The sequence below is a fragment of the Hymenobacter rubidus genome (assembly GCF_016734815.1).
In the GTDB taxonomy this organism is placed as follows: domain Bacteria; phylum Bacteroidota; class Bacteroidia; order Cytophagales; family Hymenobacteraceae; genus Hymenobacter; species Hymenobacter rubidus.
In genome coordinates this window covers 1-115343 of the sequence record NZ_JAERQF010000005.1, presented here as the reverse complement: position 1 = coordinate 115343, position 115343 = coordinate 1, and the positions used below count along the sequence as shown (strand labels likewise).

At 62.3% G+C, this 115343-nt stretch carries 81 protein-coding genes and 1 tRNA gene (1 of these 82 running past the window's edge); 41 read left to right on the top strand and 41 right to left on the bottom strand.

The genetic code is table 11. The features are described 5' to 3' along the window. Positions 1–134, top strand: partial view of a GWxTD domain-containing protein gene (locus JKL48_RS05750; RefSeq protein ID WP_201979790.1) — the 3' portion only. It extends 1153 nt beyond the left edge of the window; only the last 134 of its 1287 coding nucleotides appear in the window; its start codon lies beyond the left edge, outside the window; the stop codon is at positions 132–134. Beyond that, complete coding sequence (gene rlmB, locus JKL48_RS05745) at positions 71–1117, top strand: 23S rRNA (guanosine(2251)-2'-O)-methyltransferase RlmB (protein ID WP_201979789.1); 1047 nt, start codon at positions 71–73, stop codon at positions 1115–1117. The genes JKL48_RS05750 and rlmB overlap by 64 nt, the downstream gene beginning before the upstream one ends. A 214-nt stretch (positions 1118–1331) precedes the next feature. Here the strand turns inward: rlmB and JKL48_RS05740 are convergent, their stop codons facing one another. Next, the gene (locus tag JKL48_RS05740) at positions 1332–2414 is read right to left on the bottom strand and encodes a mannose-1-phosphate guanylyltransferase (RefSeq protein ID WP_201979787.1); all 1083 of its coding nucleotides are present in this window, start codon (positions 2412–2414) and stop codon (positions 1332–1334) included. A 47-nt stretch (positions 2415–2461) separates the two neighbouring features. Then, a complete protein-coding gene (locus JKL48_RS05735; protein WP_201979785.1) occupies positions 2462–3484 on the bottom strand; it encodes a KpsF/GutQ family sugar-phosphate isomerase in 1023 nt (340 codons plus the stop codon). Between the two features lie 342 nt (positions 3485–3826). Between JKL48_RS05735 and recQ the strand changes: the two genes are divergently transcribed. The 5 genes from recQ (at position 3827) to JKL48_RS23035 (ending at position 10195) form a co-directional block, all read left to right on the top strand. Next, positions 3827–6034, top strand: a complete 2208-nt coding sequence (gene recQ, locus JKL48_RS05730) for a DNA helicase RecQ (protein ID WP_201979783.1) — start codon at positions 3827–3829, stop codon at positions 6032–6034. 293 nt (positions 6035–6327) lie between these two features. Continuing rightward, positions 6328–7503: a tetratricopeptide repeat protein gene (locus tag JKL48_RS05725; RefSeq protein WP_201979781.1), complete on the top strand. Its 1176-nt coding sequence runs from the start codon at positions 6328–6330 to the stop codon at positions 7501–7503. A 36-nt stretch (positions 7504–7539) separates the two neighbouring features. Further along, positions 7540–9600, top strand: coding sequence for an OmpA family protein (locus tag JKL48_RS05720; RefSeq protein WP_201979778.1), 2061 nt, complete (start codon positions 7540–7542; stop codon positions 9598–9600). Positions 9601–9694: 94 nt separating this feature from the next. Further along, positions 9695–10009: an EamA family transporter gene (locus tag JKL48_RS23040; protein WP_236668637.1), complete on the top strand. Its 315-nt coding sequence runs from the start codon at positions 9695–9697 to the stop codon at positions 10007–10009. A gap of 6 nt (positions 10010–10015) precedes the next feature. After that, positions 10016–10195 (top strand): DMT family transporter, encoded by a 180-nt coding sequence (locus JKL48_RS23035; RefSeq protein WP_236668636.1) that lies wholly within the window; start codon positions 10016–10018, stop codon positions 10193–10195. Positions 10196–10204: 9 nt separating this feature from the next. On the opposite strand, the gene JKL48_RS05710 is transcribed toward JKL48_RS23035, so the two are convergent. Continuing rightward, on the bottom strand, positions 10205–10627 hold the full coding sequence (locus tag JKL48_RS05710; RefSeq protein ID WP_201979776.1) for a BrxA/BrxB family bacilliredoxin: 423 nt from the start codon (positions 10625–10627) through the stop codon (positions 10205–10207). 324 nt (positions 10628–10951) lie between these two features. Continuing rightward, on the bottom strand, positions 10952–12082 hold the full coding sequence (locus tag JKL48_RS05705; RefSeq protein WP_201979774.1) for a glycoside hydrolase family 43 protein: 1131 nt from the start codon (positions 12080–12082) through the stop codon (positions 10952–10954). Between the two features lie 300 nt (positions 12083–12382). On the opposite strand from JKL48_RS05705, the gene JKL48_RS05700 reads away from it, so the two are divergent. Further along, positions 12383–13267: a pirin family protein gene (locus JKL48_RS05700; RefSeq protein ID WP_201979772.1), complete on the top strand. Its 885-nt coding sequence runs from the start codon at positions 12383–12385 to the stop codon at positions 13265–13267. A gap of 153 nt (positions 13268–13420) precedes the next feature. Here JKL48_RS05700 and JKL48_RS05695 read toward each other — a convergent pair whose 3' ends face one another. Further along, positions 13421–15067 (bottom strand): M28 family peptidase, encoded by a 1647-nt coding sequence (locus tag JKL48_RS05695; RefSeq protein ID WP_201979770.1) that lies wholly within the window; start codon positions 15065–15067, stop codon positions 13421–13423. A gap of 151 nt (positions 15068–15218) precedes the next feature. On the opposite strand from JKL48_RS05695, the gene JKL48_RS23525 reads away from it, so the two are divergent. From JKL48_RS23525 to JKL48_RS05675, 4 genes are all read left to right on the top strand, one after another. Beyond that, positions 15219–16373 (top strand): ABC transporter ATP-binding protein, encoded by a 1155-nt coding sequence (locus tag JKL48_RS23525; RefSeq protein ID WP_201979769.1) that lies wholly within the window; start codon positions 15219–15221, stop codon positions 16371–16373. Continuing rightward, positions 16361–17932, top strand: a complete 1572-nt coding sequence (locus JKL48_RS05685) for an ABC transporter permease/substrate-binding protein (RefSeq protein ID WP_201979760.1) — start codon at positions 16361–16363, stop codon at positions 17930–17932. The genes JKL48_RS23525 and JKL48_RS05685 overlap by 13 nt, the downstream gene beginning before the upstream one ends. A gap of 135 nt (positions 17933–18067) precedes the next feature. Beyond that, positions 18068–18589, top strand: a complete 522-nt coding sequence (locus tag JKL48_RS05680) for a GNAT family N-acetyltransferase (RefSeq protein WP_201979757.1) — start codon at positions 18068–18070, stop codon at positions 18587–18589. Between the two features lie 179 nt (positions 18590–18768). Then, the gene (locus tag JKL48_RS05675) at positions 18769–20718 is read left to right on the top strand and encodes a peptide-N-glycosidase F-related protein (RefSeq protein ID WP_201979754.1); all 1950 of its coding nucleotides are present in this window, start codon (positions 18769–18771) and stop codon (positions 20716–20718) included. Positions 20719–20977: 259 nt separating this feature from the next. Here the strand turns inward: JKL48_RS05675 and JKL48_RS05670 are convergent, their stop codons facing one another. From JKL48_RS05670 to JKL48_RS05660, 3 genes are all read right to left on the bottom strand, one after another. Further along, positions 20978–23479 carry a GEVED domain-containing protein gene (locus JKL48_RS05670; RefSeq protein WP_201979741.1) on the bottom strand — a complete coding sequence of 834 codons (2502 nt, stop codon included), beginning with the start codon at positions 23477–23479 and terminating at the stop codon, positions 20978–20980. A gap of 193 nt (positions 23480–23672) precedes the next feature. After that, positions 23673–29495: a beta strand repeat-containing protein gene (locus JKL48_RS05665; protein WP_201979739.1), complete on the bottom strand. Its 5823-nt coding sequence runs from the start codon at positions 29493–29495 to the stop codon at positions 23673–23675. Positions 29496–29856: 361 nt separating this feature from the next. Continuing rightward, on the bottom strand, positions 29857–32562 hold the full coding sequence (locus JKL48_RS05660; RefSeq protein WP_201979736.1) for a M1 family aminopeptidase: 2706 nt from the start codon (positions 32560–32562) through the stop codon (positions 29857–29859). Positions 32563–32606: 44 nt separating this feature from the next. On the opposite strand from JKL48_RS05660, the gene pxpB reads away from it, so the two are divergent. From pxpB to JKL48_RS05615, 9 genes are all read left to right on the top strand, one after another. Further along, entirely contained in the window at positions 32607–33353 is a 747-nt protein-coding gene (pxpB, locus tag JKL48_RS05655; protein WP_317191898.1) for a 5-oxoprolinase subunit PxpB, read from the top strand. Next, positions 33343–34350 (top strand): 5-oxoprolinase subunit C family protein, encoded by a 1008-nt coding sequence (locus JKL48_RS05650; protein ID WP_201979734.1) that lies wholly within the window; start codon positions 33343–33345, stop codon positions 34348–34350. The genes pxpB and JKL48_RS05650 overlap by 11 nt, the downstream gene beginning before the upstream one ends. Before the next feature lie 126 nt (positions 34351–34476). Further along, positions 34477–35259 (top strand): LamB/YcsF family protein, encoded by a 783-nt coding sequence (locus tag JKL48_RS05645; protein ID WP_201979732.1) that lies wholly within the window; start codon positions 34477–34479, stop codon positions 35257–35259. Then, positions 35256–36458 carry an NRAMP family divalent metal transporter gene (locus tag JKL48_RS05640; RefSeq protein ID WP_201979730.1) on the top strand — a complete coding sequence of 401 codons (1203 nt, stop codon included), beginning with the start codon at positions 35256–35258 and terminating at the stop codon, positions 36456–36458. The genes JKL48_RS05645 and JKL48_RS05640 overlap by 4 nt, the downstream gene beginning before the upstream one ends. Positions 36459–36645: 187 nt before the next feature. After that, positions 36646–38232, top strand: a complete 1587-nt coding sequence (locus tag JKL48_RS05635) for a glycerol-3-phosphate dehydrogenase/oxidase (RefSeq protein ID WP_201979728.1) — start codon at positions 36646–36648, stop codon at positions 38230–38232. A gap of 104 nt (positions 38233–38336) precedes the next feature. Then, positions 38337–39842, top strand: a complete 1506-nt coding sequence (locus tag JKL48_RS05630) for an NCS1 family nucleobase:cation symporter-1 (protein ID WP_201979726.1) — start codon at positions 38337–38339, stop codon at positions 39840–39842. A 1352-nt stretch (positions 39843–41194) separates the two neighbouring features. Beyond that, the gene (locus JKL48_RS05625; protein WP_201979724.1) at positions 41195–42166 is read left to right on the top strand and encodes a hypothetical protein; all 972 of its coding nucleotides are present in this window, start codon (positions 41195–41197) and stop codon (positions 42164–42166) included. Between the two features lie 94 nt (positions 42167–42260). Next, positions 42261–42701: a hypothetical protein gene (locus tag JKL48_RS05620; RefSeq protein WP_201979723.1), complete on the top strand. Its 441-nt coding sequence runs from the start codon at positions 42261–42263 to the stop codon at positions 42699–42701. 1192 nt (positions 42702–43893) lie between these two features. Further along, entirely contained in the window at positions 43894–60135 is a 16242-nt protein-coding gene (locus tag JKL48_RS05615; RefSeq protein ID WP_201979721.1) for an IPT/TIG domain-containing protein, read from the top strand. A 265-nt stretch (positions 60136–60400) separates the two neighbouring features. Here JKL48_RS05615 and JKL48_RS05610 read toward each other — a convergent pair whose 3' ends face one another. Next, positions 60401–61162 (bottom strand): hypothetical protein, encoded by a 762-nt coding sequence (locus tag JKL48_RS05610; protein WP_201979711.1) that lies wholly within the window; start codon positions 61160–61162, stop codon positions 60401–60403. A gap of 324 nt (positions 61163–61486) precedes the next feature. Here JKL48_RS05610 and JKL48_RS05605 point away from each other — a divergent pair, with 324 nt between their 5' ends. Both JKL48_RS05605 and JKL48_RS05600 read left to right on the top strand, forming a co-directional pair. Continuing rightward, positions 61487–64027 (top strand): excinuclease ABC subunit UvrA, encoded by a 2541-nt coding sequence (locus JKL48_RS05605; RefSeq protein ID WP_201979708.1) that lies wholly within the window; start codon positions 61487–61489, stop codon positions 64025–64027. Between the two features lie 116 nt (positions 64028–64143). Further along, positions 64144–65301, top strand: a complete 1158-nt coding sequence (locus JKL48_RS05600; RefSeq protein ID WP_201979705.1) for an acyltransferase family protein — start codon at positions 64144–64146, stop codon at positions 65299–65301. Positions 65302–65591: 290 nt separating this feature from the next. Here the strand turns inward: JKL48_RS05600 and JKL48_RS05595 are convergent. After that, positions 65592–65664, bottom strand: a tRNA-Met gene (locus JKL48_RS05595). 121 nt (positions 65665–65785) lie between these two features. After that, a complete protein-coding gene (locus JKL48_RS05590) occupies positions 65786–66046 on the bottom strand; it encodes a hypothetical protein (RefSeq protein WP_236668635.1) in 261 nt (86 codons plus the stop codon). 139 nt (positions 66047–66185) lie between these two features. On the opposite strand from JKL48_RS05590, the gene JKL48_RS05585 reads away from it, so the two are divergent. The 6 genes from JKL48_RS05585 to JKL48_RS05560 all read left to right on the top strand — a co-directional run bounded on the left by JKL48_RS05585 (position 66186) and on the right by JKL48_RS05560 (position 74126). Further along, positions 66186–67439 (top strand): TCR/Tet family MFS transporter, encoded by a 1254-nt coding sequence (locus JKL48_RS05585; protein ID WP_201979703.1) that lies wholly within the window; start codon positions 66186–66188, stop codon positions 67437–67439. A gap of 77 nt (positions 67440–67516) precedes the next feature. Next, positions 67517–67948 carry a hypothetical protein gene (locus JKL48_RS05580; RefSeq protein ID WP_201979701.1) on the top strand — a complete coding sequence of 144 codons (432 nt, stop codon included), beginning with the start codon at positions 67517–67519 and terminating at the stop codon, positions 67946–67948. Positions 67949–68253: 305 nt separating this feature from the next. Beyond that, the gene (locus tag JKL48_RS05575; protein ID WP_201979699.1) at positions 68254–68622 is read left to right on the top strand and encodes a BlaI/MecI/CopY family transcriptional regulator; all 369 of its coding nucleotides are present in this window, start codon (positions 68254–68256) and stop codon (positions 68620–68622) included. A 2-nt stretch (positions 68623–68624) separates the two neighbouring features. Then, positions 68625–69962 carry a M56 family metallopeptidase gene (locus JKL48_RS05570; RefSeq protein WP_201979697.1) on the top strand — a complete coding sequence of 446 codons (1338 nt, stop codon included), beginning with the start codon at positions 68625–68627 and terminating at the stop codon, positions 69960–69962. 150 nt (positions 69963–70112) lie between these two features. Next, positions 70113–72206, top strand: coding sequence for a M13 family metallopeptidase (locus JKL48_RS05565; protein ID WP_201979695.1), 2094 nt, complete (start codon positions 70113–70115; stop codon positions 72204–72206). Between the two features lie 141 nt (positions 72207–72347). Continuing rightward, entirely contained in the window at positions 72348–74126 is a 1779-nt protein-coding gene (locus JKL48_RS05560; protein WP_201979693.1) for a T9SS type A sorting domain-containing protein, read from the top strand. 84 nt (positions 74127–74210) lie between these two features. On the opposite strand, the gene JKL48_RS05555 is transcribed toward JKL48_RS05560, so the two are convergent. From JKL48_RS05555 to JKL48_RS05535, 5 genes are all read right to left on the bottom strand, one after another. Continuing rightward, positions 74211–74672 (bottom strand): Hsp20/alpha crystallin family protein, encoded by a 462-nt coding sequence (locus tag JKL48_RS05555; RefSeq protein WP_201979690.1) that lies wholly within the window; start codon positions 74670–74672, stop codon positions 74211–74213. A gap of 389 nt (positions 74673–75061) precedes the next feature. Continuing rightward, entirely contained in the window at positions 75062–76153 is a 1092-nt protein-coding gene (locus JKL48_RS05550) for a chorismate mutase (protein WP_201979687.1), read from the bottom strand. A gap of 95 nt (positions 76154–76248) precedes the next feature. Continuing rightward, on the bottom strand, positions 76249–77094 hold the full coding sequence (locus JKL48_RS05545) for a prephenate dehydrogenase (RefSeq protein WP_201979684.1): 846 nt from the start codon (positions 77092–77094) through the stop codon (positions 76249–76251). Positions 77095–77156: 62 nt separating this feature from the next. Beyond that, a complete protein-coding gene (locus tag JKL48_RS05540) occupies positions 77157–78389 on the bottom strand; it encodes a pyridoxal phosphate-dependent aminotransferase (protein ID WP_201979682.1) in 1233 nt (410 codons plus the stop codon). Between the two features lie 153 nt (positions 78390–78542). After that, complete coding sequence (locus JKL48_RS05535; RefSeq protein ID WP_201979670.1) at positions 78543–79430, bottom strand: prephenate dehydratase; 888 nt, start codon at positions 79428–79430, stop codon at positions 78543–78545. 568 nt (positions 79431–79998) lie between these two features. Here JKL48_RS05535 and JKL48_RS05530 point away from each other — a divergent pair. Beyond that, positions 79999–81093 carry an NADH:flavin oxidoreductase/NADH oxidase gene (locus JKL48_RS05530; RefSeq protein WP_201979668.1) on the top strand — a complete coding sequence of 365 codons (1095 nt, stop codon included), beginning with the start codon at positions 79999–80001 and terminating at the stop codon, positions 81091–81093. A gap of 56 nt (positions 81094–81149) precedes the next feature. Here JKL48_RS05530 and JKL48_RS05525 read toward each other — a convergent pair whose 3' ends face one another. Beyond that, positions 81150–81668 carry a DinB family protein gene (locus JKL48_RS05525; protein WP_201979666.1) on the bottom strand — a complete coding sequence of 173 codons (519 nt, stop codon included), beginning with the start codon at positions 81666–81668 and terminating at the stop codon, positions 81150–81152. Positions 81669–81761: 93 nt separating this feature from the next. Between JKL48_RS05525 and lysA the strand changes: the two genes are divergently transcribed. Then, positions 81762–83000: a diaminopimelate decarboxylase gene (gene lysA, locus JKL48_RS05520; RefSeq protein ID WP_201979664.1), complete on the top strand. Its 1239-nt coding sequence runs from the start codon at positions 81762–81764 to the stop codon at positions 82998–83000. A 134-nt stretch (positions 83001–83134) separates the two neighbouring features. On the opposite strand, the gene JKL48_RS05515 is transcribed toward lysA, so the two are convergent. Next, positions 83135–83551 carry a hypothetical protein gene (locus JKL48_RS05515; protein ID WP_201979655.1) on the bottom strand — a complete coding sequence of 139 codons (417 nt, stop codon included), beginning with the start codon at positions 83549–83551 and terminating at the stop codon, positions 83135–83137. A gap of 109 nt (positions 83552–83660) precedes the next feature. Beyond that, complete coding sequence (locus JKL48_RS05510; protein ID WP_201979652.1) at positions 83661–85007, bottom strand: Gfo/Idh/MocA family protein; 1347 nt, start codon at positions 85005–85007, stop codon at positions 83661–83663. A 184-nt stretch (positions 85008–85191) separates the two neighbouring features. Here JKL48_RS05510 and JKL48_RS05505 point away from each other — a divergent pair, with 184 nt between their 5' ends. The 4 genes from JKL48_RS05505 (at position 85192) to JKL48_RS05490 (ending at position 91417) form a co-directional block, all read left to right on the top strand. After that, on the top strand, positions 85192–87276 hold the full coding sequence (locus JKL48_RS05505) for an ExeM/NucH family extracellular endonuclease (protein ID WP_201979649.1): 2085 nt from the start codon (positions 85192–85194) through the stop codon (positions 87274–87276). Between the two features lie 293 nt (positions 87277–87569). Beyond that, positions 87570–88172, top strand: a complete 603-nt coding sequence (locus JKL48_RS05500) for a pentapeptide repeat-containing protein (RefSeq protein WP_201979647.1) — start codon at positions 87570–87572, stop codon at positions 88170–88172. A 317-nt stretch (positions 88173–88489) separates the two neighbouring features. After that, positions 88490–89524: a LacI family DNA-binding transcriptional regulator gene (locus JKL48_RS05495; protein ID WP_201979646.1), complete on the top strand. Its 1035-nt coding sequence runs from the start codon at positions 88490–88492 to the stop codon at positions 89522–89524. 234 nt (positions 89525–89758) lie between these two features. After that, positions 89759–91417: an MFS transporter gene (locus JKL48_RS05490; protein ID WP_201979645.1), complete on the top strand. Its 1659-nt coding sequence runs from the start codon at positions 89759–89761 to the stop codon at positions 91415–91417. Positions 91418–91719: 302 nt separating this feature from the next. On the opposite strand, the gene JKL48_RS05485 is transcribed toward JKL48_RS05490, so the two are convergent. The 8 genes from JKL48_RS05485 to JKL48_RS05450 form a co-directional block, all read right to left on the bottom strand. Further along, positions 91720–92148, bottom strand: coding sequence for a hypothetical protein (locus JKL48_RS05485; protein WP_201979644.1), 429 nt, complete (start codon positions 92146–92148; stop codon positions 91720–91722). 72 nt (positions 92149–92220) lie between these two features. Next, positions 92221–92619, bottom strand: a complete 399-nt coding sequence (locus tag JKL48_RS05480; RefSeq protein WP_201979643.1) for a DUF433 domain-containing protein — start codon at positions 92617–92619, stop codon at positions 92221–92223. Positions 92620–92828: 209 nt separating this feature from the next. After that, positions 92829–93467: an HAD family hydrolase gene (locus JKL48_RS05475; RefSeq protein ID WP_201979641.1), complete on the bottom strand. Its 639-nt coding sequence runs from the start codon at positions 93465–93467 to the stop codon at positions 92829–92831. Between the two features lie 80 nt (positions 93468–93547). After that, a complete protein-coding gene (locus tag JKL48_RS05470) occupies positions 93548–94315 on the bottom strand; it encodes a creatininase family protein (protein ID WP_201979639.1) in 768 nt (255 codons plus the stop codon). Positions 94316–94363: 48 nt separating this feature from the next. Further along, positions 94364–94921 (bottom strand): GNAT family N-acetyltransferase, encoded by a 558-nt coding sequence (locus JKL48_RS05465; protein WP_201979637.1) that lies wholly within the window; start codon positions 94919–94921, stop codon positions 94364–94366. 98 nt (positions 94922–95019) lie between these two features. After that, the gene (locus tag JKL48_RS05460) at positions 95020–96300 is read right to left on the bottom strand and encodes a TPM domain-containing protein (protein ID WP_201979635.1); all 1281 of its coding nucleotides are present in this window, start codon (positions 96298–96300) and stop codon (positions 95020–95022) included. Positions 96301–96476: 176 nt separating this feature from the next. Continuing rightward, entirely contained in the window at positions 96477–97100 is a 624-nt protein-coding gene (locus JKL48_RS05455) for a YhcH/YjgK/YiaL family protein (RefSeq protein ID WP_201979634.1), read from the bottom strand. 150 nt (positions 97101–97250) lie between these two features. Beyond that, positions 97251–97793 (bottom strand): GNAT family N-acetyltransferase, encoded by a 543-nt coding sequence (locus tag JKL48_RS05450; RefSeq protein WP_201979633.1) that lies wholly within the window; start codon positions 97791–97793, stop codon positions 97251–97253. A gap of 90 nt (positions 97794–97883) precedes the next feature. Here JKL48_RS05450 and JKL48_RS05445 point away from each other — a divergent pair, with 90 nt between their 5' ends. Next, positions 97884–98303 (top strand): hypothetical protein, encoded by a 420-nt coding sequence (locus JKL48_RS05445; protein ID WP_201979632.1) that lies wholly within the window; start codon positions 97884–97886, stop codon positions 98301–98303. 15 nt (positions 98304–98318) lie between these two features. Here JKL48_RS05445 and JKL48_RS05440 read toward each other — a convergent pair whose 3' ends face one another. From JKL48_RS05440 to JKL48_RS05430, 3 genes are all read right to left on the bottom strand, one after another. Next, positions 98319–99077, bottom strand: coding sequence for a potassium channel family protein (locus JKL48_RS05440; RefSeq protein ID WP_201979631.1), 759 nt, complete (start codon positions 99075–99077; stop codon positions 98319–98321). 462 nt (positions 99078–99539) lie between these two features. Then, a complete protein-coding gene (locus tag JKL48_RS05435) occupies positions 99540–100271 on the bottom strand; it encodes a DUF3826 domain-containing protein (RefSeq protein ID WP_201979629.1) in 732 nt (243 codons plus the stop codon). 73 nt (positions 100272–100344) lie between these two features. Then, entirely contained in the window at positions 100345–100800 is a 456-nt protein-coding gene (locus JKL48_RS05430; RefSeq protein ID WP_201979627.1) for a hypothetical protein, read from the bottom strand. A gap of 931 nt (positions 100801–101731) precedes the next feature. On the opposite strand from JKL48_RS05430, the gene JKL48_RS05425 reads away from it, so the two are divergent. After that, on the top strand, positions 101732–102706 hold the full coding sequence (locus JKL48_RS05425) for an NADP-dependent oxidoreductase (RefSeq protein ID WP_201979626.1): 975 nt from the start codon (positions 101732–101734) through the stop codon (positions 102704–102706). Beyond that, a complete protein-coding gene (locus tag JKL48_RS05420) occupies positions 102703–103611 on the top strand; it encodes a helix-turn-helix domain-containing protein (protein ID WP_201979623.1) in 909 nt (302 codons plus the stop codon). Before JKL48_RS05425 ends, JKL48_RS05420 begins: the two co-directional genes overlap by 4 nt. Before the next feature lie 225 nt (positions 103612–103836). Here JKL48_RS05420 and JKL48_RS05415 read toward each other — a convergent pair whose 3' ends face one another. Beyond that, positions 103837–104550, bottom strand: a complete 714-nt coding sequence (locus JKL48_RS05415; protein ID WP_201979621.1) for a DUF3800 domain-containing protein — start codon at positions 104548–104550, stop codon at positions 103837–103839. Between the two features lie 232 nt (positions 104551–104782). Between JKL48_RS05415 and JKL48_RS05410 the strand changes: the two genes are divergently transcribed. After that, positions 104783–104977, top strand: coding sequence for a DUF433 domain-containing protein (locus JKL48_RS05410; RefSeq protein ID WP_201979619.1), 195 nt, complete (start codon positions 104783–104785; stop codon positions 104975–104977). Between the two features lie 82 nt (positions 104978–105059). Here JKL48_RS05410 and JKL48_RS05405 read toward each other — a convergent pair whose 3' ends face one another. The 4 genes from JKL48_RS05405 to JKL48_RS05390 form a co-directional block, all read right to left on the bottom strand. Continuing rightward, on the bottom strand, positions 105060–105269 hold the full coding sequence (locus tag JKL48_RS05405; protein WP_201979617.1) for a DUF4926 domain-containing protein: 210 nt from the start codon (positions 105267–105269) through the stop codon (positions 105060–105062). Then, the gene (locus JKL48_RS05400) at positions 105269–105604 is read right to left on the bottom strand and encodes a DUF6883 domain-containing protein (protein ID WP_201979614.1); all 336 of its coding nucleotides are present in this window, start codon (positions 105602–105604) and stop codon (positions 105269–105271) included. The genes JKL48_RS05405 and JKL48_RS05400 overlap by 1 nt, the downstream gene beginning before the upstream one ends. Positions 105605–105613: 9 nt before the next feature. Continuing rightward, positions 105614–105970: a DUF433 domain-containing protein gene (locus JKL48_RS23520; RefSeq protein ID WP_201979612.1), complete on the bottom strand. Its 357-nt coding sequence runs from the start codon at positions 105968–105970 to the stop codon at positions 105614–105616. A 90-nt stretch (positions 105971–106060) separates the two neighbouring features. Continuing rightward, the gene (locus tag JKL48_RS05390) at positions 106061–106738 is read right to left on the bottom strand and encodes a hypothetical protein (protein WP_201979610.1); all 678 of its coding nucleotides are present in this window, start codon (positions 106736–106738) and stop codon (positions 106061–106063) included. A gap of 201 nt (positions 106739–106939) precedes the next feature. Between JKL48_RS05390 and JKL48_RS05385 the strand changes: the two genes are divergently transcribed. Beyond that, positions 106940–107293 carry a hypothetical protein gene (locus JKL48_RS05385; protein ID WP_201979609.1) on the top strand — a complete coding sequence of 118 codons (354 nt, stop codon included), beginning with the start codon at positions 106940–106942 and terminating at the stop codon, positions 107291–107293. A gap of 51 nt (positions 107294–107344) precedes the next feature. Here JKL48_RS05385 and JKL48_RS05380 read toward each other — a convergent pair whose 3' ends face one another. Further along, entirely contained in the window at positions 107345–107650 is a 306-nt protein-coding gene (locus JKL48_RS05380; RefSeq protein WP_201979608.1) for a hypothetical protein, read from the bottom strand. On the opposite strand from JKL48_RS05380, the gene JKL48_RS05375 reads away from it, so the two are divergent. Then, positions 107640–108062, top strand: coding sequence for a hypothetical protein (locus tag JKL48_RS05375; RefSeq protein WP_201979607.1), 423 nt, complete (start codon positions 107640–107642; stop codon positions 108060–108062). The genes JKL48_RS05380 and JKL48_RS05375 overlap by 11 nt on opposite strands. A gap of 280 nt (positions 108063–108342) precedes the next feature. Here the strand turns inward: JKL48_RS05375 and JKL48_RS05370 are convergent, their stop codons facing one another. From JKL48_RS05370 to JKL48_RS05350, 5 genes are all read right to left on the bottom strand, one after another. Beyond that, positions 108343–109089, bottom strand: a complete 747-nt coding sequence (locus tag JKL48_RS05370) for a DUF3800 domain-containing protein (protein WP_201979606.1) — start codon at positions 109087–109089, stop codon at positions 108343–108345. A gap of 58 nt (positions 109090–109147) precedes the next feature. Beyond that, a complete protein-coding gene (locus JKL48_RS05365; protein ID WP_201979605.1) occupies positions 109148–111529 on the bottom strand; it encodes a ribonucleoside-diphosphate reductase subunit alpha in 2382 nt (793 codons plus the stop codon). A gap of 256 nt (positions 111530–111785) precedes the next feature. After that, positions 111786–112703, bottom strand: coding sequence for a hypothetical protein (locus JKL48_RS05360; protein WP_201979598.1), 918 nt, complete (start codon positions 112701–112703; stop codon positions 111786–111788). 101 nt (positions 112704–112804) lie between these two features. Next, complete coding sequence (locus JKL48_RS05355; RefSeq protein ID WP_201979595.1) at positions 112805–113437, bottom strand: YceI family protein; 633 nt, start codon at positions 113435–113437, stop codon at positions 112805–112807. Between the two features lie 255 nt (positions 113438–113692). Further along, positions 113693–115174, bottom strand: coding sequence for a T9SS type A sorting domain-containing protein (locus JKL48_RS05350; RefSeq protein WP_317191900.1), 1482 nt, complete (start codon positions 115172–115174; stop codon positions 113693–113695). Positions 115175–115343 lie beyond the last annotated feature (169 nt).

Below are 115343 nucleotides of genomic sequence, written 5' to 3'. Positions count from 1 at the left end.
TTGCCCCTGATTATTACGAATTGGTGCGCCGGCCCGAGTACGAACTGCTCTGGTATGCCGCCGTTGAAAAATGGAGAACCCCACCGACCGCCCTGACCGGCCCGAACGTCCCCAGCGACCTGCCCGCCCGGTAGCCGGCCGCCGCTTCTACGACGGCGCCAACCGCCCCGTCACCCCCAAACAGTTCCGCCCCGACCGGGGCGGCGCTGAATTCGACGACCGCCCCGCCCGCCCGCGCGGCCGCGGCGGCTCCGACAACCGCGACGACGCCCCCACCGGCCGTCCCGACCGGGGCGACAGCCGCCCGCCCTACCGCGAGCGCGAAGGCGGCTCCGACAAGCCCCGCTACGAGAACCGCCCCGCCCAGGCGTCCAGCATCGATATGCTCTTCGGCCTGCGCCCCATTCAGGAAGCCCTGAACGCGGGCCGCACGCTGGAGAAGATTTTCCTGCTGCGCGGCACCAAAAACAGCCTGGTCACCGACATCTCTGCTGCTGCCCGCGCGGCCGGCATCCAGGTGCAACTGGTGCCCGTGGAGAAGCTCGATAACCTGACCCGCAAAAATCACCAGGGCGCGGTGGCCTTTGTGTCGCCCATCGACTACGCCCCGCTCGACAACATCGTGTCGGGCCTCTTCGAGGAAGGCAAAGTGCCCTTCCTGCTGCTGCTCGACCGCATTACTGATGTGCGCAACTTCGGCGCCATTGCCCGCACGGCCGAATGCCTGGGCGTGCAGGCCATTGTAGTGCCCAGCCGCGGCGCCGCCCAAATCAACGGCGACGCGCTGAAAACCAGCGCCGGCGCCCTCAACCTGCTGCCCGTATGCCGCGAGGTCAGCCTGCACGAAACCATCCGCTTCCTCCAGCAGTCCGGCATTACCGTAGTGGCCTGTACCGAGAAAGCCGAAGAAGCCGTAGGTGCGGCCGAAATTGATTTCACCGGCCCCGTAGCCGTGCTCATGGGCTCGGAAGAAGACGGCATCTCGCCCGACCTCCTGAACCTAGCCGACGTGAAGCTGAAGGTGCCCATGGCCGGCCAGATTCAGAGCCTCAACGTGAGTGTAGCGGCCGGCATCATGCTGTTTGAAGTGGCCCGGCAGCGGGTACAGCAGGTATAATTTACAGGCAGTTGTCATCCTGAGCGCAGCGAAGGACCTTATCACCGTAGAGCAAATCCTCTATTCGTGATAAGGTCCTTCGTTGTGCTCAGGATGACGAAGTTCAAAACCAAAAGCCCCGGCACTGCGAGTGCCGGGGCTTTTGGTTTTAATAGTTTAACTGGCGTCGACAGAGCGGATTGCCGCACTCCGCACCCAATGACAGACATTACGATTAGTTGTAACCGCTCCCCTTCTTGGCCTTCACATCGGCCACAAACTCCTTCACGCGCTGCTCCTCGCTGCGCTTGCAGATGAGCAACACGTTGTCGTACTCGGCCACAATATAGTCCTCTAAGCCCTGAACTACCACGAGGCGCTCCGAAGGCGTTTTGATGACGCAGCCGGTGGTGTCGTAGAGCAGCACGTTGCCGCTCACCATGTTGTCGTGCTCGTCGTGCTGGCCGATGCGGTGCAGCGAATCCCAGGTGCCCACGTCGCTCCAGCCAAAGTCGGCGGGCAGGACGTACACGTTATCGGCCTTTTCCATCACGCCGTAATCGATGCTGATGTTGCGGCAGCGGGAATAGGCCTGGCTGATGAACTCCTCTTCCTGGGCGGTTCCCAGCAGGGCTGCTCCTTCGTCGAACACTTCGGCAATGTCGCTAAGGTAGTGGTGGAAAGCCGCGAGAATTACATCAGCCCGCCATACGAACAGGCCGGAATTCCAAAGAAAGTCGCCGCTGTCCACAAACATGCGCGCCAGTTCCAGATTCGGCTTTTCGGTGAAGGTTTTCACCTTGTGTAGCTCGCCGCCGGGCAAGCTTTGGTTGTCGAGGTATTGGATGTAGCCATAGCCTGTATCGGGGCGCGAAGGCTGGATGCCGAGGGTGATGAGCACATCGTTGGCACGGGCCGCTTCGATGGCCATGCGAATGAGGCGGCGGAACTCTTCTTCGCGCATCACCGCATGGTCGGCCGGTGTCACGATGATGGTGGCCTGCGGGTCGCGCTGGGCAATGCGATAGCTGGCGTAGGCAATGCAGGGAGCCGTGTTTCGTCCGATGGGCTCGCCCAGAATCTGGTCGGCGGGCAGGTGCGGCAGGTGCTCCTGCACCAGGCCCATGTAGTCGCGGTTGGTGACGACAAACACGTTTTCGGACGGGCACACGCCGGTGAAGCGGTCAACGGCCAGTTGCAGCATGGAGCGGCCCACGCCCATGACGTCGTGAAACTGCTTGGGGTGGTGGGTGCGGCTAAACGGCCAGAACCGGCTGCCAATGCCGCCGGCCATGACGATGAGGTAGGTGGAATTCATTCGATAGCAAAGGTAAAACAGAACCAGCCGCCAAGCCGGCCCTGGGCCTACACCAAGCCCTCGCGCAGCAAGTCGTGCAGGTGAATAAAACCGGCGAACTGCTCGTTTTCCAGCACCACCAGTTGCGTAATGTTGCGCTGCTGCATCCGCACCAAGGCTTCGGCCGCGAAATCATCGATGTCGATGGTGGCGGGGCGCGGCGTCAGAATGTCGCGGGCTTTCAGGTTTTCGAGGTCGGAAAAGCTGCCCAGCATGCGGCGCAGGTCGCCGTCGGTGATAATGCCGGCGAGCCGCCCGGCCGGGCCAAGCACGGCCGTGGCCCCCAGGCGCTTGCCCGATATTTCGAGCAGCACTTCGCGCAGCGGCGCATCTTCGCTCACCTGCGGGCGCTGGTTTTGGCGGCTCAGGTCGCCCACTTTCAGGTAGAGGCGCTTGCCGAGGGTGCCGCCGGGGTGCAGCCGGGCAAAGTCGGCGGCGGTGAACTGGCGACACTCCAGCAGGCACACCGCCAGGGCATCGCCCAAGGCCAGGGCGGCGGTGGTGCTGGTGGTGGGTGCCAGGTTGTTGGGGCAGGCTTCTTTTTGCACCGGCGCGTGCAAAATGTAGGTAGCCTGCTGGCCCAGGTAGGAGTCGGCGTTGCTGACCAGGGCGGCCAAGGGCACGCCCTTGCGGCGCAGCAGCGGCACCAGCACCTTGATTTCGGGGGTGTCGCCGCTTTTGCTGATGGCCACCACAAAATCCTCGGGCTGAATCATGCCCAGGTCGCCGTGAATGGCATCGGCGGCATGCATGAACAGGGCGGGCGTGCCGGTGCTGTTGAGCGTGGCCACGATTTTGCCCGCAATGTGGGCGCTTTTGCCGATGCCGGTGACCACCACGCGGCCCTTCAGTTGCAGAATGGCCTGCACGCAATTCACAAAGTCGGGGGTAGCCGATAGCGCCTTGGCTACGTCATTGAGCGCACCGGCTTCTTCGTGCAGCACCTGGCGGGCCACGGCCAGCACGTCAATTTCCACGGGGGCTGAGCCGGAAGCAGCAGGCAACTTATCAGAGTGGACGGAAACGGGCATGGGCTAGGGCTGAGTGGAAAATGCAAAATTGGGGGAAAGAAGCTTAGCGCCGCCGCCAACCGCCCGGACACGCACGCCGCACACCCTAAGGCAGCGCATGGCAGCCTTGGCACGCGCCTGCGCCGCGGGCCAACTCATCACGGCGTAACAACAGTGCTAAAAATCCCGGGATTTTCCAGCGCGGAATCTACCTTTCTAAAAGGTTGAATTACCAGTATTTCGCATGACTAAATTGTTTTCCACAATTCACAAAAAAAGCCACTTTTTGTGACAGAAATATTGACTATTGCTTATCTTCGTTAACAACCGTGCGTCCACGCGCCCCCACCGAGCTTTCTTCCTATGTCATCTGTTGCGCTGCAAGATTCCCCGGCCCTCGTTGCCGATTTGAAACACACACTGAAAAAAGTATTTGGCTACGGCCAGTTTCGGGGCACGCAAGAAGCTGTTATTCAAAACATCCTGACGGGGCACAACACCTTCGTCATCATGCCCACGGGCGCAGGCAAAAGCTTGTGCTACCAGTTGCCGGCCCTGGTCCTTCCCGGCACGGCCATTGTCATCTCGCCCCTCATCGCCCTGATGAAAAACCAGGTCGACCAGCTGGGCGCCTTTGGGGTGAATGCCCAGGTGTACAATTCGACCCTGACCAAAACGGAGATGAACCGGGTGAAAAAAGACGTGATGAGCGGCGAGGTTCGCCTGCTCTACGTGGCCCCCGAAAGCCTGACCAAGGACGACACCATTGAGTTTTTGCTGAAAAGCACCATCAGCTTCGTGGCCATCGACGAGGCCCACTGCATTTCGGAGTGGGGCCACGATTTCCGCCCCGAATACCGCAAGATTCGCGGCATCATCGACAACCTGGGCGGCAACGTGCCCATCATCGCCCTCACGGCCACGGCCACGCCCAAAGTGCAGCTGGACATCCAGAAAAACCTGCAGATGGACGACGCCAACGTCTTCAAAACCAGCTTTAACCGCACCAACCTTTACTACGAGGTACGCGCCAAGCACAACACCAAAAAGCAGCTGATTCAGTACGTGAAGCAGCACAAGGGCAAGGCGGGCATTATTTATTGCTTGAGCCGCAAAAAGGTGGAAGAAATTGCCGAGCTGCTGCGCGTGAATGACGTGCGCGCCCGCCCCTATCACGCCGGCCTCGACCAGCACACCCGCATCGAAAACCAGGACGCATTTCTCAACGAGGAGTGCGACGTGATTGTGGCCACCATTGCCTTTGGCATGGGCATCGACAAGCCCGACGTGCGCTTCGTGGTGCACTACGATGCGCCGAAATCCATCGAGGGCTACTACCAAGAAACCGGCCGCGGCGGCCGCGACGGCCTGGAAGGCAACTGCCTGATGTTCTACAGCTACGACGACATTCTGAAGCTCGAAAAGTTCAGCAAGGACAAGCCGGTGACCGAACGCGACAACGCCCACCAGCTACTGGCCGAGATGACGAACTACGCCGAGAGTTCGGTGTGCCGACGGCGGCAGCTGCTGCACTACTTCGGCGAGGTGCTGGAGAAAGACTGCGGCTTCTGCGACAATTGCAAGCACCCCAAGGAGCGGTTTGAGGGCGAGGCGGCCGTGGGCCTGGCCCTGCGCGCCGTGGTGCAAACGGAAGCCCGCTTCAACCTCAACCACATTGGCCAGGTGCTGCTGGGCCTGAGCAACCCGCACATTGAGAGCTACGCGCACAACGCCCTGCCTGTGTATGGGCAGGGCAAGGAGCTGGGCGACGCTCAATTCTGGCATTCGGCGCTGCGGCAGTGCTTGCTGAACGGCTTTTTGGAAAAGGACATCGACAGCTTGGGCCTGGTGCGCATCACCGAAAAGGGACTTGATTTCATTGAAAACCCGTATTCCATCACGCTCACCAAAGACCACAACTTCGACGCCGAGCAGAAGGCCGACGAGGAAAAGGAAGAGGTGCAGCACGCGGCCGGGCACGACGAAGCCCTGTTCGTGCAGCTCAAAGAGTTGCGCAAGCAGGTAGCCAAGCAGAAAAACCTGCCGCCCTACGTCCTCTTTCAGGACCCGAGCCTGAAGGAGATGGCCACCACCTACCCCACCACGCTGCACGACCTCACGCACGTGTCGGGCGTGGGCCAGGGCAAGGCCCAGAAGTTTGGGGCGCCTTTCGTGGCGGCCATCAAGCAGTACGTGGAGGACAACGACATCGAAACCGCCGAGGACGTGGTGGTGAAGTCGGCCGTAAACCGCTCCAAGATTAAAATCTACGTCATCCAGCAAATCGACAAGAAAATGATGCTGGAGGACATTGCTTCCTCAAAAGGCATTTCGATGGCCGAGTTGATGGAGGAGATTGAGCACATCTGCTACTCCGGCACGCGGCTGAACATTGACTACTACCTCAACGAGATGGTAGAGGAGGACCGCCAGGAGGAAATTTACGACTACTTCATGTCGGCCAGCACCGACAACATCGCCGTGGCCCTGCAGGAACTGGGCGACGAGGACTTTACCGAAGAAGAGCTGCGGCTGGTGCGAATTAAATTCATCAGCGAAGTGGCTAACTAAGTCCGTCCGCATTCTTCGTTTTTTCCAGTAACGAAAAGCTCCGCCCTCGCTGGCGGGGCTTTTTTTACCACGCTACGGCTCGGAAAGCAGGCCAAACCCAAAGCCCGGAATTGGGCAATCCAAATGCGCTTGGCGCCCCGCTGCCATGGGATGCGTAGCAAATAGTCAATTTGGCTATAGACATAGAATGAATTAGTTTTTTAACCACTATAAATTCAATATCTTCGTCTCCCGGCTGTCTTCTTTTACTTAATTATATTCCCTTAAACGTGCTAAAATATTTATTCTTATCCGTGGCACTGCTGCTTGCCGCTTTCCCGAGCCAGGCCCAGACCCCAACCAAAGTATTGCCCACCATTGCCAAACCGCTGCTGGTACCAGCACCGGCGAAGGCCAGCTCGCTCATGAACACCAACGATGCGGGGCAGGCCGATTCGGCGCGCGTACTTACCCCTACCCAGATTGCGGAGCAGTCGTATCAGGCCGGCCTCTTGAGCTACCAAAACAAGGACTTTGCGTGGGCGCTGGTCAACTTCAGCGCGGCCATCAAAACCGCGCCCGACTTTGCACCGGCTTATGGCACGCGCGCCGCCACGCACTACGAGTTGAAGCACTACGACCAAGCCCTGACCGATTACAACGAGGCCCTGAAGCTGGAGCCCAACAACTACACCAACTACCTGGGGCGGGCGCTGGTGCAGGAAGCCAAGGGCAATGTGAAAGAAGCCGAAAAGGACTACTCGGAAGCCATGAAAGGGGGCTTTGTGTACGGGCCGGCGTGGCACAAGCGGGGCGTGCTGCGCTTTGAGAAGGGCGAGTACCAGGGCGCCCGCGATGACTTTGACGGGGCCGTGAAGGCTGACCGCAAGAATGCCTACGCCTACCACGACCGCGCCAGTGCCAACCAGATGCTCGGCAACTACCCGGAAGCCATTATTGACTACACCGCGGCCCTGACGCTGCAGCCCGGCATGCTGTCGGCCTTGCTCAACCGGGCGGGCGCGGAGCGGCACGCCGGCCAGTTGCCCCAGGCCCTGAAGGATTACGATACCTACCTCAGCATCAAGCCCGACGACCCGCTGGCCTTCGTAAACCGTGGCGCGGCGCGCTACGAAAACAAGGATTACAAGGGTGCCGTGACCGACTACACCCAAGCCCTGCTGCTCGACGGCAACTACGCACTGGCGCTGAATGACCGGGCCGCTGCTTACCTCAAGCTACGTGACTACGAGAAGGCGGAGGCCGATGCCACCCAGGCCATTGCCCTGGACGATAAATACGCCGAGGCCTACCTCAACCGGGGGCACGCCCGCGAAATGCTCCGCAAACCCGAAGATGCCTGCAAGGACTGGCGCAAAGCGGCCGACCTGGGCATTGCTGTGGGCAACAGCTACGCCGCCATTGCGGGGTGTGCTCCCGCCGAGCCCGCCCCGGCCGCCGACCCTACGGCCGACACCGCCAAACAATAGCCGGACTTTCATTTCTATTATTAAGTGTTATTTACGATGAGTACCTACACCCGTTTTCTGCTCGCGTGCGCGCTGGCGACAGGTGCACTGTTTACGGCCCAGGCCCAAAACGTTCTTTTCAACTCCCAACGATTCCAGAACGAAGAGGCGCTTAAGGGCGCGCTTAAGGCGATAAAAGAAGGGCAGGATGAGTATAATGCGGTGCCACCGCGCTATGCGGCCGCGCTCCCCCATTTTCAGGAGGCGCAAAAGCTGAATCCCAACAACGGCCCGCTGAACCTGCGCATCGGCAACTGCTACCTGAACATGGGCGACGCGGCCACTGCCCTGCCGTATCTGGAAAAGGCGGCGGAGCTGGAGCCGGCCGCCACCCGCAACCACTACGTGCTGGGGCAAGCCTACCAGCAAAGTGCCCGTTGGGGCGATGCCCTGAAGGAATACACAAAGGCCAAACCCGTGGCGGTGGGAGCTCCCAGAAGGGGACAGTCCGTCGATGTTCCATTGCCCGAACTAATCCGGCGGGTGACCGAGTGCAAGAACGGCATGCAGCTGATGGCCAAACCCACTCGCCTGTTTATGGACAACCTGGGGCCGACCGTGAACTCGCCCGAAGCCGACTACAACCCGGTGGTGACGGCCGACGAAACCACGCTGTTTTTCACCTCGCGCCGGGCCGGCTCGCAGGGCGGCGAAAAGGACCCGGGCGGCAGCGGCTACACCGACGACATTTACAGCACCGTGGGCGGCGGCTTGGCCTGGGGCCCGTCGCGCAACATCAACGCGCCGGTGAACACCAACGGCGCCGATGTGACGGTGGCCCTCTCGGCCGACGGGCAGCGCATGCTGCTGCACACCGAAGGCAACATGGGCAACCTGAGCGAAACCCGCCTGACTGCCGCCGGCTGGAGCAAGCCGCACGAACTGGGCTCGCACATCAACACCAAGTACCAGGAAACGTCGGCTTCGTTTTCAGCCGACGGCCGCTACATCTATTACGTAAGCGACAAGCCCGAAGGCAGCCTGGGCGGCAAAGACATTTACAAGGCCGAAATTGACGGCAAAACGCCGCCGGTGAACCTGGGCGGGTCCATCAATACGCCTTACAACGAGGAGGCCGTGTTTATGGCGTCCGATGGCAAGACGCTGTATTTCTCATCGGAAGGCCACAACTCAATGGGCGGCTACGACATCTTCAAATCGGTGTATGCCAACGGCAAGTGGGGCGAGCCGGAGAACCTGGGCTGGCCCATCAACACGCCTTCCGACGACGTATTTTTTGTCACGGTGGCTTCGGGCCGCATTGCTTACCTGGCCAGCAACCGGCCGGGCGGCTTCGGCGGCAAGGACATCTACCGCATCACGCTGCTGGGCGACGAAAAACAGCCGGCCATCAACCAGGAAGACCGTTTGCTGTCGACCAACCCGCGCCCCATGCGGCAGGTGCTGCCCTCGGTTACGGTGCCGGTTATTACCCCCGACGTGACGCTGCTGAAAGGCACGGTAACGGACGTGGCCACCATGCAGCCCGTATTTGCCACGATAGAAGTGGTGGACAACCTCACGGGCCAGACCATCAACACCTTCCAGACCACGGCATCGGGCAAATACCTGCTGAGTTTGCCCGCAGGGGCCAACTACGCCTTGGTGCTGCACAACGACGCCTACCTGTTTCACTCCGAAAACGTGAGCCGCCCGCCCGATGCGGGCTACGCCGAAGCGGTGAAAAACATTCGGATGCAGAAGATGGAGCCGGGCTCCAACATTGTGCTGAACAACGTGTTTTTTGACCCCGACAAAGCCGTTTTGCGCCCCGAAAGCACGGCCGAGCTCGACCGCGTGCGCAAGTTGCTGGAAGACTCGCCCAAGCTGAAGCTGCAAGTCAGTGGCCACACCGACAACGTGGGCCCGCCCGATGCCAACCAGAACCTGAGTGAGCGCCGCGCCCAGGCCATCAAGGACTACCTCGTGCAACACAAAATCAGCGCCGACCGCCTGACGGCGACTGGCTACGGCGGGACCATTCCGATTACGGCGAACACCACCGAAGCCGGCCGCCAGATGAACCGGCGCGTGGAGTTCAAAGTGTTGGCGCGGTAGCACGCCGGGCAGGGCCGCTGCCAACTCTGCTCCCGCGGCCGCGTACTGACCGGCGTACTTATCCGCTGCTAAGCGGGTGCTTCCCGGTTCGCGTATGTGGATAGTTTTTGCTTTGCTGGCGGCCATGGTGTCGGCCACCGTGGTCACGCTGTCAAAAGCCGGCATCAAGAACGTGCCGCCCAGTCTGGCCTTCGCGGTGCAGTCGGTGCTGATAATACTGGTGGCCTGGGGCGCCGTGCTGTGGCAGGGCCTGCTGCCCGAAATCGGCAAGATTGAGCGCAAAAGCTGGATTTTTTTGCTGGTTGCGGGCGTGCTCACGGGCACCTCGTCGCTGCTCACGTTCCGGGCCTTGTCGATGGGCGATGCCTCGCGCGTGTCGCCGCTCACCAATACGGCGCTTGTGTTTTAGGTGCTGTTGGCGGCCCTTTTTCTGAAGGAAAAACTGACCTGGCAGGTGGTGCTGGGCGCTGTTCTGATGGTGGGCGGGGCCATTTTGATTGCCACCGCCAAACCTGCAGACAAGAAAGACACCAGCAAAAAAAATGGTCGCCCCGCTAGCGGGACGACCATTTACGAAGCCAAGCCGACGGCCTGAGCGTTCAAACTAGCAGTACTCTTCGAACGCACCTTGCAGGTTGTTCACAATGCGCATAGCGTCGGAACCTTCGATGTGGTAGCGCTCAATCATGTGCACCAGTTCCCCATCTTTGAACAGGGCAATGCAGGGCGACGAGGGCGGGTACGGGAGCAGGTGCTCGCGCATTTTGGCCACGGCGTCGGTTTCCATGCCGGCGAAAACGGTGACCAGCTTGCCCGGCTTTTTGTCGGCGCTGGCGAGGGCCATTTTCAGGGCGGGGCGGGCTTTGGCGGCGGCGCAGCCGCACACCGAGTTCACGGCCACCAGCACGGTGCCTTCGCTGGAAGCCAAAGCGGAATCTACTTCTTCGGGGGTCATCAATTGCTCAAAACCTACTTCGGTAAGGTCCTGGCGGATGGGCGCCACCATGTATTCGGGATAAACTGCCATTGTCGTAATGATTTATAAAAAGCGGCGCGGCCGCGTGAGGATGCAAAAATACGAATGCTTAAAGCAATGAGGGCCGGGGAAAGTTTCGGGGGAGCGTCCGTGAGTAAAAAGAACGGTCATGCTGAGCGCAGCCGAAGCATCTCTACCGCGCCTTCTGGCATCCTGAGCATTCTGCGATTAAAGCAGAGACGAAGGACCTTATCACGATTGCGCCACTGACCGGCCATACGTGAAAAGATGCTTCCTTCGTCAGCATGACAAACGGTGCGGTAGAGATGCCTCGGCTGCGCTCAGCATGACCGTTCTGTTCGCTAGGCCTTCCAATCAACCGTTACCGCCCGGCAAAATCGTCTCGATGCTGCCATTAGCTTTACGCTTCAACTCGGTCACTTTGATATTCCGCAGCCAGGTTTTGCCGCTCAGCTGAGTGTCGTGGTAGAAGATGTACCACTTGCCTTTTACCTCGATGATGGAGTGGTGGGTGGTCCAGCCTTCCACGGGCTGCATGATGACGCCTTTGTAAGTGAATGGGCCGGTGGGCTTGTCGCCTACGGCATACACCAGCAGGTGCGTGTCGCCGGTGGAGTAGGAGAAGTAGTACTTGCCGTTGTACTTGTGCATCCAGCCGCCTTCGAAGAAGCGGCGCTTGGTGTCGCTGGCCAGCAGGGGCTTGCCGGCTTCGTCCAGGATTTTGATTTCCTGTACCGGGCCGTCGAAATGCTTCATGTCGGCCGAGAGCTTGGCTACGCGGGCGTTGAGAGCGGGCACGTCGGTGTTAGGCTCTTTTTCGGGGGCATTAGCGTCGTAAGTCCCCTTTTGCCAGCGCTGGAGCTGGCCGCCCCACAGGCCGCCAAAGTACATGTAAGCCTTGCCGTCGGTATCCTGCAGCACGGCGGGGTCGATGCTGAAGCTGCCGGCCATGGGCAGGGGGTCGGCCTTGAACGGGCCGCTGGGCGAGGTGCTGGTGGCCACGCCAATGCGGAACACGTCCTGCTTGTCCTTCACCGGGAAATAGAGGTAGTAGGTGCCATTTTTGAAAGCCGCATCGGGGGCCCAAAGCTGACGGCCGGCCCAGGGAATGTCCTTCACCGAGAGGGCCACGCCGTGGTCGGTCACCTTGCCGCCTACGCTGTCCATCGACAGAATGTGGTAGTCGTTCATGGCGAAATGGTCGCCCTTGTCATTCTCCGGAATGCCGGCCTCGATGTCGTGCGAGGGATAGATGTAAATCTTGCCAGCGAAGACGTGGGCCGACGGGTCGGCGGTGTAGATGTTGCTGATGAGGGGCTCCGACAGGTACTTTTTGGCGGCGGCAGTATCGGCTTTGGGGGCTTCCGTGGGGGCGGTAGTCGTGGTGGTTTCCTGCTTGGTTTCGGTGGATTGGCAGGCGGCCAGCAGGGCCAGCGAGGCGACCAGAGCGGCAGCCGGCGCTTTCGATTTCAGGGGGTTGCGCATGGGGAATTTTAGGGGTTGAAAACGCGGAAGAAGCTCCGGCTACTGTCTTGGTCTAATAGCCACCCAACGCGGAGTCAGGCGGGAGCTTGCGCAAATATAGACGCACCTTTTATCCGCGCAACCATTTGATTTTTAACCCATTTTAGCAGCAAACTACCGCAACCGATTCCGATAGCTCAGCTTCTACGCCGGTTAAAAAAGCAGGTTTGCCGGGGCAAAGTCGATAACTATTTTGCCCCCAAATACTTTTAGCAGGCAGCCGCCGTGTGCGGACCTTCTACCCTCTTTTTCTTGCTGCTTATGGACACCACGCCGGCTACCGATTTCCGCAGAATCTTTCAGATAATTGATGGCAACCGAAAAGCCGTGGGCGACGGCTTCCAGGTGACCAGCCCCATGCCGGGGCCGCGCATCCGCCAGCTCAGCCCCTTTCTGCTCATCGACCACATCGGGCCGATGGCCATTGCGCCGAGCGAGCAGCCGCTGGGCTCACCGCCCCACCCGCACCGGGGATTCGAAACCGTGACCGTTATGTACCAGGGCGTGCTGGCGCACCGCGACACGGCGGGCCACGCCGGCAACATCGGGCCCGGCGACGTGCAGTGGATGACGGCCGGTGCGGGCCTGCTGCACGAGGAGCTATACGAAAAGGAATTTACCCGCCGGGGCGGCACGCTGGAGGTGGTGCAGCTGTGGGTGAACATGCCCCAAAAGGACAAAATGGCCCCGGCCAACTACCAGGACATTCCTTCGGCCGCTATCAAAACCGTGCCTACGGCGGATGGCAAAGGCAGTATCCGCGTCATTGCAGGCGCTTACGAAGGCGTGAGAGGGCCGGCCAGCACGTTTTCGCCCCTGACAATGCTCGACGTGCACCTTAGCAAAGGCGCCGAATTCACGCTCAGCCTGCCGCAGGACTACAACGTGGGCCTCTACATTGTGAAGGGTGCGGTGCAACTCTACGACGGTCGCCCGACCATCACCAAGCAACTGGTGGTGCTGGGCTGGAACTCGCCCGACATGCGCCTCACGGCTACCGAAGACAGCATCATCCTGGTGCTGGCCGGCGAGCCCATTGAAGAGCCGCTGGCGACGTATGGCCCGTTTGTGATGAACACGAACAAGGAGCTGGTGCAGGCCATTGCCGATTATGAAAGCGGGGCGATGGGGACGTTTGCGGATTAGCGTTTGCCGTTTGAGACATTAATGAAGCACGTCATGCCGAGCGCAGCCGAGGCATCTCGCGTGCAGCAGTAATTCAATCGCAAGAAAAGGATTACTACCCCACGCGAGATGCCTCGGCTGCGCTCGGCATGACGTTTTTTATGTTTGTTCTGGTTACCGCTGACCGCCGTACCGCACCCCAAAAAAGTCGCCCTTATTCCACGTCGGGCGGGCGGTGTCCTGCGCCACCTGGTAGCCGATGAGGAAGCAGAGTTGCACGTATTTGCGGCCGGCCTCGAAGTCGAAGCGGCCGTTGATGTCGTCCTGGGGCTTGTGGTAGGTGACGGCGCGCCACTTTTGCACGTCCTCGCTGAGGTTGTTTTTGCCGTCGGCGGTTTTGTTGCCGTATTTGATGTGCAGGGCGGGGATGCCGGCCGTCACGAAGCTGTACTGGTCGCTGCGGATGAAGCGGTTTTGCTCGGGCTCGGGGTCGTTTTCGAGGTCGATGGCCATGTAGGCGCAGGCACGCTTCACGGGCTCGATGAGGGTGGAATGCGGGGCACCCAGCGCCACCACGCTCAGCAGCGGGGCAATGAGCGTGGGCATGTCCATGTTGATGTCGGCCACAATTTTGGCTTTGGGCACTGGGGGATTGGCAGCGAAAGCCGACGAACCGAGCAGGCCCAATTCCTCGCCGGTCATGAACACGAAGAGCATCGAGCGCTTGGGCTTCTCTTTCAGCTTGGAATAGACTTTGGCGATTTCGAGCACGCAGGACACGCCCGAGGCATTGTCGTGGGCACCGTTGTTGATGGAGTCGCCCTTCACCGGAGCCGTGATGCCGAGGTGGTCGAGGTGAGCGGAATGCACCACGTACTCATCGCGCAGCCTGGCGTCGGAGCCCGTGAATTTGCCCACCACGTTGTAGCTCTCAAAGTCTTGGTAAGTTGATTCCGCATTGGCCGTAATGGTCGTTTTCAACACCGCCGAGGCGGGTTTGCCGCTGCGGATGGCCGCGAAAACCGCCGTGGTATCCAGTGCCGAGGTTTGCAGCAGGCGCTGGAGCGTAGCTGCGCTCACGGCCGCGTAAAACTGCTGTTGGCTGCCAATGGCGAAAGTGCGCGACACCGCCACTTTGCCATTGGCCCCGAGCACACTGTAGGTGCCGGCCTTCACGCTGGCCGGCGGCGCGGGGTGGGTGGAAGCCACCAGCAGCCCCACGGCGCCGTGGCTGATGGCCGCTTTCAGGAGCCCAGCCAAATCCTGGCTGGCCGAGGCCACGGTAGAGCCAAAAGTGCGCGGGGCTCCGCGCACAATCAGTACCACCTTGCCTTTCACGTCGAGGCCGGCGTAGTCGTCGTAGCCCAGCTCGGGGGCGCTGATGCCGAAGCCGGCAAAGGCCAGCGGCGCATTGGTTACGCGGGTAGTGGGCAGCTCGGGACTGGGGTAGAGCACGTAATCGGCACCGGCCGTGAGCGGCAGGGCGGCGCCCTGGGCATCGCGGGCCACGAAGGCGGCGCCGGGCCTGAGGAAAGCCCGGCGCAGGCGCACTTTCTGGAGGTAGGTGCCGCCTTCGCCGGCGGGCTGCACGCCCAGGCTTTTGAACTGCTGGCTAACGTAGTCGACGGCCAGCTGGTAGCCGGGCGTGCCGGCTTTGCGGCCCTGCAGGCGGTCATCGGCCAGGTAGGCAATGTGGGCTTTGATGTCGGCGGGCTTGACTTGCTCCAGCGCAACAGTCACGGGCTTGGGCACGGTGAGCGGGGCCTGGGCGTGGGCGGCTGCGCCGAGCAGGCTGGCCAAGAACGAAGAGGGAAATTTCATCGGAAAAACAGTGGAATGACGGGCCAAACCTGACGTCAGGCAGTGGGGCATGAGCGCAAAGTAGCGCGAACTTTGTAGTTCGCGTGGCAGCACGACAATTGTTGAGGCGGCGCGGAGACGCGAACTACAAAGTTCGCGCTACTTTGCGCCCATGCCCGACGCTCCGCCGCCTGTTATCCGAGTTACCAGCCTTCGCAAAAGCTTCGGCCCGAACGCCGTGGTGCAGGACCTATCGTTCAACTTAGCGGCCGGCGAAACGCTGGTGCTCCTCGGCCCCAGCGGCTGCGGCAAAACCACGCTGCTCAAGATGCTCAACCGGCTGATTGAGCCCGACGGCGGCACCGTGGAGATTAACGGGCGCGACGTGCGCCAGCAGCCGGCCGAAACGCTGCGGCGCGGCATGGGCTACGTTATTCAGCAAGTGGGCCTGCTGCCGCACTACACCGTGGCCGAAAACATTGCCGTGGTGCCGAAGCTGCTGGGCCACAGCCCGGCCACCATTGCGGCGCGCACCACGGCCTTGCTCACGCGGCTGCACCTGCCGCCGGCGCGCTACGCCGCGCAGTACCCGCACCAGCTCTCGGGTGGGCAGCAGCAGCGCGTGGGCCTGGCGCGCGCCCTGGCCGCCGACCCGCCCATCATCTTGCTCGATGAGCCTTTCGGCGCCCTCGACCCCCTGACGCGCGCCAGCATCCGGCGCGAGTTTCGGGAGCTGGAAGAGCTGCGCCGCAAAACGGTGGTGCTGGTGACCCACGACGTGACGGAAGCCTTCGAGCTGGCCGACCGGATTATGCTGCTCAATGCCGGCCAGATTCAGCAGCTTGGCACGCCGCGTGAGCTGCTGTTCCGGCCCGCCAATGATTTTGTGCAAAGCTTCTTTGCGGCCGAACGGCTGGCCTTGCAATTGCGCACATTGACCCTGGGCGATGTTTTCCCAGGTTCAGAAGTAAATAATTTTACGCCCCCGGCACAAAAACCCAACTCAACGGCACAAAATCCCCAACCAATAGCAAGCTCGACCGCTAGCGCAGTACATATTTTTTCTGAGCCGGTAAATAATTCCGATGGCGGAGTAAATAACCAAGCGGGGGGCCAGCCGATTTCCATCGCAAGTAAGCAAGGGCTTGACTCAAAACCCGCAGTTGGCCGGAAAATTGGCGCTGATTTCACCGCATCAACCACCGTTCAGGACGCGCTGGAAGTTTTGACCCGCCCGGGTGCTCCGGCGAGCTTGTTTTCGGTGTCCCAGCTCATGGCTGCTTTTGGCGAAGCCCTGCAACGAGAGGAGGACGCATGGAAACGCTAACCGCGCTATTTGCTTTCTGGCACGAGCAGGCCGGCAAGCTGGGCGAGCAAACGGTGCAGCACATCGGGCTCACGGCAGGCTCATTGCTGCTCGGCGTGCTGGTGGGCGTTCCGCTGGGTGTTTGGCTGTCGCGGCGGCCGCGCTGGGTTCCGGCGGTGCTGGGCCTGGCGGGCGTGTTGCAGACGGTGCCCAGCATTGCCCTGCTCGGCGTGCTGATTCCGCTGATGGGCATTGGGCCGAAACCGGCCCTTTTTGCCCTGTTTCTGTACTCGCTGCTGCCCATCATTCGCAACACGCTGGAGGGCATTCGGGGCGTATCGCCGGCCGTGGTGGAAGCGGCGCGGGGCCTGGGCCTGACCGATGGACAGGTGCTGCGCAAGGTGGAGCTGCCCTTGGCCCTGCCGGTGCTCATGGCTGGCATCCGCACTGCCACGGTGATAAACGTGGGCGTGGCCACGCTGGCCGCCTACGTGGCGGCGGGGGGGCTGGGCGAGTTTATTTTCGGCGGCATTGCCCTCAACAACCCCGTGATGATACTGGCCGGGGCCCTGCCTGCCGCCGGGCTGGCGCTGGCCTTTGATGCGCTGCTGGGCGGAGTTCAAAAGCTGAGCACGCGGCGGCTGACGCAGGTGGGCGCGGGCCTGCTGCTGGCCCTGCCGCTGCTGGGCGGCCTCTACCTGCTGCCCAGGGCCACGGGCAAGCTGCTGGCCGGCTTCAGCCCCGAGTTTGTGGGGCGGGCCGATGGACTGCCGGGCCTTACCAAAACCTATGGCCTCACGCGCCTGCCCAGCGTGGTGCTGGCCCCGACGCTGGTGTACGAAGCCGCCCGCAATGCCAACGTGGACGTCATCGACGGCTACAGCACCGACGGGCGCATCCGGGCCTACGGCCTGCGGGTGCTGCGCGACGACCGCCGGGCCTTCCCGCCCTACTTCGCGGTGCCCGTGGTGCGCCCCGAATTGCTGCGCCAGCATCCGGAACTCGGCGCTGTGTTAGCGCAGCTGGCGGGCCAGATTTCCGATTCGGTGATGACCGACTTGAATTACCGCGCCGACTACCTGCACCAGGCTCCCCAACGCATTGCCGAAGCTTTTTTGAAGCGGCGGGGGCTGTGGCGGGCCCCGCGCCCGGCCGTGGCCGGTGCAGCGGTAGTGAAGCTGGGCTCGAAAATTTTTGCTGAGCAATACATTCTGGCCGAGCTATATGCCGCCCTCATCCGCGGCAATACCGACCTGGCCGTGGAAACCAAAACCGGCCTGGGCGGCACCACCATCTGCTTCGAGGCGCTGCGCAACGGGGCTATCGACCTATACCCCGAATACACGGGCACCGGCTTGCTGGTGCTGCTCCAGCCCACACCGGCCGCGGTCGACTCGCTAGGCGGCCGGCCAGCGGCGGTGCTGGGCTACGTGCGCCAGGAGTTTCGCCGCCGCTACGGGCTGGAATGGCTAGCCCCGCTGGGCTTCAACAACACCTACGCGCTGCTGATGCGCGGGAAGCAGGCGCGGGAGCTAGGCATCGTGAGCGTGTCGGATTTGGGCGGGTACCTGCGGCGGTAACTGGGCGGCAGGTAAAAGAACGTCCTGCTGGGCCTGTCCAAGCATCTCTCCCGCTTCGTTAGTCCGATTGGATTACTTGCGCGGGAGAGATGCTTCGACAAGCTCAGCATGACGTTCTGGTTCTACTTTCGCGCCATGATTCTTGCCACTGCCACGCCTGCCGATGCGCCCCGCCTCACGCGCTTCGTAAACGCCGCCTACCGGGGCGAAACTTCCCACCAGGGCTGGACCACCGAAGCCCACCTGCTCGACGGCCAACGCATCGACGAGGAAGGCCTGCTGGAGATGCTGGCCCGGCCCGAGGCCGCCATGCTGCTGGCCCAAAACGAGGCCGGCGAGCTATTGGGCAGCTTCCATGTGCAGGCCCAGGGCCCGCTGGTTTACCTCTCCATGCTGGCCGTGGCCCCCGCCGGGCAGGGCCGGGGCGTGGGCAAATTCCTGCTCCGCGCCGCCGAGGACTACGGCCGCCGGCACGGCTGCGCGGTGAGCAAAATGACCGTGATTTCGGTACGCGACGAGCTGATTGCCTACTACGAGCGCCAGGGCTACCACCTTACCGGTGCCACCGAGCCTTTTCCGACCGACCCGCGCTTTGGTATTCCGAAGCAGCCGCTTACCCTGCTGGCGCTGGAAAAGTCCCTGACCCCCTCGGTTTGAAACAGGGGTGTTTTCTCAGCCCCTATGGTGGAAAATAAGGCTCCATTTCTATGAACAGCCCTTTGAAACCAATGGCGTTGCCGGCTGATACAGAAATAAAATAGGCCAAGACATTGGTTTTCGCATGATTGGGCTGGGTTCGTGCCGTAATTTTAGAGCACCAACCACACCCCAAGCCCATGCTTCGAAAATTACCCCTCCTCCTTCTGCTGGTTTTGGCGAGCCTGCTGGCCCGGCCCGAACGCAGCCACGCAGCCCCCGGCGACACCACCCGCGTCACCATTTTCAACCGGCGGCCCCTCACCCACTACGGCAACTACGACACCACGGCCGTGATGCCCGTAGCCGGCCGACAATACCGCAAGGTGCTGATGCACTACATCTTGGGTCGCTACGCCTGCGCGCCGGGCTCGCAGTACTGCGGCTCGTGGGACTACACCACCCGCGTGATTTTGCGCCCGCCGGCCCACGACTCGCTGGAGATGCTGCGCATCATGACGCCGTATGCCACCGACTGGCTGGCCACCAACAAAACCCACGACTACGTGGTGGACGTGACGGACTACGCCCCGCTGCTGGTGGGCAACCCCAGCTTCCGCTTTGAATACCAAGGGTATTCGTGGGGCTTCAACGTGACCGTGCGGCTCGATTTCATCGAGGGCACGCCGCCGCAGAACCCCATCGACGTGCGCAACGTGTACAACGGTACTTTTGCCTACGGCCGCACCACCGACCCCATTGAGAACTACCTGCCGGCCCGCTCGCTGGTGGCCCCCTCGGCCGGCACCATTGCCCTGAAAAGCCTGATTTCGGGCCACGGCGCCGACCCGCTCAACTGCGCCGAGTTCTGCCGCCGCTACTTCTCGCTGCTGGTCGATGGGCAGTCGCGCGGCAACACGTTTTTGTGGCGCGACGACTGCGGCAAAAACGAAGTGTACCCCCAAACCGGCACCTGGGTGTATAACCGCGGCAACTGGTGCCCCGGCGCGGTGGTGCGGCGCATTGTGCAGCCGCTCACCAACATCACCACGCCCGGCCAGCCCTACACGCTGGACATCAACATGCAGGCCTATACCGCTTCCAACCAGGCTTCGGCCTCGGCCCAATACATCTGGAGCAGCCAGCTGGTGACCTCGGGCGCCATCAATTTCCGCACCGATGCGTCGCTGGATGAAATCATTGCGCCAAACTCGAACGAAAACTACGTGCGCGAAAACCCCATTTGCGGCGGGCCGCAGGTGCGGCTGCGCAACCTGGGCAGCAACCGCCTCACGGCCGTCACCATTGCCTACCGGGTGAAAGGCCGCGGCCCGCTCCAGACCTATAACTGGACCGGCAACCTCTCCTTCGGCCGCGACACGCTGGTGGTGCTGCCCGCCCTGGCCACGCTGATGAACAACGCCACCGGCGGCCGCTTCCAGGCCTGGACCACCAATCCCAACGGCAGCCGCGACCAGAACGCCTACAACGATACCCTCACCACGCGCTTTTCGCCGTCCATCACGCTGCCCGCCGGCTTCGCGGTGGCCCTGACGACGAACAATGCCAGCGTTGGGGGCTTTGGCATCACCAACGAAACCAGCTGGCAGATAGTGGACGTGGCCGGCAACGTGGTAGCCCAGCGCACCAACACCAGCCCGGCTTCTACCTACAACGACCCGGTGGGCCTCGTGCCCGGCTGCTACTCGTTGCGTGTCACCGACTCGGGCTGCGACGGTTTTGCGTGGTGGGCTTCCAACGCGGGCAACGGCACCATGCGCATCATGGACAACCGCGGCAGTGTGCTGAACACCATCAGCGGGGATTTTGGCTGCGAGTACACGCTCAACTTCCAGGTGGCCGGCGTGGTGTCGGGCACGGCCACGGCCCAGCTGCAAAACGCCCTCGACGTGTACCCCAACCCCAGCCACGATGGCCGCTTCACCCTCGACCTGAACCTGGCCGCCGCCCAGCAAGTACAACTGGGCGTGGTAGATGCGCTGGGCCGCCGCGTGTGGTCCCAGAACCTGGGCGCCGTGAAAGCCACCGTGCAGCCGCTGGCCCTCTCCAGCCTCTCTCCCGGCATCTACGCCCTCGAAGTGAGCCTGGCCGATGGCACCAAGCTGAACCGCCGCCTGGTGATTGAGTAAGTTGGGTTGGGTTGCCAGTCCGTCATGCAGAGGCAGGACCATATACTAAAAGGTCGTCATGCTGAGCGTAGTCGAAGCATCTCTACCGCAGTAGTAAAATCAATTACTTGTACGGTAGAGATGCTTCGACTGCGCTCAGCATGACGGGCAAGAGCATTGATTACTTCTGCATGACGTGGTAACTACCCTCCCACTACCAACAAAAAAGCCCCCGCAGCTATGCTACGGGGGCTTTTTGCTGACTACTTAATTCGACTGCCTATTGCTTGCTCACCTTGATGGTTTGAGTAGTGGCATCGTCGCGGTAGCGTACCAGGTAGATGCCGGCGGCCAGGCTGCTCAGGTTGAAGCTGGTGCTTTGGCTGGTAGCCGGGGCCGTTTGCAGCACTTTGCCGGTGAGGTCGCTGAGGCTGAGCTGGGCATTCTTGCCGGGAGCACCTACCTGCACGGTGAGGAGCGAAGTGGCCGGGTTGGGGAAGGCGCTGAGGGCCACGGCGTCGGCGCCGGTGCGGCTGGCGCTGGGGGCCACCAGGTTGATGAGGTAGTCCTCGGCTTCGCCGTAGTCCGAAGCCGTGGCGCCGCAGGCCTGCGAGCCCAAAGGCACCACGTCATCGGCGCCCCGGATGCGCAGCTTGGTTTGGCCAAGCGGAGCGGCGGCGGGAATGACCAGCGGAATGGTGGCCGTGCCGTTGGAGCCGGCGTTGGTGCCCAGCGTGAAATATTCGGTGGCGCCGAAAATGCCGTCGCGGTTTAAATCAATCCAGACGGCGCTGTACTGATTGTTTTCGGCCCCGAAGGTGAGCACCACGTTGGTGGTGCGGCCCACCGGCAGGTTCGGAATCGCCAGCGTGGACGGCTGCTGGGTGCTGTAGTCGTGGTAATACGGGGCCACGTTGCCCAGGGCAGCGGTGTTGTTGGTCATCGTGCCCAGCGTCACGGTTTTGATAATATCGGTATTGCCCCCGCTCAGGTAGGTGGGCGAGCAGTAGCACTGCGCAAACGGGGTGGGCGTCACGCTCACCGCACTCGATATGGCCGAAGTACTGCTGCCCGCGCAGCTCACTAGCAGGCGGTAGTCGGTGGCCGTCGTCAGGCTGGGTACGGTGTAGGGCACGGTGGTGGCCCCGCTGAGGTTGGTGAACGTGCCCGCGCCGGCCGGGCTGCTCTGCCACTGGTAGGCGAGGCCGGTGGCGCCGGTGGTGTAGCCGCTGGCGCGCAGCTCGAAAGTCGTGCCAGGACACACCGTCGTGACCGATGCCGTAGCCGTGCCGCCCACGGGCGTGCCGGTGCAGGCCACCGGCGCGGCAATGGTGATGAGGTAATCTTCCACCTCCCCGAAGTAGCTGTTGAAGCAAGCCTGGTTGCCGACCACGGCGCCGTTGTTGGAGCGCACGCGCAGGCGGGTGGGGCCGGTGAGGGCCGTGGCCGGGATGGTCACGCTGCCGGTCAGGCTCAGGTTGAGGGCCGTGTAGCCGGTGGCCGGGCCGGTGCCCACGAGGGTGTATTCGCTGGCATCGAAGGTGCCGCTGTGGTCGTAGTCAATCCAGATGCCGGCCGCGCTGTTGATGGCGTTGATGCGCAAATCGAGCGTGACGGGGTAGGTGGCGCCTTGCAGCAGCGTAGTGGTGAGGGCCGTGTTGGCGGCGTAGCTCACGTAGCCGCCGGTAGAGCAGGCAGTGTTCAGGTTACCCAACGAGCTGAGGGTGACGCCGCGAATCCACTCGCTGGCGCAGCTGCCGCCGGTGGGCGTGCAGTAGCAGTTCAGGAACGAGTTCTGGGGCACGTTTACGAGGGCCGACGTGGACGAGAGGCCGCTGCCCGCGCAGGTGACCACCACGCGGTAGTCGGTGGCCGCGGCCTGGCTGGCTACGGTGTAGGGCACGGTGGTGGCCCCGCTGATGTCGGCAAAAGTGCCCGCCCCGGCGGGGCGGCTTTGCCACTGGTAGCTCACGCCCGAGCCCGACGCGGCGCCGGTCAGGTTCAGGGTGAAGCTGTTGTTGGTGCAGGCGCTGGCGGTGCTGGCCGTGGGGGTGCCGGCGGCCGGCGTGCCGCTGCACACCGAGTTGATGCTGACGCCAAACACGTTGAGCACGCCCGAGGTCGACGTTTTGGCGAAGTCAATACTCTGGATGGACTTGGCGAAGTTGCTCGTGGCAATGGTGAGCCGGACCTGGTAGATGCGCGGGTCGGTGGTGCTGTTTTCGCGGTTTTCAACGCCGCGCTGCACCCGCCCGATGCCCAGAATGGCGTAGCCCGAACCGCCGTACCAGTCGGCCACCGTTTGCCCGCTGAACGCCTGATTGGTGCCGTCGGTGAAGTTCACCGTCACGTTGACCGTGCTCAGGCCGCTGCCCGAAGTGGCCAGCAGAAACACCTCGCCCGCCGGCTGGGGCGTGGCCACCGTGAGCGTACCAGAGCCCGCGCCCGTGCCGGTGCCCGTGGCCGGCATGCGCAGCGAGTTACTGCCCGTGTAAGAAGCCAGCTGGAACGACACCCCGGCCGTGGCCGCGCTGTTGATGAGCCCGTTTTGGGGCAGGTACGAGGTGCCGGTGGGGTTGAAGTCCTGGGCCATAAACACATAGCCGCCCGCATCAACGCCAATGGTGGTCGAGCTCGTGGACAAGCCCGTGCCGTTGGCAATTACGTCGGCGTTGAAGCCCGTAACCACCAGCGGCACGTAGGCCGCTTGGGCCACCGGGGCCGCGCCCAGGCCCAGGGCATAAAGCGCCAGCCGGGCAAAATGAGTAAGGTGTTTTTTCATGTGAAGAGAAGTGAGGTAAATTTTTCAGGAAGGTAACCAGGCCTTGCTGCCCAACGCAAGGCCGTTCCTGACGATTGGCCTCTTATAAAAAAGCCCCCGCCAACATATTCGACGGGAGCTTTCCTATCACTGCTGGGTCGAGGCCGACCGTAGCAGTCGCCCTCGGCCTGGCAAAGCAGGCGAACCGGCTTAGTTATTCCACGGCCACCCGGCGGGCCACGGCGGCTTGCCCGGCCACTTGCAGGCGCAAGGTATAAATGCCGGCGGCCAGGCCGCTCACGTCCAGCGTGGCCTGCGCGCCGGCCGTGCCCAGGGGCACCGTTTTCTCACTCACGCGCTGGCCCAGGCTGTTCAGCAAGGTCAGCTGTACTTGCCGGGCGCCGTCTACGGCGGGCACCAGCACCGTCACGCCGGTGTGGGCCGGGTTGGGGAAAACGCTTACGCTGGCGGCGCTCAGGCCAGCAGGCGTAGCCAGCGGCGCGGCCAGCGCGAAGCCCAGGGAGAAGCGGCCCGCAATGGCGGCCGCGCCCGCAGTGCTGAAGGTGTAGCTGGCTTGCTGGAGCAGGTTAATTTGCTGGCCCGTGAGGGCGTCGCGCAGGTACACCAGGCCGGCCGGCAGGTTCACCAGCTCCTCGGCGCGCAGCGTGTAGGTGCCGGCCTGGGGCACGGTCACCGTCAGGGGCACCACGGTGGCGGTGCTGAGTAGCGGCAGTCCGTTGATGGCCAGCTCGGTGCCGGCGGCTATCGCCGCCAGGCCGAGGCCGGTGGGGTTGGCCAGCTTCACGGCGTCGTAGCGGGCATCGATGCCCGTTGTGGCACCGGCTTCGAAGTACACGTAGGCCGCATCCGAAAGCGAGGCACTGATGTTTTCCAGGGCCAGGCGCACGCGGGCGCGGGGGTCGTTGCCGCGCTGCAAGGCGCCGCCGGAGCCGAAGTCGGTGCTGCGGGCCGCATCGGTCAGGGTAAGCGTGGTCGACGTCGTGCCGGGGCTCACCCGCACCAGGAAGCCCTGGCCCATGCCGATGGTGGACGTGCGGCCGCCGCCCGTGCCCAGGCCGTTGGTGTAGCTGGTGTAGCTGCCCGTGTACTGGCTGGCGCTTCGGTACACGTACACCGCCGCGTCCATGCCTGTCGGAATGGTCACGTTGTCCCAGTTTAGGGTCGAGGGGTAGGGGTTGCCGAGCAGGTTCCAGCCGGCGTCGGTGGTGGCGCCGCGGGTGAGGGCCATGGCCACGGTGCCCGTGCCCAGCGTGCCCACGAAGTCCACCATCTGGCCGGCGGCCAGGTTCACGGTGTAGCCTTTGCCCGAGGTCAGGGCGTCGCCGGTCGAAGTTGCCGCCAGCCAGCCGCGGTCGAACACCGAATAGCTGGTAGCGGGGCTGGTGGCCTGCCGGGCTTCGCTGTAGCTAAACACGGTCGGGAAAGGCGTGACGGTGCCCGGCGTGGCCGAGGCGTTGTAGGCGGCGCCCTGGCTCACGCTGGGGCTGAAGCTGCCGGTGGCTAGGTCGGCCACGGTGGTGTTCGTGACCGGCGCGGCGAAGTGGCGGTAGCCCAGGCCCGCATTGGTGGCCGGGCTGATGTAGCGCTGCACCGTGGCCGCGCCCGTTACGGTGCCGCCGCCAGCGGCCACGGCCACCAGGGCCGTCGAGTCGGCATCGGAGCGCAGGGTCAGGTTCTGGCCGCCCAGCAGGTTGCCGCTGTTCAGGCTGAGCAGGCGGCGGATGGCCACCGGCTGCGACAGGGTGAGGGCCGCGCCACCGGTGGTGCTCACCGTGAGGTTGCGCACCTGCGCCGGCAGGGCCGAGCCCGTGCTCTGGGACGCACCGCCGCTATACACGTAAGTGCCGGCAATCGAGAACGTGCGCGTGGCCGTCTGGATGGCCCCGGTGGCCCCGCTCAGCGTGATGCCGGCCGGGTCGCAGATGCTCAGCGTCGCGCCGGCCGCCAGGCCGAAGCTGCCCGGCCCCGTCAGGGGCTGGCAGGCGGTGGTCAGCGTGCCGCCGGCCAGCACCTGGAAAGCGCCGTTCACCACCGTCGCGCCGGTCAGGGTGGCGTTGCCGGTACTGGTGACGGTCACGTTGTTGTAGGTGCCGGCCGGGATGGTGGTCGTGGTGCTCACCGTCAGGTCGGGGATGGTGCCGCTGATGGTGATGAGGTAGTCCTCAATCTCGCCGTAGTAGGGGTTGGGCGGGCAGGCCGTGGTGGCGCTCAGGGGCACCGTGCTGTTGGCCGAGCGCACCCGCATCCGCGTGGCGCCGGTGAGGGCGCCGGCGGGCACGGTGATGCTCGCCGTACCGCTCACGTCGAGGTTGGAGGCGGCCGCGGTGTTGCTGTACACCTGCGTGAACTCCCCGGCGTCGAAGGTGCCGCTGTGGTCGTAGTCAATCCAGACGCCGGCCGCGGCCGGGTTGGAGTTGATGCGCAGGTTCAGGGTGACGGAGTAAGTACCGCCCGCGGCCAGCGTCGTGGTCAGGGCCGCGTTGGCGGTGTAGTCGGCGTAGCCGCCGGTGGTGCAGGCGGTGCCCGTATTGGACAAGGTGTTCACGATGACGCCGCGAATGTATTCGTTGGTGCACACGCCGCCGGTGGGTGTGCAGTAGCAGGCAGCGAAGCTGTTCTGGCCCACGCTCACCACGTTCGAAGGCGTCGAGAGGCCGCTGCCCGCGCAGGTCACCACCACGCGGTAGTCGGTGGCGGCCGTCTGGCTGCTCACGGTGTAGGTCGAGGCCGTGGCCCCGCTGAGGTTGGCGAACGTATTGGCGCCGGCTGGGCTGCTTTGCCACTGGTAGCTCAGGCCGGTGATGTTGCCGGGGTTGGGGGCCGACAGGGTGAAGGAAGTGCCCGCGCACACGGTGCTGGCGCTGGCCGAAGCCACCGGGGCAGCCGGCGCGCCCGTGCAGGCCGTGGGCGCCACGATGGTTACCGTGTAATCCTCGGTTTCGCCGTCGTACTGCACCGAGCAGGCGTCGGAGGAAGCAAAGTCGCCATACGACGTGATGCCCGCTTTGGTCCGCACGCGCATCCGGGTGGGGCCGGCCAGGGCCGAGGCCGGAATGGCAATGGTGGCCGTGGGCGAGGCCGTGGTACTGGTCGTGCTGCTGGCCACAAACTCCGAACCATCGAAGGTGCCGTTCTGGTTAAAGTCAATCCACACCCCGTAGCGGTAGCCGGCGCTGGCGTTGGCAATGGTCAGCGTCAGCGTGGCGCTGGCATTGGCATTCAGGTTGGTGGTAGCCGTGCTGGCCGGGTACACCGTGTAGCTGGAGGCCGCGCAGCCCGAGCTGTTGTTGAGCGTGCCGATGCTCACGTTGGCAATCGAGCCGTAGGTGCCGCACCCGTGGGTGGAGGAGGTGGTGCAGTAGCATTGGTCAAACGGATTCTGCCCCACGCTCACCACGTTCGACGTGACGGGGGTGCCGCCGTACTGGCAGCCCACGATGAGCTGGTAGTCGGTCGCGGCCGTTTGGCTGGCCACCGTGTAGCTCTGCGTAGTGGCTCCGCTGATGTTGGTGAAGGTGCCGGCGCCGGCCGGGCTGCTCTGCCACTGGTAGGTGTAGCCGCCCAGGATGGTCGGAATGCTGTTGGTGGAAAGCATAAACGAAGCGTTGGCGCAGGCGTTGGTGGTATTGGCCGTAGCAACCACGCTGCTGGGCGGGGCCGAGCAGGTGGTCGGGGCCGCGATGCTTATCTGGTAATCCTCGGTTTCGCCGTACCAGGTGCTGGTGCCGGTGGTGCAGGCATCGGTATTGGCGATGGTGCCATTGCGCCAGCGCACCCGCACCCGCGTTGGCCCGGTCAGGGCCGTGGTGGGCACCGTCAGCGTCGTGGTGAGCGTTACATCGGTGTTGATAAGGCTGGAACCCCCGAGGGCAATGTATTCCGTGGTTTCGAAGGTGCCGCTGTGGTCGTAGTCAATCCACATCCCGCCCTGCGAGCCGGTGTTGTTCGAGTGTACCGTGATGCTCACCCCGTTCAGGTACGTCGCGCCCTGGTTGAGCGTGGTCGTCAGCGCGCTGTTGCCCGTGAAGTCGCCCGTGCCGTTGGTGGAGTTGGCGTTGGTGGTGTTGGTGAAGCCCGGCGTGCCCGGAAACGTCACGCTCTTGATGTACTCGCCCGTGCCCGTGCTCACCACCGCGCAGTAGCAGGTCAGGTAGGCGCGGGCCACGCTCACGATGCTGGAAGTGGTCGACTGGCCGCTGGCCGTGCAGGTCACGACCAACCGGTAGTCGGTCGAGGCCGAAATGCTGCTCACCGCATAGCTCGGAGCCGCTTGCGCGCTGCCCAGGTTGGCGAACGTGTTGGCACCGGCCGGGCTGCTCTGCCACTGGTAGCTCAGGCCGGTAGTGCCGGCCGGTACGCCCGTTGCGTTCAGTGTAAAGCCCGTGCTGCCACAGACCGACGTGGCCGTGGCCGTGGCCGTGGTGGCCGGTGGGGTGCCCGAGCAAGCTATCGGGGTTGCCATCGTCAGGTAGTAGTCCATCGACTGCCCGTAGGTGGTCGTCGAACAGGCTCCGGTGTAGGTATTGAGCGTCGTGTTGCCGTAATAGTCGGTGCGGATGCGCAGCCGCGTCTGGCCGGGCGTGGCCGTGGCCGGCACCGGAATACTCACCGTCAGCGTAGTAGCCGACGAGCTATACACTGCCGCGCCAGTTGTCAGAATGTAAAACTCCGAGGCCTCGTAGGTGCCGTTCTGGTTATAGTCAACCCAGGCCGAGGCGCGGGTATAGGCCGGCACCGCCACCGACAGGGCGTAGGTGGTGCTGGGGCTGATGGTGGTCGTGGTGGTGCTGGCCGGATACACCGCGTAGCTGTTCGACACGTAGCCGGCCGAAGAGCTGGTGATGAGGCCCGGTGCATTGCTCAGGGTCACGCCTCCGTCGCCGGGCAACGACACCGACGACACGGTGGCGTAGGAAGTGCTGGTGCTGCTGCGGTTGGGCACGCACGGGCAGTTCACCGCCGTGTTTTGCCCCACCTGCACCGAGCCCGAGGCCACCACGGTGCCGCCGCTGCCGTCGTAGGGGCAGGCTTCGAGCACCCGGTAGTAGGTAGCCGCCGTCTGCGTGGCCGTGTACGTGTTGCTGGTGGCACCGCTGATATTGGCCCAGGTCGCGTTGTCGGGCGAGGACTGCCACTGGTAAGTAAAGGCCCCCTGCGGCGGCACCGACAAGTAGATGCTGGTAGTGGGGCAGGCCATCGTCAGGGCCGTGGTGCCCCCGCTGGTGGTGGCCGCAAAGGCGGTCTGGTTGGTGGGCGCCGCCGAGCAGGTGGGCAGAATGCTCACCGCGAAAGCGTTGAGGTAATTGGCAGAAGTCGTCTTGGCGATGGTGACGCCCGTGATGGTCTTGGTGACGTTGGCCGCGCTCAGCACCAGCTTCACCTGGTACAGGAAGGGGGCCGTGCCCGTGGCGGTAGTAGGCGAGATGGCGTTGTTGGTGCCCACCCGCGCCGTCATGCCAAACGCCGCCGTGGCCCCGCCCGTGTACCAGTCCAGAATGGAGATGCCGGTGAAAGCCTGGCTGGTGCCGTCCGAGAAGTTCACGGTCAGGTTGGCCGTTGGGGCCCCGCCGCCGCCGGTGGCCAGCACGTACACCTCCGTCGCGGCCTGGGGCGTGGCGAAGGCCAGGGTGCCGGAGCCGGTGCCCGCAATGCGCAGCACGTTGTTGCTGTTCACATTCACCCCGCCGCTCACCGTGCCATACGAAGCCAACTGGTACGTCAGCGCCGAATAGCCGGCAATGACGTTGGGAATGGTTCCGTTGGTGGGCAGGCCGGAGGTGTGCGGCACGGCGGTGCTGTTGTAGTCCTGCGAGAGGAAGTAGTAGCCGCCGCCGTCCACGTCAGACGTTGTGGAGTTGAGCGGCGACGTGGAGGCGGTGGTGCCGTTGGCGACCACGTCGGCCGTAAAGCTGGAGGCCGCGAGGGGAACCTGCTGGTAGCTCTGCGCGTGTACCGCGCCGCCCACCCCCAGCACCAAAAGCAGCAGCTTCAAAAGTTGCGTAAATGGAATTTTCATACTGCGGAATTTTATCTAGTTTTTCCGCTAAATGTATATGCAAAATCCCCCTTTTAAAATGAATTGATTATTAGCTGGTTGTAGAAATTTTTGAGAAACAAACAGTTTTATAGCCTGGGAATCGGCTAACCTATAAATTCAATTAAAAACCTTGTGAAACGTTGAATATTCTGCAAAAATCGTTTTAAAAAAAATTTCCTGGCAAACTGTTTTCTGCAGTATAAAAACAACGCCCTATCCATTCTACCCCTCAAAAATCATAGCACAACCGGGCAAAAGTTTCTTTTAATCTTACAATGCCTATCAATTCTACCCCCCCTCATCATGGTTTTTAATCAAGTTTTCCAATTTCATGGGTATTTTAATTACCCCCCTCTCCCCGAACCAGCTTTTCGGCCCGGAACAGGTCGTCGGCCGTTTGCAGGAGCTTGGCTCGGAGCTTGGGATTGTAGTTCGGGTGCGCGGCCAGGAAGGCCCGCACCGTGGCGGCCGCCGTGGCCGACTGGTAGCTGCCCAGCGTGGCCTGCAGCCATGAATACGGGAAGAAAATATCGCCCGTGAGCTGAATTTCTTCCAGCAGGTCGAGGCTGGCGGGCAGGTATTTTTCCGAAGTGGCCTGGCGCAGCGGGTGGTGCAGGTAGCCCAGGGCCGCCGTGACCCAGGCTTCTTTTTCACGGCCTTTTTCGTCTTTCAGGGTCGCAAAAAAAGCGTCGCGCGTGGCTACGTCGGGCGCGAGCGCCGGCATCAGGAATTCCAGGCGCTGGCGGCGGTCTACGTTCTGGATGCGGGCCAGCTGAGCGGGCAGGATGGGCGCGGCGGCCGGGTAGTCGCGCACGGCCAGCGCCAGGGCCAGGGCGGTGTAGTCGTCCTCGGTCAGTTTCACACCGGCGGGCGCCTGCTGCGACTGCCAGATTTGGTAGAGGCGAGCCTGCGCCGCCTTGCTGAGGGCCACCGACTGGTAGGTTTTGAAAAGCTGCTTTTTAGAATTCGGAGCCGGGTTTTTCAGCAGCGCGGCCCACAGGTCGGCTTCCAGGCCCGGCCCCACGGCCTGCCGCTGGGCCGGCGTGAGAAACTGCCAGAAAATGGCGCTGGCCTGGCCCGTGAGCAGCTTCAGGTTCAGCTCTTCCGGCTCGCGGGCAAGGGCCTGGCGGTAGGTCGTGAGCAACTCAAGCGGCGTGATGACCTGGCCGTTGAGCATGTTTTCGTATAGGTTGACGTAGGCGCTGGCCCGCGCCACCGGGTCGGGCACGTTGGTGATTTCGGGCTGATAAAGTTGGCGCCCGGGCACGGTGGCCGCCCCGACGGCCATCCGCGGGGCCACCGGAAATACGCCGTAGCCCAGCCCGTCGGAGTTAAACAGAATGCGTTGGGGATATTTATCTAGCCACAGCGTCGTGTCCGCTTGGCTCATGCGGACGAGCTGCCGCTCTGTTCGGCCTCCCGCATAGCCAATCAGCACTTCAAATTGTTGCGGCCACTGCCGCGCCGAACCGTCCTCAGCCCGCTGAGAGATGGTCAACCTGGGCCGGATACGGTCGCTGCCTTCGTTTCCAACGAAGCGGTAGCTGAACACCGGGCGGCCGGGCTGGTTCACCCACACCTGATTCCAAACTTGCAAGTCGGCCGGGGTGCGGGCGTCCAGGATTTTGATGAGGTCGGGCCAGGTGGCGTTGCCGTGGGCGTAGGTGCGCAGGTATTCCTGCAGGCCTTGCTGGAAGGCTTCGGGGCCCATCAGACGCTCCAGCTGGCGCATCATAATGGGCGCTTTGTGGTAAATGATGTTGCCGTAGAGCGAGCCCGCGTCCTGCAAATTGGCCAGTGGCTGGCGGATGGGGTTGGCGCCGGCCGTGCGGTCGATGCCGTAGGCGGCGGGGTAGTGGTCGACGACGAATTTGAGGTCGTAATTCGAGTTTTTAACGGCCACCTGGGTGATTTTATCGGCCATGAAATTGGCAAACACCTCCTTCATCCACACGTCGTTGAACCAGCGCATGGTCACCAAGTCGCCGAACCACATGTGGGCCGTTTCGTGCAATACAAGGTTGGAGCGGGCCAGCACCTGGTCCTGCGTGGCGCCCTCGTCCAGAAACAAGGTCGAGGCCTTGTAATCAATGGCCCCGACGTGCTCCATGCCGCCGTACTGGAAGTCGGGAATGGCCACGAAATCGAACTTCTGAAACGGGTACTTAATGCCCGTGTACTGCTCCATAAACTGCAGCGCATCGGCGTGCAGCTGGAAAATGGGGCCTAGGCTCAGGCGCAGCTTAGCCGGGTCGGTTTCGCGGTGCAGCAGGTTCATGGCCCGGTTGTTCATCGGCTGATAAACCCGCATAAACTTGCCCGCCGCGAAGGAAAACAGGTAGGTGCTGATGCTATCGGAAGTGACAAAGGTCCATTTCTTGGTGCCCGCCCGGGCCGAGCTTGAGTCGGCCGGGTAAGAGTTGTAGAGTGGCGCATTGGCGATGGCCTGCCAATCCTGCGGAATGATAAGCTTGAGCGTGAATGCAGCTTTCAAATCGGGCTGGTCGAAAACGGGGAAGACGGTGCGGGCGCGGTCGGGCACCAGCAGGGTGTAGAGGTAGTCGTCGTTGCGGTTGAGCGACTGCTCGCCGGCAGTGAGGCTGATTTCGGCCACGTTGTGCCCCAGCCGCAATGCCGAAGCAGGAAGCACTAGATGCTCGTTGCGGTGGTCAATTTCCACCGGCTGGCCGTTCACGTTGAGGCGGTGCAGGTTGGCAGTGGGCGCTTTGAAGTCGAGTTGCACCGGGTCGCGGCTGTCACGTAGATTGAATGATACCGTTTCCAAAGCTTCAACGGGTTTGGAACGCTCGGCCGGAATAATAAAGCCCAGTTGGTAGGCCACGCGGCTGATGTTCTGCCTGCGCGCCACGGCCAGCGCCTCCGAAACACCTTTTTCGACGGGCAGCAGCGGGCGCGCCGGCCCTTGCGGCTCGGCAGCGGCGGCGGGCAACGCGGTTTGGACAATGAGCGTGCGCTGGCAGGCCACGGCCAGCAATACCAGCAGAAACCCGCCGGCCCTGCCATATTTACGGAAGCTGAAATTCATCGACAAAAACTCGGTGCAAAGAGCCCAAAAGTAACCGCCAACCCGTGAGCCCCACGCCCGAGCTTCTGCCCCCGCTCCCCGCCCCGGTACGGCTGTTTCCGCTCGGCGACGCGGCCGTGGTGCTCGAATTCGGCACCAGCATCAGTCCCGAAACGCATCGCGCCATCCAGGCCGTGCGCCATTACCTGACGCAGCATCCGGTTGCAGGCCAGCGCGAGCTGGTGTCCGCCTTCACCACCCTCACCGTGTACTACGACCCGTGGCAGCTGAGCGAAGCAGGCCGCTACCAACCTTATGAGCGGGCGGCCGAACTGCTACGGCAGCTACTGCCCGCAGCCCTGGCCACGACGGTAGCTACGGAGGCGGCTTTAGTGGAAATTCCGGTCTGCTACGGCGGCGCGTTCGGGCCCGATTTGGCAGCGGTGGCCGCGCACACCGGGCTGAGCAGCGAGGAGGTCGTTACCCGCCATTCGGCGCCCGAATACCTCGTGCATATGATGGGCTTCGCGCCCGGCTTCCCGTACCTGGGCGGGCTGGACGAGCGGCTGGCCACCCCGCGCCGAACCCAGCCGCGCCCGCTGGTGCCGGCCGGCGCGGTAGGCATTGCGGGAGCCCAAACCGGCATTTACTCCCTGCCCACGCCGGGCGGCTGGCAGCTCATCGGCCGCACGCCGCTGCAGCTTTTCAATCCTGAATGGGCCCAGCCCAGCCGCCTGCGGGCCGGCCAGCGCCTGCGCTTCGTGCCCATCAGCGAGGCGGAATTTCAGCAGTTCCAGCGGTATGAGTCTTAGTATTATTCGCCCCGGCCTGCTCACCACTGTGCAAGACCTCGGCCGCTTCGGCTACCAGCAGGACGGCATCATCGTGAGCGGCGCTATGGACGCCACGGCCCTGCGCGTAGCCAACCTGCTGGTGGGTAATGCGGAGCAGGCAGCAGGCCTCGAAATCACGCTGCTGGGCCCCAAAATTCGGTTTGAAGCCGACCACCTCATCGCCCTCACCGGCGCGCACCTCTCCCCCACCCTCAACGGCCAGCCAGTAGGCCTGAACCGGCCGGTATGGATGGCGGCGGGTACGGAACTGGCGTTTGGCGCGCCGGTGGCGGGCAGCCGGGCCTACCTGGCGGTGGCGGGCGGCGTGGCCGTGGCGCCGGTGCTGGGCAGCCGAAGCACTTATCTGCGGGCTAGCTTTGGCGGGCTGGATGGCCGAGCGTTGCAGGCTGGCGATGTATTGCCCAGCGCCGCCCCCACCCCCGCGGGCCGGAAACTGATGGCCGCTTTAGCCGCCACTGCCACTTCCCGTGCTTGGGCCCAAGCCGCCTGGACGCCTGGCCCGGCGCTCTGCCCGCGGCCTTTGCAAAACCCAACCATTCGGGCCATACCCGGCCCCGAATACGAGCAGTTTACGCCGGAAAGCCAGCTCGCTTTCTGGGAGCAGCCTTTTACGGTGACGACGGAGGCCGACCGCATGGGCTACCGCCTGCAAGGGCCGGCATTGGAGCGCCAAACCAGTTGGGAGCTGCTGTCGAGTGCCGTCACGTTTGGCACGGTGCAGGTGCCGGCGGGCGGGCAGCCCATCGTCCTCATGGCCGACCATCAGACCACCGGCGGCTACCCGCGCCTGGCCCAGGTTATCACGGCCGATTGGTCGGTGCTGGCACAGGTGCGGCCGGGGCAGCAGCTGTGGTTTCAGGAGGTGTCGTTGGCCGAGGCGCAAGCGCTGTACCTTGCGCGGGAACAGGCGCTGCGGGCGTTGCGGCGGGGGATTGAACTGATTGGGGGGAAATAAAAGGCACGTCATGCTGAGCGCAGCCGAAGCATCTCTACCGCAGTAAGTAATTCGGTTTACTATTGCGGTAGAGATGCTTCGGCTGCGCTCAGCATGACGTTCTCAATTATCGTCAAACTTCCATTTATGCCCTCAACTCCTACCATCGACCTCAACTGCGACATGGGCGAAAGTTTCGGCGCCTGGACGCTGGGCCACGACGTGGCCCTGATGCCCTTCATCACCTCGGCCAACATTGCCTGCGGTTTCCACGCCGGCGACCCGGCCGTGATGAAGCAGACCGTGCGCGCCGCCTTGGAGCACAACGTGGCCCTCGGCGCCCATCCCGGCCTGCCCGATTTGGTGGGCTTCGGCAGGCGCAATATGGATATCTCGCCTGAAGAAGCCCATGACATGACGGTGTATCAGTTGGGGGCCCTGCAGGCCGTGGCGAAAGCCGAGGGCGGGCGGCTGCACCACCTCAAGCCCCACGGCGCCCTCTACAACATGGCCGCCACCAACGCCGCGCTGGCCGAAGCCATTGCCGAAGCCGTGTACAAAGTCAACCCTGAGCTGGTGCTCTACGGCCTGGCCAACTCGGAGCTGACCAAAGCCGGCGAGAAGCTGGGCCTGCGCACCGCCCACGAAGTCTTTGCCGACCGCACCTACCAGGCCAACGGCACCCTCACCCCGCGCCGCCAGCCCGATGCCCTCATCACCGACGCCGACCAAGCCATTGCCCAGGTGCTGCGCATGGTGCAGGGCGGGGGCGTGCGCAGCCAGCAGGGCACCGACGTGGCTATTCGGGCCGATACCGTGTGCCTGCACGGCGACGGCGCCCACGCCCTCGAATTTGCCCAGCGCCTGCATACCGCGTTGCGCGCCGCCGGCGTAGCGCTGCAAGCGGCCCGCCCGGCCGTGGCCCCATGAGGCCGCTGCCCAAAGCCCGCTGGTGGGGCGGGGCCACGCTTGGCGCCGCGTTTCTGATGGCCAATTCGTCCATCGGGCCGGGCTTTCTCACCCAGACCACGGTGTTCACCCAGCAGCTGCTCACCAGCTTCGGGTTTGTCATTCTGCTGTCGGTCGTGCTCGACATCGGCGCGCAGCTTAATACCTGGCGCATTCTCACGGTGAGCGAGCTGCGGGCCCAGGACTTGGCCAACAAGCTGCTGCCGGGCCTCGGCTATTTCCTGGCGGCAATGGTTATCCTGGGCGGCTTTGCCTTTAATATCGGCAACATTGCCGGCTGTGGACTGGGGCTGAATGTGCTCACCGGCCTGAGCTTCGAGCAGGGCGCGATGATTAGCTGCGCGGTGGCGCTGCTGCTGTTTTGGGTGCAGGAAATTGGCAAGATGCTCGACGGCTTCACCAAGATTCTCGGCACCGTCAAGATTCTGCTCACGCTGGGCATTGCCATCAGCGCGCACCCGCCCCTGCTGCAGGCGCTGCACCACACGGTGCTGCCCACGCAGATGAGCGCGGCGGCCATTGTCACCATCGTGGGCGGTACGGTGGGCGGCTACATCACGTTTTCGGGCGCGCACCGGCTGCTCGATGCCGGCATCAAAGGCCCCGACAGCCAGCCGCAGGTAACGCGCAGCGCCCTCAGTGGCATCGTTATTTCGACCGTTATGCGGTTTGTGCTGTTTCTGGCCATTGTGGGCGTGCTGGTGCACGGGGCGGTGCTCGACAAGGACAACCCGGCCGCGGGCGTGTTCCGCTCGGCGGCGGGCGAGGTGGGCTTTCGGGTGTTCGGGGTGATTTTGTGGAGCGCGGCCATCTCTTCGGTGGTGGGCGCAGCCTACACGTCGGTGTCGTTTTTCAAGACCTTTCACCCCGTTTTCGAGCGCCACGAGCGGCTGTGCATTTCGGTATTCATCGTGCTTTCCACCAGCGTGTTTGTGCTGGTGGGCAAGCCGGCGCAGCTGCTGGTTTTCGCCGGCGCCGTGAATGGCCTGATTCTGCCCATTGCGCTGGCCATCGTCCTCATCGCCGCCACCAGCCGCCGCCTGATGGGCACCTACCGCCACCCGCGCTGGATGCTGGCCGCCGGCTGGCTGGTGGTGCTGGTGATGGGCGGCCTGAGCGTGCCCGTGCTGGTGGAGCAGGTGGCAGGGCTGCTGCGGTGAATTATCTGAATCGCTGCCTGCCGAAAACCTCACCCCCGGCCCCTCTCCAAAAGAGAGGGGAGCCTGATGACTTTCCGCTTGAGATTCTGAAACTATTGAAAAAATGCCTGCGCCGCCGTGGCTCCCCTCTCTTTTGGAGAGGGGCCGGGGGTGAGGTTTACCCGGCTGCGCCGTATAAATCGACATCATGCCCAACCCCTTCCACCGCGCAACCCTACTCCAGCAGCTGGCCGCCACTCCGGCCTGGGACCTCATCGTCATTGGCGGGGGCGCGACGGGGCTGGGGGTGGCCCTGGATGGCCTCAGCCGGGGCTACCGGACGCTGCTGCTGGAGCAGGCCGATTTTGCCAAGGGCACCAGCAGCCGCAGCACCAAGCTGGTGCACGGTGGCGTGCGCTACCTGGCCCAGGGCGACGTGGGCCTGGTGCGCGAAGCCCTGCACGAGCGCGGCCTGCTGCTGCAAAATGCGCCGCACCTGTGCCATAACGTGGCGTTCATCATCCCCAACTATACCTGGTGGGGCGGCCCGTTCTACACCATCGGCCTGAAGATGTACGACCTGCTGGCCGGCCGCCTCAGCCTGGGCACATCTACGCACCTGAGCCGGGCCGACACCCTGCGCCAGCTGCCCGGCCTGCGCCCGGCTGGCCTGCGCGGCGGCGTGCGCTACCACGACGGCCAGTTCGACGACGCCCGCCTGGCCGTGAACCTGGCCCAGACCTGCATCGAAGGCGGCGGCACGGCCCTCAACTACTTCCCGGTGCGCGGCCTGCTGAAAGATGCCACCGGCCGCGTGGCCGGCGTGCGCGCCACCGACATCGAAACCGGCCGCGAATACGAGCTACGAGCCAAAACCGTGGTGAATGCCACCGGCATTTTCGTGGATGAAATCCGGCAGCTGGATGAGCCGAAAACCAAGCCGCTGGTGCAGCCCAGCCAGGGCGTGCACCTGGTGCTGGACCGCTCGTTTTTGCCCGGCGACGCGGCCCTCATGATTCCTAAAACCGAGGATGGCCGGGTGCTGTTTGCCGTGCCGTGGCTGGGCCGCGTGGTGCTGGGCACCACCGATACGCCCGTGCCCGCCGCCAGCCTGGAACCCCGCGCGCAGGAGGCTGAAATCGACTTTCTGCTGCGCACCGCCGCTCAGTACCTTACCCGCGCCCCCACCCGCGCCGACGTGCGCAGCATCTTTGTGGGCCTGCGCCCGCTGGCGGCCGCCGCGGCGGGCTCGGCCCAAACCAAAGAGGTTTCGCGCCGCCACAAAATCGTGGTTTCGGCCAGCGGCCTCGTCACCATCACCGGCGGCAAGTGGACCACCTACCGCCGCATGGGCCAAGACACTCTCGACCGCGCCATTGCCCTGGGCCAGCTGCCACCGGCCGCCAGCCAGACCGCGCATTTGCGCATTCACGGCGCTACTTCTCAGCCCGATAATGCGGCGGGCCCGGCCCATCTGGCGGCCTACGGCAGCGACCAGCCCGCCCTGCGCCAGCTCATTGCCGACGCCCCGGCGCTGGGCGCCCGGCTGGATGCGCAGTTTGAATTTCTGCAAGCCGAAGTGGTGTGGGCGGCCCGCCACGAGCTGGCCCGCACCGTGGAAGACGTGCTGGCCCGCCGGGTGCGCCTGCTGTTTCTGGATGCCGCTGCCGCAGTGCGCGCGGCGCCCGTCGTGGCCCGCCTACTGGCCCGCGAGCTGGGCCGCGATGCCGAATGGGAGGCTAGCCAGGTGAAGGCGTTTGCCGAGTTGGCGCGCGGCTACCAGCTGGCTGGTTAGCCAGCGCAGCGGAGCAAACCGAGCGTCAGACCCCGGCGGCTCTTGCTCTGGTATTCTTAAGGGTTAGGTGATTACATTAGCCCGGCCTTTTTACGGATAATCGCATGAGCACCTTCCCGCAACCTTCCACCACGCCCGCCCCCGGCCTCACCAGCCACGACCTGGCGCCCGTCGCGCAAGCCGAGCGCACCTGGGGCACCGGCAACTACGCCGCGCTCTGGATTAGCATGAGTTTGTGCATTCCTACCTACATGCTGGCCAGCTCGCTCATCGAGGGCGGCATGAACTGGTGGCAGGCGCTGCTTACCATCTTCCTGGGCAACACCATTGTACTGGTGCCCATGCTCCTGAATGGCCGGGCGGGCACGCAGTATGGCATTCCGTTTCCGGTGTTTGCGCGGGCCAGCTTTGGCGTGCGCGGGGCCAACGTGCCGGCCCTGCTCCGGGCCATCATCGCCTGCGGCTGGTTCGGGATTCAGACCTGGATTGGCGGCTACGCGCTGTATCAGATGGCGGTGCTGTGGGTACCGGGGCTGGCCACGCTGCCGGCGGTGTTTCCGGCCAGCTGGGGGCTGGCGACGGGGCCGGCCATTCTGTTCTTCCTGTTCTGGCTGCTGAATATGTACGTGGTGCACAAGGGCGTCGACAGCATTCGGAAGCTGTTGGTGTTCAAGGCGTTTTTTCTGCCGGCGGCGGCGCTGGCGCTGCTGTGGTGGGCCATTTCGGCCGGCAATGGGCTGGGGCCGATTCTGGCGCAGCCGAGCAAATTCACGAGTAGCGCGCAGTTCTGGGCGTTCTTCTTTCCCTCGCTCACGGGCATGGTGGGTTTCTGGGCCACGCTCTCGCTGAATATTCCGGATTTCACCCGCTACGCCACCAGCCAGCGCGCCCAGCAAATGGGCCAGGCCATCGGGCTGCCTACTTCCATGACCATGTTTTCGTTCGTGGGCGTGGTGGTCACCTCGGCTACGTTCGTCATCTACAGCAAAACCATCTGGGACCCGGTGGTGCTGGCCGGCAAGTTCGACAGCAAGCTGCTGGTGAGCTTCGCCATGCTGGCCGTGGCCCTGAGCACGCTGGCCACCAACATCGCGGCCAACATCGTAAGCCCGGCCAACGACTTCGCCAACTTCTCGCCCGAGCGCATCAGCTTCAAAACCGGCGGCTACCTCACTGGCGTGCTGGGCGTGCTCATCTTCCCCTGGAAGCTCATTGCCGACCCGTCGGGCTACATTTTCACCTGGCTGGTGGGCTACTCGGGCCTGCTCGGGCCCATCGGCGGCATCATGATTGTGGACTACTACCTCATCCGCCGCCAACGCCTCGACGTGCCCGACCTCTACCAGTACCACGGCCGCTACGCCTACCGGGGCGGTGTCAACTGGGCCGCCATGCTGGCGCTGATTATTGGGATTCTGCCCAACGTGCCGGGCTTCCTCACCGCCATCGGTGTGCTGAGCAAGGGCGCCGTGTGGCCGGGGCTGGTGGCGGTGTACAACTACGCGTGGTTTGTGGGTTTCTTGGTGTCGGGCGGCGTGTATCTGGTGCTCACGCGCTGGCAGGCCTTCCCTACCCCGCCACTGCGCGACCCCATGCCGGTCCGCGTTTGATGACGGTACGCCGGGTGTACTTCGCCGGGCGTAAAGGCCTGGGATTTTCACGTTTGGCTGGGGTTGGATAAGAGGCAAACGGTTGTCAGGCTCCGCTACGCATAACGACCGAGGCAACCAACCCGGCTAAAGCGGCTTCAGCGGCGGCTCGGCGTACTGACGGGCGGCAGTAGCGCGCACTTTGGTTGCGCCAACCTTCGGTTGTGATTCGCGAGGCAGAACAAGCTACTGGCGTGGGTACGCGAATGACACCGTTTTTTTCACTCTCAGCTGACCCGGAAACTGCTCCAAACAGCTGCAGCCGCCCACGACAAGCAGTGCGGCACATTCAGCCGTGCCCACGGCCCACAGGCAGTAGCGCATAAGCCCTTTGCCTCAATTACAGAGGCGGAGGTGCGGCAGCACGTTTTAGCCTCCGCTAAGCAGGGCAAGCAACGCCGCGTAGCGGCGACCAATTCCCCGCTGGTTTTGTCACCGCTAGGTGTTTTTCATTTCTCACTGTTTCCATTCTACGCCCCCAGCGCCGTGCGGCAGCGGGTTCGAAACGGAGATGTTGTGTGGCACTACAAGAGTTACTGGCCTATAACAGGAGCATTTACTTTACGCACATTATCTATATATTATATGTATTTTTTTAATTCAAAACCTGCCAATTCTTAAAATACAGCTAAATGGAATAGTATTATTAATAATCTGTTTTTTTATATCAACTGTGCGCTGTTGATTTGTCGGGCCATAGCTTAGGCCGCTTCTAAAACCAATGCCTAAGGCAGAGTGGCAACTCAGGCAAAGGATTTATTCATCAACAAAATTAAATTAAAGTATATACCTTACTCTACTCGCTCCTAATAACCGCTGCCTAGCCTGCATTTCAGCCGGAACGAAGGCTGGACACTGCCAGGTCCGGCGCCAGGCAGGCCGCCAAACGAGCCAGCCGCCCGCCCGCAGCTACGGCAATCCAGCGGGGTTATTTCCCATTTTTGCCAGCGCGTGCGCACTGACATCGGGGCAACGGCCTTAGCGCGCCGATGCGGCGCGCTGGCGTTTAAAAAAGGTCAGACAGGGAATAAAGCAGTGTCCTGACAAGCAGCAGTTGCCTGCCGAAAGCAATAGGCATTTGGCCTAAATATACCCGGAAGCCGGTATTGCGGTCGACCCAACACCACCATAATTTTGCTGAATTTCAATATGGCGATACTTTATCGGGTGTAGCGCAATTGGATGCAGCGCAAGTGTGGCAATCGCAGCTTTGCCAAAACCATCCCAGCATTTCTTATTTCACACTTTACCCCCTTTTTCTTATGTTTTGCCTCATCAAAAGGCCCCTGTTAGCAGGCGGTTTGGCAGCCCTGATGGGCCTGCTCGCCGTGCCCACCCATGCCCAGAAGGTTCGGGACGAAAAAATGACGACGACCTTTCACAAATCGCCGTTGCTCGTTCTCGCCCCGCAATACAAGACGTACTCGGTAGACTACGACCTGGGCAACATGGTCATGAACGTGAACACCCGGCCGGTGCTGCAGGGTCTCACTTACCAGCCCACCGGCGGCGACTTACTGCTGCACCTGACCACTAAAAATGTGTACATTACCGGGAGACGGCTTAGCGAATCGACCACCAACGGCCGCTACAGTGCCTACAACACCGTGGGCTACAACGCCGAAGCGGGCTACGAACTGCGCGATGCCAAAACCAACCAGGTGCTGGCCAGCTACCACCGGGGGGGCGGTACCACCACCACCCAGGCGTTCAACAGCCTGCGTGACCTGAACGGCTACCTCGACAACGCCTTCGTGAGCGAGCAAGCCCGCAGTCTGCTCAACGCCATGACCCAACGTGCCGACTTTGTGCTCAACCCGCACGACTACAAGGTCGACTTCTCGTTGAGTTCCGTGGAAGGCGAAGCCCCGGCGTATGCGACCATCAACCAAGCCACGACGGCCTTTAAAGCCCTGGCTACCGGAGGCACGCCGGTCGACAAAGAAAAGCTGCTGGCCGTGACCAGTGCCTGGCAACAGCAGCTGGCCCGGGCCAACTGGGAAGACAAGAAAAGTGAAATCAACAAAAAAATAGGCTGCGCCCTGCTCGAAAACCTGTGCGCGGCCGCCCTGCTGGTCGAAGATTACGCCAAGTTGGGCACGTACGCCGGCGACTACGTCAAGTACAACAAGGGCTTCCTGAACAGCGCCCCGGTTTCGTTCGAGGCCGAAACAAGCTATGGCGGCCTTGCCTACACCCACGGCACCGCCACGTTCCTGGGCCGCGACCTGAATACCCGGGTCCGGGTCAACTACGAAGACCTGGTGGCCGACATGAAGCCTTAGGCCGACTGTAGCGGCATTCCTATTTATTGTGTTTTTACCGGCCTCAAAGCCTTTTTTTCACCTTTTTTCTTTTTTTCACTTTTCATTTTTCTCTATGAAGGTTTCTTTTACCTCACCCCGTATCGTGGCCCTGTTGCTTGCCGCAAGTTTATTCACCGCCTGCAAAAAGGACGAAGACTCCCCCAAAGGCATTAGCTGGACCGTGGACGGCAGCAACGCAACGGCGGCCGAAAGCGGAGCCTTTACCCAAAACGGCCTCCTGGTAGTGCACGGCAACCGCGACAAAGGCAACAGCTACCCCGGCATGCTGCTGGTGATTCCCAAGAAAACCGGCACGTTCGACTTCAGCGGCAACGATGCCGCGGCCAGCTACCTCAGCAGCAGCAGCAACAGCTACGATGCGCTGTCGGGCAGTGTAACCATCACCAAGTACTCGACGTCAAACGTCATCGGCACCTACAGCTTCACCGGCGAGCGGGCGTGCTGCACGGGCAGCAAAATGGTGAGCAACGGCAAATTTAATATCGACTACTAGGGGTTTTCCCCCGACAAACGGGGCGGGCTGCCGACAGCAATGCCGGCAGCCCGGGTCTCACCAACACCGGGCCATTCACCGGACCGATGGCTGTGTGGGCGTGGGGCCTGCTGCTATTTCTCAGCCCGGACAAGCACCGGCCTCCTCTTTCCACTATACTCTTTTCCGGCGTACAGAAAGCCCGATGACCTTGATGGCGGTTGAACGCATTGGAATCGGGGCCGTTTTAGCTACCCCGGTTCCCAGAGCGGTTTCGGAACGTACGCCGATTCCGAAACCGCTCGAACGGTATTGATTACTTCAGCTATTCATTGGCATCGCCGTGCGCGGTCATTCTGGTAGCGCCCACGGCCCCACGCGGTGGCGCACCGCCTGCGTTGGCCAGCACGGCGTTCGCACTTCCCTGCTAATGCCCATACCGGTGCCCTGCGGGGCCCGTCCCGCGTGAACCCGACGCCCACGAACGTGGCCTCAGTTGCTGGATAGCCGCGCCGCGACGACCAATTCCCCTAGGGCCGTCGCGGCGGGAGCGGCTCGCCCTTGGCCATGTTTCTTAGCCCTTGCTGCCGCGCTGCGGCGCGTTCGGAACCGAACCGTTTGGGGCATTAGGGGGGAGCGCAGGGCCGTTATAGCAGTAATTTTTTTATTCGTATCGACTATATGTAATATGTATTTTTCAAGACAAAAATATCTAATTCCCGAATTAGGAATAGTTGAAATAGTATTATAAATAATTCATTTTTTTATATCATCAGCACGCCGTTGATTTGCCTGGCTATAGCTCGCGCCGGCGTCAACGCTCTTGCATCGGACGGGATGGCAACTCAGAAAAGCAACGGGTATATCGAGCAAAGGCAACCCCTGTTATGCAGCTTACTCAACACGCAACCAAGCACTGCTAGCGGCTTGGCATTCCGGCAAATACGCCGGACAAAGAGCTGCCTTGCTTACCAGTCTCAACATGGTCAGAAGCCTATAAGAGTTTCTGCGGAATAAACCTATCAATACAACTGCCTGCACACAAAGCCCTTTTCCGAATAGCCTTGCTTTCTCCTCAACCTTAATTCTTACTGCCTTGAAACACCTTGACTTTCTGCTAAATCTGCTGCGACCCCGGGTGGGGCATTGGCAATTGCTCCTGGCTCTGGCATGGCTACTGATAAGCATACCACAGATTCATGCTCAACAGCTCTTGCCGCCCGGCCCCCAAACCGACGGCTCCGTGAATGTGACTTACCGCCAAGGCGGCGTCCAGTACGTGGGCGGCTCGTTTACGCAGGTGGGCACGCCCACCGGAGCGGCCGCCCTACTGCCCGGGCCAGGCGACACACCCAACCCCGCCTTCCCCAAGGTGACGGGCACAGTGAACTGTTCGGCACCGGACGGGGCGGGCGGCTGGTACCTGGGCGGCTCGTTCACGCAGGTGGGTGGAGTAGCCAAGCAGAACCTGGTGCACGTTACCAGTGCGAATGCGGTGGACGCCAGCTTCGGAGCAGGCGCTAACGCCACCGTGCGGGCCCTGCTATTGAATGCTGGCACTTTGTATATCGGAGGTGACTTCACGACGTTGAGCGGGCTTCCGCGCAAATACCTCGGCGCACTCGATGCTTCCACAGGTGCTGTGCAGAATTTTGACCCTAATCTCGACGGGCCTGTGAACACGCTGGCCCTGAATGGAACTCGCCTGCTGGCAGGTGGTCAGTTTCAGCGGGTGGGCGGTAGCCTTTGTCCGAACATAGCGGCATTCAGCACGGCCACCGGCGCACGTGTGACCCACACCCAGGCCGACGGACAGGTAACGGCGCTGGTGGTGGATGGCACAACGACTTATGCGGGGGGCGCGTTCCAAGGATTTGGGTACAACACTGGTTACAGTACCTTGCTGGGTACTGCCTCAGACGTGCCGGCAGCTGGCTGGCCATTCATCAATGGCACGGTGAATACCACGGTGCCTGATGGAAGCGGCGGCTGGTATGTGGGCGGCTCGTTCAGCCAAGTGGGCGGTGCCAACTGGAGCAACCTGGCACACATCAGAGCCGATAATACGTTGGACCCCAACTTCGGACCCGCCCCAAACGGAACGGTAAGCACCTTGCTGCTGAATGGCACAACGCTGTATGTGGGCGGTGATTTTACGATAGTAGGCGGCGCGGTACGGAACCGCTTAGCGGCTCTTGACGCGACCACCGGGGCGGCGACTACCTTCAACCCCAACTTAAACAGCCGGCCCAATGCACTGGCCCGGCTGGGCACGGCTTTGTATGTGGGCGGCGGCTTCTCGAGCGCTCAGGGCGCTCCGGCCCGCAATTTAGCCGCCTATGACCTTAGTACGGGGCTGCGCATGCCTTATCCCGGCACGAGCGGTGCAGTAAACGCGCTGCTGGTGGACGGTACAACATTGTTCGTGGGCGGGCAGTTTTCCAGTGTGGGGTTTTACACAGGTTATTCGGCGCAGTTGAGCACCACCTCAGATGCACCTACAGCCAACTGGCCGGTGATAAACGGCACCGTGTATGCTACCGCATCTGACGGCAGCGGCGGCTGGTATGTAGGTGGTGCATTCAGCCAAGTGGGCAACATAAACCGCAACAACCTAGTGCATATCACAGCGGCCAACACGGTTGATTTAAGTTTTAATCCTAACCCCAATTCCAGCGTGCAGGCGTTGCTCGTTAGTGGCGGCACTTTGTACGCAGGTGGGCAGTTTACTACTATTGGCGGGCAGCCGCGCTACTTTTTGGCGGCACTAAATGCCGCAACCGGCGCAGCTACCAGCCTAGACCTGGGCACCGGCAATACCGTGCGTAGCTTAGCCTTGATAGGCACTACCCTATACGCGGGCGGAGACATGGTGCAGACCCAGAGCCTGCCTACCCGCTACCTGGTAGCGTTGAACACCAGCACTGGTGCCGTAGTACCAACTATCGGCACTAACTCGTCGGTACAGGACCTGCTAGCCGATGGACCGACCTTGTACATAGCTGGCAGCCACACCCAAACAGGGATACCAACCGGTACTTCTACTTTGCTGACAACCAGCAATGACCAGCCGTCTTCTACTTGGCCCTTTGTTTATGGCACGGTGTATACCACCATTCCTGATGGCAGCGGCGGCTGGTTTGTGGGCGGTTCGTTTACTTCCTTGGGAACGTTGCCGCGCCGCAACTTGGCGCACGTTCTCGCCAACAACACCGTGGACCCGGCCTTCGCGCCCGACCCTAACAGCACGGTGCAGGCGCTGGTGCTGCAGGGCGGGACGCTGTACGTAGGTGGGTCATTTAACCAAATTGGTGGGCAAACACGGCCCTACCTGGCAGCCGTGAGTCCGACGACCGGCGCGGCACTGGCTCCTTTTGATGCTGCGGCCAACTCAACGGTGAACACGCTGGTAGCATCCGGCACGACGCTGTATGCGGGCGGTTCGTTCAGCAGCATTGGCGGTCAAAGCCGAGCCTATCTGGCGGGGCTCGACCTGACTACTGGCGTGGCCACAGCTTGGAACCCGGCCGCCAACAGCACCGTCACAGACCTAGCGTTTGACGCTACCGTGGGGACGCTATATGTGGGCGGCTCGTTCAGCAATATTGGTGGGGCATCCCGGCAGTACCTCGCTTCTTTTGCCACAGCAACCAACACGCTGAACGCCTTCAACCCCAGCCCCAACAGCACGGTATTGGCACTGGCGCTGGCCGGCAGCAACTTGTACGTGGGCGGTTACTTCAGCGCCATTGGTGGGCAAAGCCGCCAGTACCTGGCGGCCGTGGACAAAACGACGGGGCTGGCTACTACTTTCAATCCCCGCCCCAACTCATCGGTGAATGCCGTGGTCACCGACGGTACCACGCTGTTTACGGGCGGCAACTTTACCCTCATCGGCACTGGACCGGGCACAGCGCGCAACTACTTGGCGGCCTACACCCTGAGCACCGGCGCCCTCACCACTTGGGACCCCAGCGCCAACAGCGCCATCGACGGATTGGCGACCGATGGCTCCGGCATTGTGGCCTTCGGCAGCAGCCTTTCGCTGCTGAAAGTTGCGGCCAACCGGCCTTACCTCGCGGCCCTAAATACCGGAACAGGACAAGTGGATGCCGCCTTCAACCCGAGTCCCAACAGTACGGTGATGGCCTTGGCCGTAGTTGGCAGCACCCTGTATGCAGGCGGCAACTACTCCACCATTGGTGGCCTTAGCCGGCAATACCTGGCAGCGGTAAGCAAAACGACCGGCGCAGGCGTGGCCGCCTTCAACCCGCAGCCCAACAGTCCTGTTTATGCCCTAGCTACGGACGGCACCACACTCTTTGTGGGGGGAACATTTACCAGCGTGGGCACAGGCCCCAGCACTGTGCGCAACCGGCTAGCGGCCTTTGCGCTGAGCACCGGTGCCCTCACCGGCTGGGACCCCAACGCCGACGGCACCGTGGAAACGCTGAGCCTGAACGGCAGCACAGTGGTAGCCGGCGGCAGCTTCAACTACCTCAAGTATCAGACCCAGAACGGGCTAGTGGCGTTGGACGCCGCTACAGGCTCAGCCAATACCGGTTTTGTGGCTAATTTTAACTACGCAAGCTATTATGGGTATGCTCCCCAGGTACTGGCCATGGTAGGCAGCACGCTGTACGTAGGCGGCAACCTTTACTACTTCAACGGGAGCCCAGTCAGCAACATTTTGGGACTGAACAAAACCACTGGAGCGTTGAGCGGCTTTGCCCCAACCGTCAACGGAACGGTGACCGGATTGGCCACCGATGGCACAACACTGTTTGCGGGCGGCAATTTCTCGCAGGCCGGTGGCAGCCCACGCAACAACCTCGCGGCCTTCACGCTGGGCACGGGTGCGCTCACCGCCTGGAACCCCAATGCTAACAGCACGGTGCAGGCCTTGGCCCTGAGCGGCACGGCCATGGTAGCCGGCGGCAGCTTCAACTACCTGAATTACCAGACCAAAGCCCGGCTGGCCTCGCTTACCAGCACCGGGCAGGTAAACACGGCATTCAGCCCGCCAAGCTTTAGTAGCTACTACGGTTCCCCGGCCAGCAGCATGGTGGTGTCCGGCAGCCGGCTTTACGTAGCCGGTGACTTCTACTACTATACCAACAGCAACGGGGCCAGCCGGAACCAGTCCTCGGTAAACAGCTTTGACAAGACGACAGGCTTCGACGACGGCAGCTTCACGGTGGCTTTCGGCAGCTATGGCCAGGCCCAGGCCCTTGCCACCGACGGCACCACCCTGTACGTAGGTGGCACCTTCACGCAGGTGGGCACGGCAGCAGGCTCGCCCCAGCGCAACCGGCTGGCAGCCTTCAACTTGAGCACGGCGGCCCTTACCGGCTGGGACCCTAGCCTGAACAACACCGTGTATACGCTGGCCCGCAACGGCAGCGATGTGCTGGCGGGCGGCAATTTCACGCTGGGCAAGGCACTAAACCGAAACGGCCTGTTTGCCTATTCGGTGCGCACGGGTCAGGTACTAAGCGGATTCAATGCCAATTTTTCGAACGGACCAGTATATGCATTGGTAGCGGTAGGCTCGAAACTGTACGTGGGCGGGGGGATGTACACTTACAACTCCAGCACAGGTTATAAGGGCGGACTATTTGCCCTTAATAATCTGACCGGGGCTGATACGGGGTTTAATGCTGCACTATACTCGCAGGGCTACCAAGCCGGCTCTGCTCCGGTGATAAGCTTGGCTGCGACGGCTTCCACCGTGTATGTAGGTGGTGGTTTTTATTCCGGCTATGGCTCGCCGCGCAACTACCTGGCGGCCTACGATGTGGCCTCGGATGCATTGGTGAGTGGCTTCAACCCTGCTCCTAACGCTACGGTGCGCGCCCTGACCTTAGACGGCAGCACGCTCTACACGGGGGGTGATTTCACCACCATTGCCGGACAAACGCGCAACCGGCTGGCGGCCTTCGCCACTGGCAGCAACGCGCTTACTGCTTGGAACCCCAGCGCCAATAGCAGCGTGTATGCGCTGGGCGTGAACAGCACGGCCGTGTACGCGGGCGGCTTTTTTACCAACGCCGGTGGCCAGCCCCGCAACTACGCCGCCGCTCTTGATAAGACGACTGCTGCCGCCACGACCTGGAACCCTAATTTGAACAACGGAGTGTACGGGCTGACGGCCACTGACACCCGCGTGATAGCGGGAGGGGTCTTCACGCAGGCAGGCAGCTTGTCAGCGGGCCGAACGGCTGTGTTTGGGCCGGTGGCCAGCACCCCAGTGTTTGTAGCACAGCTCGATAATAAGGTGGATGATTTCACCCTAAGCGCAGACACCCTGCTGGTAGGCGGTGACTTCCTCACTGCTAACGGGCAGTCGCGCGCTTATCTGGCCAGCTTCACGCTGCCAGCCACGCCCACCATCAGCAGCTTCACCCCTGCATTTGGCCCCGTAGGTACGGTTGTAACCGTAACGGGCTCGGGCTTTACCGGGGCCACGGGCGTAACGCTAAACGGTACAGCTGCCACCACCTTCTCGGTGGTCGGTGCCACACAGCTCACCTTCACGGTACCGGCTGGCGCCACCACCGGCCTCATTGCCATCACCACGCCCCTGGGCACGGGCACCAGCCTAACATCTTTCACGGTGACGCCAGCCGTGACTATTACGTCCTTTTCACCCCTTAGCGGCAAGGTAGGCGATGGCGTTACTATCACCGGCACTGGTTTCACAGGGGCCACAGCGGTGCGCTTCAACGGCGTGGCCGCGGTTAGCCCGTCTGTTTCAAGCACGTCAATTTTCGCTACGGTTCCTGCCGGAGCAACTACGGGCCCAATCAGTGTAGTAGCGCCGGGCGGCACGGCTGCTTCGGCCACCGACTACGTAGTGGTGCCCGCACCCACCATCACCAGTTTCTCACCCACGAGCGGGGTAGCTGGCACAGCGGTCACGCTTACAGGCACCAACTTTGGCGGGGCTTCCCAGGTGCTGTTCAACGGCACTGGCAGCAACTTCACCCTAGTATCGGCCACCACTATTACCGCGACGGTACCGTATGGGGCCACCACCGGCCTGATTACGGTGGTCACACCGGGTGGCACGGCTGCTTCGGCCAGCAGCTTCACGGTGGTACCACTGCCCAGCATCAGCTATTTCTCACCCACGTCCGGACCGGTGGGTACCACCGTGGACCTTTTCGGGTACTATTTCACAGGAGCTACTCAGGTACTGTTCAATGGCACGTCGGCTACCTACACGGTGGTATCGGCCACAAATATCAGGGCCATCGTGCCGACAGGTGCCACCGACGGGCTAATTAAAGTAACGACGCCCACTGGCACCGGCACCAGCGGCAGCATATTCACCGTGACGCCCAGCGTGGTGGTGAGCTACGGCTACGGGCCGAACAGCACCTATAACGCTGCAGCTGTAGGCAATGTGGTAACGGTATACGGTTCGGGCTTTACAGGCGCCACCGGGGTGAGTTTCAACGGCACAGCCGGCACAAACATCACCGTCACAGGCAACACCCAGCTCACGGTGACCGTGCCTGCGGGTGCCACCACCGGGCCGATTTCGGTGACGACGCCAGCTGGCACGGGCGTTCAAAACAGTGACTTCACCATCATACCGGCCCCGACCATTACGAGCCTCTCGCCCAGTTTCGGCACGGTGAACTCTTATGTCACGATTTACGGCACGGGCTTCGCTAACGGCGGCACCGTTACGTTTAGCGGCGGGGTCAATTCCACCTACATCAGTGGTTACGGGCCGGGCTACATCACGGCCTACGTGCCCACTGGTGCCAGCACCGGCCCCATCACGGTGACTACGCTGGGCGGTACGGCCACATCGGCTACACCGTTTACGGTAGTGGGCGCCCCCATCATCACCGGCTTTTCGCCCACCAGCGGGCTGCCGGGCACCAGCGTGAACGTAACGGGTACTAATTTGAACGGCACGACCCAACTATATTTTAACAATAGTTCGGCCACGTTCTCGGGCGTCACCAGCACTGGGCTCACAGCGGTAGTACCAGCTGGTGCTACTACAGGGCGTATTACGGTATACACGCCAGCCGGCAGCTACACGACGACCACCGACTTCACGGTGCTGAGCCTGACGCCCACCATCACAAGCTTTACGCCGGCCAGTGGCCCCGTGGGCACCGGCGTCACGGTTACGGGCACGAACTTCAGCACCCTCACCGGCATCACGGTGGGTGGAATTACGGTGACTAGCTACACCATCCAGTCACCCACCAGTGTGTACTTTATTGTGCCAAACAATGCTGTGAGTGGGCCCATTGTGATAACCAATCCCAGCGGCACGGCAACCAGTGCCACTAATTTCGCGGTGATGAGCATCACCTCATTCACGCCTACCAGCGGCGTAGTAGGTGATGTCGTGACCATCACGGGCGTCAATCTGCAAAATGCCACCGTTGTGGCCTTCAACGGCACCAACGCGCCGAGCTTCACGGTAAATGGGGCCGGCACCAGCATTACAGTGACCGTGCCGGCTGGGGCTACTACCGGCGCCATTCGCGTTACGGGCTCGGCGGGCACGGTGTACAGCAACACCAGCTTTACGGTGCTGGCACCGATGCCCTCCATCACTAGTTTTACGCCTGGCAGCGGCCCTGTGAACACGGCCGTAACCATTACGGGCACGGACTTCACCAACGCCAGCAGCGTGCGCTTCAACGGTACTTCGGCGGGCTTCGTACTGAACTCGGCCACCAGCATCAGTACGACTGTACCAGGCGGCGCGAGCACCGGCCCCATTTCGGTAACGACGCCGGGTGGCTCGGCTGTGAGCACCACCAATTTTGCGGTAATTCCGGTACCGGTTATCACCTCTTTTGCTCCCAGCAGCGGCGGTGTGGGCACTAGTGTTGTCATTTCGGGCGGCAACTTCCAGGGCACTACCGTAGTGAGCTTCAACGGCACTTCGGCCCCCGGCTATGTGGTGAACGGCACTGGCACACAGATAACCGTGAACGTTCCCAGTGGCGCCAGCACCGGCCCTATCAGCCTCACCACGGGCGGTGGCACAGCTATTAGCGCTAGTAGCTTCACTGTGCTGGCCACGCCCACCATCGTCAGCTTCACCCCCACCGGCGGCACTACGGGCACCACAGTTACCATTACAGGCACCAACTTTACGGGCACCACTAATGTGAGCTTTAACGGTGCCTCAGCCACGTTCTCAGGAGTAACAAATACCAGCATTACGGCGCAGGTACCATCGGGTGCTAGTACTGGCCCCATTACGGTAACGGCACCGGGTGGTACGGCCGCTTCGGCCAGCAATTTTGTGGTGAACCCGGCCCCTGCCATCGCCAGCTTCACGCCTAGTACCGGAACGGCCGGTACCAGTGTCACCATTACGGGGACCAACTTCACTGGCGCAACTTCTGTTGCGTTCAATGGTGTAGCAGCCAGTTTCACAGTAGCATCAGCCAGCAGTATCACGGCTACGGTACCAGCCGGGGCCAGCACCGGCCCCGTTACGGTAACAGCGCCTGGCGGCTCGGGCACCAGCACCGGCAGCTTCACGGTAATCCCCGTGACGCTGACGACGCAGGCGGCGGTGTGTATCAACTCGGGCACGTTTGCCCTCACCGGGGGCTCGCCAGCCGGCGGCACGTACAGCGGCCCCGGCGTGAGCAGCAACCAGTTCAACCCCCTCACGGCGGGCACGGGCACGCACACCATCACCTACTCCTACACGCTGAACGGTGTGACCAGCACTGCCACTCAGCCCCTGACCGTGAATGCCCTGCCCAACGTGACGCTGGCCGCCTTCGGGCCGCGGTGCCAGGGCAGCGCGGCCTTCACCCTCACGGGCGGCTCGCCAGCCGGCGGCAGCTACTCCGGCGTGGGCGTGAGCGGCGGGCAATTTAGCCCCAGTACGGCGGGTGTGGGCACGTTCACCATTACCTATAGCTACAGCGACGCCAACGGCTGCGCGGCCACGGCCACCAGCACCATCACGGTGCTGCCCACTCCCACCTTCGCCAGCACGGCCTCGCAGGTGTGCACCGGCCAGCCCGTGACCCTGACGGTAAGCAACGCCGGCCCCGGCGCCACCTACCTCTGGAGCCCCGGCGGCCAGACCACGGCCAGCATCACCGACTCGCCCACGGCGGCCACCACTTACTCTGTGACGGTGACCAACGCGGCGGGCTGCACCTATCCGTTCAGCCAGGCCGTAAGCATCAACCCGGCCATGACCGCTCCCGGCGTGGTGGGCCAGTTGCAACCCATCGACGGGGCCAACGGCCTGAGCCTGCCGCTCACCTTCTCGTGGAGCCCGGCCGGGGCCAATGCCCTGTACGACGTGTACGTGTGGCCCACGGCCGGCACCCAGCCGGCCACGCCCGTGGTCAGCGGCATCAACTCGCTCCAATACACCTACAGCGGGCCCATTCCGTACGGGGCCGACTACAAGTGGCGCGTGGTGGCGCGCAATGCCTGCTTCAGCACGCCCGGTCCGGTGCAAACCTTCGGGCTGCGCGAGCTGCCGGACTTGCGCGTGAGCTTCATTCAGAACCCCGACACGGTGTATTCGGGCCAGACCATGCAGATGGCCTGGAACGTGACCAACATTGGCGCGGGCAGCACCCTGGCCCAGCAATGGCAGGACTATGTGTGGCTGAGCCAGGACTCGACCTTTAATCCGAACACGGCGGTGCGGGTAGGCGCCTGGGGCAATACTACCTTCCTGCAGCCCAACGCCACTTACATCACCAACGCCACCTTCACGGTGCCGTATTCGCAGGCTGGTTACTACTACGTGTTTGTGCGGACTAACTCCGGGCCGTTTGCCAGCAACGGCCCGCTGCTGGAAACCGACTACACCAACAACCTGCGCCGCGCCTCCAAGCGCACGCTGATGATAGTGCCGCAGACGCCAGACTTCTCGCTGGAAAACTTCGTGTCGCCGCCCAACTTCTCGGTGGGCTACACCGACGTGACCATGCGCTACCGGGTGTATAACCGCGGCTCGGTAGCGGCCACCCAGGCCCGCTACGACGAGTACTTCATCTCGCCCGACACCATCCAGAACATTGCCCAGAACACCGGGCGCGGCGCGCTGGGCCCCAATGCCATTTCGCTGGGCCGCCAGCTGGTGCGCGACACCCTGCTGACCAACGGCTTCTACGCCCGCACCGTGACCGTGCGCATCCCCCATACCGAGTACGGCACCCGCTACTTCTACTCGTACACCGACACGGACAACGCCATTTTCGAAACGGCCAGCACCAACAACGTGAACCGGCCGGTGCCTGTCGAAATCATTCTGCGTCCCCCGGCCGACCTCACCCCGATTCTGCTCACGGCGCCGGCCAACATGCTGGCCGGCACCAGCACCAGCGTGAGCTGGGACGTGCGCAACATCGGCAACAACGCGCCGGTGCCGGAGGAGCGGTATTGGAGCGACCAGTTCTGGCTGTGCCAGTCCGCCACCTTCGACCCCGCCACGGCTATTCCAGTGGGCGCGCTGAGCGTGTTCAACGGCGATACCCTGGGCGTGCAGCACCACTACCGCCGCACCGTGACGCTGAACATTCCGAACGGCTTGTCGGGCACTTACTACGTATATGGCATGGCCGACTACGTGGCGGGTTCGGCCCGCGGCAACGTGTTTGAATACACCTACGAGGGCAACAACATGCGCCGCTCGGGCGTCGTGAACGTGACCCTGACTTATGCCGACCTGCAGCCCACGGCCTTCACCGGCCCGACCACCATTGACGCGTTCCAGACCTTCACGCTGAACTACACGGTGCGCAACAACAGCACCGCCGTGGGCCCGGCCAACGGCACCTGGACCGACGCCGTGTGGCTGGTGACGCCCGGCGGCTCGATTCCAATCAACAGCGTGAATTGCCAGTCCCCCATTGGCACCGCTACCCACACGGGCCCGCTGGCTGTGGGCGCTTCCTACTCGGGCTCGATGACGCTGACCATTCCGCGCTACATCGACCCCGGCAGCTACGAGCTGGTGCTGCGCACCGACAACGGCAATCAGGTGTACGAATACACGTTTGAGAACAACAACGACCAGCGCTTTGCCATCACCTACCGCTACTCCGACGACCTGCGCCTGACGGCGCTGAGCACCACCGGCACGGCGTATTCGGGCCAGACCATTGGGCTGAACTACAGCGTGGACAACCAGGGCGCCTTCCGCACCCTGGCCACGGGCTGGAGCGATGAGTTTTACCTCTCGACCGACGCCATCCTCGACGCCAGCGACCTGCGCCTGACCACCGTCACGCGCAACGGCGACCTGGCCATTGGGGCTAACTACACCGGCACCGCCACGGTGCGGCTGCCCCACGGCTTGCAGGGCAACTTCTACGTCATCGGCAAAACCGGCGTGCGCGACGGACGCGGCTACTGCAGCGGCACCGTCTCCAGCGTGCTGGTGGATACCAACCCGGCCAACAACGTGCGCACCTCGGCGCTGCCCATCCTGCTCACGCCGCCCTGCGACCTGATTCCGACCGCCTATACTCTGCCCATCGACGTGGTAGCCGGGCAGCAGGTGACCATTCCCTACACCATTCGCAACCAGGGCGTGGGCACCACGCTGGAAGGCGACTGGGACGATGGCGTGTACCTCAGCACTTCGCCGTCGGTGAATGGCTCGGTGGTGCGCATTGGCACCTTCCGCCACCCCGGCACGTTGGCCGCCGGGGCCAGCTATTCGGGCTCAATTACAGCTACGATACCGGCGTATTTATCGGGCAACTACTACGTCTTCCTCGTCACCGACATCACGCCGGGGGCGAATGGCTACTACCCCGTGCAGCTGTGGGGCGGGGCCGTGCAGTATGGCGTGGTGTACGAGCACCAACAGGAGCTCAACAACGTGGTGCAGGGCAGCCTGCTCATTCGGGTGCCGCTGCCGGCCGACCTGCTCGTGACCAGCGTGACGGTGCCAGCCACGCGCAAGCTGGGCCAGGTAATGACCGTGCACTACAACGTGAAAAACCAGGGCGTGAACAACGCCGTGGGCCAGCTCAAGGACGGCCTCTACCTGAGCCAGGACGCCGTGGTGGACGGGGCCGTGGACCAGCTCTTCGCCACCCAGACCCGCAACGTCACCATCACGCCCAACCAGACCATACCCGGCGTGGTGCGCTCGCGCCTGCAGGGCATCCAGCCCGGCAGCTACCACGGCCTGATGGCCACTAACCTGTTTAACGACATCTACGAAGGCCTGCCCAGCAGCCCGGCGGCCAACAACAACGTGACCGACGCGGCCAACCGCCTCGCCATTGACGTGGACGACCTGCCCCTGCGCACGCCCACCAGCTTCCCGCTCATGAAGGACTCGGTGGTGTACTACCGCGTGACGCCTTCGGCCAACAAAGACATGGTGCTGACCCTGACCAGCAACCAGAGCTTTGGCCAGAACGAGATGTACGTGGCCTACGGCCGCCCCCCCACGCCGGCCGACTACGACTTCATTTACCTGAACCAGGTGAGCACGAGCCAGGAAATTCTGGTGCCCACCACCGGCCCGCTGCCCTACTACGTGCTGGTGAAAACGCCTTACGTGTACCCCGGCCTGCAAACGGCCACGCTGTATGCCGACACCCTGGGCTTCCAGGTGCGCAGCATTACGGCCAACCGGGTGGGCCGCGGCCGCGTGACCACCCAGGTGCTGGGCGCCGGCTTCCGCCGCCTGCGCACCGGCCCCACCGGCTACCCGGCCACACGCTTCTACCTCACCAAAGGCAGCAGCCCGGCCATCCGGGCCGAGGCCCAGGTGCTGAAGTTCCGCAACAGCACGGAGGTGACGTTGCGCTGGCGCCTCGACACGCTGAGCGTAGGCGTGTACAACGTGGTGGCCGACAACAACGGCACCCGCGTGCAGCTCACCGATGGCCTGACCGTGGAGCCGGCCCGTCCGCTGAACGTGGACTTTGCCACCATCATTCCGCAAACGGTACGCATCGGCACCAACGCCAACTGGACCTACTTCCTGCAAAACAACTCGAACGTGGACGTGCCTTATTGGGAATTCCAGTACGAGCTGCCGCCCGGCCAGAGCCCGGTTATCACCCACACGCCCAACGTGCGCAAGAAGAGCGACTTTACACCCGGCACGGCCGGCAGTGCTACGCCCCGCAACCGAATGGACGATGGCCTGACCGAAGTGCTGCCCTTCGTGGCCACGGACCTGCGGCCGGGTGAAATCATTCAGGTGAACCTGCGCCTGACCCCGAACCGCCTCGGCGGCCTGCCGGTGGTGTGGAACCAGGCCGCCCTGACCGAGGAGTGGTACACCCGCCAGACCCTGGACTTCATCGACCGCTACCGGGCGGCCGTGCTGGCCGCCCCGGCCAGCTACCCCGCCGGGGTGGCCTCGCTGGCCGCCAACGCCACCGCCTGGCAGGACAGCCTGCGCCGCTACTATGTGCGCGCCGGCCTGCTCGACACGGCCGCGCTGCGGGTTGGGCGCCTGCGCACCGGCTACACGGCTACCTCGGCCAGCATTGCCATTCCAGGGGGCGTGTGCGGCAACTGGGGCGTCACCGAATGCGTGCGCCCCTTCCGCCCCAACCCCTTCAGTGCCAACTCGTACCCAGCGGCTTTGGTGGGCTGCGCCGACTCCATTGTGTTTACCTACAAGGGCCGCGGGGTAAGCTGCACCCAGATTGTGGGCTCCTCCGACCCCAACCTGATTGCCGGCCCCACCGGCGCGGGCCGCCGCAAGATGGTGGGCGCCCAGCAGCGCCTGAGCTACCAGGTGCAGTTTGAGAACGACCCCCATCTGGCCACGGCCCCGGCGCAGGTGGTGCGCGTGATTGTGCCGCTGAGCGCGGCCTACGACCCGCAGCAGTTCCGCCTGGGTTCGTTTGGCTGGGCTACTTACACCTTCCAGGCGCCGGCCAACTCCAGCTCCTACACCTCCCTGCTGAACATGCCCGATTCGTTGGGCTACGACGTGCGCGTGGTGGGCACCGTGGACGTGGTGGGCCGCCGCCTGATTTGGCAGTTCGAAACCATTGACCCCGCCACCGGCGTGGCTCCGCTCGACCCCAACAAGGGCTTCCTCTTGCTGAACGACTCGACGGGCCGCGGCCAGGGTTTTGTGAACTATACCATCAAGGCCAGCCCCACGGCCGTGACCGGTGATACGCTGGCGGCCCAGGCCTCCATCGTGTTCGACACGAACCCGCCGCTGGCCACCAACCGCTGGAAGAACGTGCTCGACGCCGTGGCGCCCACCTCGCAGCTGGCCGCGCTGCCGGCCACCACGCCCGGCGCCACCGTGCCGCTGTCCTGGACCGCTTCGGACGATACCGGTGGTTCGGGCCTGCTCTCCTACGACCTGTACGCCAGCCAGGACGGCGGGCCCTTCCAGCCGGTGGCCCAGAACATTGCCACTACCAGCTACGCCTTCACCGGTCAGTCCAACTCCCGCTACGATTTCTTCGTGCTGGCCCAGGACACGACCAACAACCGGGAGGCGCTCAAGCTGGTCGGCGATGCGTACACCGTGCTCGGCACCGCCCTGCCCGACCTGGTGGTGAGCACCAACCAGACCCTGGCCGGTGGCAGCTACCGCAACGTAACCATCATGCCCGGCGGCACGCTGCACCTGACGGGTGGCCTGACGGTAACCGGCACCATGAGCGTAGGCACTGGCGGCACGCTCGACACGCACGCTGCCAGCGGCTGTGCCCTGGTGAGCGGCACGGGCAGCTTCCAGCTGCAAGCCGGCGCCACCCTGCGCGTGTGCGACCCGGCCGGCATTAGCCGAAGCGGCAACACCGGCAGCGTTCAGGTCGACGGTTCCCGCACCTTCAGCCCCGACGCCAGCTACATCTACGATGGCCTGCAAGCGCAGGTGACCGGGCCGGGCCTGCCCGCCCAGGTGCGCTACCTCGGCAACGTGGGCCAGCTGCTCACGCTTAGCCAGGCGGTGGACATTGCCCAGGTACTGGAAGCCAACGCCGCCTTCAACACCGGGGGCATGGCCTGCACGCTGCTATCCTCGGCCCAGGGCACGGCGCTGGTGCGCTACAACGACGCGAACGCGCCCACCATGACCGGCAACGTGACGGTGCAGCGCTACATCGACCCCGCCAGTAACCCCGGCGCCGGCTACCGCCACTACAGCTCGCCGGTTATCAACGCCCCGTTCTCGGACCTGACCACCACCCGCTTCACGCCCACGCTGAATTCGGCCTACAACACGGCGGCGCAGCCGGGCGGGGTGTCGCCCTTCCCCACGGTGTATGGCTACGACGAAAACCGCGTGGCCACGGTCGGCAGCAACTACGGTCCCTTTGACAAAGGCTGGTTCTCGCCGAGTGGCAACCTGGTGACCGGCCGTGGCTACACGGTGAATATCCCGGGCACGGAGAAGGTTGACTTCGTGGGCCAGCTCTACAACAGCACCCTGAACCTGCCGCTGAGCTTCACGCCCAGCGCCGAGCCCGGCTGGCAGCTGGTGGGCAACCCCTACGCCGCGCCCCTCGACTGGAGCCTGGTGCCCCGCCCCGCCGGCCTCGACGCGGCCATGTACGTGTTCACCTCCACGGGGCAGTATGCGGGCTCGTACCGCACCTACACCAACGGGGTGGGCGACGGCAGCCCGATAGTGCCCAGCAGCCAGGGCTTCTTTGTGCGCACCACGGCGGCCACCACGCTCACCATTGGCAATGCAGCCCGCGTGACCGAGTTCCGCACCACCGACCCCACGTTCCAGCGCGGCAACGACCTGCGGCCCAAACTGGAGCTGCAGCTCCAGGCCGGCACGCCCGAAGCACCTACGGGCCAGCCCGACGCCGCCTACCTGTACATGCAGGCCGGAGCCACCAACGGAGTTGATGCCGTGTACGACGCCGTGAAGCTGGCCAACCCCAGCGGCCTGAACCTCTCGTCGGAAGGCCCGGCCACGGCCACGGCACTGGCCATCAACGGCCTGCCGGTGGGCAGCCTCGCCTCCGCCACGGTGATTCCGCTGCACGTGGCCGTGCCTACTTCGGGCACCTACACCCTGAGCGCGGCCAGCCTGCTCAACCTGCCGGCCAACCTCGACGTGGTGCTCATCGACGTGCTAAGCGGCCAGCGTACCGACCTGCGCCTGCACCCCGCCTACCGCTTCACGGCCGTAGCCACGGCGCCGGCCACCGGCCGCTTCTACCTCAACCTGACGCCCACCGTTGGCCCGCTGGCTACCGCACCGGGCCTGAGTGCCGCTACCGTGAGCGTGTTCCCGAACCCGGCCCACCAGACGGTGACCGTGCTGGTGCCGGCCGTGCGCGGGGCCGCCACCGTGCAGGCCACCCTGCTGAGCGTGCTGGGCCAGACGGTGCGGCAACAGCAAGCAGCGCTGCCCGCCACCGGCACCCGCCTTACGCTCGACGTAACGGGCCTGGCCACCGGCATGTACATGCTGCGCCTGCAAGCCGGCAACGAAACCCTGACCCGCCGCATCACAGTGGAATAAGTTCGGCGTTGCTCACGAACTGCTAAAAAGGTCCCGGCAATAGCCGGGACCTTTTTTTGTTTGAACTGCTGCGCATGTGGTAGCAGCAATTGAATTGGTAAACGAAACAGTTTTGACTGGTTGTAATTGCGCAAAAAGCCCCGCTACAGTAAGACTGTTGTGCTGCAAAGCGTCCATACTGCTTCACATGGGCCCATTCCTAAATAAAGCGCGATGTAAGCTTTGATTTACCTTCACACCATAAGGCGCTATTTGATTTAGCTTACTAGTGAATAGGGCACACCAGGCTAATGCCGATAATTACATTCGAGCTTGGCAACGAGTGAAGCTCGCCCACAGGAGGCTGCTGATGCTGCGGAAATGAATATCCTATTTGGAAACGACCGTAAATATCATCATCTGAAACGATGTCATCGTTTCCATGCAATTCCAAGAATAGTAAACACGTTTGGAAACGAGTCGCCACGGGAAAGGTCACGGGTTGGTTATTAAATTCCAATTGACTGAAATGTAAAGCAGTCTGTCGGGCCGCCGCCCCAATGCTTATTCCCTTGTTGTTATGCCATGCCAGGTATGGTTGGGCATAAGCATAGGAGTGGTGGCTGCGGTATTCATCAGCGGGTTGTGTACGAGTACTATCAAAGCGGATAAACGACGCGGAAAACCCATACCCTCCCAGCACACCCGCGTACCAATGGCTCTTGCCAAAGGTCGTGTACAGCCCCAGCCCCATATCACCCTCGGTACCATAATAATGGTTATTGCCTGAGGTGATAAGGTTAAAGTCTGGATGATGGGCAATATTACCAGTTACCAGTATGTTTTTGAGAGGAGCATAGGCCCCGCTCACCTCAAATTGAGTGGGAAAATGATAGGATATTGCTACCTCAGCTTGGTTGCGCTTATATACCATCGGGGCCTGGATGAGCGTGGGGGTATATACGGAACACCCCGCAGTTAGAAGTGCCATGACGGCGGCGGTACCCCAATATTTCAATCGGTAGAGTTCTTCTCGAAAGGAAGTCATGCTTTGAACAACGCAGGTTTATATTACAATAACGAAGCTGTTTAAGATTAAGAAGGCTGTCTTAAAGCTGGCCACCTGCTTTGGGGCCCGCTCGGAAATAGAATACCTAAACATCTTCAATTTTAATACGATAGTACTATTATTTTACGATACAATAAGGAGCAAACTCATTCCGGTGAAAATGTCGTAAAAGATATCAGCCTTTTGCATACCTCAGTTCTCATTCTGACTTGTAGCAGGAGGCTCCTTTCGGTGTTGATTTCGTACTTCTGGCGCTGGCTACGTATGCAGGGTTTATTATAGTCCCGCTACCGCTTTCCATTTATGCCTTCCTCCGGTTCTTCCCAAGACTTTTCCGGTTTCGTGCGGGTGCGCGGCGCCCGCGAGCACAACCTCAAAAACGTCGACGTTGACATCCCGCGCGATGCGCTGGTGGTGTTCACGGGCGTGTCGGGCTCGGGCAAATCCAGCCTGGCGTTTGGCACGCTCTACGCCGAGGCCCAGCGCCGCTACCTGGAGTCGGTGTCGCCCTACGCGCGGCGGCTGTTTCATCAGATGGCGGTGCCGGAGGTGACGGCCATTGAGGGGCTGCCGCCGGCCGTGGCCCTGCAGCAGCAGCGCGGCGCGCCCAGCACGCGCTCGTCGGTGGGCTCGGTCACGACGCTTTCCAACCTGCTGCGGATGCTGTACTCGCGGGCTGGTGACTATCCGGCGGGTCAGGGCATCATCTACGCCGAAGCTTTTTCGCCCAACACGGCCGAGGGGGCCTGCCCCACTTGCCACGGCCTGGGCCGCGTGTACGAAGTCACCGAGCAGAGCATGGTGCCCGACCCCACGCTCACCATCCGCGAGCGAGCCATTGCGGCGTGGCCCCAGGCCTGGGGCGGCCAGAACCAGCGCGATATTCTGGTGAGCATGGGCTATGACGTGGACACGCCGTGGAAAGACCTGCCGCAGAAAGACCGGGACTGGATTCTCTTCACCGAGGAGCAACCCGTGCTGCCGGTGTACCCCGGCTACTCGCCCGAGCAAACCCAGCGCGCCATCAAGCGCCGCGAGCCGCCCAACTACATGGGCACCTTCACGGGGGTGAAACGCTACGTGCTGCACACCTTCGCCACCACCCACAGCCCCCTGATGAAGAAGCGCGTGGCCCAGTACATGCTGGGCGGCGACTGCCCCACCTGCCACGGCAAGCGCCTACGCCGGGAGTCGCTGTCGGTACGCTTCGCCGGGCTGGACATTGCCGAGATGTCAAGGCTGCCCCTCAAGCGGCTGGCGGCGCTGCTGCAGCCGTTTGCCGAGGGCAAAGCCGGGAAGCAGAAGCACGATAAAGAACACCCGGAGCAGGCCATTGTGGCGTGGCGCATTGCCGAGGATTTGGCCGCGCGCCTCACGGTGCTGCTCGATTTGGGCCTGGGGTATTTGTCATTGGAGCGCGGCACGCCCACGCTTTCGCCCGGCGAATTGCAGCGTCTGCGCCTGGCCACGCAGCTGTATTCCAACCTTTTCGGCGTGGTGTACGTGCTCGATGAGCCCAGCGCCGGCCTGCACCCGGCCGATACTGAAGCGCTGTTGAAAGCGTTGGCCGGCCTCAAAAGCGCGGGCAATTCGCTGTTTGTGGTGGAGCACGACTTGGACGTCATCCGCCAGGCCGACTGGTTGGTGGACGTGGGCCCGGCCGCCGGCGAAAAAGGCGGCGAAATCCTCTACAGTGGCCCGCCCGAAGGCCTCAAAGGCGTGGCAGCCTCGCAGACGCGGCAGTTTCTTTTCGAGCCCCCCGCGCTGCCGGCCCAGCCGCCGCGCCAACCCACCGGCTGGCTGAAGCTGACCGGCATCACGCGCAACAACCTTGAAAACCTCGACGTGGCGTTTCCGCTGGGCGTGTTCACGACGGTGACGGGCGTGTCGGGTTCCGGCAAGTCCAGCCTGGTGAGCCAGGTGCTGGTGGAGCTGGTGGCCGAATCCCTGGGCCAGGCCATCGCGCCCGAAGAGGAGGAAACCGACCCGCTGGCCGCGCCCGCGCCGGCCACGCTGGGCGGCCAGATTGCGGCCGGCCTGGACAAAATAAAGCGCCTGGTGCGCGTCGACCAGAAGCCCATTGGCCGTACGCCGCGCTCCAACATGGCCACCTACACCGGCCTGTTCGACCACGTGCGCAAGCTCTTCGCCGCCACGCCCGAGGCCCGCAAGCGCCGCTACGACGCCGGTCGGTTTTCCTTCAACGTGGCCAAGGGCCGCTGCGAGAACTGTTCCGGCGAAGGCTTCGTGATGGTGGAGCTGCTGTTTTTGCCCAGCGTGTACGCGCCCTGCCCGGTGTGCCACGGCGCCCGCTACAACGCCAAAACCCTGGAAGTGCAGTACCGCGGCTGCAACGTTGCCGAAGTGTTGGGCTTGACCGTGGACGACGCCTGGGAGTTCTTCGCCGACGAGCCCGCCATCCACCGCGCCCTCACCGTGCTGCGCGAAGTGGGCCTGGGCTACCTGCGCCTGGGCCAGCCCGCCACCGAGCTGAGCGGCGGCGAGGCCCAGCGCATCAAGCTCGCCACCGAGCTGCAGCGCATCGGCCGCGGCAACACGCTTTACGTGCTCGACGAGCCCACCACCGGCCTGCACCCGTCCGACACCGAGAAGCTGATGGTGCAGCTTGATGGCCTGGTGGCCGCCGGCAACACCGTCATCGTGGTGGAGCACGACATGCGCGTGGTGGCCGGCTCCGATTGGGTCATCGACATTGGCCCCGGTGCGGGCGAGGACGGTGGGCGCGTGGTAGCCGCCGGGCCGTCCACCGAAGTAGCCCGCGCGAAGAACAGCCGCACCGCCCCCTACCTGGCGCGCTTCCTGGCTGAAACCCAGCCCCAGTAAAGGCTGCCGGACCCGGTGCGCTGGGGCGTACTTTTGAAGCAGATTCAGAAACCGCTACCGCCTGCAACCATGCCTGACCAGGAATTTTACCAACGCCATTGGCTCGGCAGCAAGGCATGAGTACGCTCCCACAACGGGCCACGGCCTACTACCCCGCCCTGACGGGCCTGCGGGCAGTGGCAGCGGCTTTGGTGTATTTCTACCACTTCAACCCCTTCAAAGGGCACGGGCAACCCGTTGCGCCGCTCACCGAGCTTTTCGGCGCCGTGCTGGGAACGGGCATCGGGCTGAACATCTTTTTCGTGATGAGCGGCTTCGTCATCACCACCCGGTACGTGGGCCAGGTGGAGCTGTCGCTGGCCTGGGGCAGGCAGTACATGCTCAACCGCTTTGCGCGCATCTACCCGCTTTACTTTCTGCTCACGGCCCTCACCTTCGCGGCCATGGCCGGGCACCTGCTCACCTGGTACACCTTCGGCGAGCTGTTTACGGTGCGCGACAAAGTAGTGGCCGTCGTCGCCAACCTGACCCTAACGCGGGCATTTTTCCAATCCTTTTACTTTGTGGGCGTGCCCACGGCCTGGTCGCTCACGGTGGAGGAGTCGTTTTATGCCTCGGCGCCGTTTATGCTTCTGCTGTTGCGCCGGCGGGCCTGGCTGCTGCCGGTGCTGGCGCTGGGCATTGTGGGCGTGGGCGGTGGGCTCACGCTCATTGCCACGCGCTGGCAGCTGTACGCGGGGTTTATGCAGCCCTTTTCTTTCGTGTTGCAGTTCACCTACTTCGGGCGTTGCGTGGAGTTTCTGGCCGGTATTGGGCTGGCGCTGTGGCTGCGGAAGCGGGGCCATGCGCCCGCCCGCCGCGGCACCACGCTGCTGGGCATCGGGCTCATTATCTGGTGCGCGACCGGCCACACGTTCGTGCATTGGCCGACTCTGCAGCTGCCCGACTGGGCGGCGGAACTTAGCGCCAGCCTCGTATTCAATTGTCCGCTGTCCGCCAGCATTGTGGTGCTGTTTCACGGCCTTATCCACGAGGATACCTGGCTGCGGAAGCTGCTTTCGACAAAACCGCTCGACCTGCTCGGCAAAAGCACTTACGCCTTCTACCTCATTCACGTAGGCTTATTTGCCGACTTGCTGCAGAAGGCTTTTGGCTTGCATATTATCGCTTTTTTCCTGTTTTTTTATGCTGTTGCCGTGCTGCTTTACAAGCTGGTAGAGCAGCCTGCGCACACGGCTATTCTGCGGCGGTTCCGCACCGCTCCGGCGCCATAGCCGTAGCAAGCCCAAGCGCCAAATTTCTCCCCGCTTTGTTTTTGGTCAGGTTTCAGATGCGGGGCCGACACGGGGCTATTCCAGCACGATTTTGCGTGTCAGCACAGCCTTGCCGGCCCACCCGTGGCCACTACCTGCGCTGGGGCTCCACGCGGTGGTGAGTCGCAGCTATTCGAAACTACTGCCCCCCCAAAAGCCCGGTCATGCTTTGCCTTCGCAACTACCGGGATTGCCAATTCAATTGAAAAAGAAAAAGGCCGTTTCCTGATTGGAAACGGCCTCTTCTAAGGTAGCGGGGACTGGACTCGAACCAGTGACCTTTGGGTTATGAGCCCAACGAGCTACCAACTGCTCCACCCCGCACTGTTTGGTTCTGCAAAAGTAGGGGTATTTTCTGAGAAGGCAACAGGTGGGCGCTAAAATCACCACCAATCACAGCTAACACATTAGCTGACAAGCAATAATTTTTAGCAATACGTTCCAACTAGGCCCGGTCGCCGGTGGTTTTTACCAGGTTGATGCCGGCGGCAAAGAAGATAAGTCCCACGACAAACGGAACGATGGAGTTCATCTTGCTGAGGCCGATGCCGCCGACGCCCAGGAAAGCCAGGGCGCCAATGATGATGCCGACGATGCCTAAAACGGTGAGAATGGTGCCAAACGTGCGTTTCTGATTTATGGCAATAAAGGCAAAAGGGAAATATTCAAATGAAAACCGGCCGGGCCGGACTAGCGCCTCATACATCAAAGGCCGGCAAATGGATAGCGCTCGGCTGCCACAAGTAACGCCGCGGCATGGACGTGCAGGCAGGCTGCACTGCCTCACCGGCGCCTGAGTACCGGTTTAATCAGCCATCTTTGCTAGCGTATTTAGCATTTCAGGCATGGCATCGCAACGCTCTCCGGCCCTTGGGTTTATTTTTATCACACTGCTGATTGACGTCAGCGGGCTGGGCATTATTATTCCGGTGGTGCCCACGCTCATTCGGCAGCTCACGGGCGAGGGGCTGAGCCAGGCGGCGGTGTATTCGGGCTGGCTCACGTTTGCCTACGCCGGGGCGCAGTTCTGCTTTGCGCCCATCATGGGCGGGCTCAGCGACAAGTGGGGGCGGCGGCCGGTGCTGCTGGCGGCCCTGCTGGGCCTGGGGCTCGACTACATTTTCCTGAGCTTCGCGCCCACGCTGGCCTGGCTGTTTGTGGGGCGCGTGCTGGCGGGCATCACGGGGGCCAGCTTTACCACGGCCACGGCCTACATTGCCGACATCAGCACGCCCGAAAACCGGGCCCAGAACTTCGGCATGGTGGGCGTGGCCTTCGGGCTGGGCTTCATCATCGGGCCAACGGTGGGCGGGCTGCTGGCGGGCTTTGGCGCGCGGATGCCTTTTATGGTGGCGGCGGGGCTGAGCTTGTGCAACTTCCTGTATGGGCTGCTGGTGCTGCCCGAGTCGCTGGCCCCGGCCAAGCGCCGGGCCTTTGAGTGGACGCGGGCCAACCCGGTGGCGTCGTTGCTGCGCCTGAAACAGTACCCGGCGGTGCTGGGCCTGGTGGCTTCGCTGGTGCTGATTTACCTGGCGGGCTCGTCGGTGCAGTCGGTCTGGACGTTTTACACCGAACTCAAGTTTGGCTGGGGCGAGAAGATGGTGGGCATTTCGCTGGGCGTCATCGGCCTGTTTTCGGCGCTGGTGCAGGGCGGGCTGGTGCGCGTGGCCATTCCGAAGCTGGGCGCGGCGCGGGCCATTGTGGTAGGGCTGCTGTGCTACACGGTGGGCTTCGTGCTGTTTGCCTTTGCCTGGCGGGGCTGGCTGATGCTGGCGTTTCTGGCGCCCTACTGCCTGGGCGGCATCGCGGGGCCGGCGCTGCAGAGCACCATTTCGGGCCAGGTGCCGGCCAACGAGCAGGGCGAGCTGCAGGGCGCCCTCACCAGCCTGATGAGCGTGACCGGCGTGGTGGGCCCGCTGCTGATGACCTTTTTGTTCCGGTTTTTCACCCGCGACAACGCGCCGATGCATTTCCCGGGAGCCCCGTTTTTGCTGGGGGCGGTGCTGGCGCTGGCCAGCGCAGGGCTGGCCCTGCGCTCGTTTCGCCGAAACCCGCCGGTGGAAAGCAGCGCCGTGCCCGAAGCCGTGCCCGCGCACTGAGGCCAAAGCCGGGTGGCCGAAAACCACGTGAGGCCGCCAACGCGTAATTTGCCACTTCCCGCCTCCTGCCTTTGCCTATGAATTCCGACTTGCCCGCGCCGCTCATCGACTTCGCTTACCGTGCCGACCTGGACATTCTGGTGAGTCGCTGGGCTTACCAGCCCGACCCGCGCGAGCTGCCCGCCGTGTACCAGCAGATGTGCGAGGCGGCTGTGGACCGGCAGGCCCGCTTCTGGCTGCAGGACATCCGCCGCCGCACCCTCAACGACCCGGGCACCACCGAATGGCTGCTCAACAAGTTTTTCCCGGAAATGGCGCGCCGCCTGAACGGCCGCTTATACATTGCCTACCTGGTGGGCCCCGCGCTGCACCAAGCCATCGTGAGCCGGCCCGATTACGTTTCGGCGGAGGCCTACGACGACAAGCCGTTTGCCATTTCCTTTTTCGGCGATGAGGGCGCGGCCATCCGCTGGCTCCAGATTCAGCAGACGGACAAGGTGGGGTCGTAATTTATTTGAACAACGTAGGGGCGGGGCCTGCCCCCGCCCTTGAACGAAATCGTTGAATCGGCGCGGGCGGTGGGCGGGGGCAGGCCCCGCCCCTACGTTGTTCAGCGCTAAACCTGGAATGCTCCGCACGATGCCGTCAGTATTATGCGACTCATGCGTTTTATTTTTTTGACCAAAAAGCCCATTTCATCCCTTGAAATGGGCTTTTTCAATTTCAGCACAACTTATTTCCAACCAACCCGTTTCATAATTACGAAATTTTCGTAGATTTACGACATCATCGTAATTATTCCGCATCAGCCCTCATGGAACGCCTCACCCAACCCGAAGAAGACGCCCTGCGCGTGCTCTGGCCGCTGCCCGCCGGCGGCTTCGTGAAAGACGTGCTCGACCAGCTGCCCGCGCCGCGCCCGCCCTACACTACCCTGGCCAGCACCCTGCGCAACCTGGAGCGCAAGGGCTACGTGCGCAGTGAAAAGCTGGGCAACTCCTACCGCTTCGTGCCCGTGATTTCGGCCGACGACTACCAGCGCCGCTCCCTGGGCACGCTGGTGAAGCAGCACTTCCAGAACTCCTACAAGGAGTTGGTGTCGTTTTTCGCGCAGGACAACAAGGTGAGCGCGGCGGATTTGCAGGAGATTATCAAGCTCATCGAAAGCAAAAAGGAGGAATAGCCATGCTCTCGCCCACTTTGCTGTACTTGCTGAAGGCCAACGGGGCGTTGCTGCTGTTTGCGGTGGCGTATTTCGGGCTGCTGCGCCGGCTCACGTTTTTCCGCCTGAACCGGTTCTATCTGCTGTTTGCGCTGCTGTTTTCGGCGGTGTACCCGGCCCTGCCGGTGCCGGCGCTGCTGCCGCCCGTGGCCGCCGCGCCCGTGGCGGTGGTGCTGATGGATACGGCCACCGGCACGGCGGCCGAACCGGCGGCCGCCCTTTCGGCGCCCATCGACTGGGATGCCGTGGCGCTGGCCGTGTATGGCACCGGCGTGGCCCTGGGGCTGCTCCGGCTGCTGATGCAGCTGCTGTCGCTGGCGCAGCTGCGGCGGCGCTCGCGGCCGGCCGTGGTGCTGGGCGTGGCGGTGCGGGCGCTGCCCGGCGATGTGAGCCCGTTCTCGTTCTGGCGCACTATTTACCTCAACCCCGCGCAGCACCCTGGCGCGGAGCTGGCGGCCGTGCTGCGCCACGAGCAGGTGCACGTGCGGCAATGGCACACCCTGGACGTGCTGCTGGCCCACGTGGCGCAGGCGGCGGCCTGGTGCAACCCGGCCGCCTGGCTGCTGCGCCGCGCCCTGCTCGATAACCTCGAATACCTGGCCGACCGCGCCGTGCTCGAAGCCGGCCTCGACCGCCGCGCTTACCAATACAGCCTGCTGCGCCTCAGCCACGGGGTGGCCGGGCCTTCGCTCGTTTCCCATTTCACATTTCCAACCCTCAAAAACCGCGTACTCATGATGAACCTTCCCGCTTCCACCACCGCCCAGTTGGGGCGCTACCTGCTGGCCCTGGCCCTGACGCTGGGCCCGGCCCTGGGCTTTGCCGCTGCCCGCGCCCAGCGTGCCGTTGCCGCGCCCGGCCCGGTGGCTTACTACGTTGATGGCAAGCTCAGCGACAAAGCCGCTTTTGATAAGCTGAACCCCGACGGGGTGGCTTACTTGAACATACTGGATGAGGAAAAGGCCCGTCGGATATTTGGGAAGGCCAGCGGCAAAGTGGCCATTGCCGTGACCAAGCAAAACCAAAATTCCTCGGAAGTATTGGCCCTTAACGCTAAAATTGCCTCGGTTGCCCCATTCATCCCTGGCACCGCGGCACCGGCCGAGGTGAATGTGCTGACGCCGAAGGCCCTGGCCTACATCACCAAAACCTACCCCAACTCCCGCATTATTGGGGTGACCAAGCTGACGTATCCTTCTACCAAGCAGACCCGCTACAAGGTAGAGCTGGCCGAAGGCACCCGGCCGCATTACACTTTCTTCGATGAGAAAGGCAACCCGGTGAAGCCCGGCGAAATGTAGGGACGCGTGCCGGCGCCTTGTCACCTTTGTTGATTGTCTCAAAAGCCGCTTCCGCCACCGGGAGCGGCTTTTTGCGTGCGGCGCCGTGCAGCCTGCGCCGCTACTTGCGCTCTTTGTTGCTCTTTTGTGCGAACAAAACGCCAAGCATTTATGAACAACCGATACTTTTCGGCCGGCACGGCGGCCCTGTTGGCATTGGCCGGCTGCGCCGGCACCAAGCCCGCCGCCGTGGCCACCGCGCCGATGCCCCCCGTGGCGGCAGCGGCACCCGACCCCAAAGGCGTGGGCCTCGACATGGCCGACCTCGACCGCTCGGTGAACCCGTGCGACGACTTCTTTCAGTTCTCGGGCGGCAACTGGTTGAAGAACAACCCCGTGCCGAGCTACGCCAGCAGCTGGGGCCCGCGCAACCTGCTCGGCAACCGCACCCAGGACTTGCTGCGCAAGATTCTGGAAGACGCAGCCGCCAACCGCACGGCCGCGCCCGGCTCGAACGCTCAGAAGGTGGGCGACTTCTACGCCGCGGCCATGGACACGGTGGCCATCGACCGGGCCGGCCTCGCGCCGCTGAAGCCGGAGCTGGACCGCGTGGCCAATATCCGAACCCTGGCCAACCTGCGCGCCGAAATCGTGCACTTGCAGGAACTGGGGGCCGGTCCGTTTTTCCGGGCCGGGGTAGACGTAGACGAGAAAAACACCACCCAGTACGCCGTGCAGCTGAACCAGGGCGGCCTTACGCTGCCCAACCGCGAGTTCTACTTCAAAACCGACGCCCGCACGGAGAAGGTGAAAGCCGCCTACCGCGCCTACATGACGCAGGTATTTCAGCTGCTGGGGACGGCCCCGGTGGTGGCCCAGCTCGATGCGGCCACCGTCGAGCGCATCGAAACGCGCCTGGCCAAGGCCTCGCGCACACCGGTGGAGCTGCGCGACCCGCAGGCCAACTACAACAAAATGACCGTGGCCGCCGCCCAGCAGCGCTACCCCGTGCTCGACCCCAAAGGCCTGCTGGCGGGCCTCGGGCTGAGCAAGGCGCAGGAGGTCATCGTCGGCCAGCCGGCATTTTTTGACGAGGTGAATGCGGTGCTGAAAACGGAGAATATCCCCGACCTCAAGGCGTATGTGCGCTGGCACCTGGTGCGCTCGGTGGCGAGTGCGCTGCCCACGCCCTTCGCCGAGGCGGCTTTTCGCTACAGCCAGGCCCAGACCGGCGCCAAGCAGCAGGCCCCGCGCTGGAAACGCATGCAGGCGGCCACCGACGGCTACCTGGGCGAAGCGTTTGGCCAGCTCTATGTCGACCAAGCATTTTCGCCCGAAGCCAAGGCCAAGGCGCTGGAAATGGTGGGCAACATCAAGGCCAGCATGGCCGAGCATATCCAAACCAACACCTGGATGAGCGCGCCCACCAAAGCCGAAGCCCTGAAAAAGCTCAACGCTCTGCGCGTAAAAATCGGCTACCCCGACGTGTGGAAGGACTATTCGGCCCTGCCCATTTCGCGCGAGAGCTACCTGAAAAACGTGCTGGCCGCCCGCGTGTGGGAAAGCCGGCGCGAAGCCGCCAAGTTCGGCGGGCCCATCGACCGCAACGAGTGGGGCATGACGCCGCCCACCATCAACGCCTACTACAACCCGCCGATGAACGAAATTGTGTTTCCGGCCGGCTACCTCCAGCCGCCTTTCTTCGACCCCAAGGCCGACGACGCCATAAACTACGGGGCCATTGGCGGGGTGATGGGCCACGAAATGACCCACGGCTTCGACGACCAGGGCCGGCAGTACGACGCCGAAGGCAACCTGCGCGACTGGTGGACGCCGGCCGACGCGGCCGAGTTCACGAAGCGCGCCGCCGTGGTGGGCCGCCAGTACAGCGAGTTCTCACCCTTGGATTCGGTGCATGTCAACGGCCAACTGACGATGGGCGAGAACCTGGCCGATTTCGCCGGCCTCACCGTGGTGTACGGCGCGCTGATTAAGCAGCTGCACAAAACCTACCCCGACCAGGCCTGGCCCCGGTTCGACGGCTTTACGCCGGAGCAGCGCTTCTTCCTGAGCTGGGCCCAGTTGCGCCGCACCAACATCCGCCCCGAGGCCCTGCGCCAGCAAATTGCCACCGACCCGCACTCGCCCGGCCAGTACCGCACCATCGGGCCGCTCATGAACATGCCGCAGTTTCAGCAGGCCTTCGGCTGCCCCGAGGGAAGCAAGATGACCCGGAAGGTGGCGGACCGGGCGGTGATTTGGTAGTAGCGCGGAAGCTGTAGTTCGCGTCCCCACGCCATTTGATTAACAACTTGAAACAAAGCCCCGCTAGTAACCAGCAGGGCTTTGTTTTATCGGCTATATTTAGCGCGGCATTCTACCACTGGCGTGCCTTCTCTACTCCTTATGAAACATTTTTTCTCTTGGATGCGCGGCTGGCCGGCGGCGCTGCTGACGCTGTTGTGGCTGGCCCCGCCGGCCGCCCACGCCCAAGCCCCGGCCTGGACGCAGCTGAGTAGCGGCGTACCCGTTACCAGCAATGGCTTTTCCTACGTACAAGCTTCCGCGGCCGACGCCGCGGGCAACGTGTACGTGTCGGGGTACTTTTTTGGCACTGTGCGTTTCGGCACGACGCAGCTCACCAGCGACGCCACCACCAGCCCCAGCGCCAGCGACGGTTTCGTGGCCAAGTGGAGCAGCGCCACCGGCACCTTTGTGTGGGCGGTGGCGCTGGGCGGTAGCGGCGCCGACCAGGCCCCCGCCCTGGCCGTGAGCAATGGTTCGGTGTACGTGGGCGGCCATTTCTATAGCCCCACGGCTGCATTTGGCCCGCTCAGCCTAACCAATACAACCAGTGCTACTAGCAGCTCCGACGCCTTTGTGGCCAAGCTCACCGATGCTGGCACTACGGCCAATTTTATGTGGGTCCGGCAAGTAGGCGGCACAGACACGGATATGGCTACCAGCCTGGCAGTGAGCGGGAGTAACGTGTACCTTGCCGGCCTGTACAGCAGCCCAACCCTTGCTATTGGCGGCACGGTGCTGACCAATGCCAACGCCTTTGCCTCCGACACATTTGTGGCGAAGTTCACCGATGCCGGCGCCACCACCGGCGTCGCCTGGGCCCTGAGTTTTGGCAGCACTGGCTCCGACGAGGCCCGCGCCCTGGCCGTGAGTGGCAGCAGCATTTACGTGCTGGGCGACTTCACCAGCTCCTTCCTCAGCCTGGGCACCACGGCCCTGACCAACGCGGCCGGCAGCGCCGGCACCCCCGACGTATTCCTGGCCAAGCTGGCCGATGCGGGTACCAGCGTCGGTGTGGTGTGGGCCCAGCGCGCCGGCGGCACCGGCGTCGACACCGGCGACGCCCTGGCCCTGAACGGCGCCAGCCTGTACGTGGCCGGCAGCTTTGGCAGCGCCACGGCCTCGGTGGGCACCCTCCTGCTCACCAACGCCAGCAGCACGGCCAACACCGCCGATGTGTTTGTGGCGAAGTTGACCGATGCAGGGGCGGGGGCCACGGCGGTTTGGGCCCAATCGGCCGGGGGCATCGGCACCGAACGGCCCAAGGGCGTGGCCGTGCGGGGCACCAACGTGTACGTGGCCGGCGGCTACGGCTACCCCAACGCTACGTTTGGTGCGACCGTGCTCCCCAACCGGGGTACGGCCACGGCGCTGGATATTTTCGTGGCCAAGCTCGCCGACAGTGGTTCGAGCGCGGCCTTTGCCTGGGCCCAGTCGGCGGGCGGCGTCAATGGCGAAAGCGCTTATTGCGTCGCACTCACCGGCAATCTGGTAGTAACGGCTGGTGGGGCAGCGGCGCAGGCCACCTTCGGCACGCTGGCCGTGCCGCCCAGCGCCACCACTACCTCTGCCTTCGTCGCTGCCATTCTCGACCCCACCCTCACGGCCACCGCCGCTGCCCAAGGCACCCTAAGCTTCTCCCTTTACCCCAACCCGGCCCGCAACGCCACCACTGTGCAGCTGCCTGCCCAGCCCGGCGCCACCACGGCCACCCTCACCCTGCGCGATGCCCTGGGCCGCACGCTGCGCACCGAAACCATGAACCTGCCCGCCACGGGGTTGCGGCACGAATTCGACTTGGCCAATATACCGGCTGGCCTCTACGCCGTGCAGGTGCAGGCCGGCGCGGCCACCGCCACCCGCCAGCTGGTGGTGGAATAAATTCCGCTACTCCCAACACAAAACAGGCTTGCCCGGGTGGGCAAGCCTGTTTTGTGTTGGCTAATACGTGCAAGAAGCACTGGCCTAATGCACGGCCGGCTCCGGCTGCTTCTGCGGCGGGCCGCCCAAGCTGCCATGGCCGTCGTGGCTGCTGGGGCTGTCCTGCACGGGCACGTCGGTGGCCTGCTGGCCAATGCGCTCCGACATCTGGCCGTTGGCGGCGCCGCTGCTCTGGCCGCCCTGCACCTGAATCTGGTGGCGCATGGTTTTCTCCTGGTCTTTGGGCACCGTCACGCGCAGCACGCCGTCCTCAAAATTGGCTTGAATCTGGCGCGGCTCCACAGTATCGGGCAATTGGAAAGAGCGGTGGAACGAGCCGTAGGAGCTTTCCACAAGGTGGTAGCGGCGGTCGTTCTGCTCGTTTTTAAACTGTCGCTCGCCCGAAATGGTCAAGCGCCCCTGATGGAAGTCCACTTTAATGTCCTCGCGCTTCATTCCCGGCAGGGCCACCTCAAGCTGGTAGCCCTTTTTTGGTTTCGTAGGCATCGGCCTAGGGCGAGAAAGCGCTTACCCGGCCCGCTACCGAGTCCTGAAAGAACCGGTCGAGCATGGTCGAAAAACGCTGCGGCATCATGTCCGCGAACGAGTCCTGATACTTTTGAATAGCCATGACACAAAAGTTTTAAGGGTTGAAAAAAGAGAAACAACGCCTTGACAGGCACCTTCCTTTTACCATCCTCAAAAGTGTCGGGTTTCACAAAAATGTGCTTTGGCTTAACCGTAAAGGCTTTTTTTACAACACATAAGCTTCAACCTGTTATGCAGAGCGCAGCGAAGCATCTCGCATGCTCAAGTAAACCATTCGATTGAGTTACCAGCCCGAGCGAGATGCTTCGCTTCGCTCTGCATGACGGTCGGTTTTCGTTGGCAACTGCTTAATTAACCAATCCGGCGCCCTGCCCTTCCATCACCTTGTTCTGCCGGTTGATGGACTCCAAGTGCACGGCGGCCAGGTACTGCTCCACAAACTCGTGCGTCAGGCCCACCGACGCGCCCTGGCGCTGGGCGCGTTCCAGCACCTCGTTCCAGCGGTTAGTTTGAAGGATGGTGATGTCGTTTTCCTTTTTGTAGACGCCAATTTTCTCGGCCACGGCCATGCGCCGGCCCAGCAGCTGCATAATCTCGGCGTCGAGTTGGTTGATTTGCTCGCGGAAGCTGGCCAGGGCGGTCAGGAACTCGCGCTGGTTGGTGGTTTCGTGGCGCCACACCAGGCCCTCGATGAGTTCGCGCAGGGCTTCCGGGGTGATTTGCTGCTTGGCGTCGCTCCAGGCATTGTCCGGGTCGATGTGGCTTTCTATCATCGTGCCGTCGAAATCCAGGTTGAGGGCCTGCTGGGCCACGGCGGCCAGCGTGTCGCGCCGCCCGCAAATGTGGCTGGGGTCGCAGAGCAGCGGCAGCTCGGGCAGGCGTCGCTTCATCTCAATGGGCAGGTGCCACATCGGCGCGTTGCGGAAATCGGTGTTGCCGTAGCTCGAAAAGCCCCGATGGATGAGGCCCACCTGCTTCAGCCCGGCTTTTTGCAGGCGCTCCACGGCGCCCACCCACAGCTCCAGCTCGGGGTGAATGGGGTTTTTGACGAGCACCGGCACGTCCACGCCGCGCAGCACGTTGGCAATTTCCTGCACCGAAAACGGGTTGCCGGTGGTGCGCGCGCCCACCCACAGAATGTCCACGCCGAAGGCCAGGCAGTCCTCCACGTGCTTGGCCGTGGCCACTTCCACGGCAATGGGCAGGCCGGTCAGCTCACTGGCTTTCTTGAGCCAGGGCAGCCCCTTGGTGCCAATGCCCTCGAAGCCACCGGGCTTGGTGCGGGGCTTCCAGATGCCGGCGCGCAGGGCCTGCACCTTGCCGGTGGCGGCCAGCCGCTGGCAGGTTTCGAGCACCTGCTCCTCGGTTTCGGCCGAGCACGGGCCCGAGATGAGGAAAGGCTTGTCGTCGGGCTGGCGGTTGAATAAGGCGGATTTCATTTGGGGTTCGGGGGTCATGATTGGTTTTCTTTTTTCGATTATTGATTTATTCTGGCGGTCCTGCTGAGCTATTGTTCTGAAAACGCATGATTTCATCACGGAATAATCTTCCGGATGTGGTTGGCCTGCCGAATCTGCTCGGTCAGGCCCTCGTAATCTTCCCGCGCCAGCAGTTCGCGCAGGTGCTGGAGCTGGTGCAAATGCTCATCGAGCACATCGAGCACGTTCAGCCGGTTTTGCCGGAAGATGGGCACCCACATGGCCGGCGAGCTTTTGGCCAGCCGCACCGTGGAGGCAAAGCCGCCGCCCGCCAAATCGAAAATGCGCTGCTCCTCCTTTTCCTTCTCCAGCACCGTGAGCGCCAGCGCAAACGAGGTGATGTGCGAGATGTGCGACACGTACGCCGTGTGCAAGTCGTGCGCCGCCGCATCGAGGTACAGCAGCCGCATGGGCAGCGCCTGAAACAGGCTGGTGACCAGGGCCACGGCGTCGGCGTCGCTGTGCCCGGCATCGCACAGCACCACGGTTTTGCCATCGAAAAGGCCCTGCATGGCGGCGTCCGGCCCCGAGTATTCGGTACCGGCCATGGGGTGCACCGCCACGAAGCGCCCCCGGCGCGGGTGCCCGGCCACGGCGGCCAGCAGCGCCCCCTTGGTCGAGCCCACGTCGATGACGACCTGGTGGGGCTCGATGGCATCGAGCACGGCGGGCAGCACCATGAGCATGGCATCCATTGGCACGGCCACCACCACCAACTCGGCCCGGCGCACCGCTGCGGCCAGGTCGGTTTCAATCGCATCGACCAGGCCCAGCTCCAGCGCCCGGCGGGCGTGCGCGGCACTTTCTTCTACGCCCACAACCTGTTGCGCCAGCCCGCGCTGCCGCAGGCTCAGCGCCAGCGAGCCGCCAATCAGGCCCAGGCCGATGATGGTAACGTTCATAAGGATATGTGGATTGGTGGGTGATTCATCTGTCATCCTGAGCGGAGCGAAGGACCTTATTATTACGGCTGAACTATAGGCTGTAATTCATTCGGCGCAGGCGTGATAAGGTCCTTCGCTCCGCTCAGGACGACAGCCGCACCCTGCACCCGCGCCAGCGCCTCGTGCAGCAGCGCTTCCGGCTGGCACAGGCTGGCCCGGATGTAGCCGTTGCCATTGCTGCCAAAAATGCCGCCTGGCGTGAGAAAAACCCGCGCCTCGGCCAGCACGGCGTCGCTCAGGGCGTAGCCATCGGCGTAGCCGGCCGGCACCGCCGCCCAGATGAACAGGCCCACCTGCCCCGGCGCGGGGGCGCAGCCCAGGGCACACAGCAGGCGCACCACCAGCTCGCGCCGGGCGCGGTAAGTGGCATTCAATTCCTGAAACCACGCTTCGCCCAGCGCCAGCGCGGCCACGGCAGCCTGCTGCACCGGCAGAAACATGCCCGAATCCATGTTGCTTTTGAAGCGCAAAACGTCGGCAATGACATCGGCGCGGCCGGCCAGCAGCCCCACGCGCCAGCCCGCCATGTTGTGGCTCTTGCTGAGTGAGTTCAGCTCAATGGCTACTTCGCGGGCGCCGGGCACGGCCAGCAGGCTCACGGGCGGCGTTTCGTTCAGGATGAAGCCATACGGGTTGTCGTGCACCAGTAGGATGTTGTGGGCCTTGGCAAACGCCACGAGGCGCGTGAGAAAGGCCAAATCCACGGCCGTGCCGGTGGGCATGTGCGGGTAGTTCACCAGCATGAGCTTCACCCGCGAAAGGTCGGTGGCGGCCAGCGCTTCCAAGTCGGGCAGCCAGCCGGAGGCAGCGGTCAGGTCGTACTCGCGCACCTCGGCCCCGCAGATTTCGGCCACGGCCCGATAAGTTGGGTAGCCGGGGTTGGGGATGAGCACGGCGCCGCCGGCCTCCAGAAACGTCATCCCGATGTGCATCAAGCCTTCTTTCGAGCCCAGCAAAGGCAGGATTTCGGTAGCCGGGTCCAGCGCCACACCGTAGTGGCGCTGGTAGAATTCGGCCATGGCCCCGCGCAGGGCCGGCGTGCCCTGGTAGCTCTGGTAGCCGTGCGCGCCGGGCTGCGCAGCCGATTTGGCCAGGGCATCAATCACGCTGGGGTGCGGCGGCAAATCGGGGCTGCCAATGCCCAGGCTGATGATGTTGGCCCCGGCCGCATTGAGGGCCGCCAGCTCGCGCAGCTTGCGGGAGAAGTAGTATTCGCCGGTATGGGCGAGGCGGCTGGCTAGTGGGATTTGCATGGTGGTCGGTTAATTGAAGGGGGGCGAAACTCCCTTCCTTGGCAAGGAGGGGCTGTTTTCGCGCCAGCGAAAACGGGGGTGGTTGTGGCGTTGAGCTTCGTTGCTGAGCATTAAAGGGCCGGCGCTGGATTCGTTCGGGTGTTGTGCAACGGTTCAACCACCCCAGCCGGCGCGTTGCGCCGGCATCCCCTCCTTGGTAAGGAGGGGAGTTTCGTTCATACTGCCTCGTTGGTAGGCGCCCAGCACCCGCAACTCCTCGGTCACTTCTTCCAAATCGGTCAGCAGCGCTTCCAATTGACCAATTACGTCGAACTCTACATCGGCATGGAAGCCGTAGTGCCAGGGCTGGCTGGGCCGGGGACACGATTGCAGCTTGCTCAGGTTCAGGCCGTGCGCGGCCACGCGGGTGAGCACGGCGGCCAGACTGCCGGGCGCATGCGGCGCATAGAAATAGAGCGAGGCTTTATCGGCCAGCGGGTTGGGCTGGGCCGTTTCCGCACGCTCCAGCACCAGGAAGCGCGTGTAGTTGTGGGGGTCGTCGTGAATGGAGGGGGCCAGGATTTCGAGGCCAAACTGCGCGGCGGCCTGGGCCCCGGCCACCACGGCCACGCCGGGCGTGCGGTTTTGGGCCAGGAGCTGGGCGCTGTGGCCGGTGTCGTCGGTTTCGACCAGCTCCCAGTGGGGGTAGCGGTCCAGGAATTCGCCGCACTGGCGCAGGGCCATGGGGTGCGAATGCACCGCCTGGATATCGGCCAGCGTGGCGCCGGGCAAGCTCATCAGGTGCTGGTGAATGGGCAGGTACACCTCGCCGGTCACGCGCACGGCGTGGCGCTCCAGCAGCAGGTAGTTGGGCAGGATGCTGCCGGCCAGCGAGTTTTCCATGGCCATGAGTCCGGCGTCTGCCGTGCCGGCCACAACGTGCGCCACCACCGCGCCGAAGGTGGCACAGGCCAGCAAGGCCGGCTGCGGGCCAAAGAACTGGCGGGCGGCTACTTCGTGGAAGCTTCCCTGGAAACCCTGAATGGAAACGTGCTGGGGCATGGTGTTAGATTGGGTAGGCAATAAAAAAAGGGCCTCCGTTGTGCGGTGGCCCTGGGTTGCTGGTAGCAGTGTGGTGGTCAACACTGGCAACAAAGGGCCGGCTGCTTCTGATAAAAGAAGAACTGACGGTAACAGGTAAAAAAGGCGTGGTGCAGGGTGGTCATCGAAGAAACCGGACATTAAAAAAGCGCCTCCCGAAGAACGAGCGGCGCTGGAGATGCTTGAGGGTTAGCTACAAACGGCGGCTCGTTCTACGCGGTGGCGTAGAAGTAATAAAAGCCAAAAAAGTAGCGGGTCTGAAGCATGAGTTGCGGGGTTTGCGGCTGCAAGGTAGGCAACGTTGCGAGAAAAGCAAATTTTCGGAGGGTTCGTTTGAAAACTTTTAGAACGGTCCTGCTGAGCGCAGCCGAAGCATCTCGCCCGCTAATAGGTAATCAGTGACTCCTGCAGCAGATATGCTTCGGCTGCGCTCAGCAGGACCGTTCTTATGGCTCACTGCGGCCTTTCCGGCATAACCCAAACGGCCGAAAACCGGTTTACAGGGCTTCGTAACTCCTCTTTTGCCATTATGCCTAAGCTATTTGAACCCCTTGCCCTGCGCGGCGTCACGCTAAAAAACCGCATTGTGGTGTCGCCCATGTGCCAATACAGCGCCGTGGACGGCTTTGCCACCGACTGGCACCTCGTGCACCTGGGCAGCCGGGCCGTGGGAGGCGCGGCCCTCATCCTTCAGGAAGCCACCGCCGTGTCGCCCGAAGGCCGCATCAGCCCCGAAGACCTTGGCATCTGGAAAGACGAGCACCTGCCCATGCTGCGCCGCATCAACGAGTTTATTGCGGCGCAGGGCTGCGTGCCTGGGGTGCAGCTGGCCCACGCCGGCCGCAAAGCCAGCACCTTTAGCCCCTGGACAGGCGCGGGCGAAATTCCGGCAAGTGCGGGCGGCTGGCCGGTGGTAGGCCCCAGCGAGGTAGCATTTGCCGATAACTACCCCCGGCCCGCAGCCCTGGACCTGGCCGGAATTCAGAAGGTCATTGCCGACTTCCGCGCAGCGGCCCAACGGGCACTGGCGGCCGGCTACCAGGTCATTGAGCTGCACGCGGCCCACGGCTACCTGCTGCACGAGTTTCTGTCGCCGCTGAGCAACCAGCGCACCGATGCATACGGCGGCAGCTTCGAAAACCGCACCCGGCTGCTGCTGGAAGTGGTGGCCGCCACCCGCGAAGCGTGGCCGGCCGAGCTTCCGCTGTTCGTGCGCCTGTCGGCCACCGACTGGACCGACGGCGGCTGGACCGCCGATGAATCGGTGCAATTGGCCGCCATGCTCAGGACCCGGGGCGTCAATTTGATTGATTGCTCAACGGGTGGCAACGTGCCCAAGGCGCCCATCCCCGTGGGCCCCGGCTACCAGGTGCAGTTTGCCGAGCGCATCAAGGCTGAAACCGGGATTTTGACTGGCGCAGTAGGGCTCATCACTACTCCGGCCGAGGCCGAGCGCATCGTGACCGACGGCCAGGCCGACTTGGTGCTGCTGGCCCGCGAGTTTCTGCGCGAGCCGTACTTTCCGCTGTTCGCGGCCCAAGATTTGGGCGTGGAGGTGCCGTGGCCGGCGCAGTACGAGCGCGCCAAACCGCGCGTGCCCGCAACCCAGCGGCGCGAACTGTAGCGCGAACTTTGTAGTTCGCGTCCCTGCGCCGTCTGGGTATTGTTCCGGTACGCGAACTACAAATTTCGCGCTACTTTGGCCGTGACCAGCAACTGGCCCAAGTGGCGCGTGGTGTGCTCGGCTGCGTGCACCAGCACGCCAATGAGGGTAGACGGCACCTGCGCCCGGCCCACGCCGCGCACTTCGGTCAGGCGGGTTTCATCGGTAGTTTTTAGCTGATTCAGGGCCAAATCGACTCCATGGTTGAAGCGCTGCACCAGTTTCATCACTGTATCTGCCTCGATGGGCAGCGGCGGGTTTTCGGCGTAAAAATCGGCAAATTGTGCTTCCGACAACGTTTCCTGCCGGGCGTAGGTCAGCAGGCGGTCGAGCACGCCGGCCAGGTGCTGCAGGTGAAAGCCCACCGACGCCACGCCCGCCGGCCGCTCGTTGAGCAGCGCGGGCGGGAAATCCTGCATGGCGGCGTTCAATTCGTCGCGGGCTTGCAACAGGGCATGGGCCACGGGCTGCAGCAGCGGCGGCACGCCGGGCACGGGGCCGCGCAGCCAGACTTCGAGGGGTTGGGGAGTGGACATTGGCGAAGAACTTGGAAACTACGGGGGTATAAGAAGTGTATTAACAGCCGGTTGTTCGGCGGAGGCGGTGCCTTCGGCCGTACTTTTGCGATTATGCCCCATATCAACAACGCGCTGCGCGCCGCCGCCGACCAGTTCGGCACCCCGCTTTACGTTTACGACGCCTCTAGCATTACGCGCCAATACCAGAAACTAAAATCGGCCTTTTCGGGCCATAAAACGCGGTTTTTCTACGCTTGCAAGGCCTTAAGCAACGTGGCCATTCTGCGCCACATCCACAGCCTGGGCTCGGGCCTCGACTGCGTGAGCATCAACGAGGTGCGGCTGGGGCTGCACGCGGGGTTTCTGCCGGAGAACATTCTCTTCACGCCCAACAGCGTGACGTTTGAGGAGCTGGTGGAAGCCAAGGATTTGGGCGTCAACCTGAACATCGACAACATCTCGCTGCTGGAACGGTTCGGGGCCACGTTTGGCGGCTCGTACCCGGTGTGCGTCCGCCTGAACCCGCACATTGAGGCGGGCGGCAACTACAAGATTCAAACCGGCCACATCGACTCCAAATTCGGCATCAGCATCCACCAGATGCGCCACCTGGAGCGCGTGGTGAAGGGCACCGGCCTGCACGTGAAGGGCCTGCACATGCACACCGGCTCCGAAATTAAGGACGTGGGCGTGTTCCTGCGCTCGCTGGAAATCCTATTCGATGCCGCCGGCCGCTTCCCCGAGCTGGATTTCCTGGACCTGGGCTCGGGCTTCAAAGTGCCCTACAAGCCCGGCGACCCCGAAACCGACGTCACCACGCTGGGCCAGCAGGTGGCTGAGGCGTTCCAGGCTTTTGAGAAAGACTACGGCCGGCCGCTGGAGTGCTGGTTTGAGCCGGGCAAATACCTGGTGAGCGAAAGCGGCTACCTGCTGGTGAACGTGGCCGTGGTGAAGCAAACCACCGCTACCGTGTTTGCGGGCGTGAATTCGGGCTTCAACCACCTCATCCGGCCCATGTTCTACGACAGCTACCACCACATCAGCAACCTGACCAACCCCAAGGGTTCGGAGCGGCTGTACACGGTGGTGGGCAACATTTGCGAGACGGACACCTTCGCCTGGGACCGGCTGCTGCCCGAAATCCACGAAAACGACCTGCTGGCTTTCCACAACGCCGGCGCCTACGGCTTCGAGATGAGCAGCAGCTTCAACTCCCGCACCCGCCCCGCCGAAGTGCTGCTGACGGAAAACGGCGAATTGCGCCTCATCCGCAAGCGCCAGACGTTTGAGGATTTGCTGGCCGGCCAGGTGGACGTGGTGGCGGAAACGCCGGCAGCTACGTCGATTTAGAAAGAACAGTCATGCCGAGCGCAGCCGAGGCATCTTGCTTATGGTAGTAATCCTATTGAATGGGTTTACTATTGCGAGCGAGATGCCTCGGCTGCGCTCGGCATGACGTTCCGCTTTTGTGGGCGTACCTCTTTCTACTGCTGCTCCTGCAGCCACGCCACCGCCGCTGCTTCCGCCTCGAAGGTGCGGTAGACATGTGGCAAGCCCCGCGAGGCCATCATGAACTGATTGGTGGCCAAGCGGGCAAACACGTTGTGCGCTACCAAGATGGCGCCGTAGCGGTAGCCGTGCTCGCTCACGGCGCGGGGCAGCCATTCGTTGGTCATCCAGTCCTGTTCGCTGGGGCTGAAGGGCGCCATTTCGCGCTGGTCGACCAGCATTTTGTTCCATTGGCGGCGGCTCATGGCCTGCGCCGCGTGCGTGAGCAAGGACCGGAACTGCACGGCCTCGCGGGCACCAGCACCGTATTCCAGCCGCAGGTAGCCTTCCGGCTCTTCCCAAATGCGGCCGCTGCTGTTTTCGAAATAAAGGGCGCGACTGGATTTAACCATCAATAAAAAAGCGGGGGCCACCAACGGTGCGCCGAATAAGCCCGCACGCCTCAACCGGCAACCCCCGGTTGAGGTTATTCCGTGCGCGCATGTTTTTTTGTCCCGTTGCTTATGCCTCTTCCTCCTTGGGCGCTTCGCCCCGGAAAGCGTCCATTTTGGCCACGGCGGGCAGCTTCACCGGCTTGTTTTCGCGGGCCGACTGGTAGATGGCTTCCATGATGCGCTGGTCCTGCAGGCCCTCTTCGCCGGGCGTGTAGGGCGTTTTGTTCTGGCGCACGCACTCGGCCATGTGGTCCATTTCGAGGGCAAACTGGTCTTTGCCGGGGTCGTTGGGCGTTTCCTTCAGCTGCTTGCCGCCGGGGGCGTGAATGCGCTCCTGGTGCAGGCCGTGGTAAGGGAACGCCGGGTCCATCCGGAGGCTGCCGGTTTCGGCGTACACCGTGTAGCTCTTGTTATTGAAGGAGCCGTAGCCCGTCATGCACTGCGAAATCACGCCGCTCGGAAAGCGCAGCGTAAAGCTCACGTTCTCTTCGATTTCCTTGAACCGGTCGTCGCCCGGCGTGCTGTAAATCTGGGCCGAGACTTCGGTCGGCTCTTCGCCCAGCAGAAAGCGCGTGGTGTTGAGGCAGTACAGGCCCACATCGGGCAGGGAACCGCCGCCGGCCAGGGCTTTTTTGTGGCGCCACTGCTGGTCGTGGGCCTGGTTCTGGCAGTTCATCATCTGAATCATCTTGGTGGCGCCGTAGGTTTTGTCGCGCACCGCTTTTTGGGCCATCCGGTTCAGCGGCTCGTACTGAATGCGGTAGGCAATCATGAGCTTTTTGCCGGCTTTTTTGCAGGCCTCAATCATTTCCTCGCACTCCTTGGCCGAGTTAGCCATGGGCTTTTCGCAGAGGATGTGCTTGCCGGCCTTCGCGCCCCGAATGGTGAATTCGTGGTGCATGGAGTTGGGCAGCACAATGTAAATCACCTCCACTTCGGGGTTGTCTTTGAGCTTATCGTAGGTCTGGTACGAATAGCAGCTGCTGGCCTTGATGCCGTATTGCTGAGCCACTTTGGCCATTTTATCCGCGTCGCCGCTCACCAGGGCCACCGGCCTGGCGTGCCTGCACTTGCCAAAAGCCGGCAAAATCTCGTTCAGCGTGAGGTGGCCCAGGCCCACCAGGGCGTAGCCCACGCGGCGGTCGGGCGCATCGGGGTTGAAAGGGTCGGCGCCTTTGGGGTCGGTGGGGGCTTCCAGGGGCGGCAGTTTGATGTCGAGCGGGCCGCCCACGGGCAGCACGGCCCCGGCAGCTGGGTGGGCTTTGGCGGCGGCTACGGGCAGGGCGCTGGCCACGCCCACGGCCAGCAGCCCGCGGCCGGCGTGGTTGATGAACTGGCGGCGCGAGGTGTCGCAGCCCGATGCCGCGGCAGAAGTTTCGTGAACGTCCGGGGCAGCAGTATTTTCCTGAAACATGAAGGTCGGCTAAGGATGGAAAGGTGAAATCGGCAGGGATTTTTTCCTTACGTGCCCAATACGCCTCCGAGTTGTCGGCCAGCGCGGCCCACCCACTGGCCACGCCCACGCGCCGACCGCCCTCAACCCACAAATTACCAGTACATTTATAGCCCCGCATGGGGGATTAATTGTTTTTGGCTGTATGGCGAAGGTCTTTATCCGCGCATTTTTTCCGGTTCTTTTTGGTGTGCTGGCTACCGGCTTCGCCCCCGCTCAGGCCCAGACGGTCACGCCCATTGGCACCATTCAGGGCACGGGCGTGCTGGCCACCTCGGGCAATTACACCATCGAGGGCGTGGTGACGGCCGTGTACCCTGGCCTGAGTCCGGCCGGTTTCTACGTGCAAAACGATGCGGCCGACGCCGATGGCAACCCCGCCACTTCCGATGCCCTGTTTGTGGTGCAAACCAACCCCACGGTGGTGCCCGGCAACAAAGTGCGCATCAGCGGCGCAGTTCTGGAAAGTGCCAGTTCGCCCTCGAACAACCAGGCCGTGCTCACCAGTCCGGTTGTCACGGTGCTGGCGGCCAGCAGCGCCCTGCCCGCGTTCAGCACGCTGAACAACGCGACGTTTTCGGTGGTGACCGATGCCGAAGCCGTTGAAGGCATGCTGGTGCAATTTTTGGCCGCCGTCACGGTATCGGACGTGGCCACGCTGAAGTCGCGCGGCGAGCTGGACATTTCCCTGCGCGGCCTCGTGTACCAGCCCACGCAGTTTGTAGACCCCAACGACGACCCCGCCAGCGGCACCAGCAGCAGCGGCACCACCAACGTGCCCGCCGTGAACGCCTACGCCGCCGCCAACGTGGCCAAGTCGCTGCTGCTCGACGATGGCCGGGTTACGGTGAACCCCACGCCCATCCCCTACCTTGACGCCACCACCGGCACCGTGCGCGTGGGCAGCACCATTGCCGGCCTGCGCGGCATCATGGGGTACGCCAGCAGCAGTTGGCGCATTCAGCCGCTGCCGGGCGCCAATGCACCAGTCGTGACCACCGTGCGCCCGCCGGTGCCCACTTTTGGCCCCCTTGATGTGAAGATTGCCAGTATGAACGTGCTGAACTTCTTCAACGGCGACGGCGCGGGCGGCGGCTTCCCCACCTCGCGCGGGGCCCTCACCCTGGCCGATTTTCAGCGCCAGCGCAGCAAAATTCTCGCCGCCCTCACCCAGATGAATGCCGACGTGTTTGGCCTGATGGAGGTGGAAAACGACGGCACCCGGCCCGTTTCGGCCATCCAGGATTTGGTGAACGGGCTGAACCAGGCCTTTGGCGCGGGCACCTATGCCTTTGTCAACGACGGCGGCCTATTCTCGCAGCCCAACGACACCGACCTCATTCACTGCGCCATTATCTACAAGCCCGCCGTGCTCACGCCGTATGGCCCGGCCCTGCTGGCTACCGTCACGGGCATCTTTGAGCGGCCGCCGCTGGCCCAGTTGTTCACGACCAACAACACGGCCGTGCGCGACACCTTTGCCCTGGTGGTCAACCACCTGAAATCGAAAGCCAGCGGCACCGGCGCCAACGCCGACCAGGGCGACGGCCAGGGCGCATCCAACCTGCGTCGTAAAAATCAAGCCGATGCACTGGTCCAGTTCATCAACAACACGGTGAAGCCCGCCGGCACCCGCTACGTGGTAAGCGTGGGCGACTACAACGCCAACTACGAGGAAGACCCCATGGACATTCTGCGGGCCGCCGGCTTTGTGCTGGGCAGCCCGGCCAGCAGCGCTTCCTACCTTTTCAATGGCCTGAGCGGCAGCCTCGACCACGCCGTGCTCACGCCCAACCTGGTGGGCCACGCCGCCGTGGAAAAGTGGCACATCAATGCCGCCGAGCCGGAATTTCTGGAGTACGACATCGCCGGGGCCGCTACCGATGTAAACAGCCCGTTCCGCTCTTCCGACCACGACCCCATCCTCATTGGCCTGAACTTTACCAGCACGGTCACGGCGGCTTCCCGCCCCGCTGCCAGTGCTCAACTGGAGGTCTTTCCCAACCCGGCCCCGGGCGCGTTCAACCTCCGCATCACCGGCCTGGGTGCGCAGCCCCTCACCCTGGAGGTGCTGTCGCCGATGGGCCAGCGCGTGCTGACGCTGCATGGCACGGCCACTGACTTACAGACGGAAATTGGGCGGCGCACGGCCGCGCTGGCCGCCGGCACCTACGTGCTTCGGCTGAGCGGCGCCGATTTCAGCCAAGTGCAGCGGGTAGTGAAGCTATAGGCTACTGTGGGACCCTTTGAATGGCGGTCCTGCTGAGCGCAGTCGAAGCATCACTCCCGCTTTGTTGATTTAGAGCAGATTCGGGGTCGGTGTACCGTAGCGCGAACTGTGCAGTTCGTGCCCCCCGCGCCAGTCGCTTCGATAAGATGATGCGGGGACGCGAACTACACAGTTCGCGCTACTTCCAGCGCCTGTATACCGACTCCGAAACCGCTGCAATTGGATTACTTGTGCAGTAGAGATGCTTCGACTGCGCTCAGCATGACGTTCTTTGTTCGACAAAGATTCTGCTTATGAAGCCCCGCCGCAAGCCTGCTACCCTGCGCAAACCCACGCGCTTTCCCGAAGAAAACGTTGTGGAGCGCTGGGATGCCCGCCACCTGCTGGGCCAGCTCGAATTCGACGAATACCACTTCATCAACTGCGAGTTTGGGGAAGCGGACTTGAGCCGGCTGCGCTTCACCGACTGCCGCTTTGAGCGCTGCAACCTGTCGGCGGCCAAGCTGGCGGGCACGGCCCTGCAGAACGTGGCCTTTGACGAATGCAAGCTGCTGGGCCTGCAATTCACGGCCTGCCGCGACATGCTGTTTGGCGTGCATTTCGACCAGTGCCAGTTGCGCTATGCTTCCTTTGCGGGGCGCACCATGCCGGCTACGCGCTTCATGGATTGCAACCTGGAAGAAGCCGATTTTGCCGATGCCGACCTCTCGCAGGCCGTGTTCCAAGACTGCATACTGGCGGGAGCTGTGTTTCAGAATACCCGTCTGGTGGGGGCCGATTTCACCAGTGCCTCCGGCTTCGTCATCGACCCCGAAACCAACCCGCTGGCGGGGGCCCGCTTCACCTTGCACGGGCTGCTGGGAGTGGTGGCCAAGTTTGGGTTGATAGTTGAATAATGTATATACCTTAATTAAATAATAAACTGAAGCATAAAAAGCCTTGAACACGGTTGTAGGCAGCGAACTGGACAAAAAAGTTGGCGCCAAAAACTCCGGAATCGAATCCGGCTGTTAGATTGCGGTAGAATTCCCATCTAGCCCCGAAATAAGCGGCCTGTTCACTGGGCTGCTTTTCCAACTTTCGGTTACTTGTCAGCACGCCGCGCCGGAGCGCCCTTGGGCAAACGGTTCTAACGCTTCCGGCCGTGCGAAGCCCGGACCGGGCGCATCAGCGCCCCAGGACCGGCATTTTTCCACCTCGCTACAACCACCAGATGGCCAATCGCCGCGCTTCCATTACTGACCTGGCCAAGACGCTGGGACTTTCCCCCTCCACCATTTCGCGGGCCCTCTCCGACCACGACGACGTGAGCGAAGCCACCAAGGCCCGCGTGCGCCAGCTGGCCGAGGAGCTGCACTACCAGCCCAACCAGCTGGCCGCCGCCCTGCGCCGGGGCCGCAGCAACACGCTGGGCGTGCTGGTGCCGCACATCACGGGGCACTTTTTCCCGCAGGTGGTGCACGGCATCGCCACCGAAGCCGCCAAGCTGGGCTTCAACGTGATGATTTGCCAATCGAACGAAGACGCCCGGCAGGAGCAGAAAAACATCGACCTGCTAATGAATTCGCAGGTGGAAGGCATTCTGGTGTCGTTGGCCAACACCACGCAGAGCTTCGGCCACTTCGAGGCGGTGCGCCAGCAGAACATTCCGCTGGTGTTTTTCGACCGCGTGGTGGAGGACTTTCAGGGCAGCAACGTGAGCGCTGTCATGATTGACGACTACCAAGGCGCTTACCAGGTGGTGACCCACCTCATCGAGCAGGGCAGCACCCGCATTGCCCACTTCACCGGCCCGCTGCACCTGAACATTCACAAAAACCGCCACCAGGGCTACCGGGATGCCCTCACGGCCCACGGCCTGCCCATCGACGACGACCTGATTGTGTTCAGCGAGATGAGCCAGAAGGGCGGCAGCCAGTCCATGCGCCAGCTCCTGCGGCTAGCGCAGCGCCCGGATGCCGTGTTTTCGAGCAACGACCTGGCCGCCGTGGGCGCCGTGCAGGTGGCCAAAGCGCACCGCCTGCGCGTGCCGCAGGACGTGGCGGTGGTCGGCTTCAGCAACGAGATGTTCACCACCCTCACCGAGCCCATGCTCAGCAGCGTGGACCAGCGCTGCGAGCAAATGGGCAAAACGGCGGTGCAGCTGCTGCAAAAGATGCTGAAAAGCGGCCCCAACCGCCAGGGCCCGCCCAAGCCCATTGTGCTCAAACCCAAGCTGCTGGTGCGCGAGTCGTCGCAGCGGCGGTAGGCAGTGAGCAGTGAGCAGTGAGCAGTGAGCAGTGAGCAGTGAGCAAAAGGAACGTCCTGCTGAGCTTGTCGAAGCATCTCTACCGCGTAAGCAACTATTTACTATTGCGGTAGACATGCTCCGACAAGCTCAGCAGGACGTGCTTTCACCGCTAACTGTTCATTGCCCTAAACCGTAGGAAGTCCTTTTGGCCCCTTGGCTTGTTATCAAGGGGCAATTGTTGACAATATCCTGATGGCTGAAACCCTTTCTCCGCCCGGACCGGCCCCTAAGGTCACGCTCTGGGCCCCGTTTGCCTATTCCATTTTCCGGGCTATCTGGATTGCGGGCATGGTGTCGAACGTGGGCACCTGGATGCAGAACGTGGCGGGCGTGTGGCTCGTGACCACCCTCACCACGTCGGCCCTGCTGGTGGCCCTGATGCAGACGGCCACCTCGCTGCCGGCCTTCTTGCTGAGCATGCCCGCCGGCGCCATGGCCGACTTGATTGACCGGCGCAAGCTGCTGCTGCTCACGCAGGGCTTCATGGCGGTGGTGGCCACCGGGCTGGGGGTGCTCACGCTGGTGGGCGGCATTTCGGCGTTGGGCGTGCTGGGGTTCACGTTTTTGCTGGGCATGGGCGCGGCGCTCAATGCGCCCATCTGGCAGTCGGTGGCCACCGAGCTGGTGCCCCGGCCGGCCCTGCCCTCGGCCATTACGCTGAACGGCGTGAGCAATAACATTGCGCGGGCCATCGGGCCGGCCATTGGCGGGGCCATTATTGCTTACTACTCGGCGGGCTGGGTGTTTTTGCTGAATGGGATTTCCTTTCTGGGCACCTGGGCGGTGGTGTATTTGTGGAAGCGCAAACCCACGGTAACCAACGGACCGGCCGAGAATTTTATTGGGGCGCTGCGGGCCGGGCTGCGCTACGTGCAGTATTCGCCGTCCATTTATGGCGTGCTGGTGCGCACGTTCGCGTTTTCGTTTGGGGCGGCGGCCATGTGGGGGCTGGTGTCGGTGGTGGTGGCGCGCAAGCTGCACCTCAGCTCGGGGCACTACGGCGTGATGCTGTCGTGGCTGGGCGCCGGGGCCGTGACGGGGGCCGTGCTCATGGGCCGGGCCGGCTCGCGGCTCAACCTCAACCAGCGGGTGCTGCTGGGCGTGCTCGCTTTTTGCGGCACCAACCTGGCGCTGGCCTTGGTGAACCAGATTTACCTGCTCTACGCCGTGATGTTCGCCTCGGGCATTGCCTGGCTGATGGTGATGACCAGCTTCAGCACCACCGTGCAGCTGAGCGTGCCCAAGTGGGTGCAGGCGCGGGTGATTAGCGTGTACATGCTGGTGTTTCAGGCGGGCCTGTCGGTGGGCAGCCTGGTGTGGGGCGAGCTTGCCGACCACATTTCCCTGCAAACCTCGCTGCTCGTGGCCGCCGGCTGGATGCTGGCCAGCACGCTGCTGGCGCTGCCCTTCCCCATGCGCTCGGCCGAGGGCCTGGACCTGGCCCCCGCCGAACACTGGCCCGACCCCGCAATAGAAAACGAAATCGACCCCGACGACGGCCCGGTGCTGGTGATGATTGAGTACCACGTCGAGCCCGCCGACTGGCCCGCTTTCCAGGCCGCCGCCGAGCAGCTCAAGCGCCTGCGGCTGCGCGACGGGGCCCTGCGTGCCGGCGTGTTTTCCGACGTGGCCCACCCCACCCTTATCAACGAGTTTTTCTATGTGGCTACCTGGGGCGAGCACCAGCGCCAGCACCACCGCTTCACCCGCGAAGACAAGATTGTAGAAGCCCAGGTGCGGCAGTACCACAGCGGGCCCACCGGGCCCCGCGTCACGCACTTCCTGGCTTTCCCCAATACTTCAAACGTAGAACTGGCCACCCCCATGCAAACCCTGGAAAGCCAGCGCTGAGGAGTCGAGAATGGCCGGCCTCATCGAACGTCATGCCGAGCGCAGCGAAGCATCTTTACCTCGATAGTACTCCAATCGAATGAGTTAAGTACTCGTGCAGAAGTAATCGTATTCGCTCGAACGTCCTGCTGAGCGCAGCCGAAGCATCTCTCCCGCGCAAGTAATCAGGTTTACCGTTGCAGTAGAGATGCTTCGACAAGCTCAGCATGACTACCTTTTTACTATCCGTTTACGTTTGCTTGACGACTTACCACCGCGGTAAAGATGCTTCGCTGCGCTCGGCATGACGTGCCTGATGCGCGTCATTGCCCGCCCAGGCGGTAGTGGTCGAGCCAGGCATTGGCGGCGCCTTCGTCGATGAAGCGGGCGTACTGAAACAAGTCGGCGCGATTGGGTGATTCGGCGGGGTGCTCGCCTTCGGCTTCCAGTTCGGCCAGGTGGTTGGGCAGCACCAGAAAGGCGACGCAAAGGCGGCGGCCAAATTCGCGCTGCACGCTGGGCAGGAAAGTGGTTATCACCCACTCGGGGCCGTTGCGGCTGCGGTCGACGCGGCGACGCGCATCCATCAGCCAATGCGTGCAGTTGTGCTGCAATGCCGCCAGGCGCATGGTGGCGTAGCCCTCGCGCAGCTGCTCATCGTTGATGGAGCACAGCCAGCGCCCGATAAGCAGGCACGAATCGGGCCGGTAAGCAACTTGCAGAAAGGAGGAAGAAGCTAGTTCCTGGTACATGGCAGGGGCCTGGGTCCGCCGGGTAGCAGCTAGCGGAGCCGTCAAAGCTACGCATCTATTCCTACTTCCGGGTCATCCCTTGCGGGTGCCAAACAGATTGATTTTGCTCAGTGATTTAAGGCCCGGGCTGGCCTGTGGGGCCGCGTGATTACGCTCCCACAGCTGTTTCAGAAACTCCTGCTCGGCCAGCCACTGGCTTTGCCGGCTCAGTACCCATTCCTCCGAATTCTCGTCCTGCCCGCTGGGTTGGCCGTGGCCCAGCGGCTTGAGGCGCTCGGCGGCAAAGGCCAGGCAGGTGCGAAAGTCTTCGGGCTCCAGTTCGGGATGCGCGGCCAGCAGGTCGGCTTCCGTACGGCCATTGGCCAGCCACTCCAGCACCTGCCACACGGGTATGCGCAGGCCGCGCACCGTGGGCTGGCCGTTGCAAATGGCGGGATGAACAGTGATGCGGGAAAAGGCCGGAAATTTCATGCAGCGAAAATACAACGCCTCAACGGTTTGCAAAGCGTTTTTTCGACAAAGAAAGCCGTTTAGAAAATTGAAAAATGCTCCTGCTGAGCGGAGGCGAAGCATCTCTACCGCGTAAGTAATCCAATCGGCAGGATTTAGCATTGCAGTAGAGATGCTTCGACTGCGCTCAGCAGGACGTTGCTTTCACCACTGACACCCAACTACCTCACTCATAGCAGCTTTTCGAGGTCGCCGGGCTGGTTGATGCGCAGCGGCGCCTCGGCCTCGCTGAGCTGGCCAAAGCCATAGGTGGCGAAGATGAACGGCACGCCGGCCTGCTGGCTGGCGGCGAGGTCGCCGGGGGTGTCGCCCACGTACACGGGAGCCTCCAGGTGGTACTCTGCTATGATTTCGCGAATATTCTCGGACTTGGGCAGCAGCCGGGTGCCAAAGCACTGGTGGCCTTCGAAGAAATGCCCCAGGCCGGTGTGCTTGAAAAACGCCTCCACGTAGCCCAATTGGCAGTTGCTGACAATGAACAAGCGGTAGCCTTGGTTAAGGAGGTAGCGCAGGGCCGCTTCGAGGCCGGGATAGGGCGCGCCGCCGTGCACCTCGGCGGCACTTAGCTCGTGGTGGGCGCAGAGGGCGCGGTATTCGTCCAGCTTATCGGCGGGCAGCTTGGGAAACAGGCGCTCATAGACCACGGTGTAGGGCTGGCCGGTCACGGCCTGCACGTCGGCCAGGGTCACGTCATTCTCGATGTAGTCGACGCTGTTTTTAGCGGCCTGAAAGGCTTTGGTGATGGCGGCCGTGGCGTCCCACAAGGTGCCGTCGAGGTCAAAGATTACGCTGTCGAAACGAAGAGGCATGGGAAGGTCAATGAGCAGTTAGCAGTGAACAGTTGTAAAAGTGAGCGGCTGTAAACCAGTTGATAACTGCTCACTGTATTTTATTCATATAAATCCTGTGGGTTGGCCGCAGCTAGCTCCACCAGAAACTGGCCGATGTTGGTGGTGACTGCCTCAAGAAAGGCCGCGCCCTTTTCGGCGGTGGCCGCGGCGGGGTTGCCCACGCCGGTGTCGGCGGTCACTTGGCTCCACGCGCGCTGCGCCCAGGCCCAGCCCTGCCGCAGGGCTGCGATGCGGAACTGCCGGGCCGCCCCGCTGCCGGCCTCGGCCAGGGGACTCACCAGGTCGGGCACGATGTGGAGCATGGTGCTGGTTTCCAGCTCGTCGGCATGGTCGCCGGGCGCGGTAAAGTATTGGTTGCGGTCGGCGGCCCGAAACCAGTTCAGCGTGCTCAGAAAAACCGTTGGAAACTCGGCCTGCAACTCCCGCAACATCTGGCGGAAGTCGTTGCCGCCGTGGCCGTTCAGAACCACCAGCTTCGGAATGCGCTGGCGGGCCAGCACCTGCACCACATCGCGCAGAATGGCGAGCTGCGTGCTGGGGTTCATGTTGATATTGAGCGTGATGTCCAGCTGCCCGGTGTTCACACCGAACGGAACACAGGGCAGCACCACCACCTTGGCGCCCTGCTCCCAGGCCTTGCGGGCGGCCTCGGCGGCCACGTGGTCGGCCTGCACGTTGTCGGTGGCGTAGGGCAGGTGGTAGTTGTGGGCCTCGGTGGCGCCCCACGGCAGCACCACTACCTCGTAGTTGTTTTCCTGAACGCTTTTCCAGGTGGTTTCGGCAAGGATGTAAGGGCGCGGAGCCATGCAGTAACGCAGTAACAAGGTGAAATGGAGGAGACAAAAACCGGGCGTTTAGCCCTGCTCGCCGGGACGCTCCAACAGCACAATGGGCGCGCCGTGGTAAGTGGTGCGGGCATATTCGTGGTAGCCGAATTTGGCCGCCACGCGTAGCGAAGGCACATTGTCCGGGTGAATGATGCAGACCGTGCGCACCGGCCCGAAATGCTGCCGGCCCCAGGCCAGCACCGCCGCCACGCCCTCCGTGGCATAGCCCAGGCCGTGAATGGCGGGGTCGAGCACCCAGCCAATTTCCGGGGCGTTGCCCAAGGGCGGCTCCAGGTCGCGGTGGAGGCTCAGGAACCCGATGCCGCCCACAAACCGACCGCTGGCTTTCTCCTCCACCGCCCAAAAGCCGAACCCCATTATCACCCAATGGCCGGCGCTGCGCAGCAGCAGCTTCCACACTTCCTCGCGGGGCATGGGCTCGGGGCCGAAATAGCGGTGGTAGGCGGGCAGCCGGCTCATGGCAAACCACGCCTCAAAGTCATCGGCCCGAAAGCCGCGCAGGCGCAGGCGGCTGGTTTCCAGCACCGGGGCCGTCAGAAGTTGAGAGGTCGTTTCGGGTAGCATGCCGAAAGATAGGATGCCGAAGCGTGGCCGGGCATAAAAACCGGCCCCACCGCGTTGCGCAGTAGGGCCGGTTGGGCAATACATTCCACCAGATGTAGCTACCAGGAGCCGCTGTTGTCGCTGCTGCTGTCGAAGCCTCCCCCGCCGGAATCGCCGGAGGAGGTATCGTCATACGAGGAATTGTTGTCGTCGGACGAAAAGTAGTCGGACTGGTTGTCCGCGGCCGTGTTGCTGTCGGAGAAGTAGTCCGGGCCCGAGGACGTGTCGGCCCCGGCGTTGCGGGAGGCAAAGTAGTCGTCGCCCGCCGCAGTGCCGGCGGCGCCCAGCCCGGCACCGGCCGCGCCCGCCCCGTAGTTGGGGTTGTTGCCGTCGTTGTTCGAGTAATTATTGCCCGAGGTGTCATGGCCCGAAGCCATGCGGTTGCCCAAGTAGGCACCGGCGGCAGCGGCGGCGCCGGTAGCCAGCATTCCGCCAATGCCGGGGCCGCTGCTTTGGTTGGGCATGTTGCCATAGCCAGGGCCGTAGTTACCGGGCGCCGCCTGGCCAAAGCCACCAGCCGGGGCATTGGGTCGGTTCGGGTAGAAGTTGGGGGTGGCGCTTGGGCTGCCGGGTGCTTGATTGGCCGATGCGGCGCTGCGGCTGCGGAACATGCGCACCACCAGCCACAATACGCCCCCGACTATCAAAGCCCCCAGCAGCAGCGTGCCCATGCCGGGCCCGGACGAAGCCGGCTCAGCCGGCGGGTTCATAATTGGGTCGGAAGTCGTGGTGGTCGACGTTTGCACGTCCTGCGACAGGCTGGACTGCACGGGCTGTTCGGGCGCATTCATGCTGCCCGCTGCCGCGGAATTGGCAGTGGCGGCGGGTTGGTTTTTGCGGGGGTCCGAACTGGGGTTGGCGGTTACCATCAGGGTATTGAGGCCGGCCCGCAGGCCCGCAAAATAGTTGCCCTGCTTAAAGCCTGGCGTCATTTCGCCGATGATGCGGCGGGTCACTTCCGGTGTGATGGTGCTGCTCAGGCCATTGCCGGGCTGGATGGTTACCTGATGTTCCTGGGCGCTTAGCAGCACCACCACGCCGTTGTTTTTGTCGCGCTGGCCCACGCCCCAGGCGGTGCCCAGCGCCCGGCCGTAGTCGGCCACGGTGCGCCCGCCCAGCGAGGGCACCGTCACGACCACCACTTGGGTACCGGTGTTATCGGCGTAGCGGCGCAGGCCGCTTTCCAGCTTTTTGGCATCGGCCGGGGCCATCAGCTGGGCCTGGTCGTTGACGAACTTAAAAGGAGTTGGCCGGGGCGGCAGGTCGTCGGTCTGGGCCAGGGCCGGCCAGTTCAGCCCGGCCGAAAGAAACAAAAATGCAAGCAACAGGAAACGGGACATAGCTCAACGGATGAAGTGAAAGAAGGAACGTGCCTTCTACGGACTTTCCGTTGAGTTGGCTGCCTGCCAGCGCTTTCGCGTTTTAGTTGTTCGTTGCTGGTTGTCAGTTGCTAGGTTCATATCCAGACTAACAACTGACAACCAGCAACGAACAACTAAAACGCCGAAGGCAAGCTTTACGAAGCGACTTTCACTTTAATCACCAGCTTCTTGTCTTTGTCAAAACCGTCGGCTTTGATGTTGGGGCGGTGCACATCCTGCGGGAAGAAAATGTAGATGGTACCGGGCTTGGCCTCATACAGCTTGCCTTCGGCGCTGTAGTTGGCGGCGTCGCGGGCTTCTTCGTAGGGCTTGGTCACGGTGGCTTTGGCCATGGGCACTACGCCGATTTTTTCGGCGCCCTGCACCACGTATTGCAGGTCGATGTACTTGCGGTGCGACTCCCAATTGGTGTTGGCGAAGTCTTTGGTGGGGTTTTCGGTCACCGAGGCAAACACCACGTCGCCGTCTACGGGGTACTTGCCGGGGGCGAGCTGGTCGAGGTTGGTGTCGCGGAAATAGGCGAATGCTTTGTCCCAGGCCGCCTTGTTGGCGGTGTACTGCTTGGCAAATTCAACCTTGTCGACCGACTCGGCCACGTTCAGCTTCAGGCCATTGGCCCAGGCGCGGCTTTTAAACCACTTTTCGGCTTTTTTCTTGGTCCAGGCTTCCGAAGCGGCGGGCGTCTGGGCGCAGGCATTCAGGCCGAGGGTGGCCAGGCCCAGCAACAGAAAGCCAAATTTCAAGCGGGAATTTTTCATGAATCAATATCAGATGGTGGGTGCAACAGCGGGGGTAAAGATAAGGAGCTGCATCAGCAGCTTTCGTGCCAGCCGGTGCCGAACAGTGCAAACGAAGCGCACGGCAAAAAATCGGCGGCTTGCGGTAGCTGCCGGGCACGCCCACCGGGCCTAAAGTGCCGGCTCTACGGCGCGCTCGAAGCGCTGGCGGCCGTTCTCGGCCAGGCCGGCGGGCTCGAAGCCGTTGCGCTGCAGCACACGCTGGGCCGCCGGGTTGTCGGCTTCGCTGTGGGCTACCAGCCGGCGCACCATGCCGGTATCAACGGCTTGCTGCACCAGGCCCGCCACCAGCTCGGTACCCAGGCCCTGCCCGCGCCACTCGGCGGCAATGGAGCACCCGATTTCGGCCGTGCCCGCGGCGTCGGGCGGGCCCATGAAGCCGCCGCCGCCCACGAGGGTGCGCGGGGTGCCGTCGGTGGCTTTGCGCAGGGCGTACCAGTTGTACCAGCCGGCGGCGTCGCGGCCGCCCGCCGTCAGCTTGTCCAGGAAATACTCCATGGCGGCGCGGTCGTATTCCCCGGCGGGCCAATCGATGGGCAGGGCGGCCCCCAGCAGCACCGGGAAGTACTGCGGCTTGTGCAGCTCGGCGGTGAGCAGGGCGCGGCTGGCGGCCAGAATCTGAAGGCGGGGGGTTTGGGTGATGAGCGGAATCATGGGCTGCGTATACGGCAATGCCGGCCCGGTGGCACATGCTGGGGCCGAATTCAGGCCTGCAAATTTGCCACGGGGTACTTTTGTTTATTCATGCAGCACGCCCCTCCCCTATTGCTTTTCAAAAATGCCGGCGGCGAGCTGCTGGCCGACCCCGCCGGCTACCTGCGCGCCAACTGGAGCGCTGGCCCCCGCACCGCCGCCGATACCCGCGCCCTGTTTGAGCAGATGCTGCAGCAGCTGCGGCAGCGCCGCTGGGACCGCATCCTGGTCAATCAGGTGGGCATGCAGCCCTTCACTTCGGCCGAGCAGCAATGGATTGCAATCAACTGGTTGCCCCGGGCCGTGCAGGAGGGCGGCTACCGCTTCGGGGCGGTGGTGGTGTCGAACGATGTGCTGGTGCGGCTGGCCACGGCCTTCGTCACCACCCACGTACAGGGCCTGCCGCTGGTGTATCGCTCCTTTGAAAACGAGGTTGAGGCCGTTCAATGGCTGGTAAAACAGTCCGTATAGCCAGCAAGTAGCCAGCTACCGCTTCTGGTTGTCATCGACAGCAGTACTCCGCAGGGTTTTGCCGTGCAGCGTGACCACCCGCGCCAGAAAGGTGCCGAGAAACAGCTGGCCGGTCACGGCCTCCAGGTTGGCCATGCTGCGGGCCAGGGCGTGCACGGGCAGCAGGTCGCCGTAGCCGGTAGAGGTGAGCGTGGTGAGGCTGAAATACAGCAGTTCGCCCGGCTGCAGGGGCTGATGATTCAGCGTGAGAAAAGCCCCCGGCACGGCATGCCGGAGCGCCGCAAAAATGCCCATGAACAGCAGGGCCAGGTTCAGGTACACCACTACGGCGCCCAGCAGCTGGTGCTGCGTCACGGTGCGGGCCCGAAACACCGCCTGCGCCACCAGCACCGTGATGGCCAGCGTGGCCAGCATGCGCAGCACCAAGCCGGCCAGCACCCCGGTTTTCATCATTTCCAGGCCCACAATGGGCAGGGCCGTCAGCAGCACCAGCTTGCGAACCCGGCTGTGGCGGGGCAGCACAAAAAAGGCCACCAGCTGCATCAGCAGTTGGCAAAACTCCAGCATTCCCTTGGGCAAGGCGCCCGTGCTCACCAGCGGCCCCACCACAAAAATGAACAGCGCCTGCACGCCCAGCAGCACGCTGAGCGCGGGGTCGTGCACGGCATCCTGCCAGGCGTTGAAGCGCGCCAGACACCGCAGCAGCGGGGCGCGGGGCGTGGAAACGGTCCTGGCAGACGGCGTAGCGGGTGGCAGCTCGGCGGTAATGTGCATGGCTTGGGCTCGGGTGGCGGCTTTGGTTGGTCGGGGCTGCGCCCGCCTTCGGCCAGCGCAACCTCCCGGGTTCAACGCTCCGGGGCTTTTCGTTGGTGCACCTTCTGAATCCGGCTTCGGCCGGGACCGGCATTTTGTCGTCGGCTGCCGGGGTTTACTCGTTGAAACGACTTGACCGCCTGCAGCGCGGCGCAACGGCCACAGAGGGCGTCATCCACAGCGCCTTCATTCACGACTTTTCAGCCCACGCGGCGGCCGTGGCCCCGGCTTCCAGTGCCCTCACGCAGCAGCAACGGGGCGGGAACCCCGCCCATCCGGCGCTCCTCCCAACCTTGACCAGAGACATTATTCGCCAGCTAAGAAGCCCGCAGATGGTATCAGGAAAATCTATAAGCAGCCCCTAAATACCGCTTACTGAACATCTGCGAAGCGCCAATGCTGCGCCATGCCCTAATCAAACAGCTACTTAGGCGCTGCCGGCGCGTTGGCCTTGTCGGCTGCTTTTTTGGCATTCGCCGCGTCTACGTAAGCCTTGAACATCTCGCGCCAGTTGCGGCCATGGGTGTTCAGGTACTCCTCGTTTTTGGTTTTGTAGATTTCAAAAACGGCCGATATTTCCTTCATGCTCTTGAAATCCACGGCCTGCTCGCGGGCCTGCTTCAGGTTGGTCAGAAGTATGGCTTCTTCCGTGGGCGTCAGGTTGGGCACAATGGATTTGTAGCCGTTCAGCGTGAAGGCCACTTTGCCAACGGTGTATTTGTCCAGCACGGCTTCTACCTGCTCGGGCGCGAGCTGCTGGCGCAGGCCGGCCATCAGGTTTTCGTGAATGGCTTTCGGCATGGCCGAAACGGCAATAAGCTGCCGGTCCAGGGTGCTCAGCGCCTTGCCGGTGGCCGGGTTGATGCCGGCCGGCGTTTCGGTGTAGGGATGGGCGTTGTTGTAGTCCCGAATGGCCTTCAGATGCGTGGCAACCACCTGCTGCACGGCGGCCGCTTTTTTGGCATCGCTCAGCTTTAATGTAGCCACCCATTCGGCAGCTTTTTTGTCGGCCTCCTGGTCGGCTTTGGCTTTCGCTTCAACGCTCAGGGGCGGGGTGGTTTCGGCCGTACCGGTGGTGGCCTGGCCGTGCGCCGCAAAAGCGGCCCACACGCTTAGGCCAAGAACGAAAACGGCTATTTTGCTAGGCTTGCTCATGGCTGACAGAGGGTGGTCGAATTACCGGCGTAAAGTACAAAATTCGTCGCCGCTTGGCTCGCACGCCCCTTGATTATTGCTTGCGGGCGCGGCGCCGCTCCAGGTTTCGGCTCACCCACTTGGGCAGGGTATGCGTTTGCTCGTACTGGGCCAGCATTTTCCGCTCACGGCTTGGGGTGTAGCGCGTGTAGTGGTTGAGCAGGCCGATGGCCAACACCGAGCCGCCCACGATGCCCAGCACCGGCAGGGTGTTGTTCGGTTCGTTGTTCGAGAGCTGGCTGACTGCCAAAACCCCTAAGCTCCCTACCGCCACAAGTGCCGCTACCGGCGCCCCAATCAGCGCCGCGTCGCTGTACCGGCGCTTGGCCCGGAAAAGGGCGTGCAGCGCGGCCACAGTCGCGGTATCGGCCGCCGGAACAGCGGCACGGCCCTCGGCCGCTGTAGGGGGCACCGGCTGGGCCAGGCACGCGGTGCTCCACGCCAAACAGCCCAACACCAGCAACCAGCTTGCACTTCGAAAAAAGGTCATAAGCGAAAGAAAAGACCACAATATAGCATAATTGCGGTGGTTATATCAGGCCGGCCTTATTACATGTCTGCCCTGCCCACGACATGCCTCAACCGCGGGTTGCCGGCGGCTGGTGTGGCTTCAAGTAGCAGACCGGGGTCATTCACTAAAGCCGTTGCTGCTTGGGGCATTTTCAATTGCCGATGGAAAGCAGCGCTCGCGCAAGAACGGAACAGTTCCGGCAGGTGCTTCGGCCGCTGGGCAGTACCTGCCGGGACTGCTTGTTGACAGCGCAGCCGTCTTGCCCTTAAAGCGCGACGCTATCGATGCCTTTGCCTTTTTAGCGCGGTGTCGGGGTTGGTGTAGAGTAGCGCGAACTGTGTCGTTCGCGTCCCTGCGCCGCTAGCTCGTTCTGGCACGCGAACGACAAAGTGCGCGCTACTGACCGCACGTACACGGACTTCGAAACGGCTGTAGGCAGTCGGTTCCGCGCGGTCCGACGGCGTAGGCGTCCGACCGGTTGTTGGTCGACGGTCGGACGGGAGTCGTTCGGGCGACGACCGGTCGGACGCCTACGCCGTCGGACCGGCAAGCAAGACACATCCTAGAGCAGTTTCGGAGTCGGTGTACCGTAGCTCGAACTTTGTCGTTCGCGTGCCCGCGCCGTTTCAACGTTTACAATCTGTGCAGGGACGCGAACGACAAAGTTCGCGCTACTTCCATCGACTGTATACCGACCCCGAAACCGCTCTAAACAGCTTCATTGGCTGCAAAGTCCTCGTGGCTCCCAGTCGGCTCACCAAAGCCGCTTAAGCGCTGGGGCGGAAGTGTTTTTGGTCATTCCGATTAAAACAAAGAGCATTTTGGTTAAATCCACGGCTCCACTAACAGGGACCTTTGTTATCATCAACTACACCGACTCCGAAATCGCTCTCACCAAACAGATTACCCGATGAAAGCCGTAAGAATTCACGCATTTGGCGGGCCCGAGGTCCTGCAACTAGAAGAAACGGCGCGCCCCGTGCCGGCAGCCGACGAAATCCTCGTGAAGGTGTACGCCAGTGGTGTCAATCCCGTGGATTGGGTGGTGCGGGAAGGCGGCAACGATGCCCTGCGCGCTTACCTGACCCTGCCGCTGACCTTGGGCTGGGACGTGGCCGGCGTGGTGGAAGAACTGGGCAGCGAAGTGACCGGATTTCAGCAAGGCGACGCCGTATATGGCGTGCCCAACTTTCCCGGCAATGGCAGCTACGCCGAATACTGCGCGGCCAAAGCCAGCCAGTTTGCGCGTAAGCCAACCCGCCTCGGCTTTACCGAAGCGGCGGGGGTGCCCCTGGCTGCCCTCACGGCCTGGACGGGCCTGTTTGGGCACGGCCGGTTGCAAGCTGGCCAGCGCGTTCTCATTCAGGGAGCATCGGGCGGCGTGGGAAGTTTTGCCGTGCAGTTTGCCAAGGCCAAAGGCGCCTACGTCATCGGCACGGCATCGGCTGGCAACCTGGATTATGTGAAGGAACTAGGGGCCGATGAGGCGCTGGACTACCGCACGCAGCCAGCAGAAGAGCTGGTGCGCGACGTGGACGTGGTGCTGGAAGCCTCGCCCCTGCGCGACAATGCCGCCCGCATCAAAACCGTGCGCGTGCTAAAACCCGGCGGCATCTTCGTCAGCGTCAACGTCGATTTTCCCTTCGACGAAGCCCTGCAGGCGGCCCTCGCCCAGCAACCGGCCACTGGCGAACTGGCGCCCAATCAGCCCCGGCAGGACTGGCTGCACGAAATCGCGCAGTTGATTGATGCAGAGCAGGTGAAGGTGGTCATCAGCCGGGTATATCCGCTGGCGCAGGTGGCCGACGCCCACCGCGAAAGCCAGACCTGGCACGTACAAGGCAAGCTGGTGCTGGAAATCCGCCCCAACGACGAACCGGCATGAAGCGCTTCCGCACCATCAGCGAGTTTCACGAGTTTCGGCAGCTGCCCAAGCCCCAGCATCCGCTGCTGAGCGTGGTGGACGTGAGCACCGTGCCGCACCAGCCGGGCGAGGAGCCGACGAGTATGGTCTTCGACTTTTACGCCATCTCCGTGAAGCGCATGCGGAATGTGCGCATGAAGTACGGGCAGCACCCGTTCGACTTCAACGAAGGCATCATGTCGTTTATGGCGCCCAATCAGGTGTTCAGCATGGCGGTGGCCGACCCGGCCGAGGCCGTCGAAAAATCGGGGTGGGTGGTGTACGTCCATCCCGATTTTCTGTGGAATACGTCGCTGGCCAAAACCATCCAGCAATACGATTTCTGGGACTACTCGCTCAAAGAAGCACTGTTTCTGTCGGGCAAGGAGGAGGCGGCCATTCTCCACCTCCTTTTTGCCATCGAGCAGGAATACGCGTCCACCATCGACCGGTTCAGCAAGCACATCATGGTGTCGCACCTCGAAAGCCTGCTGCACTACGCCGACCGGTTTTACCACCGCCAGTTCCTGACCCGCGAAAAGGCCAACCACGAGGTGCTCGAACGCCTGGAGTCGCTGCTGCAGGCGCATTTCAACAGCCCCGACCTCGTGGAGCGTGGCCTGCCCACCGTGCAATATGTGGCCGACGGCCTGCACCTCTCGCCCAAGTACCTCAGCAACCTGCTGCGCGTGCTCACCGGGCAAAACACCCAGCAGCACATCCACGCCATGCTGATAGCCAAAGCCAAGGAAAAGCTTTCGACCACCACCCTCACCGTGAGCGAAATTGCCTACGGGCTGGGGTTCGAGCATTTGCAGTCGTTCAGCAAGCTGTTCAAGACCAAGACCAGCCTCTCGCCGCTCGAGTTTCGGGCGTCGTTTAACTAATAAACGATGGCGCGGGGCTGCGACCCGTGCCATCCGGCCCCCCTGGCCGCCCCCGCCGCCCCAGCGGCTGAAGAAGCTTAGGTTACTGGTTCGAACCCTAACAAGACTCGAACCTAATAAAGGAAACAGTCGTTATATTTGCACTGTGACTCGCCTAGGTCCTGTAGCCTAGAACGGGCCACGACAAAGTCCCCGGTTGTTTTAACCGGGGCATTTTTTTGTCCATTAGGCCCGGATGACGCCCTGGGGGTCGGCCGGCGCGGCGGTTTTGAGCAACATTGCATCGAGGGTTTTGAACAGCTGATGCAAGTCGAACTTGCGGGTGCTGCCTTTGGGGTACTCCTGTTGATAGAGGCAGAAGGCAATGGCATCAACGGCCTGTACGTAGTAGGAATGGATGGACTGCCGACACACCACGTCTTCCAGAATAGCGGTGATGGGTTGGGGCTCCTTCCGCATGGAGCGATATAAAAGCCGAAGCGCCGTTTCATTCGTATCGTCGGACACCACCAGACCCAGCTTGTTTTGCGCCTGCAAGAACGTATCGAACCCACGTAGCAGTAGCCGCCAAGCCGTTTCCTGGTAGTTGGTTTCGGCTATCAGCTGCTGCTTATCGAGGCACACACTCAGAATGCGGGCATTGGGAAAGAAGGTGGGCATTAATTCTACGAAATCCTTCAACAGCCGCACCCGCGCCGACTTATGGATTTGCTTGTACGCCTCCAGCTTATGGGGCCGGACTAGCTCGCTGCTGTGAAATTCTACCTTCTTCGGCAAGCCCGTTGCCTGCTTCACGCCTTCACGGAAGGCCAGCATCCGCGCCAGCCCCGCCGCCCACTCTGCTTCAGGAACAATCAAGCCGCTCAGAATAAAGTGCGGCGTGTTGCTGCCGTTGTAGCGGCCCGGGTCGCCGCTTTCGTCCACGTACATGAAATACATCGGGCCAAAGCTACATCAGCGCTTTTCCTCGCCCACGACACCGCCGCAGCCGAACGATGCCTAGCGTTTTTCGCCATTCCGCGCGCTACCCCAACCGTCCCCCAGCCGCCCCCCGGCGCCCCAGCGGCTGAACGATGCTTCGTGTTTCTCGCCATTCCGCGCGAGCTACCCCAAAACCAAACCAGCCACCCCAGCGCGCGAGCGGCAACAGAAACTCCAGTATCTTCACCACATGGAATCCTTGCAGCATCGCATCACCACCAACCCGCGCCAGTGCGGCGGCCGGCCCTGCATTCGCGGCATGCGCATCCGCGTGGCCGACGTGCTCCAACTCTTTGCCGCCGGCCTCACCGCCGAGCAGATTCTGGCTGAGATGCCCGACCTCGAAGTCCTCGACCTGCAAGCGGCTCTGCAATACGCCACTTAGGCAACAAAAAACCCGCCCTGGTGCGCATGCTTCCGAAGAAGCAGAGGCGTGGCGGGTGTTGTTTGGTCAGGAAAGGGAGAGGCTAAGCGGCCTGTTGCATGGGCTTGGTGACTTCCGCTGCGGGCAGCGTCAGCACGGCTTGGGTGTGGCCGTCGGGTTGAACAAATTCTACTTCGTAGGCCTCGCCTTGCGCGTGCACCAACACGACAGTGCCCAACGCGCCGGCCGGCAAGCCGCATTCGGGGTGCGCTTGCTGCAATTGCACGATGTCTAATTCGGCGAAGGGTTTCATTAGCGGTCAAGTAAGTGGGCGGTGATAAGCAAAACGTAGATGCCCGGTGATTGTTCCATCCACACGGTTCGGATAGGGTAGTGCCGCCCGTTGGGCGCCAGCAGCGGGCCATCTACCACAAATTTAGTCCCATAAGGCGAAGGTTTCTCTTCCGTCAGCGTGCCGGAGTGGCCGTGCTGTATCAGGTCGTCTATTAGCTGCTGGTAGTGCTGCCGCGAATACCCAATGCCGAGGAAGAAGCGCGCCTTGGCGCCGCCAATGGGATGGTCAGGGTTTAGTAGATATTCCTGCACCTTGTTGGGGGCAATGAATAAGGGCTTGTCGGGTAGCGGCATCTGGCAAAGCTACGGCCGCCGGGGTAGCTGCCCTTGCTCATCCAGCACCGTACCGGGCGGCACCTTGCCGGTTTCTATCAGGTGCGCCAGCATCTCCTGTTTCGTCACGGCCCGCCGCGTGCCATCGCCGGCCAGCGTTTGGCTTATCTTTTTCAGCAGAGACGCTGCGTAGGCCTGACAGGCGCGCAAGTCTTCCACTTCCAAATCGGAGTAGTCAGCCAGGATTTCGGCCTCACTCATACCGGAGGCCAGGTACTCGAGCACCGACCACACCGGGTAGCGCAGGCCACGTACCACCAGCTGCCCGTGGCAGATGTTGTAGTCAGTGGTAATGCGCGGGTGGTTGAGGGATATGGGAGTGGCCATGTGGCTAAGATACAAACGCCCCCCAAAACCACCCCAGCCGCTCCCGGGGCGAGGGCGGCCGAAAGATGCGTCAGTTACTTCCCATGCGTCTCAGCGACGTGTGCTGTCTTTCAGCACACAGTTGATTTGGCCGTTAGCGTTTAGCGCAAATTCCTTCACGACTACGTCGGTGTGCTCGTAGGCCAGAATGCTGCCGTCGGGCTGGACGTCGCGCGGTGATATGGCATTATGGGCGGTGGTTTTGGCGCTCACCCTCCCACCTTTCATCAAGCGCATCGTGCTGCGCGCTTGCCAATCGCCGTCTGCCCCACCGGAGGCTATTTGCTTTATATCAAGCAACTTTCTTTTCTCATTGTCAAAGGTTAGGTAGTACAGTTCCTCGCAACAGCCTTCGTGCCGGTGCAACCAGGAAACCAGGAAAAAGCTTTGGCAAGCCATGGTATCCAAAGCAAAGATGTCGTCGTCGTGCGTGTAACTGCCGAAGCTGCGTTTCAAACGCGGCGCCTTGACAACCAGTTGAGCGACAAATGCTGAATCGAGCCGCTGGGTTGGCGCTGGCTCCAGCTTGGCAAGTTGGTAAATAGGGAGTTTGCAACTGATACCTGGCCGAAAAACCGGCAGTGGTTTGCCACTACTCTCCGCTGGCCTAACCCCTGCCGCTACCGGCGGGGCGACGGTTTCAGCAACCTGCTTCTCTCCCTCTGATGGTGCAGCACAGCCAGCCACCAGCAAGGCCGAAGCTAGTTGCCACTTCGCCACCTTACGCATACTCATGCATGAATTCATCCCGCAAGCTACGCCCAGCGCCGCCGCGACCAAACTATACCTAGCGTTTCCCGCCCTTCCGCGCGAGCTACCCCACCCCCAGCCGCCCCCGGCGCCCCAGCGGCTGGGGAATCTAGTGTTTCTTTCCTGCGTTAAACCAGAACGAACGCGCGTATCTTCGCTACGTTCATTTGCACTGCATCTATGGCTACTCTCATCACCGGTCCGCAAGGCCAGCTTACCCAGGCCGAAGTAGAAGTACTGCTCGTGCTTGACGACGACACCGGCCAATACGTGGCTTATTGCCCGGCGCTGGAACTGTCGTCTTATGGCGATACCGAAGCCGAAGCCGAAGCGGCCTTTGAAGAAGCCCTGCAATTCTTTATTCAGGACACTGCCGAACGCGGCACCCTCGACCGCCTGTTGCTCTCGCTGGGCTGGCGGCTCGTGAAGAAGCCTACGCCCGTGTACGAACCCCCACGCTTGTCCGTCGAAGTGCTCAACCGCCCGGCCCGCAGCCGGCGCATTCTCACCGAGCAGGTGCTGCTTCCCGCGTAACAATCCCTTTTGTGTTGCTGAAAACGGCCTTTCCAACTGGAAAGGCCGTTTTTATTTCTCCTCGTCTTTCCGCCGCTTGCGTTGCGCTTTGGCGGCCTTGGGGTTCTGCTGCGCCGCCAGCAACTGTTCAAAATCAGCTTTGGTCACCACGCCAGAAGCTTCCAGGGTAGCGAGGTTCGTGAGCATGTGCAAAACGGGAATATCCTTGTCTTTGTCGCGTAAGGTGAGCGTCCGCAACAGCGCTTTGCCCGAGTTTTTCGGGAAGTCCCAGTGCTGATGGCTGCCCACCGTGCGCACATATTCCAGACCCAGCAGTTTGAGAAGCGCCACGTATTGGGCAAAAGGAATGGATTTCACAGGCTGTGCATTAGGTGGGCAAGATACTCATTGCAGCCACCAACGCCAGAAATGGCGCAGCCGCCCCCCGGCGCCCCAGCGGCTGAACGATGCTTCGTGTTTCTCGCCATTCCGCGCAAGCTTCCCCAAAACCAAACCAGCCGCTCCCGGGGCGGCAGCGGCTGGGGAAGCTGGAGTTACTATCTTTGAAGAGTTACTGGATTTGACCACCTCGTTGGTACCCAGACACCAAACCCAAGAAAAGCATATCCCCCTCCTCTGCACCAAAATTTTCAACGACAACCAAGAGCAAGATTGGTTCATACCTTCTAATTCTGCTCTTCAACGCAAGCATTTGCTGGATAAACTTGAACTTGACAATAAACGCAGACACAACATTTCAAAAGGAGGTCAAAATGGAACAAACAACTAACACTACTATCAATAGTGCAGAGGATTTGAATCAGGGAATTGCCAGTAAGGACAAGATGTCTGTGGTGGCTTAAGCCTCTTTAGGCTACATAAAAAAGGACGGCATAATTGCCGTCCTTTTTGCTTTTGTGCAGGCCAATGTGCTTTGGTTGCAAGGGAAAAGTTATACACACAGAACCCTGGCTTAGCTATAAGCGTTATATTTGTGACGTGACTCACCTTGGCCCTGTGGCCTTGGCAGGGCCACAAAAAGTCCCCGGTTTTTCAACCGGGGCATTTTTTTATCCCCTCACGATGCCTTGAGGGTCTTTTGGTGAGGCTTCTTTCAGTAGCAAAGGGGTCAGCGTATCGAACAGATACTGCAATCCGAACTTCTTCAAACTACCTTTTGGGTATTCCTTCCGATATAGCGAATGCGCTATCGCATCCACAACTTGGACAACGAAGGAATGCTTCGACTGTCGAAAAAATATGTCTTCGACAATGTTGGAGATGACTGGATTGTAATAGCCTGTGAACTTGGAAGGAACGTAGTTATAGACTCGCATCTTCCGTAAAAGTCCCCGTAAAATGGGTTCGTCAGAGTCATCACTCACGATTATCCCTTTTGCATTGCCTTTTTTCAGAAAAGTGTCATACCGCTGAATCAAACGTTTCCAAGCCAGTTCCTGAAAGGATTGCTGATTCCCCAAGCCTTGCTTGTCCAAGCAAACACTAATGATTTTGCTTTCCGGAAAGATATTGGGGATTTCGTTTACAAAGGTTTTCAGGATGGAGATGCGCGTTGATTTGGGAATTTTCCGGTAAGCGTCGATTTTGTTAATTCTCACCAGTTCGCTGCTGTGAATTTCTTCACGTTCTGGCAGCCCCATGGTTTTGCTAAAATGCTTTCGAAGCTTGACCAGTCGTTGCAATGAAGTATTCCATTCATTGATTGGCACAATTAACCCGATTAGGATGAAATGCTGCGAGTTCTGGCCCGAAAAAACGCCAGGGTCGCCGCTTTCATCCACATACATGAGGTACATAGATTAGGATACGTTGTAAAAAGGCCACCTTAAAACAAGGTGGCCTTTTTCGTTTAATCTACGACCCGCAGGCCTCGCAGGCGTCCGGGTTATCCAGGGAGCAGGCCATGTCGGACTGGTTTTGCTCCACCAGGGCCAGGGGCTCCAGGGTTTCGGCGGCTTGCTTTTCCACCGTGAACTTGATGGCGTCGGCGGCGGCTTTGGTGCGCAGGTAGTACATGCCGGTTTTCAGGCCGCGCTTCCAGGCGTGGAAGTGCATGCTGGTGAGCTTGCCGAAGTTCACGTTTTGCACGTGCAGGTTCAGGCTCTGGCTCTGGCAGATGTAGGCCCCGCGGTCGGCGGCCTGGTCGATGATGCGGCGCTGCGAAATCTCCCACACCGTCTTGTACAGGTCCTTGATGTGCTGCGGAATGCGGGCAATGCCCTGCACCGAGCCGTTGGCGGCGATGATTTCCTGCTTCATGGCGTCGTTCCACAGGCCCAGGGCCACCAGGTCCTTCAGCAGGTGCTTGTTCACCACCATAAACTCGCCTGATAGCACGCGCCGCACGTAAATGTTGCTCGTGTAGGGCTCAAACGACTCGTTGTTGCCCAGAATCTGGGCGGTGCTGGCCGTGGGCATGGGCGCCACCAGCAGCGAGTTGCGGGCCCCGTGCTTCACCACCTCGGCGCGCAGGCTTTCCCAGTCCCAGCGGCCCGAGTCGGGCGTCACGCCCCAGAGGTCGAACTGGAACTTGCCCTGGCTCAGGGGCGAGCCGGGGAAGGTTTCGTAGTGCCCGTCCTTGATGGCGAGGTCCTTCGAGGCCGTCATGGCCGCGAAGTAGATGGTTTCGAAAATGTCCTTGTTCAGGCCCGAGGCTTCGTCGCTCTCGAAGGGCATGCGCAGGGCAATGAATGTATCGGCCAGGCCCTGCACGCCCAGCCCGATGGGGCGGTGGCGGAAGTTCGACTTCTGCGTTTCGGGCACCGGGTAGTAGTTCACGTCAATCACCTTGTTCAGGTTCAGGGTGGCCTGGTAGGTCACCTCGTACAGCTTCTGGTGGTCGAAGGTGGTGTTGCCCTGCGCATCGGTCACCAGGTAGCGGGGCAGCGCCAGCGAGGCCAGGTTGCACACGGCAATCTCGTCGGCGTCGGTGTACTCAATAATCTCGGTGCACAGGTTCGAGGACTTAATCGTGCCCAGGTTCTGCTGGTTCGATTTGCCGTTGGCCGCGTCCTTAAACAGCATGTAGGGCGTGCCCGTCTCCGTCTGGCTTTCCAGAATGGCAAACCACAGCTCCTGCGCCTTGATGGTGCGGCGGCCGCGGCCCTCCTTTTCGTACTTGGCGTAGAGGCGCTCAAACTCCGGGCCCCAGGTGGTATCCAGGCCGGGGCACTCGTGCGGGCACATCAGCGTCCAGTCGCCGTTCTGCTCCACGCGCTTCATAAACAAATCGGGCGTCCAGAGGGCGTAAAACAGGTCGCGGGCGCGCATTTCCTCCTTGCCGTGGTTCTTCTTCAGGTCCAGGAACTCGAAAATGTCGGCGTGCCAGGGCTCCAGGTAAATGGCGAAGGCGCCCTTGCGCTTCCCGCCGCCCTGGTCCACGTAGCGGGCCGTGTCGTTGAACACCTTCAGCATGGGCACCAGCCCGTTCGAGTTGCCATTGGTGCCCTTGATGTAGGAGCCCGTGGCCCGCACGTTGCTCACCGACAGCCCAATGCCGCCGGCCGACTGCGAAATCAGCGCGCAGTTCTTCAGCGTGTCGTAAATGCCATCAATGGAGTCGTCCTTCATCGTCAGCAGGAAGCAGCTCGACATCTGCGGCTTCGGCGTCCCGGCGTTGAACAGCGTGGGCGTGGCGTGGGTAAACCACCGCTCGCTCAGCAAGTTGTAGGTTTTGATAACCGAGTCAATGTCGTCCTTGTGGATGCCCACCGCCACGCGCATCAGCATGTGCTGGGGCCGCTCCACCACCTTGCCCTCCAAGCGCAGCAAATACGAGCGTTCCAGCGTCTTGAAGCCGAAGAAGTCATAGTTGTAGTCCCGGTCGTAGATAATGGCCGAGTCCAGCGTGGCGGCGTTCTTATGAATCACCTCCCACACGTCGGTGGCGATGAGCGAGGCGTTGTCGCCATTCTTGGGGTCCTCATAGGTGTACAACCGCTTCATCGTGCTCGAGAAGGACTTGCTGGTCACCTTGTGCAGGTTGCTCACCGCAATGCGGGCCGCCAGAATGGCGTAGTCCGGGTGCTTGGTGGTGAGCGAAGCGGCCGTTTCGGCGGCGAGGTTGTCCAGCTCCACGGTGGTCACGCCATCGTAAATACCGTCAATCACCTTCTTGGCCACCTCAATCGGCGACACGAAATCCATGTGCAAGCCGTAGCACAGTTTTTCAATCCGGGCCGTGACCTTGTCAAACTTCACGGACTCGCGGCGCCCGTCGCGTTTAATTACTAGCATACCAGTGGTGTTTGGTTGTGGGTTTTTGCGTATATACTGAAGGAGCCGGCGCGGCACAGTGCCGGCGGCAAGTCGTTGAGGCAGTTGTGAAAGAGCAGAACCGAGGGCTGGGGTAGCAGCAATCGACCGGATATTGAATCCCGGAAATTACCGCCTGTGTTTGCCAAGGGCAAGGAAAAAGTCCGGAAGTTTTCCACATAGGACCCGAACGGGGACGCCAAGCCGTTTTTTGGAAAGTAAGTCGGCCGTTGACGCTTTATATGCCCAAAGGATTATTCTGCTTGAGCAATTCTCGGCGCTTCATGCGGAGCTTGGCATCGGCCGCGCGGCTATTCAGCCAGGGCTGCCATTCGAGGTAGCTTTCGCCGTCGTGCGTGTGGTTGCAGGTGCAGTCGGCTTTGATGGGCAGGTTGGGGAATAGCTGGTGGTAGAAAGCGGCCTGATGGTCTGCCGAAGTCTGGGGCGTCCGCCAGGCATCGTCATCAATCAGCAGTGGGGGTCTGTCCCCATTTCGGCTCCACAAGCAGATGTTTACCAACGGGTCGTGCAGGGGCGGACGCCAGCCATCGTAGACAAACTCCGGGTAATTGTGGTACTTGAAGAGGGAACCGGCCAGCCGTTCGGCCATGTAGGTCCGGGGCACCACCCGCAGCCACTCCGACGTTTGATGCCGCTTGTTCGCAGGCAGGCTAGCCACAGCCGCTGCAATCGCCCTATACTGTTGCTCCGCCCACAGCTGCACCGGCAGCAACGCGAAGACTCCCAAGCCGAAAACCACTCTAGCCCCTGGCAGCGCACTCACCACTGCCCGGTTCAACGCTTGCACGGCAAATACCACCGGCACCCACAGCAACAGCGGAAACACCAAAAACGCCATCAGCAGAATGCTCAGCAATTGCAGCGGATTGATGAACAGTGCGCAGTACACGCACACCGTGAAGTGCACGCCCATCAGAAAAAGCATCAGATAGTTCAGCCCCGGCACGCACTTCGCAAATGGCCACAGCAGAAAAGCGGCGATGCTGATTACCAGCACCCACGCCGCCCATTCTACGGGCTGGCAAAAGCCCTGAAACCAATACTCATTAGCCCAATAGGCCGCCCCGGCTAGCCCGATATTGACGTAAGGTATCAGCGGCCGCACCCACTTCAGGAAGCGTCGAAATTTCGTCATGCTCGCTGCAACGGCCCAAGGTTTCAATTTCGTGTTTAGCACAAGAAAAAGCCCGCCCTGCACTAGCAGGGCGAGCTTTTCGCTTCTCAGGAAGCGCCGAGTTACTTGGCAATGCTGGCCGTGGCGGCCGCCGCGGGCTGGCAGGTGGCAATCACGCTGATATCAATGCTCTTGGCGATGTTGTTGCGAACCAGAGCGGGAATTTTAATCTTGTAGTCAGCCGGCGCCACACTGAATTTGGACGTTACCACCAGGTCGTTGCCGCGCAGCTGCAGGGTGCCGGGCACACGCACTTTGCGCTTCACGTTGTGAATGGTGAGCTGGCCCTGCACATACACCGGCTGCGGGCCGGCACGCAGTTGTTCTTCGGTGGGCATGGTCACGAGCGTGCCCATAAAGCGAGCCCGGGGGTACTTATCCGATTCGGCATAGTTCTCATTGAAATGCTCCTGCATCAGCGAGTTTTTGAACTGAAAGTCCTTCATCATCAGCGAAAAAGCCAACTGCCCGGTGTTCAAATCGAAGATGGCGGCCACCCGCGAGTTCAGGGCTTCAATATCTTCCAGCGGCGCCGTGGAGAAAAAAGTAGCCTGCCCGCTGGCCGTGGTGTAGCGCTGGAGCATGGCCGAGGAAGGCACCGGAGCAGCGGCTGGCACCGGCGTGACGGGAGCTTGCGCATGGGCAGCCGGTGCTGCTACGCCGAGGCCAAACAGAATGAGTAAGGCGTATTTCATTGGAAATCGAATGGGCAGGAGATGATGGATGGATAGGTAGCGGCGGGCCATTGGCCCGCTTTGCAAGCTACTCGTGGTTCGCCGGTTAATAGTTGCCTCTCATCGCAGCTTATTCCCTTCCCTGCATTTTTACCGGTATCTCCCGCCGGTGCCAACCATCAAGTACGCTACAGCTAAAACGGTCAAAGAAACCAGCCCTCCGTGCCCGTAAGCATCCGGCACAGGCTGCTTTCTTCGACCGTCCTGCTCTTTCCTTTAGTTAACCAGCAGCTTGTAAACCAACGTACCACCATCGGCCTGAACCCGAAGCGCGTACAGCCCAGGCACCACCCCAGCCAGTGAAAGCGAATGGCTTTCTAATCCGGCCGGGAGGGCATACTGCGATGCCACCCGACCCAGGGCATCCACCAGCGTGGCAGCAGCGGCATGCCCACGCAGGGCGACGGGCAGTTCCACAAACACGGCCCCCGTAGCCGGATTTGGGTACACGGCAATTTGCCGGGCCAGGTCATTCGTGGCGGTAGCCGTGCCGGTTGTTACGGTAAAGGCCAAGCCGTTGCTGGTGCCGCCGGCAGTCACGACGGTAACGGGGCCCGTAGTAGTCCCAACTGGCACGTTCACCGTCAGGCTGGTAGCCGTATTGGCCGTGATAGTCGTTTGGGCCGTCCCATTGAAGCGCACGCTGGTCGCCGAGGCCAGGTTGGTGCCCGTGAGCGTAACGCTGGTGCCCACCGGTCCGCTCGTGCGGCTCAGGCTACTCAGAACGGGGGCCGGGCAAGTGGTCACCGTCACCACATTGGAGGGAGCCGAGGCGACGCCCTGATAAGTAGCCACAGCAGAATAGAGGCCACCAGTACTCGTCACCAGCGGGTTGGTGGTCGTATTGCCGGGTGTAAAGACGTAGCTGGCTCCGCTCAGGGGCACGTCAACGCCATTGAGTGTGCCGTCGGCGTTGAATCGTTGAATGCCATCAGAGTTGGTGGGGGCGCTGTTGTAAGTATTGCCGGTGCCGCCGGCAATTATTTTGCCGTCGGGCTGCACGGCTACTGCGTATACCGGGGTGCCCGCAGGTATCAGATACCCACTGCCACCTTGGTTAAAGGTCTGGTCCCACGTACCGTTGGCATTGATGCGCAGCAGCGCATCCGGCACATTGGGGTCGCTATTGTAATAAGAGGCCCGGTTGCCCACTAATACCTTGCCGTCGGACTGCAAGGCTAATCCATACACTTCCCAATTAGCACTGCCGCCCGGTGTAGCACTATTGGCAAATCCAGTACCGCCAAGATTAAACGTATTGTCTACAATGCCGTTGGCATTGAGACGTAGTAAGCCATCGGGCACGCCAGCATTATTGTTGTAAATAGAGAAACCGCCTCCTACTATGATTTTACCATCGGGTTGCAACACGAAGCAGTTAACCACATTGTTAAAACCGCCACCGCCAGGGTTGAAAGTGGCATCAATAGTGCCATTACTATTTAGACGCGTAATTCCCGAAGGGACCGAGATGCCGTTGTAAGTCCCATAGCGGTTACCTACTAGAATTTTGCCATCGGGCTGCATCGTCAGGCAGCTAACGCCGCCATAGCCGGTGCCCGAGTAGCCGTAGCCACCTACATTAAAGGTGGGGTCAAGACTTCCGTTGGAATTCAAGCGATAGATGTCCAATACACTCCCGGTATTAGACCCGGTTTCACGGCCTACCACAATTTTGCCATCCGCCTGCACCGCAATGGCTTTAACGGGAGCTACTGCTGTCGTTTGATTATACTCGTCGCGAAGTGGTTTGCGAAAAAGGAAGTAGGGTGCGGGGCCTGCCCCCGCCCGTCGTTGAACGACTTGTATTGGATTCGTTCAACGACGGGCGGGGGCAGGCCCCGCACCCTACTTTGCGACGAGTATA

Bases quoted from the DNA above. Each gene is read 5' to 3' on its own strand.
- JKL48_RS05720 (WP_201979778.1), top strand. From the start codon at position 7,540: ATGAGTACCTACACCCGTTTTCTGCTCGCGTGCGCGCTGGCGACAGGT.
- JKL48_RS05515 (WP_201979655.1), bottom strand. From the start codon at position 83,551: ATGGTTAAATCCAGTCGCGCCCTTTATTTCGAAAACAGCAGCGGCCGC.
- JKL48_RS05390 (WP_201979610.1), bottom strand. From the start codon at position 106,738: ATGCGTAAGGTGGCGAAGTGGCAACTAGCTTCGGCCTTGCTGGTGGCT.
- JKL48_RS05695 (WP_201979770.1), bottom strand. From the start codon at position 15,067: ATGAAATTTCCCTCTTCGTTCTTGGCCAGCCTGCTCGGCGCAGCCGCC.
- JKL48_RS05590 (WP_236668635.1), bottom strand. From the start codon at position 66,046: ATGTATGAGGCGCTAGTCCGGCCCGGCCGGTTTTCATTTGAATATTTC.
- JKL48_RS05680 (WP_201979757.1), top strand. From the start codon at position 18,068: ATGATTCTTGCCACTGCCACGCCTGCCGATGCGCCCCGCCTCACGCGC.
- JKL48_RS05705 (WP_201979774.1), bottom strand. From the start codon at position 12,082: ATGCGCAACCCCCTGAAATCGAAAGCGCCGGCTGCCGCTCTGGTCGCC.
- JKL48_RS05450 (WP_201979633.1), bottom strand. From the start codon at position 97,793: ATGATTCCGCTCATCACCCAAACCCCCCGCCTTCAGATTCTGGCCGCC.
- JKL48_RS05355 (WP_201979595.1), bottom strand. From the start codon at position 113,437: ATGAAATACGCCTTACTCATTCTGTTTGGCCTCGGCGTAGCAGCACCG.
- JKL48_RS05605 (WP_201979708.1), top strand. From the start codon at position 61,487: ATGCCTTCCTCCGGTTCTTCCCAAGACTTTTCCGGTTTCGTGCGGGTG.
- JKL48_RS05460 (WP_201979635.1), bottom strand. From the start codon at position 96,300: ATGTCCCGTTTCCTGTTGCTTGCATTTTTGTTTCTTTCGGCCGGGCTG.
- JKL48_RS23525 (WP_201979769.1), top strand. From the start codon at position 15,219: ATGCCCGACGCTCCGCCGCCTGTTATCCGAGTTACCAGCCTTCGCAAA.
- JKL48_RS05360 (WP_201979598.1), bottom strand. From the start codon at position 112,703: ATGACGAAATTTCGACGCTTCCTGAAGTGGGTGCGGCCGCTGATACCT.
- JKL48_RS05410 (WP_201979619.1), top strand. From the start codon at position 104,783: ATGGAATCCTTGCAGCATCGCATCACCACCAACCCGCGCCAGTGCGGC.
- JKL48_RS05470 (WP_201979639.1), bottom strand. From the start codon at position 94,315: ATGGCTCCGCGCCCTTACATCCTTGCCGAAACCACCTGGAAAAGCGTT.
- JKL48_RS05375 (WP_201979607.1), top strand. From the start codon at position 107,640: ATGGATTTCACAGGCTGTGCATTAGGTGGGCAAGATACTCATTGCAGC.
- JKL48_RS05600 (WP_201979705.1), top strand. From the start codon at position 64,144: ATGAGTACGCTCCCACAACGGGCCACGGCCTACTACCCCGCCCTGACG.
- JKL48_RS05530 (WP_201979668.1), top strand. From the start codon at position 79,999: ATGCCTAAGCTATTTGAACCCCTTGCCCTGCGCGGCGTCACGCTAAAA.
- JKL48_RS05710 (WP_201979776.1), bottom strand. From the start codon at position 10,627: ATGGCAGTTTATCCCGAATACATGGTGGCGCCCATCCGCCAGGACCTT.
- JKL48_RS05425 (WP_201979626.1), top strand. From the start codon at position 101,732: ATGAAAGCCGTAAGAATTCACGCATTTGGCGGGCCCGAGGTCCTGCAA.
- JKL48_RS05495 (WP_201979646.1), top strand. From the start codon at position 88,490: ATGGCCAATCGCCGCGCTTCCATTACTGACCTGGCCAAGACGCTGGGA.
- JKL48_RS05545 (WP_201979684.1), bottom strand. From the start codon at position 77,094: ATGAACGTTACCATCATCGGCCTGGGCCTGATTGGCGGCTCGCTGGCG.
- JKL48_RS05430 (WP_201979627.1), bottom strand. From the start codon at position 100,800: ATGACCTTTTTTCGAAGTGCAAGCTGGTTGCTGGTGTTGGGCTGTTTG.
- JKL48_RS05700 (WP_201979772.1), top strand. From the start codon at position 12,383: ATGGACACCACGCCGGCTACCGATTTCCGCAGAATCTTTCAGATAATT.
- JKL48_RS05665 (WP_201979739.1), bottom strand. From the start codon at position 29,495: ATGAAAATTCCATTTACGCAACTTTTGAAGCTGCTGCTTTTGGTGCTG.
- JKL48_RS05440 (WP_201979631.1), bottom strand. From the start codon at position 99,077: ATGCACATTACCGCCGAGCTGCCACCCGCTACGCCGTCTGCCAGGACC.
- JKL48_RS05480 (WP_201979643.1), bottom strand. From the start codon at position 92,619: ATGAAATTTCCGGCCTTTTCCCGCATCACTGTTCATCCCGCCATTTGC.
- JKL48_RS05735 (WP_201979785.1), bottom strand. From the start codon at position 3,484: ATGCCCGTTTCCGTCCACTCTGATAAGTTGCCTGCTGCTTCCGGCTCA.
- JKL48_RS05525 (WP_201979666.1), bottom strand. From the start codon at position 81,668: ATGTCCACTCCCCAACCCCTCGAAGTCTGGCTGCGCGGCCCCGTGCCC.
- JKL48_RS23040 (WP_236668637.1), top strand. From the start codon at position 9,695: ATGTGGATAGTTTTTGCTTTGCTGGCGGCCATGGTGTCGGCCACCGTG.
- JKL48_RS05485 (WP_201979644.1), bottom strand. From the start codon at position 92,148: ATGTACCAGGAACTAGCTTCTTCCTCCTTTCTGCAAGTTGCTTACCGG.
- JKL48_RS05445 (WP_201979632.1), top strand. From the start codon at position 97,884: ATGCAGCACGCCCCTCCCCTATTGCTTTTCAAAAATGCCGGCGGCGAG.
- JKL48_RS05625 (WP_201979724.1), top strand. From the start codon at position 41,195: ATGGGCCTGCTCGCCGTGCCCACCCATGCCCAGAAGGTTCGGGACGAA.
- JKL48_RS05670 (WP_201979741.1), bottom strand. From the start codon at position 23,479: ATGAAAAAACACCTTACTCATTTTGCCCGGCTGGCGCTTTATGCCCTG.
- JKL48_RS05570 (WP_201979697.1), top strand. From the start codon at position 68,625: ATGCTCTCGCCCACTTTGCTGTACTTGCTGAAGGCCAACGGGGCGTTG.
- JKL48_RS05640 (WP_201979730.1), top strand. From the start codon at position 35,256: ATGAGGCCGCTGCCCAAAGCCCGCTGGTGGGGCGGGGCCACGCTTGGC.
- JKL48_RS05400 (WP_201979614.1), bottom strand. From the start codon at position 105,604: ATGCCGCTACCCGACAAGCCCTTATTCATTGCCCCCAACAAGGTGCAG.
- JKL48_RS05385 (WP_201979609.1), top strand. From the start codon at position 106,940: ATGGCTACTCTCATCACCGGTCCGCAAGGCCAGCTTACCCAGGCCGAA.
- JKL48_RS05475 (WP_201979641.1), bottom strand. From the start codon at position 93,467: ATGCCTCTTCGTTTCGACAGCGTAATCTTTGACCTCGACGGCACCTTG.
- JKL48_RS05405 (WP_201979617.1), bottom strand. From the start codon at position 105,269: ATGAAACCCTTCGCCGAATTAGACATCGTGCAATTGCAGCAAGCGCAC.
- JKL48_RS05415 (WP_201979621.1), bottom strand. From the start codon at position 104,550: ATGTATTTCATGTACGTGGACGAAAGCGGCGACCCGGGCCGCTACAAC.
- JKL48_RS05540 (WP_201979682.1), bottom strand. From the start codon at position 78,389: ATGCAAATCCCACTAGCCAGCCGCCTCGCCCATACCGGCGAATACTAC.
- JKL48_RS05575 (WP_201979699.1), top strand. From the start codon at position 68,254: ATGGAACGCCTCACCCAACCCGAAGAAGACGCCCTGCGCGTGCTCTGG.
- JKL48_RS23520 (WP_201979612.1), bottom strand. From the start codon at position 105,970: ATGGCCACTCCCATATCCCTCAACCACCCGCGCATTACCACTGACTAC.
- lysA (WP_201979664.1), top strand. From the start codon at position 81,762: ATGCCCCATATCAACAACGCGCTGCGCGCCGCCGCCGACCAGTTCGGC.
- JKL48_RS05660 (WP_201979736.1), bottom strand. From the start codon at position 32,562: ATGAATTTCAGCTTCCGTAAATATGGCAGGGCCGGCGGGTTTCTGCTG.
- JKL48_RS05500 (WP_201979647.1), top strand. From the start codon at position 87,570: ATGAAGCCCCGCCGCAAGCCTGCTACCCTGCGCAAACCCACGCGCTTT.
- JKL48_RS05535 (WP_201979670.1), bottom strand. From the start codon at position 79,430: ATGCCCCAGCACGTTTCCATTCAGGGTTTCCAGGGAAGCTTCCACGAA.
- JKL48_RS05635 (WP_201979728.1), top strand. From the start codon at position 36,646: ATGCCCAACCCCTTCCACCGCGCAACCCTACTCCAGCAGCTGGCCGCC.
- JKL48_RS05420 (WP_201979623.1), top strand. From the start codon at position 102,703: ATGAAGCGCTTCCGCACCATCAGCGAGTTTCACGAGTTTCGGCAGCTG.
- recQ (WP_201979783.1), top strand. From the start codon at position 3,827: ATGTCATCTGTTGCGCTGCAAGATTCCCCGGCCCTCGTTGCCGATTTG.
- JKL48_RS05565 (WP_201979695.1), top strand. From the start codon at position 70,113: ATGAACAACCGATACTTTTCGGCCGGCACGGCGGCCCTGTTGGCATTG.
- JKL48_RS05685 (WP_201979760.1), top strand. From the start codon at position 16,361: ATGGAAACGCTAACCGCGCTATTTGCTTTCTGGCACGAGCAGGCCGGC.
- JKL48_RS05630 (WP_201979726.1), top strand. From the start codon at position 38,337: ATGAGCACCTTCCCGCAACCTTCCACCACGCCCGCCCCCGGCCTCACC.
- JKL48_RS05610 (WP_201979711.1), bottom strand. From the start codon at position 61,162: ATGACTTCCTTTCGAGAAGAACTCTACCGATTGAAATATTGGGGTACC.
- JKL48_RS05620 (WP_201979723.1), top strand. From the start codon at position 42,261: ATGAAGGTTTCTTTTACCTCACCCCGTATCGTGGCCCTGTTGCTTGCC.
- JKL48_RS05580 (WP_201979701.1), top strand. From the start codon at position 67,517: ATGAATTCCGACTTGCCCGCGCCGCTCATCGACTTCGCTTACCGTGCC.
- JKL48_RS05510 (WP_201979652.1), bottom strand. From the start codon at position 85,007: ATGTTTCAGGAAAATACTGCTGCCCCGGACGTTCACGAAACTTCTGCC.
- JKL48_RS05740 (WP_201979787.1), bottom strand. From the start codon at position 2,414: ATGAATTCCACCTACCTCATCGTCATGGCCGGCGGCATTGGCAGCCGG.
- JKL48_RS05585 (WP_201979703.1), top strand. From the start codon at position 66,186: ATGGCATCGCAACGCTCTCCGGCCCTTGGGTTTATTTTTATCACACTG.
- JKL48_RS05435 (WP_201979629.1), bottom strand. From the start codon at position 100,271: ATGAGCAAGCCTAGCAAAATAGCCGTTTTCGTTCTTGGCCTAAGCGTG.
- JKL48_RS05555 (WP_201979690.1), bottom strand. From the start codon at position 74,672: ATGCCTACGAAACCAAAAAAGGGCTACCAGCTTGAGGTGGCCCTGCCG.
- JKL48_RS05465 (WP_201979637.1), bottom strand. From the start codon at position 94,921: ATGCTACCCGAAACGACCTCTCAACTTCTGACGGCCCCGGTGCTGGAA.
- JKL48_RS05550 (WP_201979687.1), bottom strand. From the start codon at position 76,153: ATGAAATCCGCCTTATTCAACCGCCAGCCCGACGACAAGCCTTTCCTC.
- JKL48_RS05455 (WP_201979634.1), bottom strand. From the start codon at position 97,100: ATGAAAAATTCCCGCTTGAAATTTGGCTTTCTGTTGCTGGGCCTGGCC.
- JKL48_RS05370 (WP_201979606.1), bottom strand. From the start codon at position 109,089: ATGTACCTCATGTATGTGGATGAAAGCGGCGACCCTGGCGTTTTTTCG.
- JKL48_RS05650 (WP_201979734.1), top strand. From the start codon at position 33,343: ATGAGTCTTAGTATTATTCGCCCCGGCCTGCTCACCACTGTGCAAGAC.
- rlmB (WP_201979789.1), top strand. From the start codon at position 71: ATGGAGAACCCCACCGACCGCCCTGACCGGCCCGAACGTCCCCAGCGA.
- JKL48_RS05645 (WP_201979732.1), top strand. From the start codon at position 34,477: ATGCCCTCAACTCCTACCATCGACCTCAACTGCGACATGGGCGAAAGT.
- JKL48_RS05675 (WP_201979754.1), top strand. From the start codon at position 18,769: ATGCTTCGAAAATTACCCCTCCTCCTTCTGCTGGTTTTGGCGAGCCTG.
- JKL48_RS05560 (WP_201979693.1), top strand. From the start codon at position 72,348: ATGAAACATTTTTTCTCTTGGATGCGCGGCTGGCCGGCGGCGCTGCTG.
- JKL48_RS05505 (WP_201979649.1), top strand. From the start codon at position 85,192: ATGGCGAAGGTCTTTATCCGCGCATTTTTTCCGGTTCTTTTTGGTGTG.
- JKL48_RS05365 (WP_201979605.1), bottom strand. From the start codon at position 111,529: ATGCTAGTAATTAAACGCGACGGGCGCCGCGAGTCCGTGAAGTTTGAC.
- JKL48_RS05490 (WP_201979645.1), top strand. From the start codon at position 89,759: ATGGCTGAAACCCTTTCTCCGCCCGGACCGGCCCCTAAGGTCACGCTC.